General features: G+C 64.9%; 79 protein-coding genes, 6 tRNA genes, 1 other RNA gene and 1 pseudogene. 44 read left to right on the top strand and 43 right to left on the bottom strand.

Annotated features, from left to right (window positions below; translation table 11 throughout):
• On the bottom strand, positions 1 to 541 hold a 541-nt coding region (locus ABF648_RS00450), incomplete at its 3' end, for a hypothetical protein (protein WP_415630317.1).
• 123 nt (positions 542 to 664) lie between these two features.
• Between ABF648_RS00450 and serS the strand changes: the two genes are divergently transcribed.
• Positions 665 to 1,948 carry a serine--tRNA ligase gene (gene serS, locus ABF648_RS00445; protein WP_415630316.1) on the top strand — a complete coding sequence of 428 codons (1,284 nt, stop codon included), beginning with the start codon at positions 665 to 667 and terminating at the stop codon, positions 1,946 to 1,948.
• Between the two features lie 121 nt (positions 1,949 to 2,069).
• Here the strand turns inward: serS and ABF648_RS00440 are convergent, their stop codons facing one another.
• From ABF648_RS00440 to ABF648_RS00430, 3 genes are all read right to left on the bottom strand, one after another.
• Positions 2,070 to 4,163, bottom strand: coding sequence for a glucose PTS transporter subunit IIA (locus ABF648_RS00440; protein ID WP_415630315.1), 2,094 nt, complete (start codon positions 4,161 to 4,163; stop codon positions 2,070 to 2,072).
• A gap of 207 nt (positions 4,164 to 4,370) precedes the next feature.
• Complete coding sequence (locus ABF648_RS00435) at positions 4,371 to 5,174, bottom strand: HAD family hydrolase (protein ID WP_415630320.1); 804 nt, start codon at positions 5,172 to 5,174, stop codon at positions 4,371 to 4,373.
• Between the two features lie 110 nt (positions 5,175 to 5,284).
• A complete protein-coding gene (locus tag ABF648_RS00430; RefSeq protein WP_415630314.1) occupies positions 5,285 to 6,340 on the bottom strand; it encodes a hypothetical protein in 1,056 nt (351 codons plus the stop codon).
• Between the two features lie 112 nt (positions 6,341 to 6,452).
• On the opposite strand from ABF648_RS00430, the gene tpx reads away from it, so the two are divergent.
• Positions 6,453 to 6,953, top strand: a complete 501-nt coding sequence (gene tpx, locus ABF648_RS00425; protein ID WP_415630313.1) for a thiol peroxidase — start codon at positions 6,453 to 6,455, stop codon at positions 6,951 to 6,953.
• A 57-nt stretch (positions 6,954 to 7,010) separates the two neighbouring features.
• Here tpx and ABF648_RS00420 read toward each other — a convergent pair whose 3' ends face one another.
• Positions 7,011 to 7,778, bottom strand: coding sequence for an NAD-dependent protein deacylase (locus ABF648_RS00420; protein WP_415630312.1), 768 nt, complete (start codon positions 7,776 to 7,778; stop codon positions 7,011 to 7,013).
• 131 nt (positions 7,779 to 7,909) lie between these two features.
• Here ABF648_RS00420 and ABF648_RS00415 point away from each other — a divergent pair, with 131 nt between their 5' ends.
• Positions 7,910 to 9,286: an LCP family protein gene (locus ABF648_RS00415; protein ID WP_415630311.1), complete on the top strand. Its 1,377-nt coding sequence runs from the start codon at positions 7,910 to 7,912 to the stop codon at positions 9,284 to 9,286.
• A 228-nt stretch (positions 9,287 to 9,514) separates the two neighbouring features.
• Here ABF648_RS00415 and argG read toward each other — a convergent pair whose 3' ends face one another.
• Both argG and ABF648_RS00405 read right to left on the bottom strand, forming a co-directional pair.
• On the bottom strand, positions 9,515 to 10,939 hold the full coding sequence (argG, locus tag ABF648_RS00410) for an argininosuccinate synthase (protein ID WP_415630310.1): 1,425 nt from the start codon (positions 10,937 to 10,939) through the stop codon (positions 9,515 to 9,517).
• Positions 10,940 to 11,280: 341 nt separating this feature from the next.
• Positions 11,281 to 12,258 (bottom strand): NAD(P)H-quinone oxidoreductase, encoded by a 978-nt coding sequence (locus tag ABF648_RS00405; RefSeq protein WP_415630309.1) that lies wholly within the window; start codon positions 12,256 to 12,258, stop codon positions 11,281 to 11,283.
• A 57-nt stretch (positions 12,259 to 12,315) separates the two neighbouring features.
• Here ABF648_RS00405 and ABF648_RS00400 point away from each other — a divergent pair.
• Both ABF648_RS00400 and ABF648_RS00395 read left to right on the top strand, forming a co-directional pair.
• Positions 12,316 to 12,398 (top strand) — tRNA-Ser (locus tag ABF648_RS00400).
• A 22-nt stretch (positions 12,399 to 12,420) separates the two neighbouring features.
• A complete protein-coding gene (locus ABF648_RS00395) occupies positions 12,421 to 12,855 on the top strand; it encodes a hypothetical protein (protein ID WP_415630308.1) in 435 nt (144 codons plus the stop codon).
• A gap of 98 nt (positions 12,856 to 12,953) precedes the next feature.
• Here ABF648_RS00395 and ABF648_RS00390 read toward each other — a convergent pair whose 3' ends face one another.
• Positions 12,954 to 14,780 (bottom strand): LCP family protein, encoded by a 1,827-nt coding sequence (locus ABF648_RS00390; protein WP_415630307.1) that lies wholly within the window; start codon positions 14,778 to 14,780, stop codon positions 12,954 to 12,956.
• A gap of 235 nt (positions 14,781 to 15,015) precedes the next feature.
• On the opposite strand from ABF648_RS00390, the gene ABF648_RS00385 reads away from it, so the two are divergent.
• The 4 genes from ABF648_RS00385 (at position 15,016) to ABF648_RS00370 (ending at position 17,085) form a co-directional block, all read left to right on the top strand.
• Positions 15,016 to 15,109 (top strand) — tRNA-Ser (locus ABF648_RS00385).
• 184 nt (positions 15,110 to 15,293) lie between these two features.
• Positions 15,294 to 15,366 (top strand) — tRNA-Arg (locus tag ABF648_RS00380).
• A gap of 322 nt (positions 15,367 to 15,688) precedes the next feature.
• On the top strand, positions 15,689 to 16,372 hold the full coding sequence (locus tag ABF648_RS00375) for an SDR family oxidoreductase (protein ID WP_415630306.1): 684 nt from the start codon (positions 15,689 to 15,691) through the stop codon (positions 16,370 to 16,372).
• Positions 16,369 to 17,085, top strand: coding sequence for a glycerophosphodiester phosphodiesterase (locus tag ABF648_RS00370; RefSeq protein WP_415630305.1), 717 nt, complete (start codon positions 16,369 to 16,371; stop codon positions 17,083 to 17,085). The genes ABF648_RS00375 and ABF648_RS00370 overlap by 4 nt, the downstream gene beginning before the upstream one ends.
• A gap of 202 nt (positions 17,086 to 17,287) precedes the next feature.
• Here the strand turns inward: ABF648_RS00370 and ABF648_RS00365 are convergent, their stop codons facing one another.
• Together ABF648_RS00365 and ABF648_RS00360 are read right to left on the bottom strand one after the other, a co-directional pair.
• Entirely contained in the window at positions 17,288 to 18,109 is an 822-nt protein-coding gene (locus tag ABF648_RS00365; RefSeq protein ID WP_415630304.1) for a shikimate dehydrogenase, read from the bottom strand.
• Positions 18,110 to 18,312: 203 nt separating this feature from the next.
• Complete coding sequence (locus tag ABF648_RS00360) at positions 18,313 to 18,615, bottom strand: (2Fe-2S) ferredoxin domain-containing protein (RefSeq protein ID WP_415630303.1); 303 nt, start codon at positions 18,613 to 18,615, stop codon at positions 18,313 to 18,315.
• Positions 18,616 to 18,952: 337 nt separating this feature from the next.
• On the opposite strand from ABF648_RS00360, the gene ABF648_RS00355 reads away from it, so the two are divergent.
• Positions 18,953 to 19,999: a lactonase family protein gene (locus ABF648_RS00355; protein ID WP_415630302.1), complete on the top strand. Its 1,047-nt coding sequence runs from the start codon at positions 18,953 to 18,955 to the stop codon at positions 19,997 to 19,999.
• Positions 20,000 to 20,178: 179 nt separating this feature from the next.
• On the opposite strand, the gene upp is transcribed toward ABF648_RS00355, so the two are convergent.
• Complete coding sequence (gene upp / locus ABF648_RS00350; RefSeq protein ID WP_415630319.1) at positions 20,179 to 20,805, bottom strand: uracil phosphoribosyltransferase; 627 nt, start codon at positions 20,803 to 20,805, stop codon at positions 20,179 to 20,181.
• 122 nt (positions 20,806 to 20,927) lie between these two features.
• Here upp and ABF648_RS00345 point away from each other — a divergent pair, with 122 nt between their 5' ends.
• The 3 genes from ABF648_RS00345 (at position 20,928) to ABF648_RS00335 (ending at position 22,164) form a co-directional block, all read left to right on the top strand.
• Positions 20,928 to 21,584: a tRNA adenosine deaminase-associated protein gene (locus tag ABF648_RS00345; RefSeq protein WP_415630301.1), complete on the top strand. Its 657-nt coding sequence runs from the start codon at positions 20,928 to 20,930 to the stop codon at positions 21,582 to 21,584.
• 17 nt (positions 21,585 to 21,601) lie between these two features.
• Positions 21,602 to 22,069 (top strand): tRNA adenosine(34) deaminase TadA, encoded by a 468-nt coding sequence (gene tadA / locus ABF648_RS00340; protein WP_415630318.1) that lies wholly within the window; start codon positions 21,602 to 21,604, stop codon positions 22,067 to 22,069.
• Positions 22,070 to 22,079: 10 nt separating this feature from the next.
• A tRNA-Ser gene (locus tag ABF648_RS00335) sits at positions 22,080 to 22,164 on the top strand.
• Between the two features lie 293 nt (positions 22,165 to 22,457).
• Here the strand turns inward: ABF648_RS00335 and hcp are convergent.
• Positions 22,458 to 24,032 (bottom strand): hydroxylamine reductase, encoded by a 1,575-nt coding sequence (gene hcp / locus ABF648_RS00330; RefSeq protein ID WP_415630300.1) that lies wholly within the window; start codon positions 24,030 to 24,032, stop codon positions 22,458 to 22,460.
• Between the two features lie 227 nt (positions 24,033 to 24,259).
• On the opposite strand from hcp, the gene ABF648_RS00325 reads away from it, so the two are divergent.
• The 3 genes from ABF648_RS00325 (at position 24,260) to ABF648_RS00315 (ending at position 27,441) form a co-directional block, all read left to right on the top strand.
• Positions 24,260 to 24,946 carry a Crp/Fnr family transcriptional regulator gene (locus ABF648_RS00325; protein WP_415630299.1) on the top strand — a complete coding sequence of 229 codons (687 nt, stop codon included), beginning with the start codon at positions 24,260 to 24,262 and terminating at the stop codon, positions 24,944 to 24,946.
• Positions 24,947 to 25,226: 280 nt separating this feature from the next.
• Positions 25,227 to 25,769, top strand: a complete 543-nt coding sequence (locus ABF648_RS00320) for a hypothetical protein (protein ID WP_415630298.1) — start codon at positions 25,227 to 25,229, stop codon at positions 25,767 to 25,769.
• 130 nt (positions 25,770 to 25,899) lie between these two features.
• Positions 25,900 to 27,441, top strand: a complete 1,542-nt coding sequence (locus ABF648_RS00315) for a potassium/proton antiporter (protein ID WP_415630297.1) — start codon at positions 25,900 to 25,902, stop codon at positions 27,439 to 27,441.
• 84 nt (positions 27,442 to 27,525) lie between these two features.
• Here the strand turns inward: ABF648_RS00315 and ABF648_RS00310 are convergent, their stop codons facing one another.
• Positions 27,526 to 28,020, bottom strand: coding sequence for a LytR C-terminal domain-containing protein (locus ABF648_RS00310; RefSeq protein ID WP_415630296.1), 495 nt, complete (start codon positions 28,018 to 28,020; stop codon positions 27,526 to 27,528).
• A gap of 58 nt (positions 28,021 to 28,078) precedes the next feature.
• Complete coding sequence (locus ABF648_RS00305; protein ID WP_415630295.1) at positions 28,079 to 28,372, bottom strand: type II toxin-antitoxin system VapB family antitoxin; 294 nt, start codon at positions 28,370 to 28,372, stop codon at positions 28,079 to 28,081.
• A 350-nt stretch (positions 28,373 to 28,722) separates the two neighbouring features.
• Between ABF648_RS00305 and ABF648_RS00300 the strand changes: the two genes are divergently transcribed.
• The 4 genes from ABF648_RS00300 to galK all read left to right on the top strand — a co-directional run bounded on the left by ABF648_RS00300 (position 28,723) and on the right by galK (position 32,919).
• On the top strand, positions 28,723 to 29,013 hold the full coding sequence (locus ABF648_RS00300; RefSeq protein WP_415630294.1) for a FeoA family protein: 291 nt from the start codon (positions 28,723 to 28,725) through the stop codon (positions 29,011 to 29,013).
• Between the two features lie 23 nt (positions 29,014 to 29,036).
• Positions 29,037 to 31,004 (top strand): ferrous iron transporter B, encoded by a 1,968-nt coding sequence (gene feoB, locus ABF648_RS00295; RefSeq protein ID WP_415630293.1) that lies wholly within the window; start codon positions 29,037 to 29,039, stop codon positions 31,002 to 31,004.
• A complete protein-coding gene (locus tag ABF648_RS00290) occupies positions 31,001 to 31,546 on the top strand; it encodes a NifU family protein (RefSeq protein ID WP_415630292.1) in 546 nt (181 codons plus the stop codon). The genes feoB and ABF648_RS00290 overlap by 4 nt, the downstream gene beginning before the upstream one ends.
• A gap of 209 nt (positions 31,547 to 31,755) precedes the next feature.
• On the top strand, positions 31,756 to 32,919 hold the full coding sequence (gene galK, locus ABF648_RS00285) for a galactokinase (RefSeq protein WP_415630291.1): 1,164 nt from the start codon (positions 31,756 to 31,758) through the stop codon (positions 32,917 to 32,919).
• Between the two features lie 54 nt (positions 32,920 to 32,973).
• Here galK and ABF648_RS00280 read toward each other — a convergent pair whose 3' ends face one another.
• From ABF648_RS00280 to ABF648_RS00240, 9 genes are all read right to left on the bottom strand, one after another.
• The gene (locus ABF648_RS00280) at positions 32,974 to 34,695 is read right to left on the bottom strand and encodes a protein kinase domain-containing protein (RefSeq protein WP_415630290.1); all 1,722 of its coding nucleotides are present in this window, start codon (positions 34,693 to 34,695) and stop codon (positions 32,974 to 32,976) included.
• Between the two features lie 94 nt (positions 34,696 to 34,789).
• Positions 34,790 to 36,604 carry a Stk1 family PASTA domain-containing Ser/Thr kinase gene (gene pknB, locus ABF648_RS00275; protein WP_415630289.1) on the bottom strand — a complete coding sequence of 605 codons (1,815 nt, stop codon included), beginning with the start codon at positions 36,602 to 36,604 and terminating at the stop codon, positions 34,790 to 34,792.
• Positions 36,601 to 38,028, bottom strand: a complete 1,428-nt coding sequence (locus ABF648_RS00270; RefSeq protein WP_415630288.1) for a peptidoglycan D,D-transpeptidase FtsI family protein — start codon at positions 38,026 to 38,028, stop codon at positions 36,601 to 36,603. Before ABF648_RS00270 ends, pknB begins: the two co-directional genes overlap by 4 nt.
• On the bottom strand, positions 38,025 to 39,413 hold the full coding sequence (locus ABF648_RS00265) for an FtsW/RodA/SpoVE family cell cycle protein (protein WP_415630287.1): 1,389 nt from the start codon (positions 39,411 to 39,413) through the stop codon (positions 38,025 to 38,027). The genes ABF648_RS00270 and ABF648_RS00265 overlap by 4 nt, the downstream gene beginning before the upstream one ends.
• Positions 39,410 to 41,065 carry a PP2C family protein-serine/threonine phosphatase gene (locus ABF648_RS00260; RefSeq protein ID WP_415630286.1) on the bottom strand — a complete coding sequence of 552 codons (1,656 nt, stop codon included), beginning with the start codon at positions 41,063 to 41,065 and terminating at the stop codon, positions 39,410 to 39,412. The genes ABF648_RS00265 and ABF648_RS00260 overlap by 4 nt, the downstream gene beginning before the upstream one ends.
• A gap of 2 nt (positions 41,066 to 41,067) precedes the next feature.
• Positions 41,068 to 41,541: an FHA domain-containing protein gene (locus tag ABF648_RS00255; protein ID WP_415630285.1), complete on the bottom strand. Its 474-nt coding sequence runs from the start codon at positions 41,539 to 41,541 to the stop codon at positions 41,068 to 41,070.
• A gap of 1 nt (position 41,542) precedes the next feature.
• The gene (locus tag ABF648_RS00250; protein WP_415630284.1) at positions 41,543 to 42,259 is read right to left on the bottom strand and encodes an FhaA domain-containing protein; all 717 of its coding nucleotides are present in this window, start codon (positions 42,257 to 42,259) and stop codon (positions 41,543 to 41,545) included.
• Between the two features lie 176 nt (positions 42,260 to 42,435).
• Positions 42,436 to 42,792: a thioredoxin family protein gene (locus ABF648_RS00245; RefSeq protein ID WP_415630283.1), complete on the bottom strand. Its 357-nt coding sequence runs from the start codon at positions 42,790 to 42,792 to the stop codon at positions 42,436 to 42,438.
• 265 nt (positions 42,793 to 43,057) lie between these two features.
• Positions 43,058 to 44,893, bottom strand: coding sequence for a glycoside hydrolase family 2 protein (locus tag ABF648_RS00240; RefSeq protein ID WP_415630282.1), 1,836 nt, complete (start codon positions 44,891 to 44,893; stop codon positions 43,058 to 43,060).
• Between the two features lie 114 nt (positions 44,894 to 45,007).
• Here ABF648_RS00240 and ABF648_RS00235 point away from each other — a divergent pair, with 114 nt between their 5' ends.
• Complete coding sequence (locus tag ABF648_RS00235; protein WP_415630281.1) at positions 45,008 to 45,232, top strand: hypothetical protein; 225 nt, start codon at positions 45,008 to 45,010, stop codon at positions 45,230 to 45,232.
• 223 nt (positions 45,233 to 45,455) lie between these two features.
• On the opposite strand, the gene mmuM is transcribed toward ABF648_RS00235, so the two are convergent.
• Complete coding sequence (gene mmuM / locus ABF648_RS00230; RefSeq protein ID WP_415630280.1) at positions 45,456 to 46,424, bottom strand: homocysteine S-methyltransferase; 969 nt, start codon at positions 46,422 to 46,424, stop codon at positions 45,456 to 45,458.
• A 166-nt stretch (positions 46,425 to 46,590) separates the two neighbouring features.
• Entirely contained in the window at positions 46,591 to 48,264 is a 1,674-nt protein-coding gene (locus ABF648_RS00225) for a glycoside hydrolase family 13 protein (RefSeq protein ID WP_415630279.1), read from the bottom strand.
• A gap of 634 nt (positions 48,265 to 48,898) precedes the next feature.
• Here ABF648_RS00225 and nifH (ABF648_RS00220) point away from each other — a divergent pair.
• Positions 48,899 to 49,736, top strand: a pseudogene (nifH, locus tag ABF648_RS00220) (nitrogenase iron protein).
• A gap of 124 nt (positions 49,737 to 49,860) precedes the next feature.
• Here the strand turns inward: nifH (ABF648_RS00220) and ABF648_RS00215 are convergent.
• From ABF648_RS00215 to ABF648_RS00200, 4 genes are all read right to left on the bottom strand, one after another.
• A complete protein-coding gene (locus ABF648_RS00215; RefSeq protein ID WP_415630278.1) occupies positions 49,861 to 50,160 on the bottom strand; it encodes a hypothetical protein in 300 nt (99 codons plus the stop codon).
• A 9-nt stretch (positions 50,161 to 50,169) separates the two neighbouring features.
• A complete protein-coding gene (locus ABF648_RS00210; RefSeq protein ID WP_415630277.1) occupies positions 50,170 to 51,606 on the bottom strand; it encodes a ClC family H(+)/Cl(-) exchange transporter in 1,437 nt (478 codons plus the stop codon).
• Between the two features lie 85 nt (positions 51,607 to 51,691).
• Complete coding sequence (locus ABF648_RS00205) at positions 51,692 to 51,835, bottom strand: hypothetical protein (RefSeq protein WP_415630276.1); 144 nt, start codon at positions 51,833 to 51,835, stop codon at positions 51,692 to 51,694.
• Positions 51,836 to 51,913: 78 nt separating this feature from the next.
• Positions 51,914 to 52,174, bottom strand: a complete 261-nt coding sequence (locus ABF648_RS00200; RefSeq protein ID WP_415630275.1) for a transposase — start codon at positions 52,172 to 52,174, stop codon at positions 51,914 to 51,916.
• 9 nt (positions 52,175 to 52,183) lie between these two features.
• Between ABF648_RS00200 and ABF648_RS00195 the strand changes: the two genes are divergently transcribed.
• Entirely contained in the window at positions 52,184 to 53,539 is a 1,356-nt protein-coding gene (locus ABF648_RS00195) for an arsenic transporter (RefSeq protein ID WP_415630274.1), read from the top strand.
• Positions 53,539 to 54,018 (top strand): universal stress protein, encoded by a 480-nt coding sequence (locus ABF648_RS00190; protein WP_415630273.1) that lies wholly within the window; start codon positions 53,539 to 53,541, stop codon positions 54,016 to 54,018. Before ABF648_RS00195 ends, ABF648_RS00190 begins: the two co-directional genes overlap by 1 nt.
• Positions 54,019 to 54,156: 138 nt before the next feature.
• Here the strand turns inward: ABF648_RS00190 and ABF648_RS00185 are convergent, their stop codons facing one another.
• Positions 54,157 to 54,429 carry a Na+/H+ antiporter NhaA gene (locus tag ABF648_RS00185; RefSeq protein ID WP_415630272.1) on the bottom strand — a complete coding sequence of 91 codons (273 nt, stop codon included), beginning with the start codon at positions 54,427 to 54,429 and terminating at the stop codon, positions 54,157 to 54,159.
• A gap of 92 nt (positions 54,430 to 54,521) precedes the next feature.
• Here ABF648_RS00185 and ABF648_RS00180 point away from each other — a divergent pair, with 92 nt between their 5' ends.
• A complete protein-coding gene (locus tag ABF648_RS00180; protein WP_415630271.1) occupies positions 54,522 to 54,785 on the top strand; it encodes a metal-sensitive transcriptional regulator in 264 nt (87 codons plus the stop codon).
• Between the two features lie 30 nt (positions 54,786 to 54,815).
• Here ABF648_RS00180 and ABF648_RS00175 read toward each other — a convergent pair whose 3' ends face one another.
• On the bottom strand, positions 54,816 to 56,435 hold the full coding sequence (locus ABF648_RS00175) for an FAD-dependent oxidoreductase (protein WP_415630270.1): 1,620 nt from the start codon (positions 56,433 to 56,435) through the stop codon (positions 54,816 to 54,818).
• Between the two features lie 109 nt (positions 56,436 to 56,544).
• Between ABF648_RS00175 and ABF648_RS00170 the strand changes: the two genes are divergently transcribed.
• Complete coding sequence (locus ABF648_RS00170) at positions 56,545 to 56,733, top strand: hypothetical protein (protein ID WP_415630269.1); 189 nt, start codon at positions 56,545 to 56,547, stop codon at positions 56,731 to 56,733.
• 518 nt (positions 56,734 to 57,251) lie between these two features.
• Here the strand turns inward: ABF648_RS00170 and ABF648_RS00165 are convergent.
• From ABF648_RS00165 to ABF648_RS00155, 3 genes are all read right to left on the bottom strand, one after another.
• Positions 57,252 to 57,335, bottom strand: a tRNA-Leu gene (locus ABF648_RS00165).
• An 89-nt stretch (positions 57,336 to 57,424) separates the two neighbouring features.
• Complete coding sequence (locus ABF648_RS00160; RefSeq protein ID WP_415630268.1) at positions 57,425 to 57,799, bottom strand: hypothetical protein; 375 nt, start codon at positions 57,797 to 57,799, stop codon at positions 57,425 to 57,427.
• Between the two features lie 2 nt (positions 57,800 to 57,801).
• A complete protein-coding gene (locus ABF648_RS00155) occupies positions 57,802 to 59,085 on the bottom strand; it encodes a YeiH family protein (RefSeq protein ID WP_415630267.1) in 1,284 nt (427 codons plus the stop codon).
• A 616-nt stretch (positions 59,086 to 59,701) separates the two neighbouring features.
• Here ABF648_RS00155 and ABF648_RS00150 point away from each other — a divergent pair.
• A complete protein-coding gene (locus ABF648_RS00150; RefSeq protein ID WP_415630266.1) occupies positions 59,702 to 60,382 on the top strand; it encodes a hypothetical protein in 681 nt (226 codons plus the stop codon).
• On the opposite strand, the gene ABF648_RS00145 is transcribed toward ABF648_RS00150, so the two are convergent.
• From ABF648_RS00145 to ABF648_RS00135, 3 genes are all read right to left on the bottom strand, one after another.
• Complete coding sequence (locus ABF648_RS00145; protein ID WP_415630265.1) at positions 60,308 to 61,474, bottom strand: cutinase family protein; 1,167 nt, start codon at positions 61,472 to 61,474, stop codon at positions 60,308 to 60,310. The genes ABF648_RS00150 and ABF648_RS00145 overlap by 75 nt on opposite strands.
• Before the next feature lie 117 nt (positions 61,475 to 61,591).
• Positions 61,592 to 62,056 (bottom strand): YbhB/YbcL family Raf kinase inhibitor-like protein, encoded by a 465-nt coding sequence (locus tag ABF648_RS00140; RefSeq protein ID WP_415630264.1) that lies wholly within the window; start codon positions 62,054 to 62,056, stop codon positions 61,592 to 61,594.
• A 97-nt stretch (positions 62,057 to 62,153) separates the two neighbouring features.
• A complete protein-coding gene (locus ABF648_RS00135; protein WP_415630263.1) occupies positions 62,154 to 64,712 on the bottom strand; it encodes a DEAD/DEAH box helicase in 2,559 nt (852 codons plus the stop codon).
• 65 nt (positions 64,713 to 64,777) lie between these two features.
• Between ABF648_RS00135 and ABF648_RS00130 the strand changes: the two genes are divergently transcribed.
• The 5 genes from ABF648_RS00130 to ABF648_RS00110 all read left to right on the top strand — a co-directional run bounded on the left by ABF648_RS00130 (position 64,778) and on the right by ABF648_RS00110 (position 73,374).
• Positions 64,778 to 65,527 carry a hypothetical protein gene (locus ABF648_RS00130; protein ID WP_415630262.1) on the top strand — a complete coding sequence of 250 codons (750 nt, stop codon included), beginning with the start codon at positions 64,778 to 64,780 and terminating at the stop codon, positions 65,525 to 65,527.
• A gap of 212 nt (positions 65,528 to 65,739) precedes the next feature.
• Positions 65,740 to 66,852: a C40 family peptidase gene (locus ABF648_RS00125; protein WP_415630261.1), complete on the top strand. Its 1,113-nt coding sequence runs from the start codon at positions 65,740 to 65,742 to the stop codon at positions 66,850 to 66,852.
• Positions 66,853 to 67,069: 217 nt separating this feature from the next.
• Complete coding sequence (gene pgi, locus ABF648_RS00120) at positions 67,070 to 68,755, top strand: glucose-6-phosphate isomerase (RefSeq protein WP_415630260.1); 1,686 nt, start codon at positions 67,070 to 67,072, stop codon at positions 68,753 to 68,755.
• A gap of 392 nt (positions 68,756 to 69,147) precedes the next feature.
• Positions 69,148 to 70,290 (top strand): serine hydrolase domain-containing protein, encoded by a 1,143-nt coding sequence (locus ABF648_RS00115; RefSeq protein ID WP_415630259.1) that lies wholly within the window; start codon positions 69,148 to 69,150, stop codon positions 70,288 to 70,290.
• Positions 70,291 to 70,593: 303 nt separating this feature from the next.
• Positions 70,594 to 73,374 (top strand): FAD-binding and (Fe-S)-binding domain-containing protein, encoded by a 2,781-nt coding sequence (locus ABF648_RS00110; protein WP_415630258.1) that lies wholly within the window; start codon positions 70,594 to 70,596, stop codon positions 73,372 to 73,374.
• A 53-nt stretch (positions 73,375 to 73,427) separates the two neighbouring features.
• Here ABF648_RS00110 and ABF648_RS00105 read toward each other — a convergent pair whose 3' ends face one another.
• On the bottom strand, positions 73,428 to 74,495 hold the full coding sequence (locus ABF648_RS00105) for an adenosine deaminase (RefSeq protein WP_415630257.1): 1,068 nt from the start codon (positions 74,493 to 74,495) through the stop codon (positions 73,428 to 73,430).
• 149 nt (positions 74,496 to 74,644) lie between these two features.
• Here ABF648_RS00105 and ABF648_RS00100 point away from each other — a divergent pair, with 149 nt between their 5' ends.
• The 3 genes from ABF648_RS00100 to ABF648_RS00090 all read left to right on the top strand — a co-directional run bounded on the left by ABF648_RS00100 (position 74,645) and on the right by ABF648_RS00090 (position 76,725).
• Entirely contained in the window at positions 74,645 to 75,691 is a 1,047-nt protein-coding gene (locus tag ABF648_RS00100) for a S1C family serine protease (protein WP_415630256.1), read from the top strand.
• Positions 75,692 to 75,829: 138 nt separating this feature from the next.
• Positions 75,830 to 76,183 (top strand): hypothetical protein, encoded by a 354-nt coding sequence (locus ABF648_RS00095; RefSeq protein WP_415630255.1) that lies wholly within the window; start codon positions 75,830 to 75,832, stop codon positions 76,181 to 76,183.
• Positions 76,180 to 76,725: a hypothetical protein gene (locus tag ABF648_RS00090; protein WP_415630254.1), complete on the top strand. Its 546-nt coding sequence runs from the start codon at positions 76,180 to 76,182 to the stop codon at positions 76,723 to 76,725. The genes ABF648_RS00095 and ABF648_RS00090 overlap by 4 nt, the downstream gene beginning before the upstream one ends.
• 34 nt (positions 76,726 to 76,759) lie before the next feature.
• Here ABF648_RS00090 and ABF648_RS00085 read toward each other — a convergent pair whose 3' ends face one another.
• Entirely contained in the window at positions 76,760 to 77,260 is a 501-nt protein-coding gene (locus ABF648_RS00085; protein WP_415630253.1) for a DUF1269 domain-containing protein, read from the bottom strand.
• Positions 77,261 to 77,586: 326 nt separating this feature from the next.
• Between ABF648_RS00085 and ABF648_RS00080 the strand changes: the two genes are divergently transcribed.
• Entirely contained in the window at positions 77,587 to 79,200 is a 1,614-nt protein-coding gene (locus ABF648_RS00080; protein WP_415630252.1) for an Mbeg1-like protein, read from the top strand.
• A 125-nt stretch (positions 79,201 to 79,325) separates the two neighbouring features.
• On the opposite strand, the gene ABF648_RS00075 is transcribed toward ABF648_RS00080, so the two are convergent.
• The gene (locus tag ABF648_RS00075; protein ID WP_415630251.1) at positions 79,326 to 79,571 is read right to left on the bottom strand and encodes a hypothetical protein; all 246 of its coding nucleotides are present in this window, start codon (positions 79,569 to 79,571) and stop codon (positions 79,326 to 79,328) included.
• Between the two features lie 136 nt (positions 79,572 to 79,707).
• Positions 79,708 to 79,795, bottom strand: a tRNA-Ser gene (locus ABF648_RS00070).
• A gap of 254 nt (positions 79,796 to 80,049) precedes the next feature.
• Here ABF648_RS00070 and ilvA point away from each other — a divergent pair.
• The gene (ilvA, locus tag ABF648_RS00065; RefSeq protein ID WP_415630250.1) at positions 80,050 to 81,324 is read left to right on the top strand and encodes a threonine ammonia-lyase IlvA; all 1,275 of its coding nucleotides are present in this window, start codon (positions 80,050 to 80,052) and stop codon (positions 81,322 to 81,324) included.
• Between the two features lie 74 nt (positions 81,325 to 81,398).
• On the opposite strand, the gene ABF648_RS00060 is transcribed toward ilvA, so the two are convergent.
• Together ABF648_RS00060 and ffs are read right to left on the bottom strand one after the other, a co-directional pair.
• A complete protein-coding gene (locus ABF648_RS00060) occupies positions 81,399 to 82,289 on the bottom strand; it encodes an NlpC/P60 family protein (RefSeq protein ID WP_415630249.1) in 891 nt (296 codons plus the stop codon).
• Between the two features lie 322 nt (positions 82,290 to 82,611).
• Positions 82,612 to 82,708: signal recognition particle sRNA small type (ffs, locus tag ABF648_RS00055), an RNA gene on the bottom strand.
• A 208-nt stretch (positions 82,709 to 82,916) separates the two neighbouring features.
• On the opposite strand from ffs, the gene ABF648_RS00050 reads away from it, so the two are divergent.
• The 7 genes from ABF648_RS00050 (at position 82,917) to anfK (ending at position 92,065) form a co-directional block, all read left to right on the top strand.
• Positions 82,917 to 85,817 (top strand): DNA polymerase III subunit gamma and tau, encoded by a 2,901-nt coding sequence (locus ABF648_RS00050; protein WP_415630248.1) that lies wholly within the window; start codon positions 82,917 to 82,919, stop codon positions 85,815 to 85,817.
• A 145-nt stretch (positions 85,818 to 85,962) separates the two neighbouring features.
• Positions 85,963 to 86,256, top strand: coding sequence for a YbaB/EbfC family nucleoid-associated protein (locus tag ABF648_RS00045; protein ID WP_415630247.1), 294 nt, complete (start codon positions 85,963 to 85,965; stop codon positions 86,254 to 86,256).
• 1 nt (position 86,257) lies between these two features.
• Positions 86,258 to 86,866 (top strand): recombination mediator RecR, encoded by a 609-nt coding sequence (gene recR / locus ABF648_RS00040; protein ID WP_415630246.1) that lies wholly within the window; start codon positions 86,258 to 86,260, stop codon positions 86,864 to 86,866.
• A gap of 917 nt (positions 86,867 to 87,783) precedes the next feature.
• Complete coding sequence (gene nifH / locus ABF648_RS00035; protein WP_415630245.1) at positions 87,784 to 88,611, top strand: nitrogenase iron protein; 828 nt, start codon at positions 87,784 to 87,786, stop codon at positions 88,609 to 88,611.
• Between the two features lie 41 nt (positions 88,612 to 88,652).
• A complete protein-coding gene (gene anfD / locus ABF648_RS00030; protein WP_415630244.1) occupies positions 88,653 to 90,251 on the top strand; it encodes a nitrogenase iron-iron protein, alpha chain in 1,599 nt (532 codons plus the stop codon).
• A gap of 13 nt (positions 90,252 to 90,264) precedes the next feature.
• Entirely contained in the window at positions 90,265 to 90,618 is a 354-nt protein-coding gene (anfG, locus tag ABF648_RS00025; protein ID WP_415630243.1) for a Fe-only nitrogenase subunit delta, read from the top strand.
• A 31-nt stretch (positions 90,619 to 90,649) separates the two neighbouring features.
• Positions 90,650 to 92,065 carry a Fe-only nitrogenase subunit beta gene (gene anfK / locus ABF648_RS00020; RefSeq protein ID WP_415630242.1) on the top strand — a complete coding sequence of 472 codons (1,416 nt, stop codon included), beginning with the start codon at positions 90,650 to 90,652 and terminating at the stop codon, positions 92,063 to 92,065.
• The last annotated feature ends 133 nt before the right edge of the window (positions 92,066 to 92,198 follow it).

Below are 92,198 nucleotides of genomic sequence, written 5' to 3'. Positions count from 1 at the left end.
CCCCCCCCCCCCCCCCCCCCCCCCCCCCCCGCCCCCCCCCCCCCCCCCCCCCCCCGGCCCCCCCCCCCCCCGGGGGGGGGGGGGGGGGGGGGGGGGGGCCCCCCCCCCCCCCCCCCCCCACGGCTGCAGTGGCAACGGCCATGTGACTGCTCGGATAGGCGTAGCCGTGGTAGGAGATCGCGTAGGACAGCGGCGACGGCGGTAAGGGGCGCCGGATCAGCACCTTCAGCAGCTCCGCGGCGAGCCAACTCAACAGCCCGGCGAGTACCACGGCATATCCGAGGTGACGCAGCCTGCGGCGCAAGGCCCACAATCCGAGGATGACCAGGGCCGCGCAGATGACGATCGGGTGGGTCACCAGCACGACGGCGGAAACGATCTGGGCGGCGGCTGATTCCGGGGCCAGCCGCGGAACATTGCTGGTGGCGTCGATACCGGCGAACAACCCGGTGTGCAGTGCAAGCGGCGTCCACACCACGAATGCGACGGCGAACCAGACGGCGAACCGCGCATTGAAGCGGCTGAGCGGCCGGGTTGTCATGAGGGACATTCTCGCAGCACGATCCAGCGCATGCTGGATCCGGATTGCCTGGTGGATCGGGCGGAGAACTGCGCCAGGCCGGGGCGTCCTGGCCACGGCGAGGGTGACGGTAACCTAAGGCCCATGATCGACCCCAAGCTGTTGCGTACCGATCCGGACCGTGTCAGGCGTTCTCAGCAGGCCCGTGGTGAGTCCGTGGAGCTCGTGGACGAGGCACTGGCAGCAGATGAGGCGCGCCGGACGGCCATCAACAGCTTCGAGACGGCCCGCGCCGAGCAGAAGTCCCTGGGCGCGAAGATCTCCAGGGCATCCGGTGAGGAACGCGGTGCGCTGCTGGCCCGCACCAAGGAGCTGTCGGCACAGGTCAAGCAGCTGCAGGCAGCCGCCGACGAGGCTGATGCGGCATGCACCGAGGTGTTCAAGCGTTTCGGGAACATCGTCTTCGAGGACGTGCCCACCGGCGGTGAGGACGACCTCTACGTCATCGACACCGTCGGCACCCCCCGCGACTTCGATGCCGAGGGGTTCAAGGTCAGGGACCATCTCGAGATCGGCGAGGGCCTGGGCGCGATCGACATGGAGCGCGGTGCGAAGGTCTCCGGAAGCCGCTTCTACTTCCTCACCGGACCCGGAGCGCTGCTGGAATTCGCGCTCATCCAATTCGCCCTTCACAAGGCGATGGGGTGGGGGCTGACCCCGGTCATCCCGCCCGCGCTGGTGAATCCTGCCGCCATGGAGGGCACCGGCTTCCTCGGGCAGGCCGCCGAGGACGTCTACTACCTGGAGCGTGACAATCAATATCTGGTGGGAACGGCCGAGGTGCCGCTCGCGGCCTACCACAGCGACGAGATCATCGATGCCGCTGATCTGCCGCTGCGACTGGCAGGGTTCAGCCCCGCATACCGGCGCGAGGCCGGCAGCTATGGCAAGGACACCCGCGGGATCTTCCGGGTGCACTGGTTCGACAAGTTCGAGATGTTCGTCTACTGCCGTCCCGAGGATGCGGTGGAGGAGCACCAGCGCCTGCTCGCCCACGAGAAGGAATTCATCACGGCCCTGGGCATCCCCTTCGAGGTGCTCGATGTGGCCTCGGGCGACCTTGGGCTGTCGGCCGCTCGCAAGTACGACTGCTACGGATGGGTGCCCTCGCAGGGCAGGTACCGCGAGATCACGTCCACCTCGAACTGCACCGAGTTCCAGGCCCGGCGGCTGAACATCAGGCTGCGCGAGGGCAAGCAGGTGCGCCCGCTGGCCACCCTCAACGGCACGCTGTGCGCGATGAGCCGAATGATCCTGATGATCCTGGAGAACTACCAGCAGGCCGACGGCTCAGTGGTGGTTCCCGAGGTGCTGCGGGGCTACATGGGCGGCACCGAAGTCTTCCATCCGGTGGGTCAAGAAGGCTGAATCAGCGCACGCGGTTCATCCGGATCGACACGTCCTTCCCGGTGCAGATGCGATCGGGCCCGGACGCAGAACTGGGGGCCGGGAAAGATCCCGACCCCCAGTCCCAGCGTTCAGACGATGCTCAGGCAGCTGGCTCCGGAGCCGGAGTAGTAGCAGGAACCTTGGCCGTCGTCCTCAGCAGCAGGTCGCCGGGCTTCACCTCGCCACTGCTGACGATCGGCTCAACGGAGGCGAACTTGCGGTGGTTGGTGACGAGCACGGGAGTGACCATCGAGTACCCGGCCGACTCGATAACGGAGCGGTCGAAGGTGACCAACGGCTGACCCGCCTTCACATGGTCACCCCGCTTGACGTGGACATCGAAGCCCTTGCCCTCGAGATTGACCGTGTCGATACCGACATGGACGAGCACCTCGATGCCGTTGTCCAAGCGTATGCCGAAGGCATGACCGGTGGACTGGGCGACGATGACCTTGCCGTCGCCGGGTGAGGTGACCGTGTCGCCGGTGGGATCGATGCCCACACCCAGGCCGACCGTGCCCTTGCTGAACACCGGATCGGGGACCTGGCTCAGCGGCATCACCGTGCCGGCCAGCGGCGCGACGATCTCGCTGACAGCACCGGGCTGCAGAGCGGTCTTCACCGGCGGGGTCGCAGTACCACGATCAGTGGCCGTCACGTCTGCATCGACATCGGCATGACCGGTCAACTCGGCGTTGATGTCAGCCTCGTTCTCCTCGCGGATACGGGTGATGTCGGCGCGATCCTCTGCGGTACGGAAGTCACGGATGAGCACCAGGACCATCGCCGTCGCGAAGGCCACGGCAACCGAGAGCGCATACAGCGGGATATTGCTGAAGGCCGGGATGGTGAGCAGCGAGGTGAACACGAAGGCATGGGTGACCACGCCACCGCCGATGCCTTGCACGAGACCGCCCGCGAAACAGCCGACCAGCATGGACGGATAGATCCTCTTGAACCGTAGATGGATTCCATACAGGCTCGGTTCGGAGATGCCGCCGAACAGGCCGGCGAACAAGGCGCCCAGTGCGGTCTGCCGCATCTCGTCCTCCTTATGCCGGACAGAGAGAACCAGCACAGCAGCAGTGGCGCCGAAGCAGGCGAAGTTCCATGCGCCCATCGGGCCCTGGATGAAGTCGTATCCGAGGTTCTGGATGTTGAGCAGCATCACTGCGTTGATGGGCCAGTGCAGACCCAGCGGCACCATGAAGGGATACAGCAGCGGAATCACGATCGCGAAGATGAACGGCGAGAAGTCATTGATGCTCTTGAGCAGACCGCTCAGTCCAGCACCTGCATAGACACCGATCGGCCCGATGATGAAGGCGGTGAGCGGGATCATGATGAGCAGGGTGAGGAAGGGCACGAAGATCAGCTGGACACTCTCGGGGATGATCTTCTTCAGGCCCCGGTACACCGGAGCCAGCACAGCGGCCATCAACAGCGGCGGGAACACCTGCTGGCCGTAATTGAAGATGGTCAGCGGCAGGTGGCCACCGAACACATGCAGTACTTCGATCTGCTGGCCGGCCAGCGTCATTGCAGTGGCCGAGCTCTTCAGGGCGCTGAATGCGGGCAGCAGGAGAACGCCCATCACGGCGAAGCCGACCCAAGGATCGGCACGCAGCTTCTTGGTGGCGTTGTAGGCCACCATCAGCGGAAGGAAGTAGAACACGCCCTGCCAGGTGAGGTTGATGAAGGCCCACGTGGGAGGCAGCTGGACGCGCGGATCAGCCCAGTTCGGGATGACGCCGAGCGTACCCATGAGCGCCATGAAGGTGATGAACAGCGACGCGCCGAGCAGGGCGCCCAGGATGGGACGGAAGGAATCGGACAGGAACTCGAAGAAGCTGTCCAGAATGTGGAACTTGCCGCGGGGCCCCTGAGCTCGTGCAGCGGCCTTGACGTCGGCTGCGGAATCGCCTGCACCGCCAACGCCCTTCATCTCAGGCAGTTCGAGAATGTCGTTGTAGACACTTTCGACGGCCCCGCCGATGACCACCTGATAGCGGTTACCCGCCTGGGGAACCGCGCCCATCACACCAGGAATGGCCTCGACCTTTGCCTGGTCGATCCCGGAGCTGTCGTGCAATTCAAACCTGAGTCTGGTTGCGCAATGAGTCATGTGGGCGATGTTCCCGGGACCGCCGATGCTCTCAATGATCTGCGCAGGCGCATTCTTGTCTGCTGGCATCTCTGCCTTCCTTTATTTCTATGTGTGCATGGTGGGTTGTTGCGCCGTCCATGCGCGGGGAAACCTCCTGTCCATGGTAGGCAACTGGAGGCTCGGTGTCCTAGCCGGGGGCAAATCAGGGTCTGTTTTGCGGCGCGCGTCTCCTGCGGGAGCACTGTCGCCCGAATCGGCAGTGCCTCCCGTGCCAAGTCGCTCTCGTACGCCGTGTCAGGCGGTGCGCAGTTCGCGCTGTTCGCGGCGCGCGAAGCAGGACCAGCGCTCGAGCTCGAGTGCGGCGCCATCGTCCTCGAAGTTCGCGGTCACGTCGTCGGCCGCCTCCTTCACCTCCCATGAGGCATCCCCCATGGCCACGCCGCGACCTGCCCAACGCAGCATCTCCAGGTCGTTGCGGCCATCCCCAACGGCAAGCACGTCCTTGGCATCGACACCCATCTCGTCGGCAACGAAGGCGAGTCCGGTTGCCTTGTTGACACCTTTGGGGGCGATGTCGAGCCAGGCGGACCAGCCCACTGCGTAGCTCACACCATGCATGCCGATCTGGTCGGCCAGTCGCAGGAAGTCCTGCTCCTGGGAATTGGGATCGCGGACGATGACACGCGTCACCGGTGATGCGCACAGCGTGTCGATCGATTCCAGGCTCATCCGGCCGTGCAGTTCGTCGCGTGGGAAGAGCTTGTTGAGCCGAAAGCCCTTGCCGATGTCCTCCACGGCGATGCATGCGGTGGGTGCCAGCTCGTGAACCCGGTGGATGACGTCTGCTGGGTCGAAGGTGACCTTGCGGGTGATCTCCATCGGCGGTGCATCGATCACGACCGCGCCATTGGACGCCACCATCGGGCCCGGCGGCAGCATCAGTTGCCTGACGATCGGCTTGACGTCGAGGAATGCCCTTCCGGTGGCGATCACCACGGTGCTGCCCGCTTCGATCAATCGATTCACGGCGGACACCACCCGGGGCGATGTGACGCCTCGATGGTCCACCAGTGTCCCGTCGATGTCGAGCGCGGTCAGCTGGGGAAACCATGTCGTCATGTGCTCAAGACTGCCAGCTGTGTGTAAATAGCACGTGACGTCTGGGCCAACTCCAGTGGGGGAGGCCGGTGCCACGTGGACGCCCGCGATCAACGGTGTGCAGGCGGTGGCCCCGAGGGGCCGTCATGGTCTGGACGGGCCCACGGCGATCTCTGCACCCTTGTGGGTTCATCTGCTGATGGCGAGCGATGATCCAGCGGTTCAGAGGCATCCCACGGCTGAGGGGACTGATCCTGCCAGCTCTGGGACGAGTCGGTCCGGGAGTAATCGCCCGCCCATGAGGATCGGCCCGATTCCGGATGATCCTGCGATGACGTGGGCTGCCGGGAAGCGGGTTCGGAGCCGGACCAGTTGTCCTGGGGCGGTGGCCAGGCCTCCGGCGGCGGCAGCCGGCGTGTCGGCTCAGCTTGCTCGTACCGTGCGCCGCGGTCGGCCGGGGAACCGTATTCGCCACCGGGTCGGCCGGCGTTGGACTGGACTGGCTGCTGTGCGTGGCGATGAGGGTCCTGGCGGCTGGGACCCTGGCCATAGGGGTGTTGCCCGTTGGGGTAGCCAGGATTCTGGGTGCCTGGCGGATAGGGCCAGCCACCCCCGCCGGGGGGTGGGTAGCCCATGAGGCCGCTCCCCGCATAACCGCCTGCGGCTGCCTGATTTCCGTAGCCGGATCGCTGTTCACCGGCTTTGTTCATGCGCGCCCAGCCGACCCAGCCGACCACGAGAATGGCGTACCAGGGAAGATTCGCTGCCAGCAGGCCGCTCCCAGAATTTCCGGAACCACCGCCGACAGAGCCGAGAAGCCCGATCAGCGTGAAGAACGAGAAGATGATGAGCGGGGCGAGCACATGTCCAGGGCGATTGCGCCGGGCTCCGACCAGCATCCACACGGAGATGCCGATGGGGAACGCGAAGATGAATACGAGAGCCACCATCAGCACGCCGATCAGCGTTCCCGACGAGATGGATTGGTCCTCGTACTCGCTCAGGTCACGCACTATGGAGGCCAGTATCGAGCCGCCGAATACGATGACAGCGGCCAAGGCCACGAAGATGATGCCGAAGTAGACGAGTGCTGCAATGGCGGCACCCCGTGCCAGCCCGTTGGCCTGGCGAGCAGGAGGCGTGGGGTAACTCGCGGGGTAACTCATGTAACGAGGCTACGGGGTCGGTCTGACACCCTCGTCCCGTCTGGGGATATTCCGCACTACGCCTCGCGCCGAATGGTTGTCCGGGAGCCTGGTCACGGCGTAACCATGAGACATGGCTACTACTGCGTTCAAGGGAAACCCGGTTCACACCTCAGGCGAGCTGCCCCCCGTCGGCTCGCAGGCGCCCGACTTCACTCTGGTCGGCGTCGATCTCGATGACGTGAGTCTCAGCTCCTTCGGCGGGCAGCGCGTCGTTCTCAACATCTTCCCGAGCCTTGACACCTCCACCTGCGCTCGCAGCGTCCGCAAGTTCAATGAGCTGGCCGCTGACCTGGACAACACCACGGTGGTGTGCATCTCGAAGGACCTGCCGTTTGCTGCCAACCGCTTCTGCACCACCGAGGGGATCGAGAATGTGATCACGGGCTCGGCCTTCCGCTCCCACGCTTTCGCCAAGGACTACGGCGTACGCATGTCGGACGGCCCGCTGGAGGGCCTCTTCGCCCGCTCCGTGGTCGTCGTGGACGAGAAGGGCAAGGTGCTGTACGCGGAGTTCGCCCCGGAGATCAGCGAGGAACCCGACTACGACGCCGCGCTCGCCGTACTGGGCTAGAAGATCACCCACCTGCTCTTGGACAGCCGTCTCGACAGCGCCATCGCCCAGTGGCCCTCAGCTGAGGGCCACGTCGACAGCCTGGGTGAGAACCTCCCCGATCGCCTCGTGGATCACCAGCTCCGCGCGGTGATCGGCGGGGGTGGCCGACTTGTTGATGAGGACCAGGTGCTGGCCCCGGAAATAGTCGAGCAAACCAGCAGCCGGATAGACGTTCAGCGACGTCCCCCCGACGACCAAGACATCGGCAGAGGAGATGTCTCGCACAGCCGCATCCATCACGTCCGGGTCAAGGCCCTCCTCGTAGAGCACCACATCGGGCTTGATGATCCCGCCGTCCGCCTCACAGCGGGGGATTCCGGTGGAAGTGAGGATCGTCTCCATCGGGTACTGGGCGCCGCACAGCACGCAGCGGTTGCGCAGCACGCTGCCGTGCAGCTCGTGGACTGTGCGTGAACCGGCGCGCTGGTGCAGACCGTCGATGTTCTGCGTCACCACGGCCCGCAGCGTTCCGGCATCCTCCAGTCTGGCCAGCGCCGTGTGGGCGCCATTGGGCTCAGCCTGCGGGTAGAGCATGTTCTCCCGGTAGAAGGCATAGAAATCAGCGGGGTGATCGCGCCAGCAGGAGTGCGAGAGCATGTACTCCGGCGGGCGAGCGCCCCCGGCGTGCAGCGTGTAGAGACCGCCGGCTGAGCGGAAGTCGGGAATGCCGCTCTCGGTGGACACCCCCGCGCCACCGAAGAAGACGACCCGGCTGGCATCCGCCAACATGTCGCTGAGCCGGTCCACCCCGATGTGCCCGGCCTGCATGTGCGCACTGCTCATGTGCCCACCCTAGGCCAGCCCCAAGCCCTTGCCAGGCCGCACAGCCTGGGCACAGGAAGACACAGCTGATCAGGAGAGACTTGCCCGCACGCCAGCACGAAGCCAGCGGAGGACAAGCAGAGGACGCCACGATGAGCGATGAACCGGATCTCGGCCGCGCGCGCAGGGCAGCGAACGAGGAGCTGTCGGCCCAGCTCCCGGATTCGCGCCCAGCACATGCTGATCGTCCGAACCATCGCCGGCGCCGGATCGTCGCCCTCGTCGCGCTGATCCTGGCGATGCTGCTGGTCGCCGGCGTGGCTGCCGTCGGCGTCTTCGTGTGGCGGGCGAACAATGGCATCAAGCGGTCCTCCGCGATCGGCGTCGCTGTGGATTCGAAACAGCTCGACCTGCTCATCATGGGCCTTGATTCGCGGGTCGACGTGAACGGCAATGCGCTGCCAGCAGACATCTACAACGCGTTGCACGCCGGTGATGCCGATGACGGCGGGTTGAACTCCAATGTGCTGATGTATGTGCATGTTCCGGCGGACGGTTCCGCGGCCACGGTCATTGCGATTCCGCGCGACGACTATGTCGACCTTCCAGGCTGTCCCGACGGCCAGTGCAAGGGCAAGATCAAGCAGGCCTATGGGCTGGCCGCCGATCAGGAGTCCAAGCAGCTGGCGGCCCAGGGCAAGACCGACGCGGCCGCCTACCAGCAGAGCCGTGACGCGGGGCGTGCCGAGGAGGTGTCCACCGTCGAGCAGTTCCTCGGAGTGCACATCGATCACTTCGTCGAGGTGACGATGGTGTCCTTCCTGCAGATCGCCCAGGTCGTGCAGCCCATCACCGTCTGTGTGAAGCAGGACACGGTCGACAGCTATTCGGGTGCTGACTTCAAGGCAGGAGTCCAGCAGATCGATGCGAACCAGGCCGTGGCATTCGTCCGGCAGCGACGCGATACCAACAATCCGGATCTGGAGTTCACAGATCTCGACCGGTCGCGGCGCCAGCAGGCCTTCATCGCCTCGCTGTTCACCAAGCTCAAGCAGACGAATTTCTTCGCCAACCCGGGCAAGCTGAATTCTCTGGTCAAGGTGGCCCAGCAGAACACGGTGATCGATTCCGGGTTGGGAGTGACCGCGCTCACCTCCGTGGCGGGGTCGCTGGACGGATCATCGATGCATTTCTACACGCTGCCCATCCAAAGCTTCGGCACCGACTCCGGCGGTGAATCGATCAATGTGGTGGACCCGGCCACCATCAGGGCGACTGTCCAGGATCTGCTTCACCCGCACGCCGCATCGGCAGCTGCTTCCAGCGCTGCTCCCACCGGCGTGCAGACAGGTTCGTCGTCCTCGGATAGCAGTTCCTCAGCCACGGAGGAGGACAGTTCACCGGATACATCGGCCTCGCCCGCCGATGCCGAGCCATCCATCGTCCAGGCGACTGCTGGCGGAAGCACAGGGCCGCAGCCGACCCAGCTCACGGAGATGTCCGGCGGCGGGGTGCCCTGCGTCAAATGAGCCCAGTACCAATACATCGGGAGTCGGACGCGCCGCACCGTTTCCTGCGTCTTCCTGCGCCGCCGTGCAGAGCACATGATCAGCCAGCAGGGCCATCGGCGAGCCGGGGGAGTTGGTGATCGTGGTCGTGGTGGCCCGCAGAGTCCGGCTCTGGATCGTCCCCTGATCAGGATGGACTGCAATCCTTGCGCGTGTGGACAGCAAAAGTGCAGTCCATCCCGGTGGTGATCAGTCGGTACCGGTCTCCATTGCCGCGCTGTCCAGCGGCGTGCTGGGCCGGGAGCCCGCGAGCTTGGGGTTGTCGGCGATCTCCTCGGACTTGCCGGCCTCGAGCCGGCCAACCAGCTTGGCGGCCTCACCACCGGCGAGCTGGCCCTGGGAGGCGTACTGCTCCAGCCGGGCGCGGGAATCGGAGATGTCCAGATTGCGCATGGTGAGCTGGCCGATACGGTCGAGCGGGCCGAAGGCGGCGTCCTCGACACGCTCCATGGACAGCCGCTCCGGGTGATAGCTGAACGCCGGGCCGGTGGTGTCGAGGATCGAGTAGTCCTCGCCGCGGCGCAGCCTCAGCGTCACCTCGCCGGTGACCACAGAGGCCACCCAGCGCTGGATCGACTCGCGGATCATCAGCGACTGCGGGTCCAGCCAGCGGCCCTCGTAGAGCAGACGGCCCAGCCGCATGCCCTCGTTGCGGTAGTTGATGATGGTGTCCTCGTTGTGGATCGCATTCACCAGTCGTTCGTAGGCGATGAACAGCAGAGCCATGCCAGGCGCCTCGTAGATGCCGCGGCTCTTGGCCTCGATGATGCGGTTCTCGATCTGATCGCTCATGCCCAGACCGTGGCGCCCGCCGATCTCATTGGCGTTCTTCACCAGTTCGACGGCTGAGTCGAAGCGCTCGCCGTTGATCGAGACGGGACGACCCTGCTCGAAGGCGATCTTGACGACCTCAGGTTCGATGGCCACCGAGGGATCCCAGAAGCGCACACCCATGATTGGTTCCACGGACTCGAGGCCGACGTCGAGCTGCTCCAGGGTCTTGGCCTCGTGCGTGGCGCCCCAGATGTTGGCGTCGGTGGAGTAGGCCTTCTCCTTCACATCGCGGTAGGGCAGGTCGTGGTTGTGCAACCAGACGCTCATCTCATCGCGGCCGCCCAGCTCGGAGACGAAGTCCTCGTCCAGCCAGGGCTTGTAGATGCGCAGCGCCGGATTGGCCATCAGGCCGTAGCGGTAGAAGCGCTCGATGTCATTGCCCTTGTAGGTGGAGCCGTCGCCCCAGATGGAGACATCGTCATCCTGCATGGCGCGCACCAGCAAGGTTCCGGTGACTGCACGCCCGATCGGAGTGGTGTTGAAATAGGCGCGCCCGGCGCTCTGCACATGGAAGGCGCCGCAGGCCAGGGCGGACAGGCCCTCTTCGACGAGGGATTCCTTGCAGTCCACCAGCCGGCTGATCTCGGCGCCGTACTGCGCGGCACGATCGGGAACCGAGTCGATGTCGGGATCGTCGTACTGGCCGATGTCGGCGGTATAGGTGCAGGGGACCGCGCCCTTCTCCCGCATCCACGCCACCGCGCAGCTGGTGTCCAGGCCACCGCTGAATGCGATACCGATCCGTTCGCCGATCGGAAGAGATGTCAGAACTTTGCTCACGTGGGCAAGCATAACCTGAAAGTTATGCCTTCATCACCCGAGGGTTATTCGTTGCGTCGTGCCTGGTCCAGCGCAAATGCTCTGACATCTATGCCGACAGTGGAATAAATATGCCCAAAAAGCTGGCCATCAGTGTGTCACCGGGATGCTCAGCTGCGGTCATCTTCCGGAGCTCGGCGGACGGCTCCCCGGCGCCTCGCCGCGCCGGAGGTACCGGCTGCTCCCGGGCCGGTTCGGCCCCGGACAGGTCACCCTCGCTCGGGCCGCACTCTGGTCGCTGGAACTCGTGTGCCGCCACGGCCTCGATTGCTCCGCCTGGCCCCGCCGAGCCAGGCGGGTGATCACTGCGAGTTCACCAGGATGATCTTGCCAATGTTGTCACCCGACTCCAGCAGATCGTGGGCGCGAGCTGCCTCGGCGAGTGGAATCCGGGTCTGCTTGCCGGGCGCGATCTGCCCCGAGCTGACCAGCGGCCACACCACTTCCTCCACCCGGCGGCAGATCCGCTCCTTCTGGGCGAGCGGGCGTCCACGCAGACTCGTCGCGGTGATGGTGCCGCGGCGGTTGAGCAGTTCGCCGATGTTGAGGGTGCCGCGCACGCCCTTCTGCATGCCGATGATGACCATCCGGCCGTCGGCGGCCAGGGATTCGACATTCATCTCGAGGTATTTTGCACCGATGATGTCGAGGATGACATCGACGCCGCGGTCCCGAGTGGTCACCATGACCGCAGACTGCCAGTCCTCGTGGTAGTCGAAAGCCTCATCGGCGCCCAATTCACGGCAGTATTCGAGCTTGTGCGCCGATCCCGCGGTGACCAGCACCCGGGCGCCGATGGCCTTTGCGTACTGGATGGCGAAGGTGCCGATGCCTCCCGCGCCACCATGGATGAGCACGGTTTGGCCCTCGCCCAGCTTGACCCGGTCGAAATTGGACACGACTGTGGCGGCAACCTCCACCAGCCCTGCGGCGACCAGCGGGTCGATGCCTTCCGGCAGGGTGATGAGTTGGCCCTGCGGCACCACGAAGTATTCGCCGTAGCCGCCGCCGCCCAACAGTGCCAGCGTCTGCTCCCCGATGGCGTGGCCGGTGACGCCCTCGCCGAGCGCGGAGATGACGCCCAGGGCCTCCATGCCCATGATGTCGGTGATCCCGGCGGGCGGCGGATAGTGCCCTTGCCGCTGCAGCACATCACCACGATTCACCCCGGCCGCCTGCATCTTCACCTGCACCTCGCCGGGTCCCGGTTCGGGGGTGGGCACGGTGGACAGTTCCAGCTTGTCGGAGCTACCTGGTTCAGTCACTGTGATCGCACGCATGCGTAAAGCCTGCCACCTGTGCACTTCGGCTACCATGAGTGCGCGCCCTCGGGCGTTGGCGAGGTCGCATAGTGGACGAGTGCAGCCGCCTTGAAAGCGGCCGAGTGAAAGCTCCGTGGGTTCGAATCCCACCCTCGCCGCTGTGTGCCATGGAGGGAAGACATGAACAGCTACAGCCTGCGTCCTCGTCCGCCGCGCCGGGCGGCTCTGCTCGGTGGCTTGTGCACCGTGGTGGGTCTCGTCGTGCTGATAGCTGGGATCTTCTCCTCGTGGTCTGTCATCGTGGTCGTGCTCGCCGCGATCGTGCTCGCCGCCGGAATCGTGGTGCTCGCCATGGTGGCCTACTCGATGGTCCACCACGCGATCTATGTCGACCTGACCGAGCAGGGATTTCGGGTACACGGCCCGGGCATGGACAAGAAGGGTTCCTGGGCGCATGTCACGAAGGTCGCCCTCACGCCCGACGGTTCACGCCTGGTGATCGCTTCCGGTGCCATCAAGCGCACCTACATCAGTTGCCCCAACGGTGGGCAGGATCCGGTGATGAAGGCCCTGGTGGCTGACATCACCAGCCGGGTGGGCTCGACAGGGCATTGAACCCGATGGTTCATGTCACTCAGTGGCTGAATTCAGTTGCTGGTGTCACCGAGTTGATGAACCACACATGCATTTGACCGGTTTGCAGAACCCCATGTTCATTTCACCGGGTTGTACCCACACACATCTGTGAGATTCTCCGCCGGCGCGAGCGTCTGGGTGGGCGAAGGCGTGCCACTCGGCTCGTCGGTGGCGGAAATGCTTGGCTCAGTGGTCGGATTGACACCGTAGGTCTCGCTCGGTGTCGGTGTGGGTGTCTGGCCCGGATTCTGACTGGCCCAGATCGCATCCTCGATGGTGGTGCGCATCGCCGGATAGTCGGGATTCCCCGGCACTACCTCGTTGGGCACGGGGGTGCCGTCCAGGCTTTGCGCGAAGACCACACGGGTCACCTGGGCGTCCTTGACCTTCAGCGCCAGCTCGGCGATGTCGTCGAGCAGATCCTCAGGAATGTCGGTGCTCATCATCTGCTGGCCCGCCGAGGCGATGGCCTCATAACGGGTGAGCATGGTCTGTGGATTTGCCTGTTTGATGACGGCATTGATGAGACAGCTCTGACGACGCATCCGGCCGTAGTCGTAGTCGGGGTCATTGCACCGGCTGCGGGCGTACCACATGGCATCGCTGCCTCCGAGGTGCTCGTTGGGTCCCACGGGAAGGTTCCCGTCCACGCCGCATGCTTCGTCGCCGTATCCGTCGACGTGGCCGCCCTTGGCGATCGGGAAGTTGATGTTCACGGTGACGCCACCCATGGCGTCCACGAGCTTCTGGATACCGTCGATGTTGATCATGACGAAGTAGTCGACATTGAGGCCCGTGATGCCGCCGACTGCGAGTTTGGTGGCATCGGCGCCGGCGAAATCGGTGTCCTTGAACAGTTCCGGATGCTCCTGGGGCACTTCGTTCCACACCGCGTTGAGCATGTAGGAGTCTTCTGAGCCGGTCACGCCGTCCCAGGTGCGGCCGTTGGGATAGACCTTCGCCAGGTCGCTGCCGGACTGGAAGGGAACGTTCTCAAGATTTCGGGGCAGCTGGATCAGCACCGTGTTGCCGGTATGGGTGTCGATGGAGGCAAGGATGACCGTGTCGGTGCGCAGCCCGAGTTGGTCGTCGCGGCCTGCACCCGAGTCACCGCCGAGCAGCAGGATGTTCAGCCGTTCCTTGTCGGCGAAGGGATTCGCCTTGTTCGTGATGTGAGGACGTGTCTTGGAACGCGAATTCGCATTGCCGAAGACATTGGAGACCAGCCCTCCGGAGGTGAAGGCATAGGCAGAAGCCACCGCGGTGGGCGTGGCCACCAGGATGGAGATCACGAAGACCACCGCTGCGCCCACGATGCGCTGCTTGCCAGTCATGCGGCGCGGACGGGAGACCAGATATGTGCCCAGCACCAGGATCGCCCAGAACAGTGAAATGGACGCCAGCCCGATGCCGAGCAGGGTGAACCCGGTGGAGCTCATGAAAATCTTGATGAAGATCTCTGGATGCAGCCATCCGATGAGGGCGGCGATGCCACAGACGATGACCGTGCAGACGAAGATGACCAGGCCGAGGAGTGTGCGCCGGGTACCGAGCAGGCCTGTGCCTGGGAGAAGCGTGCCGATCGTCGTACGTGCGATGGTGCCGGGGAAACCCGCGGAATAGTCGAGGGTCGGGGGGCGGCCCAGTCTGGGATCAGGTGGCGCAATGCCCGACGGGTCCGCCTGTTCGGCTCTCGGTGCCCCGCGAAGCCCCTCGCGTTCGACGTCATACAGAGCTCCGTCGGAGGTGGCGGGCCTGTGCTGTCCGCCGGGAACAGCCGGGCCGTTGTCGGCGGGCTCCGGGGGCTGATACTGCCGTGCATGACGGGGGACATAGTTGTCGTGGTCGTTGTCCGCGGCGCGGCGCGGCGCGCTGTCTTGTGACCCGTTCCCTCGTGAAACCATGACACCTCTGTAGCAGTCGGGCACCGCAGGGCGCGAAACTCCCACGGGCCTTGATGACGAGCCGGGCAGGATTCCTGCGCCAGCCAATTTCCTCCGGCTTCCGGTTTGATCGCCGGCTGCGGACGGCACCGCCGTTCCGGTCCATACTGCCTCACGTAACTGTGGGAGGGTATCTGGCCCCCGTGGTGCCCGCTTTTGCCCGGTCGGGGCGGACCCGATAATGTGGGTGGCCGCTGGAGGTGTCGCCTAGTCCGGTCTATGGCGCCCGCCTGCTAAGCGGGTTTGGGACTCAAATCCCATCGCGGGTTCAAATCCCGCCACCTCCGCCAGCGTGAAATGCACATGCGTGAGGCCTGGAGCTGTCATGGCAGGTCCGGACCTTGGGTATGTGTGCCCTCGCGTATGTGCATCGCATGTCTGACCCGCGCAGCTGCACCGAATTCAGCGCGCTGCGGGTGCCGATTGGTGCCATCGATAGCGATGGAGTAGAGTCACTTCTCGCCGTACGGCAAGGCGCCCATAGCTTAATGGATAGAGCATCTGACTACGGATCAGAAGGTTGGGGGTTCAAGTCCCTCTGGGCGCGCAATGCGTCAAGGCTTGTGAGAAGGGGTTTCCGGGAGACCGGGAGCCCCTTCTTGTGTTTGCCTTGCCGGGCCGGGCGCAGACACTGGACGGTGAGTGTTTCGCAGCCGGTCATCAGCGGCCCCACGAGTCCGGCGAGTGCCGGAGAGCCATTTCCTGGGATGTTTTCGTGCCGGATCCCGGTCTCATGGCCGGAGTGTCGGCTCCTTGACCGGTCGTCTTGGTGAACGTCTGATCGTTTGCCCGATGAAGTTCCTACTGCTCACGATGATGGAGCTCGAAGGATGGTGGCCCGGGGGAATGCGGACGCTACTGTGGATGCTGTGACAGAACGCAAGTATGTCCTGGTCACCGGCGCAACCCGAGGCATCGGGCGGGCGATCGCAGACCAGCTCGCCGATGACTGGCACATCCTGGTGGGCGGCAGGCGACCCGACGCGGTGGCAGAGGTGGTGGCGCAGTTGCCCAGCGCCGAGCCCTTCGTGGCGGATCTCACCGATGAGGAGAGCACCCTGGTGGCGGCAGCGCGGGTCGGCCGTCTCGACGCCCTGGTGCACTCTGCCGGGGTCAGCGTGCTCGGCCGGGTAGAAGAATTGACAAGGCTTGACTGGCGCGCCGAGTTTGAGGTCAATGTCGTGGCTGTGGCTGATCTGACCAAGTTGTTGCTGCCACGGCTGCGTGAGGCCGAGGGCCAGGTCGTCACCATCAATTCAGGTTCCGGTCTTCGCTCTGCGCCCGGCAACGGCAGTTACTGCGCGTCCAAGTTCGCGCTGACAGCGTTCACCGACGCGCTGCGCGAGGAGGAACGCGGCCGGGTCAGAGTCACATCGATTCATCCTGGAAGGGTGGACACGGACATGCAGGTCGCCATCCAGGCCGAATTGGGCCACGAGTATGAACCGGAGCGTTACCTTGCGCCCGTTGACGTGGCCCGGGCCGTCGCCCTGGCCCTGTCCATGGACCCTCGCGCCAATCTCGATGTCGTCTCGGTGAGGCCCGCGCGATGACTCTCATCTGGGCACACCGTGGCGCCAGCAAAGTGGCGCCCGAGAACACCCTGCCGGCCTTCGAAACGGCAGTGGCACTCGGCGCCGACGGTGTGGAACTGGACGTGCAGCGCACCAGCGACGGTGAGCTGGTGGTCTGCCACGACGAGAAGATCGACCGCACGAGCAATGGCCAGGGCTACATCGCCGACCACACCCTCGACGAGCTGCGTGCCTTCGATTTCAGCAATCACAAGGACGGATTCAGCCAGATACCCATTCCGACGCTGGCCCAGGTACTGAAACTGCTCAAACCGACCTCGTTGAGCATCAATATCGAACTGAAGAACTCGGTCCTCGCCTATCGTGGCATGGAGTCGCAGGTGGCCGATCTGGTGCACTCCAAGGGCTGGGATGACAGGGTCATCTACTCCTCCTTCAACCACCGGTCGATGCGTGTCATGGCCGATCGCGGCTATCCGGTGGGCCTGCTCTACGAAACGGTGATGTGGAAGCCATGGGAGTACGGCGACAAGCTCGGTGCGAAGGCGCTGCACCCGGCAGGCTCCGCGGTGCGGCTCAACCCGCGTTGCGTGCGTAAGGCGCACAGCAACGGAATGAGCGTCAATGTGTGGACCATCGACGAGGCCGAGCACATGAAAGCCCTCATCGACCTCGGGGTGGACGCGATCATCACCAATGCGCCCGATGTCGCCGTGGGGCAAAGGGACTGACGCTGGGCCAAGACCTTCCCGGTCTGGTTCCGCAGCAGGATGATCTTACTGCCACTCGAGCACGAGACCGGGCTGTGGATGTGCCCGGAAGCAGCCCAAGGGGCTTGTCGGCTGCGGAGTGCAGATCCACGCCTCGGGACAGGAGCGAGTACTCCGGCTGGGCACCTGGCAGAAGTGAGAGCACACTGCCGGTACAACCGCATCAGCCGCGGGCAGCCACCGCTTCGCGGCAGATCTCGAGCAGGGGCACGGCATCCGGGCGCCGACCGGTCATGAGGAAGACCTGGTCGATCGCCTGGCAGACCAGCAGGTCCACGCCGTCCACGCTTGTCGCGCCGGAGCCTGTGGCTGCACGGTTCAAATTCGTCGGGTAGTCGTGGTAGACGATGTCGAAGAGCACCGGTGCGACACCGGCCAGTTGCACGGCCTGCTGGGGTGTGAACACCGTGGGAACGGTTGAGATCAGCACGTCGGCACTTGCCTCGGGCAGTGCGTCGAGGTTTTCCCAGGCCGTCAGCTCGAATTCGATGCCCATCTTGGCTGCCACCGGATCGAGGCTGCGATGAGCCCGTTGGGCGTCCCGGGCGACGACGAGCACAGAGTGCACGCCGAGGGCTTCCAGAGCGGCGAAACTGCTGCGTGCGGTGGCGCCGGCGCCGAGCAGCACGGCCGTCCTCGCCTTTTCGAGCCCGTGATGGGCCAGTGCCAGGCGCATTCCCGTCACATCGGTGTTGTAGAGCCGGTTGGGGTGGCCGAAGATCAGTGTGTTGGCGGCGTCCAGGTCGAGGGCCCGCTGCTCGGCGAGCCCATGCGAGAGCAGTGCTGATTTCAGCGGAGCCGTCACCGACAGGCCCACCCAGGTGCTGTCACAGGAGTCGAGGAAGGCGGGCAGAGCCTCAGGCGTCACATCGACAGCGTCATAGCTCCAGTCGCTCAGGCCGAGCTGCTGGTAGGCGGCGCGGTGCAGCGCCGGGGACAGCGAGTGCGCGATGGGACTGCCGATCACAGCGCAGTGATGAGTCATGCGGGCCTCCACAGGTGGCGATACCCGCCGCACTTTACAAGCCGGCCGAATCCAGGGGTGAGTCGACGTGGGGCCCGAGCACGTCTGGATGGACAGAGAGCAGTACACATGGCCGCCGGCTCAGAGGTCCGGCGGCAGCTGAGCTTCGGGCATTGGTGCCGTGCAGTCAGCCGCAACCGGACGGTTCGACGGCGGTCGTCGCCTCAGAGCAGGTGAGCCTCATCGGGTTCACCGTTCTCGATCGAGTCGAGCACTGCGTCGATGTCGCCCTCGCCCTTGATGTTCCCGTACCACCAGTTCTCGGGGTAGACGACCATCGCAGGGCCGCGGTCGCAGACCTGGAGGCAGCCGGTGGCAGTCACCTGAATGCCCTCCATGTCGCGATCGGAGAGCTCCTCTTCCAGGTAAGGGAGATAGTTCACCGAACCCTGCTTGTTGCAGGTGCCCTGCGGGGCGCCATTTCCCCGGAAGCTGCAGCAGACGAAGATGTGGTGCTCGGTAGTCATCGGCATTGCGGTGAACCTCTTTCACATAGGCATTTCGTTGTCATTTGCGACCCGCATTCCAGGTGGTCACCGCACATCACGGCCGACCATCGGGTGCACCCGCCGGATGGTTGACCGTTTCAGGTCGCCGGAAAGTGGGCACAGATCGATTCTGGGAAGGCACCAGATGTCATGTCCTTGTGGGATGGCACTCGGTGTCTTCCGTTCAGGGGGGAGACTATTCGCCCTGACAGTCACCTGAGGTGGCCGTCCATTCTGTTGGACAATGCCCAGGCCTCGGGAATTCATGCTGTGGGCCGAGGAGGCACAGTCCAGGACGGCAGGTTAGTTTGGCTCCATGGCCCAATATTTCTGCTGTGTCGCCGGACGAGTGGCCGGCATCGTGTCCGTGGTGCGATTCGATGACCGTGCTGAGACGGCAGAAGTCGTCTCACAACTCGCAGTCGGCGCCAAACCGATGCCCATCATCAGCGAGAAGTCCGGGCGTCTTTGCGTGGCGGCGGGCGAGGACCCCGTGCACTTCAGCACTCTGGAGCTGGGCCGCGGCGGCGAACTGAGTTTGGTCGATTCCGTGCCCTGTCCCTTCCCCCCGACATACATGTCGTTCAGTCCCGACAGGCGCCTGCTGGCCGCAGTGAGCTATCACCAGAGCAGGCTCGCCGTGGTTCCAGTCGATGACGACGGCACGGTGGACGGCGATGCATGGCAGGTCCAGGACACCGGGCGCCAGCCGCACTGCATCGTCTTCTCCCCCGATGGGCGCTTCGCCTATCACAGCGAACTGGCCGAGGACCGCATCGTCGGTCATCGCGTCGAAGGCAGTGAGCTGGTGCAGGATCCGGCCCTCGGAGTCGCCTTCCCCGCAGGCGATGGGCCTCGTCACCTCGCGATCGATGCCAGCGGCACACATGTCTATGTCATCGAGGAACTGGGCGGTCATCTTGCCCATCTCACCCGATCGGCGGAGACCGGGGAGTTGACGATGGTCGAGCAGGTGGACTATTTCGACGAGGACGATCATCTGCGCAAGGGCCTCTTCGTGCCGCCGGATCGCGAACCCACCGTGGACGAGCAGGAGGCCAGGATGTGGGGCGCTGACATCGTCCTCGATCCGGCACGCCGCTGGATCGTGACCTCCGAGCGTCGCTCCTCGACGCTCACCTTGCAGTCGCTCGCACCCGACGGCAGTTTTGGGGCCCGCCTCCAGCATGTGCCCACCGAGATCCAGCCGCGCGGCATGGGGCTGGTGGGTGCCTATCACGTGGTCGTGGGCGCCGAGAAGGGTGAGACCGCCACCTTCTACCGGGTCGGTCACGAACTCACCGAGGTCGCCACGGTGAAGGGCCTCGGCGGGCCGATCTGGATGGCGACCGTCAGCGCTTGACCCCGGCCTGGCCAGGTTCCACCCGGTGCCGATTTCATGTGTCACAGGGGCCGATGCGCCGGTCGGGCAGACCGGCATTGCCTTGATCCGCTCGGCTGTGCGCCGAACCAATCGCTGATCTGCCTGACGCTCGGCACCGTGCCGGCCTGGGCGCATCTCCCGGCTCCGGGTGATCGGCTTCAGTCGATCAGACCGTAGAGCCGATCCCCGGCATCACCCAGGCCAGGAACGATGTAACCGTGCTCGTCGAGGTGGTCGTCCACTGCTGCGACCACCAGGGTGCAGTCGATGTGGTGCTGCTCGGTGAATTCGCGCACATGGGCGATGCCCTCGGGCGCGGAGATCAGGCAGACGCAGGTGATGTCCTCGGCGCCGCGGGAGGCGAGGAATTCGATGCAGCCGGCCAGCGAACCACCGGTGGCCAGCATCGGATCGAGGACGAAGCACTGCCGTCCGGACAGGTTCTTGGGAAGCCGTTCTGCATAGGTGGTCGGACGAAGTGTTTCTTCGTCGCGGGCCATGCCCACGAAGCCGACTTCGGCAGTGGGAACCATCCGGATCATGCCCTCCAGCATTCCCAGGCCGGCGCGAAGGATTGGCACGACCAGTGGTTTCGGCTCTGCCAGCCGGGTTCCCGTGGTGGGCGCCATGGGTGTGCGGATGCTCACCTCTTCCACACGGACGATGCGCGTCGCCTCGTAGCTGAGCAGTGTCACCAGATCGGCGACGAGCAGCCTGAAGGTGGGCTCCTGGGTGCGCGAATCGCGCAGTTCGGTGAGTTTGTGGGCGACCAGCGGGTGATCCACGACTATGAGTTCCACGGGTTTCACTGTCCCATATGGCGCCCGAGCGAGTATCCAAGACCACGCAAGGGGTGCGTTTGCCGGCCTGGGCATGGAATGCTGGACGAGGAGCCCAGGAGGTTGACGTGAGCGACGCTGACGAGACACGTGACAAGGACGATGTTGAGGACGCCGAGAGCTTGGAAAGCCTCGGCGACGGGGACGACTTCGATTCCGGGGTCGTGTCCGACGACTACGACGACCTCGACGACTCCGATGACGACGACGAGGACGACGAGGACGACGATGCTGAGGACGACTACGAGGACGCCGCCCCCGACGAGATCGATTTCGTCGTCGCCCTCTACCGCGAGGACGGTGTGCCCACCGTCACGGATCTTCCGGACGCCTGCGCCAATGATCTCGACGAACTGATCGCCCAGCTGCGCCGGATGCCCGGAGATGTCGGCGCCTGCGGAGCGGTGAGCGTGGACGGCGAGTTCTTCGTGTTCTGCCGGGTGCGCGGGCAGCAGGTGCAGGCTCTGCTCAGCGATGTGGTGGCCTCCAACGACTGGCCGCTCGCCCGCGATGTCGTGGACTTCCTCGGCCTGGAGGTGCCCGATCCCGACGACGATGCCGAGCCCGTGGGCGATTTCAATATTCTGGCCGACCAGGGCGTCAGCGAGTTCGAGATCGAGTCGCTCACTGACGATCTTGATGAAGACTCCGACGAGCTGGCCAGACGGATCATCGACGTCATGCACTTCGGGGATGCCTTCGACAAAGTGGTCGCCGACGAGTGAGCCGCTGGGACACCGCGATGCGCCAAGCCCTGGAGGCTGCAGCAGTCGCTCCTGACCAGGGTGATGTGCCGGTCGGTGCCGTGGTGCTCGATTCCGAGGGGCAAGTACTGTCGTGTGCCGGCAACAGACGCGAGGCCGACAATGACCCCACCGGGCACGCGGAGATCGTCGCCATCCGGCAGGCCTGCACGGCGCTGGGCTCTTGGCGGTTGGACGGCTGCACGATGGTCGTCACCCTGGAGCCCTGCACGATGTGCGCGGGCGCGATCGTCTCGGCCCGGATCGCTGCGCTGGTCTTCGGCGCCTTCGACCCCAAGGCCGGGGCAGTCGCCTCGCTGTGGGATGTGGTGCGCGATCCCCGGCTCAACCATCGTCCGCGGGTGGTGAGCGGCATCCTCGCCGACCAGAGCGAACGCCTTTTGCAGGACTTCTTCGCCTCCCGGCGGGGGCCCGGGGATTGGCGTGCCGCCGAGGCCGACCGCTAGAGTGGCCCGCGGTGACGTGTCTGAGCGGCCGAAAGAGCTCGCCTCGAAAGCGAGTGTGGTGCAAGCCACCGAGGGTTCAAATCCCTCCGTCACCGCAGTAGGTGCCCCTAGTCAGCAACTGACTAGGGGCTTTCCCCTGTCAGAGACATTTCTTGAGCTTGGCGGCGGTGCCTTGCCGTCCGTTGGCCATGCGGCTCCGGCTGCTTCTCGGCAGAGGAAGGGATCTCTTCCGGAGCGGGAATGGTGACCGACAGCAGTACCTGTATGAAAGCGTGCGAGAAGCCCCCGTGTTCAGCCTGAGGACATCAAACGGTCGAACAGGCCAACGCGGGGGCTTCTGCACGGTGTGAACCGGTCACAGGTCGTCCTGGGATCGCACCGGCGGGCTTCAGCCCGCCGCGGGCGCCAGATCCTCCTCGACCGTGCTGGTGGGGGCGAGGCCGAAGGCGTCGGAAAGCACCTGCAGAACCCCCGGGGAGACGAAGGCCGGCAGCGTCGGCCCGAGCTTGATGTTCTTCACGCCCAGCGCCAGCAGGCTCAGCAGCACGGCGACCGCCTTCTGCTCGTACCAGGACAGCACGATGGTCAGCGGCAGCTCGTTGATGCCCACCCCGAAGGCCGACGCCAGCGCCTGGGCAACCTTCACCGCGGAGTAGGCGTCATTGCACTGGCCCATGTCGAGCAGCCTCGGCAGGCCGCCGACCGTGCCCAGCTGCATGTCGTTGAAGCGGAACTTGCCGCAGGCCAGGGTGAGTACAAGGCTGTCCTTGGGCGTCGACTCGACCAGCCTGGTGAAGTAGTTGCGTCCGTGCATCGCACCGTCGCAGCCGCCCACCAGATAGATGTGGTTGACATCCCCGGCCTTGATGGCGCCGATCACGGCATCGGCCACCGAGAGCACTGCATGGTGGGCGAAACCCGTGGTGAGCGTGGAGCCGCCGTTGATTCCGGTGAGCACCTTCGCAGTGTCCCAGCCGCCGAGCTGCTTGGCGTGCTCGATGACGGGGCCGAAGTCCTTGTGCCCGGCGCTGTCGGCATCAATGTGCGTGACGCCGGGATGGCCCACCATGGCAGTGGTGAACACATTTTCGCGGTAGTCCTCGCGTGGCGGCATCAGGCAGTTCGTGGTGAACAGCACCGCCCCCGGCAGGTCAGTGAACTCGTTGCGCTGGTTCTGCCAGGCCGTGCCGAAGTGGCCCTTGAGGCAGCTGTATGCGTGCAGTCCCGGGTAGCCGTGCGCAGGAAGCATCTCGCCGTGCGTGTACACCGCCACGCCAGTGCCCTCGCACTGCTCCAGCAGCATCGCCAGGTCGTGCAGGTCATGCCCGCTGACAACGATGAAAGGTCCAGGTGCGATCTCCATGGAGACCTCGGTCGGCTCCGGATCGCCGTAGGCCCCGGTGTTGGCCCGGTCGAGCAGCTCCAGGCAGGCGAAGTTGATCATGCCCGCCTCGTGCAGCAGGTCGAGCCACTCAGCCACTTCGTGGTGCCGGGACGCCTGCGCCATCCCTGTGATCAGCCAGGCATCCACCTGTGGATCGTGCTGACCGAGCACATGGGCGTGATAGGCGTAGGCGGCCGTGCCGCGTAGTCCCAGGATGAGCAGCGCGCGGCAGGAACCCTCGGTGCTGGCCGCCTCGAACAATGACTTCTCCCCGGTCACGGCATCGAGAACCACGGCATGCCCGCCGTTGGCCTCCCGTGCCTGCGTGGCGATGTCATCGGCGATCCGCTCGCACAGGGCTGCGTCGAAATTCACATTCGTCACCGTGGCGAACAGTGCCTCCGTGAAGGTCTTCACCAGTTCGGCCGAGGGCTGGCGTCCTTCGCTGGCCACCGCGAGCTTCATCAGTTCGACGGTGATGGCATCCTGCGCCGCTGCGGTGGCGGGATCTTTGCCGCAGACGCCGACTTCGGTGCAGGCGGAACTGCGAGCGGTCTGCTCGCACTGGAAACAAAACATGTCCATGGTCGAATGACCTCCAAGAACTGATTCGTGAATTGCTCGGGCGGAGCCCGAAACTGAACTACTCTCGCGGAGCCCGCTATCGAGATGTGCGGGCGGCCCGGGCACCCACCGTGCGGCCGGCACTCGGTGGCCCCAGACTAGGCATGACAGGACTTCCTGGTCTGTTGCCGTGGCAACACTTGACGGATCATTGTGAGGTGGCCGGGCCGAATGAGGAACAGGTGGAATCACACAGCGCTCACTTGCGCCATGGCGATCTCGTCACGCTCCATGGCCTGGAGCCCGGAGACCTCGGGCAACTGCTCGCCGACGGCAGCGTTCTGCGCGGCGCATGGCGCAAGGGAATCACCATCGCATCCCAGGGCGAGCGCCAGGCGCAGTTCTTCGTGGTGCTGTCCGGCCAGCTGGATGTCACCCGTTCCCGGTTCGACGGGTCCCGCCACATCATCGACATGGTCGGGCCAGGTTTCGCCTGCGGAGCAGTCACCGCCTTCGCCCCGGATCCCCGATGGCCGGCGGACGTGCACGCCAGTGAGCCGACTCAGGCGCTGGTGGTCCCCACCATGTCACTGATGGCTGCGAATCCGGCCAGCCCCTCGCGCCAGCTCCTGCTGCAGTGGTCGGTTCGATTGCTCGCCGAACGAGCGGCCCATCTGAATCAACGCGCCGAGCTGCTGTCACGGCGCGGGCTGCGCGCCCGGCTGGCCTTCTTCATGATGCACAACTGTGATGAGCGTGGCATGGTCGACATCGCGCTGACCCGTCAGGAGCTGGCCGACAGTCTGCAGGTGTCGCGCTCGTCCATGACCCGTGAGCTGGGACGCATGGCCGCCGAGGGGCTCGTGGCGTTGCACGGGCGGGCCTTCGAGGTGCTCGACTCGCAAACGCTGCGCCTCCTCGCGCGGTAGGCGCGGGTCCCCCTCTCGCGCGGTGCGGGGAACTGGTGGCGGGCGCATCTGCGTCCACAGCGGTCACGCATGGATCGATGACCCCGGAGCCTGTGGATAGGATGGGTTCACGTCGGGCCGCTGGGGATCAATCCGATCGGGGATCCATTGTTGTGATTGCCCGGGCCGACGCGGGCGTCGGCTCCAGGGCTGGCCAGGCCGGAGCGGGCAGGTTTGAGCAGAACAATTTGGGTGCGCATGAGTGCGGCCACTCAGGAAATACGAGGGGAGTGGCCGGCGGATGAAGACGGCGCAGAAGCGGCCTGTCACCCGCAGGTCTGTGCCTGTCGGCATCTTCTCGCTCGTCATCGCCGTCATGCTCGCCGTACTCAGCGTGGTGTGGATCCGCTACGGCAACTTCCCGCTCTATCTGATCCCCATCGGGCTGACCCTTCTCGAAGTGGCGATCGGCGTTGTGATGCTGTGGCCGGTCGGCGCCCCAGGTGATTCCCTGCCGGATCACTCTGACGAGGGCGAACAGCGCCTGGAACCCGAGCCGACAGGGGAGTTCGGGTTGACAGGGCCCGCCGAGCCGGGCGAAACCGGCACGATGCCTTCCGCTGCCGGTGATCAGCCGCAGGAGATGGCCCTCTCGGACCATGCGCCGGGCGCGCCAATCCCGGTCAGCTCGCACGCTGCACACGAAGATCTCGACACCGAGACCGGGGACGACAGAACCCCGCCGTGTCGTGCCCGCCGAGTCGCCCCCGAGGACGACGAGCCGGAAGTACCTCCTGATCCCCAGGGGCACTTCGTCGGTGCGACGCGAGGCATTGAGGCGTGAACCATCGAGTCGTGGACAAGGGGCTACAGCCAGCCGGCCCTCGCCCGGGTGCCATGGCTGATGAACAGAGTCCTCGTCTGTGACAGCACTGGGTGAGTACTGAAAAATTCGAGCACAGGGAAGGAGCGCGATGTCACCGTTCGACATGACCTTGCTGCTCGGCGCTGTCGTCGTGCTCATCGCCATCGCTGCTGTGCGACTCGGTTCGCGAGCGGGGCTGCCGGCATTGCTGCTCTTCCTGCTCGTCGGCATCGTGCTGGGCAGCGGAGCCTTCGGAGTCGAGTTCACCGATGTCCAGCTCGCCCATGATCTCGGCTTCGCCGCGTTGGTGCTGATCCTGGCAGAGGGCGGTCTCACCACGAAGTGGCAATCCGTGCGCCCGGTGCTGGGATTGGGCGTGGTGCTTGCCACCGTGGGTGTGCTCGTCACCATCGCCGTCGTCGGACTGTTCGGGTATTTCGTGCTCAACCTGTCCTTCCCGGTGTCCTTCCTACTGGGTGCCGTAGTCGCCCCCACCGATGCTGCCGCAGTGTTCTCCGTGCTGCGCTCGGTGAACTTGCCCGCGCGGCTGCGTGCCGCTCTCGAGGTCGAGTCAGGCTTCAACGACGCCCCGACGGTGCTGCTGGTCACCGCCGGAACGGCGCTCGCTGTCGGGCAGCAGGAACACGGCGGGGCGCTGGCGCTGGCCGGTTCTGTTCTCCTCGAGCTCGTGCTCGGCGTGCTGGGTGGCCTCATCATGGGCTGGCTCGGCGCCAAGATGTTGGCCCGGCTGTCACTGCCGGCCTCCGGTCTGTATCCGCTGGCCACGATGGCATGGATCGTGTTCACCTACAGCTTCGACGAGCTCGTGCACGGCTCGGCCTTCGCTGCTGTCTATGTGTGCGCGGTGGTCCTGGGCAACTCCCAGCTGCCGCACCGCCATGCCACCCGTTCCTTCGCGGAGGGAATCGGCTGGGTCGCGCAGATGGGTCTGTTCGTGATGCTCGGCATTCTCATCACCCCGTCATCCATCACCTGGCAGCAGGCCGGTGTGGCGGTTGTGCTGGGTCTGGTGCTGGTGTTCGTGGCCCGTCCGATGGCCGTGTACATCAGCGCGGTCTGGTTCAAGGTGCCCTGGCGCCACCACGTGTTCATGAGCTGGGCCGGGCTTCGCGGGGCAGTGCCCATCATCCTGGCCACCGTGCCGTTGGCCGCCGGTATGCCCGAATCCCATGTGCTGTTCAACATCATCGTGGTCTTCGTGGTGGTCTTCACCTCCGTCCAGGCGCCCACGCTGCCCTGGATGGCCCGGCGTCTGGGCCTGGTGGATCCCCATGCAGCCACCGACGTCGACATCGAGGTGGCGCCCTTCGAGGAGCGGCGCGCTGATCTGTTGGAGGTCAACATCCCCGAGGGTTCCCGGCTGGCCGGGATCACCGTGCTGGAGATGCGGCTGCCACCCAATGCGGTGGTTGCTCTCATCATGCGCGGGGAGGAGTCCTTCTCCGCTGACGGCAGCACGACGCTTCAGACCGGGGACCAGATCCTGGTGGTCACCCCCGCGGCGATCCGGGACAAGGTGGAACGCCGGCTGACCGTGCTCGGGCGGGGTGGTCGGCTGGCGAGCTGGCATCTCGGAGCCAAACGCTGGCGGGCCCAGCGTGAGAAGACCCACGATGAGGACGCCTACTGAGTGGCTGGGTCGGTCGGCGAGCCGCGTGGTTGACGGGGTTTGCGGTGGGAGAGGGTTTCCGGCTGTCGGGATCGATCTGCCTGGTCAGGGTGTGGCTGTCCCGCTCGGCACCGGCACGCAGATCGTCCCACCAGGAACATCCACGGTTGTCGGCGCATCCTGGTTGAAGCCACCGAAATTGTCGTTGACGATCACGTCCACCCGATGATCGGAACGCCCGTCGCCGCTGGGCGTCGCCCCGGGCAGGAAACCCACCAGCAGCATCACCTCGGGATCATCGGCGCTGTTGCCCACCACCATGGTGCCCGGCACCTGGCCGCTGGTGTTGGTGGTCGAGACCACGTCGAAGCCCTTGCCGGACAGCATGTTGCCCAGATCGCCGGCCCGGCCACGCACGGATCCGGCATTGAGCACGCGCACCTGCACCTCCGATGTTGACAACACGCTTGCCGTCTTCACCACGCAGGACTGGGCTGGTTTCGTCACGGGATGGGTGAGCATCCTCATCCCCCACCAGGCTCCGAAGCACAGGAGGACCACGACGACCACCAGAATCACCGGTGTTGTGCGCCTGTGCATCCCCTGGCTCCCCTCCGTGACAAGTCTCTCCTGGTCATCGCTCAGCCGCTGTCGGTCCTCAACCGCAATCGATGATGCGGGCGTGGATGGTCAGGCGTTGCTGGAGGGCAGCACGCAGAGTGCGGTGCAGACCCACTTCCAAGTAGAACTCGCCGCGCCAGAACACGACATGGGGAAACAAATCACCGTAGAAGGTGGAGTCGTCGTCGAGGAGCTGGTCGAGATCAAGTGTGCGGGTGGTCGTCACCAGTTGGTCGAGCCGGACTTCCTGCGGTGGGATCTCGGCCCACTGGCTCGAGGACAGTCCGTGCGCAGGATAGGGCCTGCCCTCACCGACACGCTTGAAGATCACAGCGTTGATCATAGGGGGAGGGCATTCTCCCCATGCCGGGAACAGCACATGCGACGCCGGAACCCATCCGGGGATTCACCCAGGGATGATTCGGGATCGCACAGCGATGCGGGGACCCGGTGGACGGCCCGAACTGGAGCTGTGACAGACTGCCGCCACGATCCAGTGCGTGTTCGTTCTCCCGCTCGATCGTGAGACGCTCAGATTCAGGAAATTCTTTGAAAAAATGGGAATAAAACTGTCCACCCGCTGATATGGGCTACCGGATGACTTAGCTTAGGCTTACCTTGGTTGTCGTGAAGGTAGTCGGGGTCAACCCCGAAAAGAGTCCTACGGGTGAGGAGAACGACATGAGGGCCAGTGTCGAAACGACCAATCTGCCAGCCTCGAGGCTGAGCGGCCTGCGGTCCGGTGAGCGTGCAGTGATCACCGATGTGTGCGATGGGGATCCCTCGATCTGCCACCGCCTGCACCTGCTCGGATTCACCTGCGGCCGCGAGGTCAGCCTGGTGCGCAGGGCACCCTTCCACGGACCCATGGTCTTTCGCGTCTGCGATGCCGAAATGTGTCTGCGTGAATCACAGGCCACGATGATCAAGATCTCCATGATCGACGCCGGCGCGGCGCTCCGCGCTGCGTGAGTCCCCGGGACCAGGGAGAAACCATGTCTTCAGCAGTCGAATCTGCGCCCCCTCCGGGCGGCGCCGACCCCGCGCTCGCCGAGCGCGCACCGCGCATCGCGCTGGTCGGCTCACCCAATGGCGGCAAGACCTCCATCTTCAACGGCCTCACCGGCCTGCATGCCAAGACCGGTAACTACCCCGGTGTCACGGTGTCCCGCACCTACGGCATGTGCCAGATCCGCGGCGCCCACTACGGTATCGAGGATCTGCCGGGTTGCTACTCGCTCACACCCATTTCGCCTGACGAGCAGGTCGTGTCCGATCTTCTGGGCGGCAACATCGAGGGCGTCGAGACCCCCGACGGCCTGCTCATGGTGGCTGATTCCACCGCGCTGCGCCGCTCGCTGCTGCTGCTCTCCGAGGTGCTGCAGAAGCAGATGCCCACCGCCCTGGTGCTCACCATGGTCGATGAGTTGCGTCGCCGCGGTGGCTCCATCGACATCGAGGCGCTCTCCAAGGCGCTCGGCATCCCGGTGGTCACCGTCGTCGCCAACCGCGGCATCGGCATCCCCGAGCTGCGTAATCTGATCGCCGACTGGCGCAGCTGGTCGGTGCCACCCATCGACCCGCCGAGCGACCACAACGAACTGGCAGGCTGGGTCGATTCCATCCTCGATTCCGCCGGATACCAGGCGCCCTCTCCTGATTACCGGACCGAGCGGATCGACAAGGTCCTGCTCCACCCGGTCTTCGGCACACTCGTTTTCTTCATCGTGATGTTCGTCTTCTTCCAGGCGCTGTTCAGCTGGGCGGCTCCTGTGCAGGACCTCATCACCAGTGGGCTGGACTCGCTCGGAAACTGGATCAGCGAGGCCGTCACCAACCCAATCCTGTCCGGCTTGCTGGTCAACGGCATCATCGGCGGTGTCGGTACGGTGCTCACCTTCATCCCCCAGATCGTGCTGATGTTCTTCCTGCTCGCCGTGCTCGACTCGGTCGGCTACATGTCCCGTGCCGCCTTCCTGATGGACAAGCTGATGAGCAGGGCCGGGCTTGAGGGCAGGGCTTTCGTCGCGGTGCTGTCCAGCTTCGCCTGCGCCATTCCCGGCGTGATGGCCACCCGGACGATTCCTTCCTCGAAGGACCGGATCGCCACCATGCTCGGCGTACCGCTGGGCACCTGCTCGGCGCGTCTGCCGGTGTACGTGCTGCTGGTCGGCATGCTCGTCCCCTCCGACACCAGATTCGGATTCATCGGGCTGCAGGGCATCGTGATGTTCCTGCTGTATCTGCTCGGTGGCGTCTCCGCCATGACGGCCTCCTGGGCGGTCAAGAAGATCACCGACCGCTCCGGTCATGTGCTGCCCTTCTACATGGAGATGCCGCCCTACCGGCTGCCGAGGCCCAAGTCCATCGGGCTGGCGATGTGGGAGCCCACCAAGGCCTACATCCGCAAGGCCGGAACCATCATTCTCGGCGCCTCCATCGTCATCTGGGCCCTCACCTCGATTCCTGGCCGCTCCCCCCAGGAACTCCAGAACGCCGGGGTGGACCCCACCGACACGGTCGCGGTCACCTCCTACACGATGGAGCACTCAATCGCAGCGCACGTCGGCAAGGCGATCGAACCGGTCTTCGAACCCCTGGGCTTCGACTGGCGCATCAACATCGCAGTCATCGGCTCGCTCACCGCGCGCGAGGTGTCGGTCTCCACCCTCGGCCAGCTGGCTGCGGCGAGCGATCCGGAGGACAACGCCTCGGTGGCCGAGTCCATCTCCCAGTGGACCTACACGGACGGCCCGAACCAGGGCATGAAGGTCTTCACTCCGGCAACGACGGTCGCACTGCTTCTGTTCTTCGCCTTCGCCCTGCAGTGCATGTCGACGATGGCGGTGATGCGTCGAGAATCGGGTACCTGGCGATGGCCGCTCACGGCCTTCGGCTACATGTTCGTGCTCGCCTGGGTGGCAGGTTTCCTCGGTCACTTCATCGTGAGCCTGTTCACATGAGACCTACTCCACAGAGGCTGATCTCGGTGCACCCCGAACGCACCGACGATCCGTCCACCCTGCGCTGGGTGGTCTGTCACCAGTCATTGCCCTTCGCGGGTGAGCTGGTGGCGGCCCCCGGCCTGGACGAGCTGTCCGGGGCCATGATCGAGCGCATGGTCGCAATGCCAGGCGTGGTGGACATCACGCTCAGTGAAGGTCATGACTGGCGCCGGGACGGCTCCACCGTGCGGCACGCCCTGGTGGAGGCCTTGGCCCACACCTGTGAATGGACAGGCGGCCCGGACGCCCAGCAGCTGGGCCCCGACGATGTGCTGCGGATCTGTGCCGGCGAACTCATCGACGGCCCGATCGGTGACATCGCCACGGCGCACGGCGGAAGCATCGAACTGGTCTCCGCCACCGATGGTGTGGTGAGCGTGCGCATGCACGGCGCCTGCCGGGGCTGCCCGGCGGCTGCGATCACCATGCACCAGCGGCTGGAGAGCCAGCTGCGCCGCAAGGTTCCCGGTCTGCGGAGAGTGGAGACCTGCGCAGCCTGAAATCCACAGCCTTGAACTCACGTGATGGCGTGAACACAGTTGAACTCTGACTGCCTCGGTGTCGGCCCTCGGCCGTGCCGGGGCAGTCGTGCGATGTGAGACAGTAGTCCTCATGATTCACGGGCAGGACGACGCATTCGCCGGGGAATATGTGGTCGCCGGGTGCGCTATCGGCGAGCGCGTCCCGGGTGCTGGGCGGGTGCGCTGAGGTGAAACCGCAGGCCATCTGCTCGGCATTCGAACGTCACTACGGCATCACCCCCGCAGGGGTGTGGTCGGCGCCCGGACGGTTCAACCTGGTGGGCGAACACACCGACTACAACGGGGGCTTCTGCCTCCCTGTGCCCCTGGACCGCCGTACCTTCGTCGCAGCCCGCAGACGCAGCGACGACAGGGTGCGGCTGACCTCCTTGGAGATCGCGGGAGATGCCGACGTCGACCTGCGAGAGGTCACCGCTGCAGTGCCCGGAGGCTGGGGCAGCTATGCCGCCGGCACGGTGTGGGCATTCCGTCAGGCCGGCCACCGGGTGAGCGGCGTCGACATCCTGGTGGGCTCGGATCTGCTGATCGGTGCCGGACTGTCCAGCTCGGCCGCGCTGGAGTGCTCGGTGGCGGCAGCGGTCTCCGATCTGTTCGACCTGGATCTGCTGTCCGACGACGCGCACCGCGCCGAGCTGGCCACCATCTGCCAGACCGCCGAGAATGTGATCGCCCTGGCACCCACCGGAGGTGTCGACCAGACCTCTGCGCTGCGCGGCCGACAGGGCCATGCGCTGCTCATCGACTTCCTCGACGGCACGCTGCGGCCAGTGCCCTACCGGCCGCACGCGGCGGGCGTGGAAGTGCTGATCATCGACACCGGCACACGCCACTCGCTGGCTTCAGGCCACTTCGGCAACAGGCACGCCGAGTGCGACCGGATCGCCGGACTGCTCGGTGTGGACTGCCTGCGGCGCATCGGTGTCGATGATCTTTCAGCCGCCATGCAGGCGCTGCCCGATGCCATCCTGGCCAGGCGGCTGCGCCATGTCGTCACCGAGAACGCCCGGGCGGTGGCGATGGCCGATGCATTGGAGCAGGGCGACTGGCATGCAGTGGGAGAGGGCATGACCCGGGCCCATGAATCGATGCGCGACGACCTGGAGGTCTCCGTTCCGGAGATTGACCTGGCGGTCGATACGGCGCTGGCGGCCGGGGCCTGGGGTGCACGGCTGGTCGGCGGAGGCTTCGGCGGATGCGTGCTGGCCGTGGTTCTCCGGGAAGGTGTCCCAGCGGTCACCGATGCTGTCCGGGCAGCCTTCGCCCAAGCCGGCTACGGCCGCCCCCACAGTTTCACGGCCCGTGCAGGAGATCCTGCCCGTCGGGATGCATGACCCCCGGACAATCGCACTCCCACTCCGAAGAGGTGCTGACCGGCGCGGACTGCCTCAGGCGTTGGGGCCGCTGGACGCAGCGGTGTCCTGCGACGCAGTGGCCATGGTCCCCGGCGAGGTGTGTGTCTCTGTGGAGGTGGTCTGGTGGGAGTCCACCGGGGACGCCGCCTGCTGCGACTGGGGCGCCTGGGAAGTCTGCGGCGCAGCAGATGTGGTCATGGCAGGCTCCTGTGTGGCAATGCTGGTCGACTCGGCGCTGTTTTCATCGGTGGTGTTTTCCGCTGCGCTGGTCGTCGAGGGCCCAGCGCTCGCGGCGGTGCTCGTGGCAGTCGTAGGCGCGCTGCTCGTGTACGTATTGGTCTCGGTGATGGCCGGTGCGGCGGCCGAGGTCTGGGAGGCCGTGGCCGAATGCGTTTCCGTCATCGTTACGGTGCTGGACTGCGCAGGATGGACCTCCCTACGTCCCTGGCTCCACGCCAGCCAGACAGCAATGGTGAGCACCAGGAGCACGACCACCGCCACGATGATCCGGTTGCGGCGTGCCGAGGTCTTCGGCTTGGCCGGGAAATCACCGGTATCACCCGCCTGCTCGGCATCACTGCCGGCCAGTTCCGCCGGCACGAGGGAACCGGTTGCGGACTGCTGGGCGGGCGTGGCCGGAGTCTGCGCGGCTGTCGATGCGGGAGACATCACACGGGTGGCCTGGTCGTCGGTGTCCGGCGGTGGAACCGGCACGGACACGGTCGAGGGGGCATCGGGATCGGTTTCGATGGCGCGCAGGGCCGTTTCAGCCTGGGTGGCGGTGGGCCGGGCCGAGGGATCCTTGGCCAGCAGCGCAGTGACGAGAGCCTCCAGTGCCGCCGGGCAGTCTGAGCGGAGTTCACGAAGTGGTGTGGGCTGGTCGTAGACCTGCGCGCGGGCCACTGCGATCGGCGACTCGCCGGGGAAGGGCGGATGCCCGGTGAGCACCGTCGTCATGAGGCAGCCGAAAGAGTATATGTCAGATGCCGGGCTCACCCTCTCCCCGGAGGCCTGCTCCGGGGACATGTAGGCGGCCGAACCGATGGCGGTCATGGTGCTTGTCAATGCGGTGGCCTGCTGGTCGTTGAGGCGTGCGATGCCGAAGTCGACGAGCTTGGGTGTGGCCTGCAGGCTGTCTGTCTCCAGTACGACATTGGCCGGCTTCACATCGCGGTGCGTCACCCCGATGGCGTGCGCCGCGCCGAGCCCGGCCGCCACTTGGGCGAGCAATGGCACTGCCTGCTCGAAGGGCACCGGGCCCTCGCGGTTGACCAGTCCCTGCAGATTCGGTCCGCGCAGATATTCCATCACCAGGAAGGCGGTGTGCCCGTCGACGCCGGAGTCGTAGATCTGGACCACATTGGGATGTTCCAGGCCGGCGGTGGCAACGGCCTCGCGGCGGAACCTTGCCTCGGTGGTCGGGTCGGCGCTGGTGGCGAGGTTCACGGTCTTGATCGCCACGACACGTTGCAGGGTGGTGTCGAAGGCGCGCCAGACCTGCCCGATCGAACCGGCACCCACTCGTTCGACGAGCTGGTAACGGCCGTTGTTCAGCACCGCCACCGGCTCTTCGCCGGCTGGTCCCGGTCCTTCGCCGGCGGACTGTGCGTCCGGCTGATCACTGGCAGGCTTGTTGTCCGGCTCTTTGCGGGCCGCTTGCCCGGGCATGGCCAAGGTCTTGTCGGCGATCTCGTGCATGGTGGCGTCGGGATCGTTCCGCCCGGTCTCCCCGGGAACCTCGTCGTTACTGCTCACCTGGTCATTCTCCCGCTTTGGCATGGATGGCGATGCTATGTCCTGAGGCTGGCATGTCTTGAGACTGGAAATGTCCTAGAGCTGGCATGGGGCCTCAGCTGGAATTACTTGTGGAGGGCGTCCTGGAGGGACTGCTGGTCGGGCTGGGAGTGCTGGGAGTGCTGGGAGTGGGGGTGGCGGTGGTCGTGACGGTCTGGGTCGGCACCGGCGAGGAGGATGGTGCGACCGCCACGGTGAGGGTCACCGTCTCAGAACGCAGATAGAGCTGCCCGGCCTGCGGCACCTGGCTGAGCACCACGCCGTGGGCCACATTGTTGGTGGGCATCGGAACCACGGCGACCTGGGTGAAGCCCGCTGCCGCCAGCACGGATTCAGCCCGATCCTGGTAGTAACCCTGACTCGACACATCGGGAACTCGCGACCGCCCGGTGGCCCGGTAGAGGGTGATCTGGGTGGAGGGGTCGACGGTGGAGCCCTGGGCAGGATCGACGGCGACGATGGTGCCCGCGGCGTCGGTGACCTTCTCCTGACTCTCGCCGGCGTCCTTGGTGGTGACGATCGTGAAGCCCGCATCCTTCAGCAGCGCGCGAGCGTCATCCTCGGACTTGCCCCGCACATCGGGGATGGTGCCGGCAGCCGGGCCCTGGTTGACCGTGATCGCAACGGTGGAACCCACCTGAACCGTGACGTCGGCATCGGGGGAGGAACCCACCACCCGGCCCTTGGTGTCCAGCGGGCCATTGGCCTGGGAGACCTGCGGGTTCAGATTGGCGTTCTTCAAGGTGGATACGGCCTGGTCCTGGGTGAAACCGACCACTGCGGGGACGGTGGTGGTCTTCGGCTCCTTGGCGGACTCGTTCAGCCGGAAACCGGCGATGCCCATCACGGTGAGCAGGATCAGCAGCAGGATCAGCAAGATGAGGGTGGGAGCGGAGATCCGCCGGCGCCTGGTGCGGGCATGGGATGCCGTCTCCTGGGCGGGCGCCTCGGCGGTGCGCTGGGACGGCGGCTCGGCTGCCTGGTCCACTGCCACGACAGCGGGGACCTTGGCGGTCACCTGCTCACCGGCAAGCAGCCTGGCGATGTCGTCGCGCATTTCGCGGGAATCCTGGTAACGATCCGCAGGCTTTTTCGCGAGAGCCTTCATCGTCACCGCATCCATTGCGGGGGACAACTCCGGATCGAGCTGAGAGGGCGGCACGGCCTGCTCCCTCACATGCTGGTACGCCACTGCGACCGGTGAATCGCCCTGGAAGGGCGGACGCCCGGTGAGCAGTTCGTAGAGCAGGCATCCTGTCGAGTAGATGTCGGAGCGGGCGTCCACTGTTTCGCCCCTGGCCTGCTCGGGCGACAAATATTGGGCGGTGCCGATGACTGCCGCGGTCTGGGTCATCGTTGCCGAGGTGTCGGCCACAGCTCGGGCGATGCCGAAGTCCATCACCTTGACCTGCCCGCTCGGCGTGATCATCACATTGGCGGGTTTGATGTCGCGGTGGATGATGCCGTGCCCGTGCGAATAGGTGAGTGCATCGAGCACGCCCTCGGTGTATGCCAGGGCACGCTCGGGAAGGATGGTGCGACCCTCGCGCAGCATGTCGCGCAGGGTGCGGCCACCGACCAGCTCCATGACGATGTAGGGCAGCACGATCCCCGATGTGGGATCTTCCTGGCTGCCGGTGTCGTAGACGGACACGATATTGGGATGGTTCAGCCCGGCGGCCGACTGGGCCTCCCGCTCGAAGCGGGCGAGGAAGGTGGGGTCATTGGCGAGGTCCACGCGCAGCCGCTTGACAGCCACATCGCGGTCCAGTCGCAGATCGCGGGCACGCCACACTTCGGCCATGCCTCCGCGGCCGATGATCTCCTGGAGTTCGTAGCGACCGCCCAGGACGGTTCCCTCAGCGCTCATCGCAGAGCCTCCAGGATGGTTCGGGCGGCAGGGGTGGCATTGCCGTGTGCTGTGCCATCGCCGGGCTCGTTCGGATTGGCGAGGAAGACGCACACAGCGACGTGACTTTGCTTGTCGAAGCCGGAGAACCACGAGTAGTCACTGGCTCCGGGCAGATTCTCGGCGGTGCCGGTCTTGCCGCCGACGGTGTCACCGGTGATCTGTGCCGAGGTGCCGGTGCCGGACTGTACGACGTCCACCATCATCTTCTGCAGCGATCCGGCGGTGTCGGAGGAGATCGGATTGGCGTGCACGACAGGGCTGTGGCTCTGCAGCACGCTGAGATTCTGATCACGCACCTGGGAGACCACATAGGGCTCCATGAGCGCCCCATTGTTGGCGATGGCCGCCGAGACCACTGCCATCTGGAGGGGGGTGGCGGCCACTTCGAACTGCCCGATCGAACTCATCGCGAGTTCGGCCTTGGTGGGATTGTCGGGGAAAGTGCTCTGCACCGGGTTCGCGTCGCCGCCCAGCGAGGAGTCGAAGCCGAACTTCTGCGCCATGGCCCGCAGCTTGTCGGCGCCCAGGGTCATGCCGACATTGGCGAAGGCGGTGTTGCACGAGACGGTCAGCGCATGGTCGATGGTGATGCGGTCCCCGCCGCAGTTGACCGCATTGGGAAGGCTCCTGGTCGAGTCAGGAAGCGGCAGGGTCACCGGCGAATCGACGAGGGTGTCAGGGGTCATGCCGTTCTCCAGAGCCGCGGCGGCAGTGATGAGCTTGAAGGTGGAGCCTGGCGGATAGATGTTCTGGGTGGCACGGTCGAGCATCGGCTGAGCAGGGTCTGAGGTGAGGGTGTTCCACGCCTGCTGGGTGGCCGCCAGATCGGTACTGGACAGCTGCGAGGGGTCGTAGCTCGGCGTGCTGGTCCACGCCAGGATGGCCCCAGTGGTGTAGTCGATCGCGATGGCTGCCCCGGTGCGTCCCCCCAGCGCGGACCAGGCGGCCTGCTGCGCCTTCTGGTTGATGGTGGTCTGAACCGTGGCACCCTCGGTCTGCTTGCCGCTGAGCCCGTTGATCAGTCTGGTGAGGAATTGCGAGTCATCATTGCCCGACAGCGCCTGATTGCGGGAGCGTTCCAAGCCGGAGCTGCCGTATATGTAGGAGAAGTAGCCCGTGACGGGGGCATACAGAGCACCCTGGGGATATTGCCTTTGCAGGGAGAATCTGTTGCCCTGCACCGGGACGCTCTCCGCGATGGCCGTATTGCCGGCCAGGATCGGTCCGCGCGGCGAGTTGAACTGGGAGTCCGCCACACGGCGGTTGTCGGGCTCATCGAGGAGACTCTGGGTGCGGAAGGTGTAGTTCAGGGTCGAGTTCACCAGCAGCGCGAGGATCATCAGCGCCGCCACGATGGAGACCCGCCGGATTGCCTTGTTCACGCCACCCTCCCGGGGATCGTCGTCGGGGCCTCGTCGACGATGGGCGAGGACTGCGAGGATGGCGCGAGGGGACGCCTGCCGGAGTGGGATATCTGCATGATGATCGCCACGATCACCCAGTTGGCCACCAGAGAGCTGCCGCCCTGGGACAGGAAGGGTGTGGTCAGGCCGGTCAGCGGAAGCAGCCGGGTGACGCCGCCGATGATGGCGAACACCTGCAGGGCGAAGGTGAAGCTCAGCCCGCAGGCGAGCAGCTTGCCGAAGTCGTCGCGGGTGGTCAGCGCCGCCCGAAGGCCGCGCGCCACGATGTAGGCGTAGATGATGATCACCGCCATGAGCCCGGTGAGACCGAGTTCCTCGGCGATGGACGAGGCGATGAAGTCGCTCTGGGCCAGAGGCACCAGCGAGGGGCGGCCGAGTCCCCAGCCGCGCCCGAACAGGCCGCCCCAGGCGATGCCGTACTGGGCCGAGATGATCTGGCCGTTCTGACCCACGTCGTTGAAGGGATGCAGCCACGCGTCGAAACGCACCCGCACGTGGTCGACCAGTTTGTAGGCCAGCAGGCCGGCACCCACGAACAGCACGACCCCGATGGCCACCCAGCGCACCTGATCGGTGGCCACGTAGAGCATCATCACGAACAGCCCGAAGAACAGCAGCGCGGTGCCGAGGTCGTTCTCGAAGACGATGACGGCCACGCAGGCGACCCACATCACCAGGATCGGCAGCAGGTCACGACCGCGCGACATGCGGGCGCCCAGAATCGTGCGTCCTGCGCCCTGGAGCAGGTCTCGATGGTCGGCAAGATAGGACGCGAAGGCCAGGGTGAGCGCGATCTTGGCAATCTCGGAGGGTTGGAAACTGAAACCGAAGATGTTGACCCAGATCTGGGAGCCGTTGGCGGCATTGGCGCCCGAGGACAGGCCCGGAACCAGAGGTAGCAGCAGCAGGATGAGACCGGCCAGGAAGAGCACATAGGGGAAACGCTGCAGCGAGCGGTAGTCGTGCATCCAGATGAGCACGGCGACGAACAGCGCCACGCCGAGGGCGGTCCAGATCAGCTGGCCGAAGGCCAGATGAGACGACGGTGGATCCTGGTCGAGCCGGAAGATCATGGCCAGGCCGAGGCCGTTGAGCGCGAGTGCGCAGGGCAGGATCACCGGATCGGCCCAGGGGATCCGGATGCGCACCACGATATGGGCGATCAAGCACAGCGCCAGCCAGCCCCCGGCGACCGTCAGGAGATTGGACGGCAACCCGCCGTGCATGTTCACCATGGTGATGCCGAAACCGCCCACCCCGAACAGGGCAGCCACGACGATCAGGGCCAGCTCGGTGTTGCGGCGTCTCCGATAGACGATCATCGGCTCTTCGGGGGCACTCATGCGCAGTCCTGGGGATTGACCGTGCCGCTGATGGGGATGCTGGAGGGAGCTGATGTGAGCGCTGTGCTGGTGCTCATCGCGCCGCTGGGTGTGAGGGTGGTGGAGGGCGCCGGCTGGGATGCGGACGGCTGCGGTGAGGCAGAACGCTCGGCGCGTGCCTGGATGCATCCCCGAGCGAGGCGGTCGAGGTAGTCGGCCTGGGACCGGGCCTGCTCCAGCGAGTCGGCGGTGATTGAGGAGGCGCGTACCTGGTCGGCGTAGTAGACCGGCAGATCGCCGACCTTGGTGGTCCGCTGCTCCACCAGGTGGCTCAGCGGCTTACCGGCGATGGTGTCGGGAAGCCCCTGCCAGATACTCACCTGGTCCTGGTCGGGCGCCAGATAATACCGTCCCTGCATGTACATCCTGGCGCCGAACACTCCACCGGCGATCAGGGCGAGTGCGAGGAGGATGCCCACGACCACGGGCCATCGGTGGGGTCTGCGGTTGATGGTGGGGGAGTAACGGATCTCCTCATGCGCATCGGGGTCGATGAGGCCATCGGGCGGGGCCGCGGTGACATCCAGTGCGGCTGGTGCCGGCACGGGCCCATTCGCCGCTGCGCCTACTGATGACCTGGCACCGATGGCACCCGCACCGGATTCGGCGCCGCCCATGGTGGCGGGCTCCGACGACACCCTGGGTATCTCGACCGTCGCAGCGGCACCCAGGGTGAGAGGAGACCTCGCGTCCAATGCTGGATCCTGGTCGACCACATCGGCGATGATCACCGTGATGTTGTCGTAGCCGCCGGAGGCATAGGCGGCATCGACGAGTGCTTGTTTCGCCTGCTCGGCATCCGGATCACCCAGCAGACGGCTGATCAGCTTGTCATCCACCAGTCCGCAGAGCCCGTCGGAGCAGAACAGCAGACGGTCGCCCTGCTCCAGATCCACCAGCGAATAGTCGGGCTCGTGGACGGGCTGGCCGTTGAGCACCTTGAGCAGCAGCGAACGATGCGGATGGACGGCGGCCTCGGCCTCGGTGATCTTCCCGGCATCGACCAGGGATTGCACCCATGAATGGTCGTGGGTCAGACGCGTGAGCTCGCCGGCGCGCAGCAGATATCCCCGGGAGTCGCCGATGTGGACCAGGCCAAGCTGGGAACCGCTGAACATCGCCCCGGAGACAGTGGTGCCCATGCCGTCAAGGCGGGGATCGGCGGTGATGAGGTCGGCGATGGAATCGTTGGCCTTTGTCATGGCCCCAGCCATGGCCTCCAGCATGTGTTCGCCGGTGTAGTGGCCGTCCGCCCGCCGCAACTCGTGGATGGCCACCGTGCTTGCCACGTCGCCTGCCGCCGCGCCCCCCATACCGTCGGCGACGACGATCATCGTGGGGGAGATGTAGGCGGAGTCCTGGTTGTTCTTGCGCACTGGGCCGATCTCGGAATGCGCGCAACTCACCAGACTGAAGCCGCGACCATCCTCCGGTTTTCCGCTGTCCGTCGCGTCGTCCGCGACGGATTCGCCGGGTCTGCTGGCTCGTCCACCTCTGGCGGGTTCTTCGCGCTCGCGGGGCTCGGCGGGATCGTCGAAGATGGCGGCATCGGGCGCAGCGGACTTACCGGATTCCGGCTCCTCAGGCTCCTCGATCAGTGCGTACTTCGGCACAGTCAGCGCTCCAGCTTCAGCTGGGAACGCCCGATCCTGATGACATCATCGGCACCGACCGGAGTCGGCTCGTCGATCTTCACGCCGTTGACATAGGTGCCGTTGGTCGACTGGAGGTCGGTGATCACCCATTGGCCCGAATCGTCCAGCCACATCTTGGCGTGTCTGCTGGAGGCATAGTCGTCATCGATGTCGAGGACCGAATCTGCGGCACGGCCGATACTCACCACGCCGGTGAGGGGAACCTGGGTGCCCTCGCGGTTGCCCGCAATGACCACCAGCCTGTTCAGATCGGAGGTGTGACGGCGGGGTTCGGGCGCCTCGAACAGGTCCAGGTCCGGGGAGCTCATCAGATCGTCGGCGGTCACTCGGCGTCCGAACAGGTCATTGCGGATGGTGAATGCGACGAAAAGGATGAACAGCCACATCAGTAGCAGATAGGCCACCTTGAGGGCGGCGAGAAGGACGGCGCTCATGTCAGGTCCCGACGGGCGAATGGACGAGCATCCTGGTCGAACCCATCTCAATGCGGGAACCGTCCTCGATCGTGGTGTGGGTCACGCGCTGGCCGTTCACGACGATGCCGTTGGTGGATCCCAAGTCGTCGATGGAGATGTTGAGATTGCCGTACTCGTCCTCGGTGACATTCATCCGGGCGTGCTTGCGGGAGACACCAGGATCGTTGATCCGCAGGTCCGCCTCGGTACCACGGCCGATGATGAATCCGGGTGGCATCAAGGGATGGCGCACTCCGTTGACCTCCAGCACCAGGGGCGCGCGCCGAATGGTGGTGCTCGAGGCCGGTCCTCCGGCCTCGGCAACCGTCGCCACAGAGGTGCTGACCACCTCGAATCGGCCGGTGCTCATGTGCTCGTCGAGGACGTACTCGATGTGAATCGGACCGTCGAAGACGTAATGACGTTCGGTGGCGTGGTCGCGCAGGTCGGGCACGATTTCAGCATTGAGGGTGCGCGAGTAGGGCGCAAGGTGCTCGTAGTCGTGCTGTGACAGGCGCACTTGGAAATCATTGGGCACGAGCCGCTTGTCGCGGGTCAGCAGCTTTGCCTCGGAATCGAGCTCGCGTTGCAACCGCGCAGCGATCTCAACGGGCTGCACATCGCCCTTGAAGGCACGCGCGAAGGCGCCGTTGACGGCGCTCTCGAGCTTCTTCTCCACTTGGTCGAACAGGCCCACGTGACCCTCCAATTCACCCCGGCACCGTCCGATCCTAGTGCGGTGGCGCGGAACAACCCATTATGTGCCTGCGCAATGTCTTCTGCGGAGACTACCCGGCAGCTTCTCAAAGTGACATGCCGACAGGCTGACCGGGGGGGCGAAAGACCGTCGTGAAATGCTCTCGGGGAGCGAATCTAGGCGTCCCCGCAGCGAGGGGCCGGCGCGTCCACGTCCAGAAGTCTCACCCTTGCAATGAGGTCTTCCAGGGCGTGCGGTGGCAGGGCACCCGCCTGGGTGAACACCGCCTTCTGGTCCTTGACCACCATGAGTGCCGGAACCGATGTGATGCCGGCGGCAGTCGCCATCACCTGGTGGTCCTGGACGTTGAGGGTCGCGAAGACGATGTCGGGGTGCTTCTCGCTGGCCTGGTCGAAGACAGGTCTGAAGGTCATGCAGGGGGAGCACCAGCCGGCCCAGAAATCGATGAGGACGATGCTGTTGTGCTCGACGATCTCGGTGAAGTTCTTCTCGGTGATGACCACCGTGGCCATGTCAGCTCGTCATCTCCATATTCCTGGTCTCCACACCCCGGTCGGTCTCCACACTCCCGGTTTGCCTTCCGCCATTCAGGCATCGACTGTGACACCATCATCGGTGACAGCACAGTCGTCTCACCCGGAGAAACCCGCCGACATCACTGGCGCCATTCCGGTGCCTTCCGGGATTCGCGATTCCACGTTGGCGGCGCTCACCGTGAGACGTACTGGGCGCGAAGGCCCCATGGACGCATGGGTCAAGAAGATAACTGGCTGCGCCTCAGCGGTGCCCGAAGATCGAGCGCAGAATCTCAGCCTGCAACTTCGGGTGACGCGATTCGTCGCACAAGCCGTTGGTCTCCTGACGCACATCGGTGAGTTGCGTCCAGCACCACCCGGCGAGAGCGCCAGAGCTGTTCGCGGTGTCGACCAGGGATCTCAGTTTGCGCTGAAAACTGCGGCGGGTACGAGCCGTCGAATAACCCCAGCCACTCCGGGTGCGCCGCGCGGACTCGAAACGGATCCCGCCGAACTCGTCGAGCAGCACCGGCAGATCACTGCGCTGGTGCTCGCCGATGACGATGAATCGGCCGGCCTCGCCTCGCAAGGTCCCCTCCAACAGCGCGGTCATGGCGGCCGGGTGCAGGTGCCTGATGAGCCGGCGTGGCCGGGGCGAGTAGTCGTGAATGGTCACCAGATCGGAATCGGTGTGCTCCCAACCGTCATTGGAGAGCACCGGACGGGTGGGATCCAGGACTCTGGTCAACCCCGCCAGACCGGAGATGAAATCGGATTGCAGAGGATCGCTGGCCAGATCGGGGAATCCCCAGGATTCGTTCACCGGTACCCAGCAGATGATGCAGGGGTGGCTCAGATTCGCCCGCACCGATTCGCTCCACTCGCGCTGCAGGCGCCGGGTGGCTCGTTCGGTGAATTCATGTGCGGCGCCGATCTCTGCGAAGACGAGCAGCCCGAGCCGGTCCGCCCAGTACAGCAGGCGTGGGTCTGGGGTCTGCTGGTGGATGCGCATTCCGTTGAAACCTAGCTCGGCCACCAGCTCCGCCTCGGCCTTCAACGCCGCGCCGCCGGGTGCGGTGTAGAGACTTTCAGGCCAGTAGCACTGCTCCAGCACTTGACGCAGGAAGACGGGCTCGCCATTGATGCACAGCTGCCGTCCTTGCACCTCGACATCGCGGACGCCCAGATAACTGGTCACCTCGTCCTCACCGGCGCTGATGGTGGCGTCCAGAAGCCAGGGGCGGGACGGCGACCAGGACAGGTCCCGGCCAGGTGGCAGTGCGATGTCGACGACGCCCATGCGCGAGGTGATCTGCGAGTCGGCCTCGGCGATCTGTTCTCCGTGGAGTGTCAGGCGGATGTGCACCGGAACCGGGGCCTGTGGAGGGCGGGCGAATTCCAGGGATGCCTGCACCCTCGCCGCTGAGGGGGATGCCTGCCACGACAGGCGCGCGAGATGGACCTGGGGCACCGATTCCATCCAGACCGGACGCCAGATTCCCGTGCTGCGCCCGTACCAGATCCTGGCCGGTTCGGCTGCCCAGGTCTGCTTGCCGCGGGGTTGGGATCGGTCATGGGGATCGTCGGTGGCACGCACCACGATCCTGTGTCCCGATTCTTGCCTCCTCTCCTGACCGGCGGTGGTCAATGCATCGGTGATGTCGGCGCAGAACGCCGTCTGACCGCCTTCATGATGGGCCACCTGCACGCCGTCCACCCATACGGTCGCCTCATGATCGACGCCGCCGAAGTGCAGCAGCAGCCGGCGTCCCGCCTTGTACCCTGCTGTTCTCAACGCCTGGGGTGTGAGTTCGATGTGGTACCAGACGACGGGATGCTCGGCGGTGTCGCCGATTCCTGAGGCTCGGGACTCCGGTGGGAAAGGCAGCCGGATGGTGCGTGGGAATCGCGCCGGATCGTCCCACCAGTGTTCGGCCAGCCCCTTGTCGGCATCGTCGAAGGCGAAACCGGCGCTGCCGTCGAGCGAGGTCCAGGCGGCGCGCCGCAGCATCGGCCGGAGATGGTTCTCGTCTGCTCCGGGGCGAACTGTGCTCAGATCGCCCCTTGGTGGCGGCATGGTCTTGTCTGCGTCTGACATCGGCACCCAGTGTTCCACCCCGGTGTGTCAGCCCCGGTCATCCGAGAGGCCGCCCTCGGGTCCATCCAGCACGCACAGCAGGCTCATTGAGAATGCACAGCGTTGCCTCGCACGGTGAATTACATGAACGTCAACGAGAACACAGGGACGGGACGCCAGCCCATGTCGTGGCGTCGCATGATCACCGCCATCGGCGCAGCCGCAGCGATCGCCATCGGCGGGATCACCATGATCGAACCCCAGGAGGCCCATGCCGCCGGGGTGCGCCAGCCGCTCGTCATCCAGTCAAGTTCACCGACCGTTCAATCGGCTCAGCCTGCCACCGAAGACCGGGACTGAACTACTCGCGCCGAAGGTCTTCCCCAATCCGGTACGGTTCACCGCCCGATCGGTCGACTTGAGTCGATTCCACCGATTGCCTGGCAGCGGAAATCGCATCGGCATCAGTGATCCCAGGACGGTGGACACTGGTTGCCACCCGATGTTTCGTCTGACATCGATGCACCCGTGCACACCCAAGGACCAATGTGGCCGCCGAGGTGGTGCGATCTTCAGGACTGACTCAGCGGGGGGATTCTCGTAGCCGAACCTGACGGGCAATCTCGGCGATGTCATGCGGGGAGGTGCGGCAGCAGCCTCCGATCAGCTGGGCACCAGCGGCGATCCAGCGTGACACGTGGTCGGCAATCGGTTCGGGTTCTGCCGGGGGCCGCCAGGTGCCGGTGGCGGGATCGTGGACATCCCCGGAATTGGGATAGCACAGCAGCGGCGACCGGGTGTGTGCGGCGAGCACGCCCAGCGCATCCTCCACCATCTGCGGCGGCACGCAGTTGATGCCCACCGCCACCACGGTGGACTGGTCATCGGCCCACTTCGCGGCCTCCGCCAGAGGTGTGCCGTCGGCAAGAGTGCAGGCATCGCGCAGTTGGAAGCTCACCCAGGCGGGTGTACCGGGGAATTCGGCAGTCACCAGGTCGATCACGGCGCGCGCCTCGTCGAGCTTCGGCTGGGTCTCCACGGCGAACAGGTCAACACCACCCTCGGCCAGCGCCTGCAATCGCGGTCGATGGAAATCGGCATAATGCTCACGGCTCAGGGTGTAGTCGCCGCGGTATTCCGAGCCATCGGCGAGATAAGCCCCGTAGGGCCCAATGCTGCCGGCCACCAGCAGGTCGCTGCCAGGGTGCGTGAGCATCCAGTCCGCGCGAGCTTGACGTGCCAGCGTTGCTGATCGGGTGATCGCCCAGCGTGCCTGGTCCTCGGTCAGTCCTGCGGCAACGAAACCGGGCACCGTCGCCTGATAGCTGTTCGTGGTGGCCACCTGGGCCCCGGCGGCGAAATAGCTCTCATGCACCGCCCGAATCGCGTCGAGGTTGTCCTCAAGGGCGACCGCTGACCACAGCACACTCGTGGTGTCCACACCCCGAGCTTCGAGTTGGGTGGCCATTGCGCCGTCCAACACCGCGACACCCTTGCTGAGCAGTCTGGTACTGAGCTGTCTGGTGCTGGGCAGCCCGGCGAGGTCAGCCATGGCTCCAGGCTATGCCGGCGCACTCCTGGGGCCGGCGCACTCCTGGGCCGCCGTGGGTCATGGCCGCGATCCCCGAGCCATGGCATTTCGCCCACGCCCACGGCGCCCGCGTCTCGGGCCTCCGACATGGGCATGCCCGGAGGGCGAGTGCCGGTCATGCAGCGTGTCAGTCCACGTCCAGCCACACCGCGTGGTTGGGCAGCAGTTCCCCGTCGCGCACCGCGTCGTCGCTGCTGGCCAGCACCGTCTCGACCGCCTCGAGTGGAAAGGGATCGGCCGACGCATTGAGCACGATCCGTGTGGTGCCGTTGGTGAAGTCCAGAACGCCGTCAGGACTCGGGTTCCAGGCGATGTCCCCATCACCCAGCGCACGTTCCCGGCGGATGGCGATGGCAGCCCGGTAGAGCTCCAGCGTTGAACCGGGCACACCATTCTGGCGATCCGCCGCGAGTCCGGCGAAGGAATCGGGCTGAGGCAACCAGGTGTTCTCATCAGGGCCGAAGCCCAGGCCGGGACGGGTGGAATCCCAGGGCAGTGGCACACGGCAGCCGTCGCGCCCGATCACCTTGCCGCCGGTACGCCGGAAGGTGGGGTCCTGGCGCACATCTGACGGCAGAGTGGTGTGCTCGGGAAGGCCGAGCTCCTCACCCTGGTAGATGTACGCCCCGCCCGGAAGCGCCAGGATGAACATCGTCGCGGCGCGGGCCCGGTCCAGACCCAGCGCGGCATCAGGCTGCGGGTCCTCAGGGCCGATCCCGTGCCGCCAGGCGTTCCGGTCGGTCATGGCCAGCCGGGTGGCATGACGCACCACGTCGTGGTTTGACAGCACCCAGGTGGTCGTTGCTCCCACCACGGCATTGGCGGCACGCGTCTGATCGATCTGCCGGCGCATCTCGGAGGCATCCCAGCCGGCCAGCAGGAAGTTGAAGTTGAAGGCCTGCTGCATCTCGTCGCTGCGCACATAGAAGGCCAGCGCTGACGGATCGGAGACCCACGCCTCGGCGACCAGCATCGGGTCGTTCCCGAACTCACGCAGCACCCGGTGCCAGCCGCGGTAGATCTCGTGCACACCGGGCTGGTTCCACATCGGCCCGGTGGGTGTGGCGTCCTGCGAGGTGTCCTGCAAGTTGTCCGGGAGGCCCTTCTCCTTGATCAGGCCGTGCGCCACATCGATGCGGAAGCCGTCCACGCCACGGCTCAGCCAGAAGCGCAGGACATCCTTGAACTCGGCGATGACTTCGGGATTCTCCCAATTCAGGTCGGGCTGGCGGGTGTCGAACAGATGCAGATACCACTGCGGGCGCTCGGTGCCGTCCTCGACACGCGTCCACGCCGTGCCACCGAAGACCGAACCCCAATTGTTGGGCGGCAGCTCGCCCTCGGCGCCCTTGCCGTCGCGGAAGATGTAACGGGCGCGCTCCGGGCTGCCCGGTAGGGAGGTCACCGCCGCCTTGAACCAGGCGTGCTCGCTGGAGGTGTGGTTGGGCACCAGGTCGATGACGACGCGCAGACCGAGATCATGCGCCTGCGCGAGCAGCGCATCGAAGTCGGCCAGAGTGCCGAATGTCGGATTGACGTCACGGTAGTCGGCCACGTCATAGCCGGCGTCGGCCTGCGGCGAGGGGTAGAAGGGGCTCAACCAGACTGCATCGACGCCCAGGGACTCGATGTGGTCCAGGTGCTCGCGGATTCCGTTGAGGTCACCCATGCCGTCGCCATCGGAGTCGGCAAAGGAACGTGGATAGATCTGATAGATCACCGCATCGCGCCACCAGCCGTCTTCCCCCGTGGCGGATTCGGCACGGCCGGTCACATCAGTGGCGGTTCCAGATGCTGTCATGTGGTCCTCCGGAAGATCTGGGCGATTTCGTGATGCGGTCTGAGCGATCTGGTTCTGGGTCCGGCGGACAACTCTGTCCGGCACTCAGCCACACCGCAGAATATCAGTGCAGAACAGTCATTTTGGAGCGAACCAGCGGCCCTGGGACGCGTCCTCGAGGTGGTGCGGTGGCACGGCGGCCCGGGGAGATGTGTTCGCCCAGCGTCACGCGTCGCCCCCACCCGGACGGACTGCACTTCTGCCGTGCATGCGCTCCAACTCAGAATTCCATCGTGGTCGCCGCCATGGCGACCAGCGAGCTCTCACAGCGATCCCACAACAGGGATGCGGGGGACCCACAGCCCGTCCTCGCACTGTAGTCATCAGGAGCCGCGCACGTGGTTCGCGAGATGCCCGTCCGGGTGAACCGGGCGGGCATCGACTACGTCACCCCCCTGCCGGTCCGTGCTGGCCCAATTCGTGCCGTGGGCCGAGGCCCGTCCAAGGGGCGAAAGTCTCCTCAGATGCGTGCCACATAGCCTACTTTTACCGGAGGTGAGCACGTCTCAGCAGAATCTCTCGTCGACATGGGTCAGACTGGGGCGTTCTAAGCTCACCGCGGCACTTGCAGTCCACATTTTCGGAAGGTTGTCTAATGCGTAAGGTTGCTATTTACGGCAAGGGTGGGATCGGGAAGTCGACGACCACTCAGAATACTGTTGCGGCATACTGTTGCGGCTCTGACGGAGATGGGTCGCAAGGTGATGGTCGTCGGGTGTGATCCGAAGGCTGATTCGACGCGTCTGTTGTTGGGTGGTCTGGCGCAGCGTTCGGTGCTGGACACGTTGCGGACCGAGGGTGAGGACGTCGAGTTGGAGGACGTGCGGGCCCCTGGGTTCAAGTCGAGCCTGTGTGTGGAGTCTGGCGGTCCCGAGCCTGGTGTGGGTTGCGCGGGTCGTGGCATCATCACCTCGATCAATCTGCTGGAGCGTCTGGGTGCCTATGACGAGGACCTGGATTATGTGTTCTACGACGTTCTGGGCGATGTGGTGTGCGGCGGGTTCGCGATGCCGATCCGTGAGGGTAAGGCTGAGGAGATCTACATCGTGGCGTCGGGGGAGATGATGGCGATGTATGCGGCGAACAATATTTGCAAGGGCATCAAGAAGTTCGCGCAGACCGGCACGGTGCGTCTGGGCGGGATCATCTGCAATTCCCGCAATGTGGACAAGGAGCGGGAGCTGATCGAGCATTTCGCGGCGGAGTTGGGTACCAAGATGGTTCACCTGGTTCCTCGTGACAATGATGTGCAGCGTGCTGAGATCAAGAAGAAGACGGTGATCGACTGGGATCCAGAGTGCCACCAGGCCGGGGAGTACCGCCAGTTGGCCCAGGCCATCGAGAGCAATGACATGTTCGTCATCCCCAAGCCCATGACCCAGGACACCCTCGAAAGCCTGCTCCTCGAACACGGCATGCTCGACGCCGCCTGACACGAGGTCTTGGCTCGTATCCGGTCGCAGATCGAGTCCGGGCACCGGGCAGCCGTCATGGCTCCCGGCCCGGCCATCGGCGTCTCTGCGCTGTGCCTATGGTCCGGAGGATCCTCACTGAATATCAGAACTCGTCCTCGGCCATGACGTCTGCCATCTTCTTCAGCAGCGGGAGGATGGCCCGCAAGGTGGCGCGCTCGTCCACGTCCAAGGCCGATGCAGCCCCCTTGTAGATCGCGATCCACATGCCATCGAGGATCCGGCGTCCCGACAGGGCCCTGTCCGTGGCCACCAGCCGGACGACCCTGCGGTCCTGCGAGTCCGGGGACTTCTCCACCAGATCGGCAGCGGTGGCCCCTCCGGCCGGCGAGTATGGAGCCCGCTGGGCTGGCCCCAGAACGCCAGGGTCACCCAGACGGGCCACGGCGACCGTTCAGAGCTCCTCCGATGCGAGCATCCGGTCGAGCAGAGCGTCGTAGATCGGTGGCACTCCCAGGGCATCGGCGGTGAAGACCGCCAGGATGACGACCACGGCGACCGGCAGTAGATGAGAGAGGCTGCCGCTCATCTCGGCGGTCAACAGGATCGAGGTCAACGGGGTCCGTACGCTCGCAGCGAGCAGACCGGCCATCCCGCACACCGCCAGGATCGCCTGGTCACCCCGGGGGGCGCCCCAGGCCTGGAGGACCAGGGCGTATCCCGTGCCGGTCAGGGTTCCAATCGCGAGGATCGGCATGAAGATGCCGCCAGGGATCCCTGATCCGAAGCTGATGGCGGTGAACGCCGTCTTTGCGCACAACATCAGGACGACTAGGCCGATACCGGTGGCGGTCTGTTCCGCCCACCCGATCAGTGGTTCTCCGCCCCCGAGGACCTGAGGAAGCATGCATCCCGCAAACAGGGCGCCCACCATCGCCGTCAGAATTCCAGCGGGCCCCGGCAGACGGGCCAGGCCCTGGGAGGCCAACAGGATCCGATTGACCAGAGCACCCACGAGCCCCGCGAGAACCCCTAGAGGCATCACCATCCACAGTTGCGACAGGCCAAGTGAGCTCACCACGCCGAACTGGAGGATCGGGTGCGGGCCGAAGACCAGAGTCGATACCGCGCTCGCCGCCAGCGCGCCGGTCGAGGCCGACGCGATAACCAGCGGAGAGAAGCTGCGGTGAAGACCTTCGATGCCGAACAGGATGCCGGACACCGGTGCGTTGAAGGCTGCTGCCAGACCCGCCGAGGCGCCGCTGGTCACAAGGTGATCCTGTTCCTCGCTGGTGGCTCGTAGTGGGCGCGCCAGCAGTTTGGCAATGGCAGCCCCAATATGGATCGAGGGACCCTCCCGGCCCAGCGACAGGCCGAAGAGCGCTCCACCCACCCCGCCCAGGAAGCGTGTCACCACGACCGGTGTGGGACGCATCCCCATCCGGGCGATCAGGTAGCCCTTGACCTGGGGGATTCCCGATCCGGTCGCCTGCGGCTCCCGCAGCAGCAACAGCCACACCGTCAGTGACACGATGACCGCCGCTACCAGCCAGGCGAGCAACGCCCACCAGTGGCGTCCCAGGAAGGAGTACCCACTCAACGCCGCCCTGGTGGCCTCCTCGATGCAGAAGCGGTAGAGGCTCGCGGCAGCGCCGCCGGTGATTCCTGCGAGGATACCGTTGCGTGCCACGCGCCATCTGCGCGACGACGCCAGCCGATGAAGACGTGTGATGAAGAAAGTTCGCACGGGATCGATTGTCTCGCAACCTGCTTCCTCGTCCCGCGCCGCGATTCCCGCCGACTGATCACAGAGGTCGATACGGCCATCGGAAACCTCGTCACCGGTCGTGTCCGAGGTGCGGCCCTTGCGCACGCCCCACCGCAGCGTCACGGCGGCGAGCCTCGCGACAATCACAGTGGCGATGAGGATCGCGATCCTAGCGCTGCCCGTGTGAGTGGTGTCGGGAAAGGGAAACCTAGTGCTCTGCGCCGTTGATTCGTTGCAATAGTCGTCCGAGGGATTCGAGGATCTGGTCGGCGGTCTTGGTCCAGATGAACGGTTTCGGGTTCTCGTTCCAGGCCTTCAGCCAGGTGCGGAGGTCCTTCTCCAGGGCTTGCACGGATGGGTGATCTGAGCGTTGGAGCAGGTCACGGGTGACCTCGGCGAATAGTCGCTCGACCTGGTTGATCCAGGACGGCTACGTCGGCGTGAAGTGCATGTGGAACCGTGGATGCTTCTCGATCCATGCCGTGACCGATGGCGACTTGCGGGTGCCGTCGTTGTCGCAGATCACGTGCATCTCGAGGTGCTCCGGGACGGTCTGGTCGATCTTGGCCAGGAACTTCTTGAACTCCACCGCCCGGTCGCGGCGGTGCGTGGATGAGATCACCGTGCCGTCTTCGACATTCATCGCCGCGAACAGGCTCGTGGTCAATCTGATGGATATGTCGATTCGCACATTCCGAGCGTGACGTGGCACAACTCAGGATTCTCTAGGATCACACGCGGGCAGTGGCTGATCGACTACAGTGGGGCGGTACTGAGTTCTTGGGTCGCAGAGGCGAGCGCGGGCGTCATTTTGGCGATCGTGCTGGTTTTCGCGATCGTCCGGCCCAGGGAGCTGCCTGAGGCAGTGCCCGCGGTTCCTGGTGCTGTGGTGCTGTGTCTGCTGGGGGCCATCGGCTGGTCGCAGGCGTGGTCGAAAGTCGAGCAGATGCTTCCGACTGTTCTGTTCCTGGCTGGTGTCCTCATGCTGGCTCACCTGTGCCAGGCCGAGGGAATGTTCGATCTGGCCGGGCAGCTGATGGCCCGGAGCTCTCGTGGCAGCCCCGTGCGGTTGCTGGGGCTGGTCTTTGTCGCGGCGTCAGTGACCACGGCACTGCTCAGTCTGGACGCCACCATCGTTCTTCTGACCCCGGTGATCTTCACGACCGCTTCGAGGGTCGGGGCACGTCCGAAGCCCTTCATCTATGGCACCGCTCATCTGGCGAACTCGGCCTCGCTGCTGCTGCCGGTCTCCAACCTCACCAATCTGCTCGCTCTGACGGCCGTGGGTCTCACTTTTCCCCGTTTCGCGGCGCTGATGGTCGGCCCGTGGCTCACCGCGATCGTGGTGGAGTACGTCGTCCACCGCCGCTATTTCGCCACGGACCTGTCTGTCTCCTCAGGACCCGACAATGTCGACGACGAGAAGCTGGTCGTGCCGGTCTTCTCCCTGGTGGTGCTGGCCCTGACCCTGGCGGGATTCGTCGTGGTGTCGATGCTGGGTGTCGAACCCTTCTGGGCGGCTCTGGGGGGCGTGGGAGTGATCACCGCGAAGCGGATGCTCATCGGCGTGTCGGGTCGGCAGCCTCGGGTCCAGGAGCTCAAAGACCTCGGGGGCGCGGCCAATGCGTGGTTCCTGTTGTTCGTGATGAGCCTGAGCGTCATCGTGGCCGCTGTCGTCGACAACGGCGTCGCCTCAGCGATGCGCCGGATCATTCCGGACGGTCGGGGCCTGGGCAGCCTGATCCTCATCACCGTCATCGCGGCCGTTCTGGCCAACCTTGTCAACAATCTTCCGGCCGTCTTGGTGATGTTGCCCCTGGTGGCCTCGTCCGGCCCGACGGTGGTGCTGGCAGTGCTCATCGGAGTCAATGTCGGACCGAACCTCACCTACGTCGGTTCGCTGGCCACCTTGTTGTGGCGCCGCATCATCGCTGCTCACGACCACCGTTCCGAGACCTCGGAGTTCACCAAGCTGGGTCTCATCACGGTCCCGGCCTGCCTGGTGCTGTGCACTGTGGCATTGTGGGCGGCAGCCAAACTCATGGGATTGAGCTGATGAGAGTCACAGCCTGGATCGCACCGGGAACTTGGCCCGCGGTCGTCGACGCGCTCCTTGATCATCACGACGGCGACGAGATCACGCTCATCGCTGCAGCGGATGGTACCGAGGTCATGCCTCCTGGAATGAATCGCGCGTTGATGGGCCGGGGGAGGCACTGGTCCACCGATGATTCGTGGCGAATGGCCGAGGTGGGAGCCGAGGATCTACTGAGAAAAGCCTCCTTGAGACTCGGAACCGAGGCCGCCACGAGAGTCGTAGTGGGGCACGCCGAGCAGGCGATCCCCCGGGCGGCCGACGAGGCCGAGTGGCTTGTGATGGCTCGCGATGGTGATCGAAGCCGGTTAGGTCCCCGCAGTCTCGGACGAGCCGCCCGGTTCATCATCGATCACGCGCCATGTACCGTCGAACTGATTTGGCCGGAGCAGACTCCCCGGCTGGACACCATCCCCGCGCCGCCTGCTCCGCTCCCCTGACTTCGCGGTGAGAATGAGCTGGTCATGGGCGTGCCGTCGTCGATGCGGTGCGGGCGGGGGGCCATGACAGATTGAAGGCCCTCAGTGCATGCACCCTCAGGCCACACACAGCTACACCCTCAATCCTGAAGAGCCAGTTCACCAGCTCATGGACTTCGTCGTATGCGACAGACGCTGTTTCGTTGGATTCCACCGCAGCGAGCACCGGGACGGCGCCTCACGCGGGTTGCGCAGGCTCCCGGCGACGATCTCGTGCTTCAGCTCGACCCCGACGATGGACAAGAACACCGCCAGCAGCCCAGCCGCCCACGCCGAGACACTCAGGTTCAGATGCAACGCTTCGGAGCCGAAGGTGAAGCCAGAGAGCGCGGCGAAAGCCTCAAGGGGAGCTGCAATCCTGGCTGAACTCATCGAAACACCCCCTGGGGTATCATTGCTCAGGTTCCAGTCGGCCCCATCCATGGCGAGGGCGCCCGGCTCACTGCCCCCGACAAGGAGATCCGATGAGACTCGACCCTGAGGAACTCAGGCCCGTGATCACCCGACTGCGCCGAGCCCAGGGCCAGATCGGCGGGGTCATCGCGATGATCGAGGACGGCCGCGAGTGCCGAGACATCGTCACCCAGCTCGCCGCGATCGGCAAGGCGGTCGACCGGGCCGGTTTCACCCTGGTGTCGACCGGGGTACGCAGCTGCATCGCGAGCGGTGGAACGGACTGCGAGGAGGACCTCGCCGGACTGGAGAAGCTCTTCCTGTCCCTGGCGTGAACACATCCGGTCCGCACGAGTCCCTGACGGCTACTGCGCCGCCGTCCCGTCGGCCCAGGTGGTGAATCCACCATCGAGGCTGCGGGCCCGCCGCCCGTGCTGTGTGAGGATCCGGGTGGCGAGATAGCTGCGCAAACCAGCCGCACATTGGACGATGAGGTCACCGTCGGGCAGGTCGCCGAGGCGCCCGCGCAGCTCATCGAGAGGAATGAGCATCGAACCGGGGATGGCCCCGTTCTCATACTCGGCCGGGGTCCTCACGTCGATCACGCGGGCGCCGCCCGCCATCGCGTCGGCCAGCTCGTGCCACTGGATGGTGTCGACCAGACCGTCTGCGAGATTCTGATCGGCCCATCCGAGGAAGTTCACCGGATCCTTGGCCGAGCCGAACTGCGGCGCGTAACACAGCTCCAGGTCGGCGAGCCGAGATGCCGTCAGGCCACCTGCCATGGCCGTTGCGATGACGTCGATCCGCTTGTCGGCGCCCTGCTCGGCGACCGCCTGTGCACCAAGGATGAGATCTGTCACCGGGTCGACGAGGAGTTTGATGCGCATCCCGGTGGCGCCGGGATAGTAGCCGGCGTGGTTCACCGGATGGGTGTGGACGACGCGCACGGGCCGTCCGGCGGCCCGTAGCCGGGTCTCGCTCCAGCCGGTGACCGCGACCTGGAGCCCGAAGACCCCGACGATGGCGCTGCCGAGGGTCGGACGGGCAGCCCCGGGGCGTCCGGAGATGACATCGGCGAGTAGTCGTCCGTCGCGGTTGGCGGTGTTGGCCAGGGGCACGAGGACGTCGTCACCGTTGATGGCGTCGATCTTGGCGACACCGTCTCCTGCGGCGTGGATGTGCGGATCGGTGGTGGCCCAGTGCTGGTCGACCGCGATGGCACCGGACCTGGTGATCTCCAGGCCGGCATCGGCGGCCAGACGCGACTCCGGCCGCACCCCGATGGCCGCGAACACGAGGGCGCCGGGCAGTTTCTCGCCGGTGTCGAGAGTGACGCCGTCAGCATCGATCCCGACCACAGTCGAGCGCAGTCGCAGGTCGACGCCGTTGTCGCGCAGCCGGGCGTGGACGGGCTCGGCCATCTCGGGATCCAGGGGTGCAATGACATGACCGGCGGCCTCGACCAGGTGGACGGAGATGCCGCGGGCGACAAGATTCTCGGCCACCTCGACACCGATGAACCCGCCTCCGATGACGATCGCCTCCTCGGCGTGGCCTGCAGCGTCGATGAGGCGGTCGAGGTCGGTGACGTCGCGCAGGGTCAGGGCGTGCTCGATGCCGGGGATGGGCGGACGGACCGGTGTGGCGCCGGGAGTGAGGACGAGTTCGTCATATCCCAGGGACTCGACCGTGCCGTCGGGCCGTCGCACCGTGACGGTGCGCTCGGCAGGGTCGATAGCGAGGGCCTCGGTGCGCACGCGCACGTCGATGCGGAATCTGGCCGCGAGGGATGTCGGAGTCTGGAGAAGGAGCGCCGAGCGGCTCTCGATGACGCCACCCAGGTGGTAAGGCAGGCCGCAGTTGGCGAAGGAGACGTGCTCGCCGCGCTCGACGACGATGATCTCGGCTTCCTCCTGGAGGCGGCGCAGGCGGGTGGCGGCGGACATGCCGGCGGCGACTCCGCCGATGATGATGATCCTCATGGTGCCGAACTATACCCCCCAGGGTATATGATGGTCATTGTGGACGTCTCCTTGAACAGGAGCACGACGCGAACTGAGTACCAGAAGAACGAGCACGAGGAGCAACATCATGTGCAGAGCAGTCACCTGCAAGGTCTGCGGAAAAACAACGTGGGCCGGATGCGGCCAGCACATCGCCCAGGTGAAAGCCACGATCCCCGAATCCCAGTGGTGCGGTGGAGAGCACACCGAGGCTGAGATCCGGACGGCGCGCGAGGCCCGGCCCTCGAATCCCCTTGCCCGACTCTTCGGGCGCTGATCGATCCGGGCAGCGCACGACGTCACGGCGCATAGTGGGCTAGATAGCCAACCGTCGATGTCATCGTGCTTCCCGAGATTGGTCGTCCCAACCATCGCGCGCCACCTGGACTGCTTGTTGTTTTCGCACACTTCCCGGAACTGGCTGTCAGGCGGCGCCTGGAGGACATCGATCGTCATCGTGGCGTGGAACCGACTCGGCGAGCCGGTTGTCGGCGCTGGGGCAGACGGCACCCATGGACTGGGTGGCGCTTGACCCCCGACCACCGGGACGTCCATCCGGCTGGAGGCCTCGACCGAGATGGCCGAGCGGATCGAACTCATCCTGCGAGCCTGGCACGACCCCGATTGGCCATGCCTGCTCTCCTTGTCCGTCGATGCCACGTAGGTGAAAGTCGAATGCCGTGCGTCTCACGTGCAACACGTGTGCCCATCTATGCCCCCGTCTGTGAACTTCCTCAAAAATGACAAATAGCCCGTGACTAGGTGTTTCACCTAGTCACGGGCTATGAATACTCGTGCGCGAGAGAGGAGTTGAACCTCCACGCCCTTATCGGGCACTGGCACCTGAAGCCAGCGCGTCTGCCATTCCGCCACTCGCGCATACTGCGCTGAACACAGCTCCGACAGGCTACCACAGCAGGACTTCGGAGAACCAATGCTGGCCGTCACGCCCTGGATCTGGGAGGACCCTAGAGAATTCCCCACCGTCGGGCGTATTGCACCCGCACCACCGCTTCCCCGGCGCCGATCCCGTGCTCGCGCAACAGGCCCTGCACACCCGGCACATCCACGGCATCGGACTGGGCCACGAGAACGACTTCATGGCCGTTCTGACGCACCGACCAGCCGGCAAAATGTGTGGTCAGTAGCTCGACCACTTCGCGAGCCCGCTGAATCCTCAGGGCGTGGTCCTCAAGGACCGGGAGCACATCCTCGGCTGCCTCGGCGCGAAGGTGCCGGGAGGCGATGGGAAGGTGCACCGAGAGTTGCCATGTGCACACGAGTTCATGACTCATGGTTCCTGTGGTGAGTGCGGCAAGCCTGTTTCCCCACGAACTGCTCATGATCAATGCCCCAGCGTCGCCCAGTAGCTACCCAGTAGCCCGGCCGACAGCGCAAAGCCGAGCAGGATGTTGATGGCGGCGCCGATGCTGAACGTCGCGATCGGCTTCCAGCCCACCGAGGTGAGTTCCCGGAAACGTGTCGTGATCCCGATGGACAGGAAGGTGAAGGTGAACGCCCAGGTGCGAAGCTCCTTCAGCGGCGCCGTCACGAGCTTGTCAATGGCGGCACTGTGAGCGGTGCCGCTGATGGCGTACAGCAGGCTCAGCAGGATGGAGGCCGCGAAGAAGCCGAGCACGAACTTGGGGAATCGCTCCCAGACCTGCCCCTTGTGCACCTTCTCAGGTTGTGTCACGGAAGCATCCTCATTGCGATCCCAGATGTAGACAGCGATGAGCGCGAGTACGAGGCTCCACACACCGATGAAGATGTCCCGGCCCACGACCTTGACAAGGGTGAATGCCTGGATTCCAGCATCACCGAAGGAGCTTGCGGCGGTGATGCCCGCCGCATCGGCGAATTCAGAAGTCCCGATCCACGCCCCAGCCACACCGTTGGGAAGGCCGAGCGCCTTCGAGACAGCTGTCAGCAGGAAAATCGCCAAAATCGCCCACACGACCACCAATGACAGCGAGGCCGAAACATGTTCCTTCTTGGCCTTGACAGAACTGCCCACAGCGATGGACGCCGAGACACCGCAGATCGAGCCACCTGCAGCCAAGGTAGCTGCGAAGCGCTTGTCGAGATGAAATAGTTTCACGCCGACGAAGTAAATGACCAAGAAGGTGATGACTGCGATAACGGAGGCTTGCAGCAGGGCGACCGGTCCGGCTTTGAGGATAAGCGTGATGGGTAGCGTGGCTCCGAGCAGGATGACTCCGACCTTCACAAAGAGCTCCGTGCGCAACGCGGTGCCGAACCAGGCTGGGATTGTCGTGGCATTCCCGATGATCAGGCCCAGTACGAGAGCAACGATGGGTGCTTCGAGATTGTACTGATTGGCTGGCTTCCACTGGCTGAACAGCACAATGACGATGCTCAGTGCAAAGAGTAATGCGAATCCGGCCACGAATCGCCGCACACTGGTCCTGAGGAAATGCACCGCAACGGAGAAAATCAGACCGTAGAGCACGAAGAGTGCCAGGAGATTCGGCCAGCGATTGGCCAGCCCGGTGCCGAGCTGGCCCAGTGACGCCCACTTGGGGAAGTTGGGGGCGAAGAAATTGAGGGTCCCACCCACGAGCCACAGGACGATGGCGAAAACCACAAGGCCGAACCCGATCCACACCGCCCACCAGTCCTCGCTGGAAATCAGCGGTGATCGGGGTACGGATCGCGCTGGCTGTTGTTGCTGGTTTTTCGAGGTTGGTATGGGCTGATTCTTATCACTAATTGTTGACATGAACTCTCCGGAGTCAATGGATGTCGTGGGATGACGAGAAATGACGTGAAAGGCTCTATGGCGGGTAAATGCTGAGACGGGCAGTCCGGCCCAACAATTCTCTTGACCAATATCAGGAAGTCACAGGGACAGTTCTGCTAGATCAGCCCTGGCGCACCGACTCGAGGGGACCCAGCGGCATTGGCGAAACTGATCTGGGGCGTTGGCCAAGAGCCCTGTGCGAAGAAGAGGACACGAACTCGTGTCAACTCATGAACTGCATCGCAACAGCATATGTGCAACAGCACGGCTCGAAGAAGTGCCGGATTCGACAGTCCGCAGATCCGACGGCCATGTCGACGTTGCATGCGCCACGGCGTGGAACGGAAATGGACATACCCGAACAGTAGCGGGCGGCTTTCACCGGATATCAGTTTGTTTCGAGGCGAAATGATCTGTCCACCTGGCCTGCGTTCGTCAGGCGGAGTCGCCATCGCTGTCTGCTTGCGGCAGGCTGGGTAACGTGATGGAGGCGCTGCCGGTAGTAATCGGCCTGGGAATCGCAGGTTTCGACCCCTTGGGCGCCTTGACCCTCATCGCTGCGATGGCGATGCGGGCGAGTCATCGCGCTGTCGCGGCACTCCTGTCCTCTACGCTGGCGAGTACCCTCGCGCTGACCTTGGTGCTGTCCAGCACAGTGGGCAACTGGGTCATCGCACACCTCCACCACCTGCCCGATCCAGGACACCTCGTCTGGGGCGGTCTCGTCCTGGCCGGCGGAATAGCACTACTGGGCTGGGGAATCATCCGTCTCACCCGATCGCCGAAACCGGAAAAGCCCAGGAAGACCCGCGCGGCAGCCTCCGTGGGTGGGCTCATCGTTCTCGGTACAGGCATCGGGTTGTCGGCCCTGATCGACCCCGCCTTCTACGCCTTCGTCGTGCTGGCCGGCAGTCTTCATTCGTGGCCGGTCCGGGTACTGGCTTGCCTCATCTGGGTCGTCATGATCCAGAGTGCACTCATCGCGCTGGCCATCGCGGTCTTCACCGACAACTTCGACAGAGCCATCGAAGCTGTCTGGCGGGCTCGCGACAGATGGTCCGCCACCTTCTATGCGGTCGCATCGTGGCTACTGGTCGTCCTGGGCGGCTTGCTCGTCATCGAGGGCATCGCCGAACTCCACGGAAGCTGGCTGCTGCCCTAGCGTCGGCCCGGTCTGGTTGCGTGCCACCCTGCGACGCAGACCGAGGATCACCGCCCCGGCGACGATCACCACCGCGACCCCGATGCCCACCACAAGCAGTGGGAAATGTTTCGCGGCCACTGCGGTTGCGGGGTGCTGGACAGGCTGCGCGTCGATCTTCGCCTGTACGGCATCGAGAGTCTTGGCGAGATTGGCCGGCGTGTAGGACTCATGAGGGGCGCGCGTGCGATCTCGCTCCTGCTGCACTGTCGACGTGCTGGTCAGCAGTCGCGACAGGGCGCCGGAGGAGTCGCAGACCGAGTCATCGCTCATGCACACCGACCAGGTGTGCGGCGCGTCCTCGCCGGGAATCGTGGCTCCCACCGAACTCATCGCCGAATTGAGCGCGGAGGTGTCGACTGTGCCGGCATACATGCTGAACAAGGTGGTCAGCAGCTTCTGCACCTGAGCCTGACGATCCGACGCCGGCGCCGAGCCGGCCTGGGAACGCAAGAAGTACAGCGCCGAGGTGAGTCCATAGGCGCGATTGCTGGCCGAACCGTCCAGCTCATTGACGTTCTGGCCCTCGTAGTGCAGCGGATTGCCCAGTAGCACCACGCCGAGCGTGCTGCCGTCGAGTTTTCCCGACGCTACTGCCCTGGTGACCACCTCGGCGCCCTGGCTGAACCCTGCCACCAGCAGTTTCTGGTTCGGACAGCGTGCCGATTCGCTGGACGCCAACCGCTCAAGCTCGCTGACTCCGGCATCCACCGAACCGAAATAGGGGGACGCCGATGCTGAACCGTTCGGCAGCACCATGTCTTCGATGGAATCGAGGTTGAGCTGGTCCAGTGCCGCCGCAGGGTAGTCCAGGTACACTTGGTGCACGCTGAGATCGGGGCGGTTCTTCTGGGTCTGGGAGGCCAATTGCTGCTGAAAAGCGCTGATCGTGGTGCCATAGGGCGTCTGTTCACCCGAGCCGCGGACCCCGACGAACAGCAGCTGGGCGCAGTCCAGGGTGCTGGCCCTGGACGAGGCGACCGGTGTGGCCGACCATCCGGTGTCCGCCTCTGCGCGCAGGGGCGTGGCTGCAGTGGCGATGAGTATCATCATCGCCACGAAGCAGACAAGCCGGCTCCACCAGCACCTCACGGCGTTCAGGGTAGTGTCCGCCCACACCGGCACAACCCGATGTCACACTCCGCACAATGCCGGTGCCGACTAAGCCGACTAAAGGGTCGAGGTGAACACCGGGATCAGCTTGACCGCCTCGATGAGGTGTGCGCCGAGCTCCTTCTCCACATCGGCCGGCTTCGCATCGTCGGGCACGTCGAGGGTTGCCACATCCAAGGCCCAGATGATGAAGATGTATCGGTGTGTCTCGTCGTGCGGCGGGCAGGGGCCGCCATATCCCTTGTATCCGTAGTCGTTGTCGAGCTCGCGACAACCCTCGGGGAGGCTGCCACCGTGGGGCACCTCTGTGGTCTCCGGTGGGATGTCCAGCGCCAGCCAATGCCAGTAGCCGCCCTCCCTCGGTGCATCCGGGTCCCAGACGGTCAGTGCCAGACTCTTCGCGTTGCGGGGCACACCGCTCCAGGACAGCTGGGGGAGGACATTCTTCCCACCGGCCTTGGGCTCGGCGCACTCGAGGGGGATCTGCTCGCCCTCGGCCAAGTCGTCACTGTGAAGTTGCATAGGTGCCCTCCCGTGGCCAGCTCATGAATGCTCTCATTGCGAGAGCGTCCTTGTGGTGCACTGTCTTGCGGTGCTCTGCCGGCGAGCCTAGTGCGCCTCACGAATTTGCGGATCCTGGCCCATCGATACGCCCGAAACTGATGACATGCACCACCAGGTCGTCGGCCGCATCGCACTCGTCGAGGTCGACGCTGGCCAGGATCGCCCAGTCGTGGTCGCCTTCGGGATCATCGATGGTCTGGCGCACCTGCCATACCCTGGATGAACTATCGATGTCGAGGTATTTCGGCCCCCGGGCATCGGCGCCGGTGCCGATGTCGTCGTGGTCATCCCAGTAGTCGCCCAGCGCCCTGTCCCAGTCCTTGTACAAGAAGCGGGCCTGCGGGTCGTTCGCGTTGAGTGCTGCCAGCCCAGTCGGATCGTCGTCAGCGGCGAGCTGCACCCTCCGGAACAGCGCATTGCGCACCAGCACACGCAGCGCCGCCTTGTTGGACGACAGCTTCCGTGATGCCGAGGCTGCCTGTTCCCCCTGCTCGTCGGGCACGTCGTCGATCTTCTGATCCAGCCGGTTCCACTCGTCGATCAGCGAGGAGTCGGTCATCCGCACCATGACGCCCAGCCAGCTGAGCAGTTCGTCGAAGTCCGGGGTGTGGGCCGCAACCGGAACGGTCTGGCGCAGCGCCCGATAGGCATCGGAGAGATAGCGCAGCACGGTGCCCTCGGCGCGTTGCACCTTGTGGAATGCGCAGTACTCACCGAAGGTCATGGCGCGCTCGTACATCTCGCGGACCACGCTCTTGGGGTGCAGCGGATATTCCGCCAGCCACGGTCTGGAGGCGGTGAAGCTGGTGTAGGCGGCTTCGAGTTCTTCGGCCAGCGGCTCGGGGTGGCCCACCTCTTCCAGCGCCGCCATCCGATCCTCGTAGTCCATGCCTTCGGCCTTCATCTCGGCGACTGCCTCGCCGCGCGCCTCGAACTCCTGGGCGCGCAGGATCGGCCAGGGGTCCTCCAAGGTGGCCTCGATCACACTCACCACGTCCAGCGCGAAATCCTCCGACTCCGGATCGAGCAGCTCCAGTGCGGCCATCGCGAAAGCGCTGAGCGGCTGGTTCAGGGCGAAGTCGTCCTGCAAGTCCGCATTGAGGTCGTAGCGGCGTCCGCCCGGCGTTGGCTGCTCACGCCGCACGACGACGCCGGATTCCAGCATCGAGCGCCCGAGCTGGATGGCCCGGCGCAGCAGCCGGCGGCGCACCGCACGATCCTGCACGGCGGCGTCGACGATGTGCACCAGCGCCGCCGCGGTGTCCTCATCGCGTGCCAGCAGATTGAGCAGCATGGAATGGGTCACCCGCATCCTGGCGTGCAGGGTCTCCGGGGTGGAGCCGATGAGCTTGGTGAAGGAGGCCTCGGTGTAGTTGACGAAGCCTTCCGGCGGTTTCTTGTGCCGCACGCTCTTGCGTTTGCGCTCGTCGTTGGCGAATTTTCTGGCGATCCGGGCGTTCTCCACCTGGTACTCGGGGGCCTGGGCCACCACATAGCCGATGGTGTCGAAACCTGCCCGGCCTGCCCGTCCGGCGATCTGGTGGAATTCGCGGGAGCGCAGCAGCCGATCACGCCGCCCGTCGAATTTGCTCAAGGTGGTGAACAACACGGTGTGGATGGGCACATTGATGCCCACTCCCAAGGTGTCGGTGCCGCAGATCACGGTGAGAAGGCCCTGCTGGGCCAGCTGCTCCACCAGCCGTCGGTACTTGGGCAGCATGCCGGCGTGATGCACCCCGATGCCGTGCCGGAGCATCTTCGAAAGGGTCTGCCCGAAGCCTGGGGAGAAGCGGAAGCTGCCGATGGCCTCGACGATCTGGTGGCGCCTTGCGGTGTCGATCAGGTGCGCACTCATCAGCGCCTGGGCCTGCTCGGTGGCGGCCTTCTGGCTGGGATGCACGATGTACACCGGTGATTGTCCCGTCGAGACGAGTTCCTCGATGGTTTCGTGCAGCGGGGTGAGCGACCAGTGGTACGTCAGCGGCACCGGGCGTTCGGCATTGGAGATGACGGAGGTGTCCCGTCCGGTCCATTCGCTGAGCTCATGGGCGAGCCGGGTGACATCGCCCAGCGTGGCGCTCATCACGACGAACTGACAGCCGGGCAACTCCGACAGTCCGACCTGCCAGGCCCAGCCACGATCGGGATCGGCGATGAAGTGGAACTCGTCCATGATCACCAGATCGACGTCGGCCTGCCGTCCCTCGCGCAGCGCGATATTGGCCAGGATCTCGGCGGTGCAGCAGATGATGGGTGCATCGGGGTTCACCGAGGCGTCGCCGGTGACCATGCCCACCACATCGGCCCCGAAGATCTCGCAGAGCGCGAAGAACTTCTCATTGACCAGCGCCTTGATCGGCGCGGTGTAGTAGCTGCGGCCATGTTGGGCGAGCGCCACGAAGTGTGACGCGGTGGCGATCAGTGATTTCCCGGAACCCGTCGGAGTCGTGACGATCGCATTCGCGCCGGACAGCACATCGATCAATGCTTCGGACTGGTGCGGATACATGTCCAGGCCCTGCGACGTCACCCACTCGTCGAAGGTCGCGTACAGGACATCGGGGTCGCGGGCATCCGCACCTGTGGGCAGCAATTCGGTGAGGGTCTGATTCATGTCGCGTCCATTTTCGCAGAGACCGCCAGATTCTTGCGTTCCCCCGGTCGGGCATGATGAGAGTCGTGGAAGATTTGCCGCAGGGGCAGGAAGCAAGCACCAGCACAGCCGGAGCCGGTTCTCCAGGGCCCGTTGTGCAGGGCGAAGGTGATGCGCCGGCGCCACAATTGCCATCAGGCCTCGCAGCAGGCGCTTCAGCCACCCTGCCCGAGGCCTTCACCACCACACGCGCCGTGGTGCTGGTTCCCGGCAAGAGCCTTGACCAGGTGATGTCAGTCGTCGAGGTGCTGGTGCAGGAGGGCCTGGATCTCATCTCGATCAGCTGCGCGGGCGAGGCTGATCTGGCAACACTGCTGTCCATCTATTCCTTCCGGGCCACCATCGGTGCGCACGATGTCCGCTCTGTTTCTCAGGCGCACTCACTCGTGCAGGCCGGGGCCGCCTTCGCCATCTGCACCAGCCCGGAACCCGCGGCGCTCAAGATCCTCTGCGATGCCGGGGTGCCGGTGCTGATGGATGCCCTGACACCCTCCGAAGTGATTGCTGCCTGGCAGCCCGGCGTGGCTGCCGTTCATGTGCGGCCGGCGCATCTGCTCGGCAGGGACTATGCGGGAGTGCTGACCGAGCTGGCGCCCCAGACGACCCTCGTCCCCACGGCCGACACCAACGCCATGGCCGAGGAGTGGCTCAGCCAGGGCGCGACCGCTGTCAGCCTGTCATCGAGCGTGCTGTCCAAGGTGTTCATCAGCGACGACCTGTCCTCTTTGCGGCAGCGTGCTGCGGACACCGTGGTGATGCTGAAGAGGCATCGCTGAGTCACTTCGCACCAGGCACCAGGATCCCGGCACGATGGATTCGCTGTTTTCCGGTGGTGAGGGAAAAATTCCCTCGGATTCCCAAACTTGAACTTCTCTCAGGAAATCTTTAAGATCGATTCTGCCGATCAAGTGGTCGATTCGTCAGCTGAGGAAAGAAGTTTCAAGTGCCCGCAAAGAGAGCACTCCTAGAGGAGTCCCTGGATTCTGTTGTGGAAGCCGCCACCCCTCGTCGCGCCCTGATGGCGAGCCTGAGCGAATCCGCTGTCCTGAACCTTGACCATGGCGCTCCACGCCGGGTGCTGGACGATGCCCAGCCTGGCGCCGCTTTCCGCAGCCGTGCCCCGCATGTCAAGTCCCGGCGCAATCGATTCGTCTTCCCTGCCGCCGCCGTGCTGATCTCTTCCGCCATCGGCCTGGGTGCAACGTTGGCGCCGCAGGCTTCGGCTTCTCCGGATCGTCCCGCCAACACCTCCTCAGTGGCTGCGGTGAGCCCAGCCAGCACCGCCGGCTCGGTCGCTGACGTGATGGACAGCTCGGTCGCCGATGTGAATCAGGCCACCAGCGCTCGATTGGCCGGTGAGTCCGCGCAATTGGCGCAGCAGGCCAGTCAGGACGACCAGCGCACCGCGTCGCTGGCCTCCGTCGGCAAGGCGGCAGTCGGTCAGGTCAACGCTGAGAAAGCAGCCAAGGCTGCCGCCGACCAGGCTGCTGCCGATGCCGCAGCCGCGGCCAAGTCCGCTGCTGACAAGGCGGCTGCTGACAAGGCGGCTGCTGACAAGGCTGCTGCTGATGCTGCGGCACAAGCCGCCACCCAGACTTCGAGCGCTGCCACCCAGACCTATCAGGCCCAGCGCGCCGCGACGTCCCAGACGGCGAGCCAGACCACCACGAGCAGCGCAAGCACTCCTGCCCGGGCGGCATCCACGGCATCCACGGCCAGTTCGTCGGCGTCCGCCAAGAGCGCCGGCACCTCCAGCAGCGCCGCGCAGACGGCCCTCAACTTCGCCCTGTCGCAGGTGGGCAAGGCCTATGCCACCGGTGGCACTGGCCCGAGCGCCTATGACTGCTCAGGTCTCATGTACACCGCCTACGCCAACGCGGGTATCTCGCTGCCGCGCACCAGCTATGCCCAGGCCAGTGCCGGCACTTCGGTGTCGCAGTCGAATCTGCAGCCGGGGGATCTCGTCTTCTTCTACGACAATGGGCATGTCGGCATGTACATCGGCAATGGCCAGGTCGTGCACGCCGCGGACTACGGCATCGGTGTCGTCGTGGGCGCAGTCAGCTCGATGTCCTTCTCCGGCGCCGTCCGCGTCGCCTGAGAAGTATGAGCCTTCCTGGGAGTTCTTCAGCCCGACTGGCCGGACAACTCCCACTGGCCTGTTTTTCCTTGTCAAGGTTCAGTCATGTGCATCATGAAGACTTCTTCAGGGCATCCTGTGGCCTGTTTGCTGCGCATGCCGAGCGCCGGTGGACGCGTAGCCGCTCTTGGGTAGGGCCAGGCGTTCGAGGTAGATGATTGGGCCATAGGCTGGGTCCATGAATTCTCCGGTTGATCCCAGAACCACACCTGCATGGGCCACACTCGGCGGGCTGCACGACTCCCTCGCCGTCGATTTCCGCTCCTGGTTCGACACCGATCCTGAGCGCGCCGAGCACTACACATTCCACGCCGCAGACCTGGTCGTGGACCTGTCGAAGAACTACCTGACCCCCGAGGTGCACGGGGCTCTCGTCGGTCTCGCCGAGCAGATCGACCTTGTGGGCCATCGCGACGCGATGTTCGCAGGCGAGAAGATCAACACCACTGAGAACCGCAGCGTGCTGCACACCGCCCTGCGCCTGCCCGAGGACGCCGAGCTCACCGTCGACGGCACCGATGTCGTCGCCGAGGTGCACGAGGTTCTCGACCGGGCCATCGCCTTCGCGGAGAAGGTGCGCTCCGGCGAGTGGACCGGCGTCACCGGCAAGCCGATCTCCACCGTGATCAACATCGGCATCGGCGGCTCCGATCTGGGCCCCGTCATGGTCTACGAGGCGCTCAAGCCCTTCAAGGCCGACAACATCGAGTGCCGCTTCATCTCCAACATCGATCCCACCGACATGTTCGAGAAGACCAACGGCGTCGATCCCGAAACCGTACTGTTCATCGTCGCCTCCAAGACCTTCACCACCTTGGAGACCATGACCAATGCCCGGATGGCCAAGAACTGGCTGATCAACTCCCTGGAGCATGCCGGGGCCATCGACGGCTCCGCAGCCGGCCGGGCCGATGCCATCTCCAAGCACTTCGTTGCCGTTTCCACCGCGCTGGACAAGGTCGCCGAGTTCGGCATCGACACCAACAATGCCTTCGGCTTCTGGGACTGGGTCGGCGGACGGTACTCGGTGGATTCCTCGGTCGGTCTGGCCGATCTCATCGCCGTCGGCGGGGAGAACTGGAAGGCATTCCTGGGCGGTTTCCACGCCATCGACGAGCACTTCCGCAACACCCCGATCGATCAGAATGTGCCGGCTCTGATGGGTCTGCTCAATGTCTTCTACGTCAATTTCTTCGGCTCGCAGAGCCATGCGGTGCTGCCCTACTCGCAGTACCTGCACCGCTTCCCGGCCTATCTGCAGCAGCTCACCATGGAGTCCAACGGCAAGTCGACGCGCTGGGACGCCACCCCGGTGCCGATCCAGACCGGCGAGATTTTCTGGGGCGAACCGGGCACCAACGGCCAGCACGCCTTCTACCAGCTGCTTCATCAGGGCACCCGGCTGGTCCCCGCGGACTTCATCGGCGTCGCCAACCCCGCACACGGTCTGCGCGAGGGCGGCAACGATGTGCATTCGCTGTTCCTGTCCAACTTCTTCGCCCAGACCAAGGCGCTGGCCTTCGGCAAAACCGCTGAGGAGGTGCGTGCTGAGGGAACCGCCGAAGAGATCGTGCCGGCCAGGGTGTTCAGCGGAAACCGTCCCACCACCTCGATCCTCGTGCCGGAGCTGTCTCCGCGGGTTCTCGGCGAGCTCATCGCGCTGTACGAGCACATCACCTTCACCGAAGGCACGGTCTGGGGGATCAACTCCTTCGACCAGTGGGGCGTGGAGCTGGGCAAGAAGCTGGCCCTGCAGATCACTCCGGCGCTCAACGGCGACGAGAAGGCGCTGGCCGAGCAGGACGCCTCGACCCGCTCCCTCATCGAGATCTACACCGAGATGCGCAGGGCCACCGGCGAGTGAGGTCTCCCGTCTGATGCGCTCGACCATCTGAGGTCACACACGGCGCTCACGGCCCGGCCCTCCGATTTCCGGGAGTGCCCGGGCCGTGAGCGCCGTGTGTGGCATGGGCGTGAAGGTGCCGGACGGCCAGCCGGGTTGAAGCAGCAGTCGTGAGTTCTCACATCTCCAATGCTGGGAGCATTCAGGATCTCGATGGGATCCCTCGCTGAGATGTGACCACAACGTCTTCCCACGCCACAACGTCTTCCCACGCCACAACGTCTTCCCGCAAGGCATCGACCCTGATTTGCCCCGGTTCCTGGGCGCGGTCCCTGGGTCGATCAGGTAAACGTCTGGTGAACCGCCATGGACCCCCTCATGAAACACTCATTTCAGTGCCACACTCGACTGAAATGGTGTATTTGAGGAATGTTGGGGAGGTGCGCATGGCCGAGGTCGAGTCGATTCTGCACAAAGGGGTCTGCGAGTCCCGCTTTCCCGGTGCGGTCGCCCAGTGGCGGCGGGGCAAGGAAGTCTGCCGAGCCAAGGCGGGGGCACTCGCCACCCACGGTGATGACGGCAATCCGTTGCCCGACGAGAAGCGCGAACCCACCGACTACGACGTCCTCTACGACCTCGCTTCGCTGACCAAGCTCTATTCGGCCATCACGCTGCTGTCGCTGGTCGACGACGGCGTGTTGAGCCTGTACGACCCGATCGCTCAATATCTGCCGAGCTTCCGTACCGATCCGGGACGGCGCCGGGTGAATCTGCTCCACCTGCTCACACACACCTCGGGTCTTCCGTCCACCTGGACTGGCTGGGCGCAGGATCCTGGTGCGCAGCGCAGCCGGATGGATGTGCTTGCCGAGATCTGTGCGTTGCCGCTGGAGCATGCCCCGGGGGAGCACCATGAGTACTCCTGTGTCGGCTACGTGGCTGCCATGGCAGCTGCTGAAGCGGCAACCGGCCTGGGCTGGGAGACCCTGGTCGAGGGAAAGGTCCTCCACCAGCTCGGCTTGCGAGACACCGGTTTCAACCCGAGGATGGGACGGTTCGCCCCTACCGAATACCAACCCGAACTGGGCCGTGGCATGGTGCGCGGCGTCGTGCACGACGAAATGGCCTGGGCGCTGGGCGGGGTGAGTGCCAATGCCGGCATCTTCGCGACGCTGTCGGATGTGTCGACCTTCGCGGCAGCCCTTTCCGGAGGCCTGATGTCGGTGCTTTCCCGGCAAAGCTTCGAACTGATGTGGAATGACCAGCTGCCCGTCGTGATGGGGGACAGAGCCGGGCAGGCCGCCGAAGAGCTGGGCTATCGCCAGGGTGCCTGCTTGCGTATCGGCGATCCGGCGGCCACGGGTCCCACGGGCGGATCCCTTCGTGGCATCACCGGTTTCACCGGCACATCGATGGTCGTCGACGGCGCTGGCGGCTATGCAGTACTGCTGAGCAACCGCGTCCATCCGACGCGCAATGGACCCGAGATCGCGCCGATCCGGGCAGCCTTCGCTGAGGCCGCGGCCCTGACGCCTGCTGCCCTCGGCGCTTCGTGAGCTCCGGGCCGCGTTGCAGCAGAGGTCCGGTGCCGCATCGATGACCTCGGAAGAGTCGGCGCCGACCTCCCGGATGCGGATGTCCTGCACGCCCAACTCCGTGCGGAGTGGCAGCTCCGGCAGCATCAATCGATGATCTGAGAAGGACGCTCTTCAAACGTAAAGCGTTGTGGGCCTAGAATTGGTCCGACCAATCATTCCGTCGCGGGCGCACCTACCGGGACCGGGATCATCTGGTCACAAGGGAATCATTGGCATATGGCGGGGCGTCATCGCGGATGCCTCACCCCATCAGGAGGCAGCATGACCACCATGATCAACGAGGGGATCGGGACACGGCGCCTGGTCGACAGGGTGTCGATGGCTCACGACGCGTCGCACTACCTGCTCATCCCCGAAGTAGTGATCACCGCAGAGAACACCCAGCAGGTCGCGCAGGTGATGGCCCGGGCGCACCGTGAGGGCAAGCATGTGACCTTCCGCTCCGGCGGCACCAGCCTGTCGGGCCAGTCGCTGAGTGACTCGATCCTGCTGGATGTGCGCAAGAACTTCCGGGGCGTCACCGTGCTGGACGGTGGCGAGCGGGTGCGCTGTCAGCCCGGCGCGACGATCCGCAATGTCAATGCACACCTGGCACGGTTCAACCGCAAGCTCGGCCCCGACCCGGCCAGCGAGATCGCCTGCACCGTGGGCGGTGTGGTCTCCGACAATTCGTCCGGCATGTCCTGCGGAACCCAGCTCAACACCTATCGCACGCTCGACTCGCTGGTCATGGTGCTGCCCAGCGGCACTGTGATCGACACCTCGAAATCCGACGCCGACGAGCAGCTGCACCGTGACGAGCCGGAGCTGTGGGAAGGCCTCGTCACGCTGCGCGACAGAGTGCGCAACAACCCCGAATCCGTCGCCAAGATCACCCAGCAGTACGCCATGAAGAATGTCATGGGCTACGGCGTGAACTCCTTCGTCGACCACGACGAGCCTGTGCACATCCTCGAACACCTCATGATCGGCGCAGAGGGCACCCTCGGCTTCGTCGCCGAGGCCACCTTCCGCACAGTGGAGATCCAGAAGCACGCTGCCACCGCACTGCTCATCGTCCCCGAGCTGGCGATCGCCACCGATTCGCTGCAGGACCTGGTGAAGAACGGTGCGGTCTGCCTGGAGCTCATGGACGCCGCCTCGTTGCGCGTCGTCCAGGAATACCCAGAGGCCACTCCAGAGCTGGCGAATCTGAAGGTCGAGCGGCACGCCGGGCTGCTCGTCGAGGCCACCGCCGACGACGAGGGCGAACTCAACGACCGGATGGATGCCCTCAACGGCGTGCTCGGCGCGCTGCCAATCCCCGATCCGCCGCGATTCACCAAGGATGTCCGCGAGCGCAACAATTTGTGGCAGCTGCGCAAGGGTTTGTACACCTCGGTGGCAGGCGCCAGGCCGGCCGGCACCACAAATCTGCTGGAGGACATCGCTGTGCCGGTGGGTTCGCTCACCGAGACCACCGCCGAGCTGCAGCAGTCCTTCGCCAGGAACGGCTACGACGAGGCTGTCATCTTCGGCCATGCCAAAGACGGCAACATCCACTTCATGGTCACCGCCGACTGGCGCGATCCGGCCGAGACCGATCGTTACGGCGTGTTCACCGAGGACATGGTCAACGTGGTGCTGTCCCACCAGGGCACCCTCAAGGCCGAGCACGGCACCGGGCGTGTGATGGCTCCCTTCGTCGAGCGTCAGTTCGGCCCCGAGCTGTATGACGTGATGAAGCAGGTCAAGGGCCTGTGCGATCCCGCTGCCGTCCTCAACCCGGGCACACTGCTCACCGACGATCCGCAAGAGCACATGAAGGATCTGAAGAAGATGCCTCCGGTGGACGATTTCGTCGACCGCTGCGTGGAATGCGGCTATTGCGAGCCCACCTGCCCCTCGGCCGATCTCACCACCACACCGCGCCGCCGGATCGCTCTGCTGCGCGCCCAGCAGGAGCTGCCGCCCGAGCAGGCCGCCGAGATCAAGAAGGCCTACGGCTACGAGGCCGTCGACACCTGCGCGGTCGATTCGCTGTGCTACATCGCCTGCCCGGTGCGCATCGACACCGGCGTGTTCATGAAGACCTTCCGCGCCGCGCGCCACGTCACGGCCACCAAGAAGGCCATGGTTGCTGCCGCCGATCACTGGGGGCCGGTGGTCACCGGGCTCCGCAGTGCTCTGAAGGTGGCTGACAAGGTACCTTCCCCGCTGCTGACCGGCATCACCACCGCCGGGCGCGCAGTGATTTCCAAGGACGTCCTCCCTCTGGTCGGCAACGACCTGCCCGATGGCGGGCCGAAGCGTCCGAAGGGTGTGCAAACCAGCAAGGACGACTTCGTCTTCTTCGCCAGTTGCATGGGCGAGCTGTTCGCTCCCACCGAGCACGGCCGTGACCACGGTGCGATGGCGGCCTTCGAGAAGCTCGTCGACGCAGCCGGTCAGCACGCCCGGGTACCCGATGACCTGGGCGGGCTGTGCTGCGGCACGCTGTGGATCTCCAAGGGCTTCGTGGACGGCGCCGACGCGATGGCCGAGAAGGTCTACGACTCGCTGTGGGCGGCCACCGAGCAGGGCCGGTTGCCGGTGGTCTGCGATGCGGCCTCGTGCACGCACGGCCTCGTGGGGCTGGCCGATCATCTGACCGGCGAGAAGGCCGAGAACTGGGCCAAGGTGACTGTGCAGGACACCACTACCTGGGTGGCCAACAACATTCTCGGCAAGGTGAAGTTCACCAGCACTGCTGGGTCGATCGTCATTCACCCGACCTGCTCGATGGTGCACCTGGGCTGCGTACAGGATGCAGTGGCCTGCGCCAAGGCGGTCAGTGATGATGTGGTGGTGCCGATCAACGCGGGCTGCTGCGCCTTCGCCGGCGACCGCGGCCTGCTGCACCCGGAACTCACCGCGACGGCGACAAAGCGGGAGACTGAAGAGGTGAACTCGCGTCACTTCGACGAGTACGTCTCGGCGAACCGTACCTGCGAGATGGGCATGTCCCGGGCTACCGGCCACGACTATCGGCACGTGCTGGAGGTGCTGGTCGAGCACCTGTAGTTCGGGAGGTGCTCACAGAGCACCTGTGGTTCAGCGCCTGACCACGAGGTGGCTCACGGCAGTGCTCGTTGCGGCTGTGGGCCACTTCCCGGTTCGGCGGCCAACCAGGCGTCCACCTCGGCGATCCATCTGTGCTTGTCAGCATCGGATGCGAAGGACGCCCTGATGCTGGAACGGGCCAGCTCAGCCAGCTCGGCGTCGCTGAAACCGTGCACATCGCGGGCGATGCGGTACTGGTCGTTGAGGCCTGACAGGAACAGCAGAGGATCGTCAGCACCCAGCGCGATCTGGGCGCCGGCATCCACCAGGGTGCGCAGCGGTACATCGGCGGTGTTCGGGTAGACGCCGAGGCAGACGTTGGATGCCGGATTGATCTCCAACGCGATACCCTCCGTCACGATCCGCTCAAGCAGCACCGGATCGTCGGCTGCGTGCACGCCATGGCCCAGCCTGGTGGGGTGCAGGAAGTCGATGACCCGGCGGATGTGGTGAGCGCCACGAGTCTCGCCGCCGTGCGGCACACCCGGAAGCCCCGCCCTGCGGGCGATCCTGAAGGCCGGTCCGAACGCCGCGGTGTCCCCGGAGGACTCGTCGTTGGACAGCCCGAAACCGATCACCCCGCCCGGCGCCTTCCCGGCATGGCGGGCGGCCAGCCTGGCGAGGGTGCGGGCATCCATCGGGTGACGGGTGCGCGACGCGGCGACGATGACGCCAAGCTGGATGTTCTCCTCGCGTGAGGCGATGGCGGCCTCGTCGAGCACGATCTCCAGGGCATGGATGATGCCGTCCACGTGCGGCGCGTAGCTGGTGGGGTCCACCTGGATCTCGGTGCGGCGCGAACCCTGTGCGGCGTCATTGTGCGCGGCGGCACGCACGACTGCGCGCATGGCCTGCTCGGAGACCACCGCGTGCCGGGCGATGTCGTAGCTGCGCTGGAAGCGCCACCAGCCGCGCTCGGTGAGCGGCACGCTCAGCGGATCGTCGTCAATCAGGAAGTCGGCTGTCGGTACACCCTGTTCGCGAGCCAGCCTGATGAGGGTCGGCACGTCGAGGGAGCCGGTGAAGTGCAGATGCAGATGCGCCTTGGGCAGGGTGTCGAGATCTCTGCGTCCATCGGCCATGTGCCGAGGGTAGCCACTGCAAACCGTCCGGTCCTGTCCCGGTCACGCCGGCAGTTGATAGCTTTTGAGCGACTGATTGGTCGGGCGACGACGATTTCGTGTGCGCCCCGTCCAGGAGAGGGTTGACGCAAATGTCGAAGCAGCGCACCATGCGACTCACAGCGGTTCACATCGTGGTGGGATGCCTGGTGATCGCCGTAGTGGCGGCCGCTGCCGGTGCCATGGCCAGCCGTGTCCTCGGCTCTTCCTCGTCCTCCCAGTCGTCATGCAACACCGTGCAAGTCGCGCACGACGCGCTGCCCTCGGTCGTCACCATCTATGCGACAGGCCCCAGCAGCTCGGGCTCGGGCAGCGGGGCCATCATCCGTGCCGACGGCGTGATCCTCACGAACAATCATGTTGTGGCGGAGGCCATCCCCTCTGGTTCCCTGGCTGTGTTGTTCAATGACGGCCAGCGGGTGCCCGCGTCGGTGGTGGGAACCGATCCGGTCAGTGACCTCGCAGTACTCAAGGTGGATCGCACCGGCTTGCCGATCATGAAGTTCGGCATCGGCGACCGGCTGGCTGTAGGCCAGCCCGTGGTGGCACTCGGTGCGCCCCTCGGGCTGTCGGGCAGCGTCACCTCCGGCATCATCAGCGCCTTGGGCAGAAATGTGCCAGCGCCCCGCTCCGATGGCGGCACCACGGTGCTCGTCGACGCCATCCAGACCGATGCTCCGATCAACCCGGGCAACTCTGGTGGCCCGCTGGTCACCTGCAATGGCGCGCTCGTCGGCGTGAACACGGCCATCTCCACAGTGCCTGATTCCAACGGCCAGGCAGTGGGCGGCAGCGTAGGCATCGGTTTCGCGGTGCCCTCCAGCACCGCCCAGCGGGTTTCCGACGAACTGCTGGCCAATGGAAAGGTCACCCACCCATGGGTTGGCGCCCAGGTCGCCGAGATCAGCGATGCGATGGCGTCCAGATTCGGCACCTCGACCGGTCTGTTCGTGCAGAATGTCACCGGGGGAGGGCCTGCAGACCAGGCGGGGCTGCGCGTGGGGGACATCATCACCACCCTCGACGGATCGCCCGCCAACTCCGTGTCGCTGGCCTACTTCTTCGCCTCGGCCAAGGTGGGGGACGAAGTGCACGTGCAGGTGCAGCGAGGCAGCCAACACTTCGAGACCACGGTGAAGATGGGTGAACAGCCCTGAGCCCGGATCATCCCAGATGATCCGGCAGCCACGGCCTGCTGCGCGGGTTGGCCGGTCCAGGCGGATGGACCAGCTCACACCGAACCAGGTACCCGGTTGATCGGCGTGCCCCACCCCGGCGCTTGGACGTCGACTCGCTTGGACGTCGACTCGGTACTGCTGTGCTTCCTCGCCCGCTCGATGGGCGGGCTGGTCGGCCACAGGGCACGCCAAAGCCCTGAACTGGCGGGCATCACCCGGCGAATCGTCTCGCTGGGAACTCCCTACTGGGGTTCGGAGAAGACTGTGGGCGTGCTCAGCGTAGTGAAGGCGGCCTCTTTCCTCGACGAACGTGCCGCGCAGAAACTCGCCGTCACCTGCCCCGGCGTCTACGACCTGCTACCGAGGGAGTCCTGCCTCCTCCGTCGGGGACGCTGGCAGGCAAGCTTCACGAGATCTCCGGAAACCAGTCCGAGGGGCTGTCGATCAACGAACTCTTCCATGTGCGGATGAGCACCGATGTGGCAGCGATCGGCCGCATCACCCCGGGCGCAGCAGTCCTGATGCCGCGCAGCACCCAGCCGCTGGCAGGAGGCCACGACGAGGCGGTGGGCCGTTATCTGACTGATCAGGCCTCCAGGAATGGGGTCAAGGTCATTGTCGGTACAAGGCGCTTTTCTCAGGGCCCTGTGGCCATCGATCTGCTCGAAGCACTCGGTGTCGACATTGCAGACACGGTGGTGCTCGGCCCACCAGCTCTGGCTGATCGTCGCGACTACGCTTCGAGGCGGCCCATCAAGCAGGGTTTGCGGACGAAAGCGCGTCCCGGCTGGCGAGCGGTGGTGTCCATCGGGACCACGCGCAACTCCCTCGTGGTGCTTCCGTTCGTGCTCTTGCTGCCCGCCGGATTCGACCTCGCCCCGCTCGTCGTGGTCACCCAGACTCTCGTTGAGCTCGTTGTCATGGTCATCATGGTCCGGCTCGTGTCGCGGCACATCCCGGTGCGGACTTCAGAATCTGCTCAACCGGTCGACGACGGGACCGTGTCCGCCTGATCATCCAGCAGATTCTGATACTGCGCCCGCACTACTACTCGTCATCGACGACTGGTGCCTGTTCGCCTGCGAACAGGTCAGCGACGTCCGAGTCGACAGGCGCGGTGACGACCTCGTCGGCGGACATTGCCTCGAGCACCCGCCTGGCTGCCGGGACGCCGTCGTTCGCAATCTCGAAGACGACGCACGAGTGATTCTGCTCGAGCGAGGCACTCAACTCGCCCAGCTGGTCGTTCTTGAAGCCCATGTCACGCAGACGCGTGGCGAGTACGCCGAGACCGCTGCCGGCGATCATCCCCAGCGGGCCACCGATGAGGCCGATCACACCGCCCAGGAGTGCTCCGCGGCCTGCACCCCAGTCCTTTGATTCGATGAACTTCGGAGTGCCGTCGGGACGCACGTACAGGACGGCGGTGTTGCCGATCTTCTCCGGGTGCGAGCTGACAACCGCTGCCGCTGCGCGGGTGGCTCCGTCGGGAGCGCTGAATGTGGCGGCGAGGATCTGGCGGGTCGATGTGGAAGTCGTGTTGGTCATGATGGTGTGCTCCTTCGATGTCCCGGGTGTGTTTCACCTGGCTGATTCAATGGTGTCCTTCCGGCGCCCCGCAGACATCGTCCGGAGGGTTGATCTGACGGCATCCGTTTGGAGTACGGGTGGGGCGCTCGGGAACTCTCCTGCTACTGCATTCGCGGTAGCCAGTCACGCCGAGAGAATGACGCGGGGGCGGTGGCCGGGCAACCATGATGAGAGCCACGCCCATTCGCACACACCGGGAGTACCTGCATGTTGTCCCATCACGAGATTCACCGTCACGCCACGCGCGCCGAGTGTGGTGCCGAAACCCGGCGCGGTGATGCCTGATGGCAAACATCCGCGACTACCTCCACTGGCGTGGTGATCTCACGCTGGCTGAGCGCCCATTCAACATTGTCGACAATGTCGTGTTGAGCGCACTCGCCTACATCGAGCTCGACGGCGCGGTCCCGGCGCCGGGCTGTGGAGTGATCTCGGTCAGGCAGGCTGCGGCGTGGCTGGCGTCACACGGGCCGGGCCACAGCCGAGACCGGTTGACGATCGTCGACGCCGGGTTCCTCGACGATCTCGCCAATACCGAGCGCTTCGGCAGCGCGTTGCTGGGTGATCACGTGGACGTGATCGATGACGTCGCTGGAATGCAGTTCTCCGCGCTCACGATCCAGCTCGACGATGCCACGACCTATGTCGCCTTCCGTGGAACGGACAACACGATCATGGGGTGGCGCGAAGACTTCGCGATGAGTTTTCAGGTGACCTCCGCGCAGGCCGAAGCCGTGCACTATCTCGCCGCGGTCGCGGAGCACACCGAGAGGCCACTGCGCGTCGGTGGACATTCCAAGGGTGGCAACCTCGCTGTGTATTCGGCGATGCTGTTGCCGCCGGTGCACCAGGCCAGGCTGCTCGATGTCTACACCAACGACGGGCCAGGGTTGAGCTCCGACATCGTCGATCGTGCCGGGCTTGACCGCATCGGCGACCGGCTGACGAAGGTCGTTCCCGAGTGGGCCCTCATCGGGGCGCTGTTCGAGACGGATTCGCCGACCCACATCGTGGCGAGTGATGCCCACGGTTTGCTCCAGCACCATCCGTTGAGCTGGCAGGTCGAGGGCGCGGCCCTCAGCGAGGTCAGCGCGATCTCCCGGCGCGCGGCTGCCGTCAACCTCGTGATCGACAAGTGGCTGGAGGACGCGAGCTTCGAGGACCGGAAGAGCTTTACGAATGCCCTGTTCGGTGCGCTCAGTGCGGGCGGCGCGCAGCTGACGACCGAGATCGCACGCATCGACTACGGAAGCTTCGAGTCTGTCCTCGTGGCACTCGGGCATTCAAGGACCCAGACCAAGGGGCCTGCCCTCGTGGGGCTGCGTGTGGCCGCGCGCCTCATCGCTGCGGTGGACTACCGCGCGCTGCTCCGTGAGAATCGCACGATCATGAGTATCGGTTTCGTGTTCCTCGGAATCTTCTTCATGGCGGTTCCGTCACTCGCCGTTCAGCTCGTCGGGTCCTGTGCCGTCTTCGTCCTCGCGGTGTGGGGCACGGTCCGCGCGAGCCGATTCATCTCGCGCTTCCGGGTGGTTCACAGGATCGGCTGGTGGTTCGTCATCGCCCAGGCCCTGATGCTCGGGCTGCTGTTCGCCACCATTCCTCGCCTGGACATCCTCGTCATGCCGACGAATCTGCTGCTCGGCTTCGCCTTCCTCGCCCACGCATGGGGCCGGATGCGGCGCGCCTTCCGCGCGCTGCAGAGGCGTCGACGTCAGCCTGTGCGCGGCACCATGCTGTTCCTCAGCGGAATCGCTGCCACGCTCTTCGGGATTGTGGCGCTCACCACTGCCGGTCACGTGCTGCCGACCTTCGTCCTGCAGGCCGGCGCCTATCTCGTCGTTGTCGGAACCGTCGAGATCTTCGTCACCATGCGAGATCTGGCGTACGTGGTCTGAGAGGTGTGGTGACGGCGCACCACGTCGAACCCGACCCGAGCCGATCGGCGAGTCCGACACCCCGAGGCATCCTGCGCAGCGGGTTCGCTGACACGAACTTCCGGATGAGCACCTCCAGGTACCCGTTAGCGGCTGGATCGCGCCACCATCTGTTCCGCGATCCACCGCGCGGTGTCCCGGGTGCACACGCCTGGCTCGCTGAAACTGACCGCGAAGACATTGGTGATCTCGGTGAGTTGCGGCACACCCTGGAGCGACAGGATGGCGTCCACCTCATCTGCGTACTCGTCACGAGCTGCACCCCGGGCGACGAGTCCTGCTGGGTCCGCTTCGGCGAGAATTCTGATCAGCTCGTCTCGTGCAATGGCCATGACCTCGAGCCTATGGCCCGGATCGCTCTCCGACATCATGTGCACGGCTCCGTCGGTGTCCGGTGCAGCAGAGGGGTGCCAGGCAGGGACGTGCAAGAGCCACCACATTCCCGGAGAGCCAGGACCGTGGGGGCTGTGGCGGAGGATACGAGATTCGAACTCGTGAGGGCGTGAACCCAACCCGCTTTCCAAGCGAGCGCCATAGGCCTCTAGGCGAATCCTCCGCCGGACAGGCTATCAGGAGGGGCCGTGCTGCCACGAATCGCCGAAACAGGTAATCCTCGGCGAGCCCATGGGCACATGTCCGGCTCGCTGAAAGTGGGCGCGCGCTCGGCCTCAACGCCGACGAATCGAGAGGTGCACGTCACCTTCTCTGTGGTTGCACCAGGGTCGTCCCAGCGGGGAGCCTGGGCTGAGGGTGCCGCTGCTCCACAAAGAACAAGTGGCTCCCGGCCTGTCGAACAGTCACAATGTGACCGTGACCGAAGCCATCGTGCAGGAACTGGCAGAACTCGTCGACAAAGCAGCTGAAGTCGTCACCGGCGTTGCCAGGGTGACACCCCTGCAGTTCAACGAACGACTGTCGACGGCCACCGGTTGCCGCGTCTGGGTCAAGCGGGAAGATCTCCAACCGGTGCGCTCCTACAAGCTGCGCGGTGCCTTCAACTTCATGAGTCACCTCACCGAGGACCAGCGGCTCAAGGGTGTTGTCTGCGCCTCGGCCGGAAACCACGGCCAGGGCGTCGCGTGGTCCTGTACGCGGCTGGGCATCCACGGTACGGTCTGCGTCCCGTCGACCACGCCCCGCCAGAAACGTGAGCGCATCCAATTCTTCGGCAAGGGCAATGTGGATCTTGTCGTCAGCGGCGACTCCTACGACAAGGCCCGCGAGATCTCGCTCGAGTTCGCATCACGCACCGGGGCAGCCAGTGTGCCCGCCTTCGATGCCCCTCTGACCGCGGCGGGCCAGGGCACCGTTGCTCGCGAGATCGTCGATGAACTCGGCCACACTCCCGATGTCCTGGTTGTGCCGGTGGGCGGGGCCGGGCTGCTGTCCGGCTGCGGATCGTGGCTGCGCGCCCACCACCCGCAGACCAGGATCGTCGCGGTGGAACCTGCCGGTGCCACGAGCCTTGCATCTGCGCTCGCCGAGGGACATCCGGTGAAACTGGACACCATGGACACCTTCGTGGACGGCGCTGCGGTGGCCAGGATCGGTGACTTCACGTGCAGCATTGCGGCAGCGCTGAAACCGGAACTGATGAGCGTGGCCGAGGGACAGGTCTGCCAGGAGATGCTGGACATGTACCAGGTGGACGGCATCATCGCCGAGCCCGCGGGCGCCTTGGCCGCAGCGGCGCTGAGCACCCGGCCGGGGGACAGTTCCCTGAGAGTGGATCCCGACACCGATGTGGTGGTCGTTCTCAGCGGCGGCAACAACGATGTCTCCCGCTATCCGGAGGTCATTGAGCGTGCAGCGGTGCACGAAGGCCGCCGTCGCTACTTCCTGGTGAACTTCCCCCAGGAACCCGGTGCTCTTCGCCGCTTCCTCAATGACGTGCTCGGCCCCGACGACGACATCATCGTCTTCGAGTACACCAAGCACTCCGACAGGGAGACCGGCCCCGCGCTGGTGGGCATTGAGCTGGGGGAGCCGGCAAGCTATCCGGCCTTGTGGGCGCGGATGCAGGCCTCACCGCTCGATGTCGAGGTTCTCGAGCCGGACACCGCCATCTACCGGATGCTGGTGTGAGCAGGCGTCCGTTGTTCCGGATGTGAGGACTGGCCGCTGGAGGACAAGTTCTCGGCCTGAGCTGTTTCGCGGCCTCAGGAAATTGGCTGCGGCCGTGTTGCGTGGCTTGGCGTGCCCCAGACCGGCTCAAGCTTGACTGTCTGCCCGGTGGTCGGGGCAGCGAACATCGTGCCGGAGCCCACGTACATCCCGACGTGATAGAGGCTGTCGTCGGCTCCCCAGAACAACAGATCCCCGGGGCGCAGTGCCGTCATGGCCACCTCGTGTGATTTCGTGGCGTCGTACTGCTGCTGAGCGGTGCGTGGCAGCACGACAGCATGATTGCTGCCGGCGTAGACCATGTAGCGCACCAGCGACGAGCATTCGAAGCCCCTGATGTGGGCACCACTGCCGTTCGGGTCATCCGGGTCATCGACTCCGTAGGAGGGGCCGGTGAGATCGCCACCACCCCATGAATAGGGCGTCCCGAGGACCTGCTGGCCGGCTCTCAGAGTGTCGGCGATGGCGCCGCCACCGGTGACGGTGAGTCCGCCGTGTGCATCTGGTTCTGCGGGGCATTCCTCGCCGGGAGCCGCTGGAGCGGGCACCGTTGGAAGATTCCACTTCAACCAGGTGAGGGGGTTGATGTTGTGGGCTCCCGTGAATTGGTCTCCTCCGGCCCAGGCCTCGAGCCACAACCCGGAGCCGGAACCACTGGACGCAACAGCGCCGATCTGCTGACCGGCGTGCACGCTGTCCCCGGGCTTCACCGTGATGGACCCTGCGTCGAGGCTTCCCAGGACGACCGATGCATCGATGCCCGCCATGGAGTCGATCACCACCCAGTCCGTGAAGGACTTGCCCTCCACCTGCCCGGCCCGGACCACCCGACCGGGAATCGGGGAGTAGACGGCCGTGCCCGGCATCGTCTGAAGAGTGATGCCGTTGCCGTCGTAGCTGCTCACCGCCGAATATGTGCTTGTCACGAGGGGATACTGGGGTTCAGGTGACACACGTGTCGTGAGCGATCCTGTGTAATGGCGTGCCCGCAGGCAGCGCTGTCAGGTGGCGGTGGAGTGGACCGAGACGCGACGCCTGCCGTGGTCATTGCGATGGTGAACAGCACGACGACGGCGGCACACACTGCATTCGCGAGCGGGCCCTCCATGCGTGCCAGGGACCCGCCAGGACGGTGCGGCCGCCTGCCAGTCATGTGGATGCTTCCTGTCCTGACGTCAGCGTCGGACTGGGACTGTGGGCGTCATGGGTGATGAGTCAAGTGTCCGGAGCCGAGACACGGCCGTGAACAAAGGCGGCCCCCCGCGCACCCGGAAGAGCTCACTTACCCTTGCTGCCTTCCGACCCTGGGGGAGTTGGGCGAGGTACCGCCGCGCGGAGGACCTTTGCCCAGTGTATCCGGGAGGAGACCTGGCGCGGCAAGTCAGGCCTGCTGGCGCCAACTTCTTGACGACCCGGTCTGTGCAGGCTCCAACGCTCGATGGCCATTTTCGGCCCATGACCGGCCAGAGAGACCATCGAGGGGGAGTTTTCGTACGGTTCGGCGAGGGTGGCCACTGCCTCTCATTCTTGTCAGTGCTCACGCATAGTCTGTGATGGTGGATGTTGATGGACAGGGCGAGGTCGAAGAGCCTGACGACTACTACGAGCAGGATGGCCCGAGCCTGTTCGAGGGCGATGCCGCTCCGGTGCTGAACGCGCCCCCCGCCACCCGGACCAAGCCCAGGCCGACGAGTTCAGTACCCGCGCAGCCAGAATCTGCCAGCGTGGAGCAGGTCCCAGTGCAGGAACCGCCGCAGGAAGAAACCGTTCCAGAACCATTCGAACCGGCAGACAGCTCCAGCCCTGGGCCGAATCAGGCGCCGAACACTGAGTTGCCCACCGACTCCGGCGGCGACGATGCCGCCCAGAATCCGCTTGCTCTGTATCGCCGCTATCGCCCGGAGACCTTCGAGCAGGTGATCGGGCAGGAACACGTCACCATCCCTTTGCAGCGGGCGATCGCGAACAATCGAGTGAACCACGCCTATCTGTTCAGTGGCCCGCGCGGCTGCGGCAAGACAACCTGCGCCCGCATCCTGGCGCGGTGCCTCAACTGCGAGAAGGGCCCTACCCCCACCCCCTGCGGGCACTGCCGCAGCTGCCGCGAACTCGCCACCGGCGGGTCGGGCAGTATCGACGTCATCGAGATCGACGCCGCCTCGCACGGCCGTGTCGACGACGCCAGAGAGCTGCGTGAGGGCGTCTACTTCGCCCCGGCCTATTCGCGGTTCAAGGTGTACATCATCGACGAGGCGCACATGGTCACCAAGGAGGGCTTCAACGCCCTGCTCAAGGTGGTCGAGGAGCCCCCGCCTCATGTGAAGTTCATCTTCGCGACCACCGAGCCCGACAAGGTGATCGGTACGATCCGCTCGCGGACCCACCACTATCCCTTCCGGCTCGTGCCTCCGAAGGTGCTCGGCAGCTACCTCGACGACATCTGCCACAGGGAAAATGTCCAGGTGGATCCTGGAGTGCTTCCCCTTGTGGTCCGCGCCGGGGCAGGGTCGGTGCGAGACTCGCTGTCTGTGCTTGACCAGCTGCTCGGAGCCGCTGGCAGTAGTGGCGTCAGCTATGCCCAGGCCACCGCTCTGCTGGGTTTCACCCCCGAGGCTTTGCTCGATGAAATGGTCGACGCGGTGGCTGCCGGCGATGCCAAGGGTGTTTTCTCCACCATCGACAAGGTCATAGAGACGGGTCAGGAGCCGCGTCGTTTCGCCGAAGATCTGCTGCAGCGACTCCGTGACCTGGTGATCGTGGCCCAAGTGCCCGACGCGGTCAGCTCCGGGCTCATCGATATTCCGGTTGACCAGGCGGAACGCTTCGAACGTCAGGCCGCAGGTCTGGGTGCCGGTGAACTCACCAGAGCGGCCGAAGTCATCGCCAAGGGCCTCACCCAGATGCGCGGCACCACCGCGCCCCGCCTCCATCTGGAACTCATGTGCGCCCGCGTGCTGCTGCCCGGCGCCGATGCAGGCGAACGCGGGGTGCACGCCCGGCTGGACCGTGTCGAACGTCGGGTCGGGATGACTGGCCCAGGCACGTCCCCGCTGCCGGACCCGGGTGTTCTTCCTGCCCGGGGAGCCCCATCGGCCCTGGATGGTGGGGGAAGCGCCGGTGCGAACTCTGGCGCAGAGTCCGCCGGTGCCGCTCCCGGCGCTGCGCCCTTCGCCGGGCCGGAGTCCTCTGGCACACCGACATCCTTCACAGCGTCGTTGCAGGAGCCCGCTGATTCCGCGGCGCAGGACGTCTCGCCGATGTCTCGCACCCAGCGGTCAGCTGCCCCGGGCCAACCTGCGCGGCCGGTGGAAGATCTCGGCGCCAGGGGCGACGAAACCGCTGCAGGGAACAAGCCACGGGACCCCATGCCTGCTGCCCAGTCGGCACCTTCGGATGCTCCGCAGCAACAACGGCCAGCCCATCCTGCTGAGCAGACTCCAGCTCCGAACAGCCAGACGGGTGCCGATCAGATGTCCGGCAGTGGACCCATCCCCACTGCTGGTGCTCCCGGGCATCTCGGCACAGCCGATGTCAGGCGCCTGTGGCCCGATGTCCTCACGGCGGTCAAGTCCCATCGCCGTTTCGCGTGGATTCTGCTGAGCCAGAACTCCCAGGTTCTCGATGCGGATGCCACCGGTCTCACCCTGGCGTTCAACTCCGCGGGTGCTCGGGACAGCTTCCGGTCCAGCCGGTGTGATGCCTTGTTGCGCGAATGTCTCGTCGAGGTGATCGGCGCCGATCTGCAGGTCAATGCCATCGTCGAGGGCAGCGCGGTGGTCGAGCAGGGTCAGCGAGAGACGCCCCACCAGCGTCCGGCCGCGCGAGCTGGTGGCGTTGCTGCACCTGGCCAGCCACTCGCCTCGGCACAGTCCCATCGGCCCCAGCCGCGAGGGCACAATTCCGAACCGTCCCACCATTCCGGTCCTTCACGCCGGGGCCATGGCTCCGAACCGGACGAAGGTGAACCCCAGCGAGGCGCAGGGCAGGCCGAGCAAGGCCGGATTTCCGTGAACCCTCGTCTCGCGCAGCCGCCCAGCGTCCAAGAATTCGGCGCTGGGCAACCGGAACCAGGTGCGGGGCCAGTGGGGCGGGGCTCTGCACCGGCATACCAGCACTCCGGGCAGTCACCCCGCCAAGAACCCGACAGGGATTTCGCCCAGCAGCCTGGGACCGGACGCGAGCAGTCCCGACACCAGGAACCCGGGCAGCGTGGAGGTGCACACCAGTCAGGGCAGCGCCGGCCCGGGCCCGCACAGGAGCCGCCGCCCGAGCAATACTCCGGACAGGACGCCGCTACCTCTTTCGGCCCCGCGGCGGAGGGCACCGCCGCTGTCGATCCGGGGGACATGCCGAGCATGGACGACCCTTCGGTCGATGAATCAGACATGTCGGCAACCCAACTGGTCATCGATGAGCTGGATGCCGAAGTCATTGCCGAGGAAGAACTCGGCTGAGCCTCCTCAGCCGGCCGAGCCGGAAAATCCTGCCTCAGGGTTGAGTGGCTCCGTGGGGTGACCACGTACCATGGCCAGGATGGTTGTGCCCGCACGCGCAACACCGTGATCCATCTCGAAAGGCAGTTCGATGTTCCCTGAAGGCATGGACATGAATGCTCTGCTGCAACAGGCGCAGCAGGTGCAGGCTCAACTCCAGCAGGCTCAGAAGGATCTTGAGGCCACTGAGTTCAAGGGCAGCGCCGGTGGCGGTCTTGTCGAGGCCACCGTGAAGGGCAGCGGCGAACTCGTTGGCCTGGTCATCAAACCCGAGGCCATCGACCCCGAAGACCTCGAGGGCCTCGCGGATGTCGTGCTCGCTGCAGTGCGCGACGCGTCCGCCCAGGCCACCTCCCATGCCCAGACCGTGATGCCGAACCTGGGATCGCTGGGTCTGTGACGTGTATGACGGACCCGTCCAGGACCTGATCGACGAGCTGGGCAGGCTGCCGGGCATCGGGCCCAAGAGCGCCCAGCGCATTGCCTTCTGGCTTCTCGACCAGCCGCAGGCCGATGTCGAGCGGCTCGCCCAGGTGCTCAGCACGGTGAAGGCCAACACCCATCTGTGCTCGGTCTGCTTCAATGTCACCGATTCCGATCCGTGCCGAATCTGCCGGGACCCTCGCCGCGACCACGGCTCCATATGTGTCGTGGAGGAGTCCAAGGATGTCATCGCCATCGAGCGGACGCGTGAATTCCGTGGCCTCTACCACGTCCTGGGTGGCTCGATCAGTCCCATCGACGGTCGTGGCCCCGGCGATCTTCGTATCGCCGAGCTGGTGCGACGGCTGTCGGACCCTCAGGTCACCGAGGTCATTCTGGCCACCGATCCCAATCTTGAAGGGGATGCGACAGCCACCTACATCGCCCGGCTGCTCGCCGACACCCCCGGCATCCGGATCAGCCGGCTCGCCTCCGGTCTGCCTGTGGGCGGCGACCTCGAGTACGCCGACGAGGTGACTCTCGGGCGTGCCTTCAGCGGCCGGCGCTATGTCGACAAGACCGCCTGAGCGGTGGGGTCGGCAGGGCCGGCATGTGAGTCGGAATCAGTCCCTCGACGCCGATTTTCAGGAATCTCTGTGCACATCGAACGGCGAGGTGACGGCCGTGTAACAGCGGAGGGCGTCCCGCAGATATCTCCGCTTGTGCGGTGCCTGATCTCTAAACTATTTCGTAGATGCGGACGCTCACGCGTTTCAGAACCGCATCTGCGGAGTTACCGTTAAGTTACTTTGGTCGTACCAATCTTCCATTCGAGACATCGGACGCCTAACGTTCTGTGTCGAGGGGGGACAACAGGCCAACCGGCCCAGTCCTCGCACCGAACCGCTCGATCGGGGTTCGGGCCCCTGCGGTACGGCCGGATGATTGCAAGATCTGGTCCCGCGTTCTGATCCGGAGGGTCGACACCCCGGGCAGAGCCAAAAGAGCACGCTGACCCGGTGCGGCACTCCATCCAGGAGCCCGCACAGCAACACAAGCAACTGTTCTGTATTTCTCAGCACAGCTCATATTCAGATCGAACTCCGGGACCACAGGTCTCAGCATCACGCACCATGTGATGCTGCACCACGGAATTCCTTCCAGATCGCCTGAACACGAGGCGATTCTTGGGAAATTCAAGTGATGTATGCCATCCGTGTGGACGGTTGCGCCCTTTTCAGGGTTTCCGCTCCTCGGAAGACGCCGGTGAATCGCGACATTTTCGGTTATTCCGAATGGATCCAGAAATCCTGGATCAGTACAAAAACCCTCGCGGATCCACCAGTAGGCGCTGGCTCGGAGTTGCAGTACGCAGGCCTACCTGCGGCACAACCCAAAGAGCACAACTCAACACAAATCGGGCGGAATTGTCACCGCATGAACCGAGAAGACAACTCCTCGGTGGTGGCCCGCCATCAACCAGCACATCGTGGAGGAAAACAGCATGACCAGGAAGATTGCTTTTTACGGCAAGGGCGGCATCGGCAAGTCCACGACCCAGCAGAACACCGCTGCGGCCATGACTCACTTCTACGACAAGAACGTGTTCATCCACGGCTGCGACCCCAAGGCTGATTCCACCCGCCTCATCCTCAACGGCAAGCCCCAGGAGACCCTGATGGACGTGCTCCGCCAGGAAGGCGCCGAGAAGGTCACCAAGGAGAAGGTCATCAAGACCGGTTACAACGGCATTCAGTGCGTTGAGTCCGGTGGCCCTGAGCCAGGCGTCGGTTGCGCCGGCCGTGGAGTCATCACCGCCATCGACCTGATGGAGAAGAACAAGGCCTACACCGACGACCTGGACTTCGTCTTCTTCGACGTCCTCGGCGACGTTGTCTGTGGCGGTTTCGCCATGCCCATCCGTGACGGCAAGGCCCAGGAGGTTTACATCGTCGCGTCCGGCGAGATGATGGCCATCTACGCCGCCAACAACATCTGCAAGGGCCTGCTCAAGTACGCCAAGCAGAGCGGTGTGCGTCTCGGCGGCATCGTCTGCAATTCCCGCAAGGTCGACCGCGAGCAGGAATTCCTCGAGGAGTTCACTGCTGCCATCGGCACCAAGATGATCCACTTCGTACCCCGCGACAATGTGGTGCAGAAGGCTGAGTTCAACAAGAAGACCGTTGTCGAATACGACGACCAGGAGAACCAGGCCAAGGAATACGGCGAATTGGCTCGCAAGATCATTGAGAACGAGGACTTCGTCGTTCCGCATCCCCTCTCCATGGATGCTCTGGAGGCAATGGTTGTCAAGTACGGCATTGCCGACTAATTCGACCGACCTCGTAATCCACCAGAAATGAGGATCTGATCATGCCTTACCATCTTTTCAAGTGCAGCGAATCAATTCCTGAGCGTGAACATCACGCGGTCATTAAGGGTGAGAACGACGACCTCACCGACGCCCTTCCGCTCGGTTATCTCAACACCATTCCGGGAACCCTGTCAGAGCGTGGTTGCGCTTATTGCGGCGCCAAGCACGTGATCGGTACGCCGATGAAGGATGTCATCCACCTGAGCCACGGCCCGGTTGGTTGCACATATGACACCTGGCAGACCAAGCGCTACATCAGTGACAACAACGACTTCCAGTTGCATTACACCTTCGCCACCGACATGAAGGAACAGCATGTCGTGTTCGGTGCCGAGGATCGGCTGCGCAACTCCGTCAAGGAAGCCTTTGCCGCATTCCCAGACATCAAACGGATGACCATCTACCAGACCTGCGCGTCGGCACTCATCGGTGACGACATCGAGGCCTTGGCCAATGAGATCATGGAGGAGATGCCGGACGTCGACATCTTCGTCTGCAACTCACCTGGTTTTGGCGGCCCCTCTCAGTCCGGCGGTCACCACAAGATCAACATCGCCTGGGTCAACAACAAGGTCGGCACCGTCGAGCCCGAGATCAAGAGCGACTACGTCATCAACTACGTGGGTGAGTACAACATTCAGGGCGACCAGATCGTCATGAGTGACTACTTCAAGCGCATGGGCATTCAGGTGCTGTCGACCTTCACGGGCAACGGTTCCTACGATGATCTTCGCGCTATGCACAAGGCGAAGCTCAACGTCTTGGAGTGCGCCCGTTCCGCGGAGTACATCTGCAACGAGCTGCGCGTTCGCTACGGAATCCCCCGCCTGGACATCGACGGTTTCGGTTTCGAGCCGTTGTCCACCTCGCTGCGCAAGATTGGCCTGTTCTTCGGCATCGAGGACCGCGCAGAGGCCATCATCAAGAAGGAGCGGGACCGCTGGCAGCCCGAGCTGGACTGGTACAAGGCTCGGCTCACCGGCAAGAAGGTCTGCCTGTGGCCCGGTGGTTCCAAGTTGTGGCACTGGGCCAACGCCATTCACGAGGAGATGGGCGTCGAAGTCGCCTCGGTGTACACCAAGTTCGGTCACCAGGGCGACATGGAGAAGGGCATTTCCCGTTGCGAGGCGGGTGCTCTGGCGATCGATGACCCGAACGAGCTCGAGGGCGTCGAGGCCATGGAGGACATCCAGCCCGATTGCATCTTCACCGGCAAGCGTCCTGGTGAGGTTGCCAAGAAGATGCGCGTTCCCTACCTGAACGCTCATGCCTACCACAACGGTCCCTGGAAGGGCTTCGAGGGCTGGGTGCGCTTCGCGCGCGACGTCTACGATGCGATCTACTCCCCGATCCATGAGCTCTCCCTGCTGGACATCAGCAAGGACGAGATCCCCACGGACAAGGGCTTCATGACACGGCAGATGCTGTCCGATGTCGACCTTCCCGACGAGGTGCGCAATGACCCGACGCTGCACCCCTACACCGGTTCATTCGACTCCGTGACTCCGTTGCTGAGCCGCGAGTACCCCGAAATGGTCCTGACCGAACCTGCTGAGACGGCTGAGAAGTCGGCTGAAGCAGACGAAGTCGTGGCCTGAGAGAGATACAGACATGACTGACGAAGAGTGCCAGGAGCACATGGCCGAGCTTCTCGACCACATCATGAAGAAATGCCTGTGGCAGTTCCACTCCAGGGCATGGGACCGCGAGCGCCAGAACGAGAACATCCTGGACATGACCACCAAGTTGTTGTGCAACCAAGAGGTGGACCTCAGCACTCCGGAACAGCGCTGCTACTACGCGGATGCCGATGAGCTCGCGCGGGCCTATCACAACGAGTTCTCATGGATTGCCGATCTGGGCAACGAGGAGATCCAGCAAGTGATGAAGGCACTGCACGAGGAACTCGACCGCCAGACGATCACCGAATCGCTCAACGCGGAACTCACCGAGACCCTCTACTAGCCCGCCACCACGAACACGAACGGAGATAACCATGGATACCGATACGGCTACGCCGACGGATTCGTGTCAACTGGTTGAGAAAGAACGTTCCGGGGTCATCAACCCCATCTTTACCTGCCAGCCTGCAGGTGCCCAGTACGCAAGCATCGGCGTCAAGGATTGCCTTGGGCTGGTGCACGGCGGTCAGGGCTGCGTGATGTTCGTCCGGCTCATGTTCTCCCAGCATTTCAAGGAGAGCTTTGAGCTGGCGTCCACCTCGCTCCACGAGGATGGCGCTGTGTTCGGAGCCCTCAACCGGGTTGAAGAAGGCGTCGATGTCCTGCTCAGCAGGTACCCCGACGTCAAGGTGGTGCCGATCATCTCGACCTGCTCCACCGAGGTGATCGGCGACGACATCGATGGTGTCGTCAACAAGCTGGAGGAGGGCCTTCTCAAGGAGAAGTTCCCCGACCGCGAGATCCACCTGATCCCGATCCACACGCCGAGCTTCGTCGGTAGCATGATCACCGGCTACGACCTGACGGTCGAGGAATTCGTCAAGCACTTCGCGACGAAGACTGAGCCCAGCGACAAGATCAACCTCATCACCGGATGGGTCAACCCGGGTGATGTCACCGCGCTCAAGCATCTGCTGGCCGAGATGGACATCGACGCCAATGTGCTGTTCGAGATCGAGAGCTTCGACGCCCCACTGATGCCTTCGGGCAATCACGTGGCCCACGGCGAGACGACGATCGACGACCTGCGCGACACCGCCAATGCCAAGGGCACCATCGCCCTGAACCGCTACGAGGGCGGCAAGGCTGCTCAGTACCTTGAGGACGAATTCGACGTTCCGGCGATCATCGGGCCCACCCCGATCGGCATCCGCAACACCGACACCTTCCTCAAGAACCTCAGCACGATGACCGGTAAGCCGATTCCGGAGTCCTTGGTGGAGGAGCGGGGTGTGGCTCTCGATGCCCTCACCGATCTCACCCACATGTTCTTCGCGGACAAGAGGGTTGCCATCTACGGCAACCCAGACCAGGTGATCGGCCTTGCTGAGTTCTGCATCGACCTCGAAATGAAGCCGGTGCTGCTGCTGCTCGGTGATGACAATTCCAGTTACGCCGACGATCCCCGGATCAAGGCTCTGCAGGAGAATGTCGAATTCGGCATGGAGATCGTCACCAATGCCGACCTGTGGGACCTGGAGAACCGGATCAAGAACGAGGGGCTGGAACTCGACCTCATTCTCGGTCATTCCAAGGGACGCTTCATCTCCATCGAGGAGAAGATCCCGATGGTGCGGGTGAGCTTCCCGGTCTACGACCGCGCCGGACCATACCGGCACCCCCTTGTCGGCTACGCCGGCGCCATTCACCTGGCTGAGGAAATGGCGAACGCGCTGTTCACCGACATGGAGTACAAGAAGAGCAAGGAGTGGCTGCTCAACGTCTGGTGACGTTGATCGCAGACATTGCTCAATCGTGTGGCGCCCGCGGCTCCCTGGCCTAGCGGGGGCGGCGCGCGCCCCCACCGACGGCCCCGCCGAACCCCCCGGCAAACGGCGGAGAAGGGGGTGGGGGGCCAGCATC

Source organism: Propionibacterium sp. (assembly GCF_047719395.1).
GTDB lineage: Bacteria > Actinomycetota > Actinomycetes > Propionibacteriales > Propionibacteriaceae > Propionibacterium.
Note: the sequence above shows the minus strand (reverse complement) of the source record. Positions and strands in the feature narration are given on the sequence as shown.

Bases quoted from the DNA above. Each gene is read 5' to 3' on its own strand.
- serS (WP_415630316.1), top strand. From the start codon at position 665: ATGATCGACCCCAAGCTGTTGCGTACCGATCCGGACCGTGTCAGGCGT.
- ABF648_RS00440 (WP_415630315.1), bottom strand. From the start codon at position 4,163: ATGCCAGCAGACAAGAATGCGCCTGCGCAGATCATTGAGAGCATCGGC.
- ABF648_RS00430 (WP_415630314.1), bottom strand. From the start codon at position 6,340: ATGAGTTACCCCGCGAGTTACCCCACGCCTCCTGCTCGCCAGGCCAAC.
- tpx (WP_415630313.1), top strand. From the start codon at position 6,453: ATGGCTACTACTGCGTTCAAGGGAAACCCGGTTCACACCTCAGGCGAG.
- ABF648_RS00420 (WP_415630312.1), bottom strand. From the start codon at position 7,778: ATGAGCAGTGCGCACATGCAGGCCGGGCACATCGGGGTGGACCGGCTC.
- ABF648_RS00415 (WP_415630311.1), top strand. From the start codon at position 7,910: ATGAGCGATGAACCGGATCTCGGCCGCGCGCGCAGGGCAGCGAACGAG.
- ABF648_RS00405 (WP_415630309.1), bottom strand. From the start codon at position 12,258: ATGCGTGCGATCACAGTGACTGAACCAGGTAGCTCCGACAAGCTGGAA.
- ABF648_RS00395 (WP_415630308.1), top strand. From the start codon at position 12,421: ATGAACAGCTACAGCCTGCGTCCTCGTCCGCCGCGCCGGGCGGCTCTG.
- ABF648_RS00390 (WP_415630307.1), bottom strand. From the start codon at position 14,780: ATGGTTTCACGAGGGAACGGGTCACAAGACAGCGCGCCGCGCCGCGCC.
- ABF648_RS00370 (WP_415630305.1), top strand. From the start codon at position 16,369: ATGACTCTCATCTGGGCACACCGTGGCGCCAGCAAAGTGGCGCCCGAG.
- ABF648_RS00365 (WP_415630304.1), bottom strand. From the start codon at position 18,109: ATGACTCATCACTGCGCTGTGATCGGCAGTCCCATCGCGCACTCGCTG.
- ABF648_RS00360 (WP_415630303.1), bottom strand. From the start codon at position 18,615: ATGACTACCGAGCACCACATCTTCGTCTGCTGCAGCTTCCGGGGAAAT.
- ABF648_RS00355 (WP_415630302.1), top strand. From the start codon at position 18,953: ATGGCCCAATATTTCTGCTGTGTCGCCGGACGAGTGGCCGGCATCGTG.
- tadA (WP_415630318.1), top strand. From the start codon at position 21,602: ATGCGCCAAGCCCTGGAGGCTGCAGCAGTCGCTCCTGACCAGGGTGAT.
- hcp (WP_415630300.1), bottom strand. From the start codon at position 24,032: ATGTTTTGTTTCCAGTGCGAGCAGACCGCTCGCAGTTCCGCCTGCACC.
- ABF648_RS00320 (WP_415630298.1), top strand. From the start codon at position 25,227: ATGAAGACGGCGCAGAAGCGGCCTGTCACCCGCAGGTCTGTGCCTGTC.
- ABF648_RS00315 (WP_415630297.1), top strand. From the start codon at position 25,900: ATGTCACCGTTCGACATGACCTTGCTGCTCGGCGCTGTCGTCGTGCTC.
- ABF648_RS00310 (WP_415630296.1), bottom strand. From the start codon at position 28,020: ATGCACAGGCGCACAACACCGGTGATTCTGGTGGTCGTCGTGGTCCTC.
- ABF648_RS00300 (WP_415630294.1), top strand. From the start codon at position 28,723: ATGAGGGCCAGTGTCGAAACGACCAATCTGCCAGCCTCGAGGCTGAGC.
- feoB (WP_415630293.1), top strand. From the start codon at position 29,037: ATGTCTTCAGCAGTCGAATCTGCGCCCCCTCCGGGCGGCGCCGACCCC.
- ABF648_RS00290 (WP_415630292.1), top strand. From the start codon at position 31,001: ATGAGACCTACTCCACAGAGGCTGATCTCGGTGCACCCCGAACGCACC.
- pknB (WP_415630289.1), bottom strand. From the start codon at position 36,604: ATGAGCGCTGAGGGAACCGTCCTGGGCGGTCGCTACGAACTCCAGGAG.
- ABF648_RS00265 (WP_415630287.1), bottom strand. From the start codon at position 39,413: ATGAGTGCCCCCGAAGAGCCGATGATCGTCTATCGGAGACGCCGCAAC.
- ABF648_RS00255 (WP_415630285.1), bottom strand. From the start codon at position 41,541: ATGAGCGCCGTCCTTCTCGCCGCCCTCAAGGTGGCCTATCTGCTACTG.
- ABF648_RS00245 (WP_415630283.1), bottom strand. From the start codon at position 42,792: ATGGCCACGGTGGTCATCACCGAGAAGAACTTCACCGAGATCGTCGAG.
- ABF648_RS00240 (WP_415630282.1), bottom strand. From the start codon at position 44,893: ATGTCAGACGCAGACAAGACCATGCCGCCACCAAGGGGCGATCTGAGC.
- mmuM (WP_415630280.1), bottom strand. From the start codon at position 46,424: ATGGCTGACCTCGCCGGGCTGCCCAGCACCAGACAGCTCAGTACCAGA.
- ABF648_RS00225 (WP_415630279.1), bottom strand. From the start codon at position 48,264: ATGACAGCATCTGGAACCGCCACTGATGTGACCGGCCGTGCCGAATCC.
- ABF648_RS00190 (WP_415630273.1), top strand. From the start codon at position 53,539: ATGAGAGTCACAGCCTGGATCGCACCGGGAACTTGGCCCGCGGTCGTC.
- ABF648_RS00185 (WP_415630272.1), bottom strand. From the start codon at position 54,429: ATGAGTTCAGCCAGGATTGCAGCTCCCCTTGAGGCTTTCGCCGCGCTC.
- ABF648_RS00180 (WP_415630271.1), top strand. From the start codon at position 54,522: ATGAGACTCGACCCTGAGGAACTCAGGCCCGTGATCACCCGACTGCGC.
- ABF648_RS00175 (WP_415630270.1), bottom strand. From the start codon at position 56,435: ATGAGGATCATCATCATCGGCGGAGTCGCCGCCGGCATGTCCGCCGCC.
- ABF648_RS00170 (WP_415630269.1), top strand. From the start codon at position 56,545: ATGTGCAGAGCAGTCACCTGCAAGGTCTGCGGAAAAACAACGTGGGCC.
- ABF648_RS00160 (WP_415630268.1), bottom strand. From the start codon at position 57,799: ATGAGCAGTTCGTGGGGAAACAGGCTTGCCGCACTCACCACAGGAACC.
- ABF648_RS00145 (WP_415630265.1), bottom strand. From the start codon at position 61,474: ATGATGATACTCATCGCCACTGCAGCCACGCCCCTGCGCGCAGAGGCG.
- ABF648_RS00140 (WP_415630264.1), bottom strand. From the start codon at position 62,056: ATGCAACTTCACAGTGACGACTTGGCCGAGGGCGAGCAGATCCCCCTC.
- ABF648_RS00135 (WP_415630263.1), bottom strand. From the start codon at position 64,712: ATGAATCAGACCCTCACCGAATTGCTGCCCACAGGTGCGGATGCCCGC.
- pgi (WP_415630260.1), top strand. From the start codon at position 67,070: ATGAATTCTCCGGTTGATCCCAGAACCACACCTGCATGGGCCACACTC.
- ABF648_RS00115 (WP_415630259.1), top strand. From the start codon at position 69,148: ATGGTGTATTTGAGGAATGTTGGGGAGGTGCGCATGGCCGAGGTCGAG.
- ABF648_RS00110 (WP_415630258.1), top strand. From the start codon at position 70,594: ATGACCACCATGATCAACGAGGGGATCGGGACACGGCGCCTGGTCGAC.
- ABF648_RS00105 (WP_415630257.1), bottom strand. From the start codon at position 74,495: ATGGCCGATGGACGCAGAGATCTCGACACCCTGCCCAAGGCGCATCTG.
- ABF648_RS00100 (WP_415630256.1), top strand. From the start codon at position 74,645: ATGCGACTCACAGCGGTTCACATCGTGGTGGGATGCCTGGTGATCGCC.
- ABF648_RS00090 (WP_415630254.1), top strand. From the start codon at position 76,180: ATGAGCACCGATGTGGCAGCGATCGGCCGCATCACCCCGGGCGCAGCA.
- ABF648_RS00085 (WP_415630253.1), bottom strand. From the start codon at position 77,260: ATGACCAACACGACTTCCACATCGACCCGCCAGATCCTCGCCGCCACA.
- ABF648_RS00080 (WP_415630252.1), top strand. From the start codon at position 77,587: ATGGCAAACATCCGCGACTACCTCCACTGGCGTGGTGATCTCACGCTG.
- ABF648_RS00075 (WP_415630251.1), bottom strand. From the start codon at position 79,571: ATGGCCATTGCACGAGACGAGCTGATCAGAATTCTCGCCGAAGCGGAC.
- ABF648_RS00050 (WP_415630248.1), top strand. From the start codon at position 82,917: ATGGTGGATGTTGATGGACAGGGCGAGGTCGAAGAGCCTGACGACTAC.
- ABF648_RS00045 (WP_415630247.1), top strand. From the start codon at position 85,963: ATGGACATGAATGCTCTGCTGCAACAGGCGCAGCAGGTGCAGGCTCAA.
- nifH (WP_415630245.1), top strand. From the start codon at position 87,784: ATGACCAGGAAGATTGCTTTTTACGGCAAGGGCGGCATCGGCAAGTCC.
- anfD (WP_415630244.1), top strand. From the start codon at position 88,653: ATGCCTTACCATCTTTTCAAGTGCAGCGAATCAATTCCTGAGCGTGAA.
- anfG (WP_415630243.1), top strand. From the start codon at position 90,265: ATGACTGACGAAGAGTGCCAGGAGCACATGGCCGAGCTTCTCGACCAC.
- anfK (WP_415630242.1), top strand. From the start codon at position 90,650: ATGGATACCGATACGGCTACGCCGACGGATTCGTGTCAACTGGTTGAG.